The sequence below is a fragment of the Corynebacterium sp. HMSC14B06 genome, assembly GCF_001807075.1.
In the GTDB taxonomy this organism is placed as follows: domain Bacteria; phylum Actinomycetota; class Actinomycetes; order Mycobacteriales; family Mycobacteriaceae; genus Corynebacterium; species Corynebacterium jeikeium_D.
This window is the reverse complement of the sequence record NZ_KV787396.1, coordinates 209773-318478: the sequence shown is the minus strand read 5'-3', so window position 1 is coordinate 318478 and position 108706 is coordinate 209773. Positions and strand designations below refer to the sequence as shown.

The 108706-nt window shown below is 57.4% G+C and carries 103 protein-coding genes; 84 read left to right on the top strand and 19 right to left on the bottom strand.

The features are described from left to right. Positions 1 to 322: 322 nt before the first annotated feature. From secE to HMPREF3130_RS09975, 10 genes are all read left to right on the top strand, one after another. Positions 323 to 631: a preprotein translocase subunit SecE gene (gene secE / locus HMPREF3130_RS10020; protein WP_016422041.1), complete on the top strand. Its 309-nt coding sequence runs from the start codon at positions 323 to 325 to the stop codon at positions 629 to 631. 191 nt (positions 632 to 822) lie between these two features. Further along, a complete protein-coding gene (nusG, locus tag HMPREF3130_RS10015; RefSeq protein WP_070429879.1) occupies positions 823 to 1695 on the top strand; it encodes a transcription termination/antitermination protein NusG in 873 nt (290 codons plus the stop codon). A 340-nt stretch (positions 1696 to 2035) separates the two neighbouring features. Continuing rightward, positions 2036 to 2473, top strand: a complete 438-nt coding sequence (gene rplK / locus HMPREF3130_RS10010; protein WP_016422043.1) for a 50S ribosomal protein L11 — start codon at positions 2036 to 2038, stop codon at positions 2471 to 2473. 101 nt (positions 2474 to 2574) lie between these two features. Further along, positions 2575 to 3279: a 50S ribosomal protein L1 gene (gene rplA / locus HMPREF3130_RS10005; RefSeq protein WP_016422044.1), complete on the top strand. Its 705-nt coding sequence runs from the start codon at positions 2575 to 2577 to the stop codon at positions 3277 to 3279. Between the two features lie 254 nt (positions 3280 to 3533). Further along, on the top strand, positions 3534 to 4166 hold the full coding sequence (locus tag HMPREF3130_RS10000; protein ID WP_070429878.1) for a hypothetical protein: 633 nt from the start codon (positions 3534 to 3536) through the stop codon (positions 4164 to 4166). Between the two features lie 387 nt (positions 4167 to 4553). Then, positions 4554 to 5066 carry a 50S ribosomal protein L10 gene (rplJ, locus tag HMPREF3130_RS09995; protein WP_016422046.1) on the top strand — a complete coding sequence of 171 codons (513 nt, stop codon included), beginning with the start codon at positions 4554 to 4556 and terminating at the stop codon, positions 5064 to 5066. Positions 5067 to 5190: 124 nt separating this feature from the next. Continuing rightward, positions 5191 to 5574, top strand: coding sequence for a 50S ribosomal protein L7/L12 (gene rplL / locus HMPREF3130_RS09990; RefSeq protein ID WP_016422047.1), 384 nt, complete (start codon positions 5191 to 5193; stop codon positions 5572 to 5574). A 223-nt stretch (positions 5575 to 5797) separates the two neighbouring features. Next, a complete protein-coding gene (locus HMPREF3130_RS09985) occupies positions 5798 to 6763 on the top strand; it encodes a cell envelope lipid trafficking protein PgfA (protein WP_049170045.1) in 966 nt (321 codons plus the stop codon). A gap of 432 nt (positions 6764 to 7195) precedes the next feature. Beyond that, complete coding sequence (locus HMPREF3130_RS09980) at positions 7196 to 10684, top strand: DNA-directed RNA polymerase subunit beta (protein ID WP_070429877.1); 3489 nt, start codon at positions 7196 to 7198, stop codon at positions 10682 to 10684. Positions 10685 to 10832: 148 nt separating this feature from the next. Next, the gene (locus tag HMPREF3130_RS09975) at positions 10833 to 14804 is read left to right on the top strand and encodes a DNA-directed RNA polymerase subunit beta' (protein ID WP_070429876.1); all 3972 of its coding nucleotides are present in this window, start codon (positions 10833 to 10835) and stop codon (positions 14802 to 14804) included. Positions 14805 to 15057: 253 nt separating this feature from the next. Here HMPREF3130_RS09975 and HMPREF3130_RS09970 read toward each other — a convergent pair whose 3' ends face one another. Then, the gene (locus HMPREF3130_RS09970; protein WP_070429875.1) at positions 15058 to 15705 is read right to left on the bottom strand and encodes an SDR family oxidoreductase; all 648 of its coding nucleotides are present in this window, start codon (positions 15703 to 15705) and stop codon (positions 15058 to 15060) included. Positions 15706 to 16001: 296 nt separating this feature from the next. On the opposite strand from HMPREF3130_RS09970, the gene HMPREF3130_RS09965 reads away from it, so the two are divergent. The 29 genes from HMPREF3130_RS09965 (at position 16002) to HMPREF3130_RS09835 (ending at position 43232) form a co-directional block, all read left to right on the top strand. Continuing rightward, positions 16002 to 17540: an FAD-binding oxidoreductase gene (locus HMPREF3130_RS09965; protein WP_070429874.1), complete on the top strand. Its 1539-nt coding sequence runs from the start codon at positions 16002 to 16004 to the stop codon at positions 17538 to 17540. A 91-nt stretch (positions 17541 to 17631) separates the two neighbouring features. Further along, on the top strand, positions 17632 to 18936 hold the full coding sequence (locus HMPREF3130_RS09960; protein WP_070429873.1) for an SAM-dependent methyltransferase: 1305 nt from the start codon (positions 17632 to 17634) through the stop codon (positions 18934 to 18936). 388 nt (positions 18937 to 19324) lie between these two features. Continuing rightward, positions 19325 to 19696 carry a 30S ribosomal protein S12 gene (gene rpsL, locus HMPREF3130_RS09955; protein ID WP_005509887.1) on the top strand — a complete coding sequence of 124 codons (372 nt, stop codon included), beginning with the start codon at positions 19325 to 19327 and terminating at the stop codon, positions 19694 to 19696. Positions 19697 to 19699: 3 nt separating this feature from the next. After that, positions 19700 to 20170, top strand: a complete 471-nt coding sequence (gene rpsG, locus HMPREF3130_RS09950) for a 30S ribosomal protein S7 (RefSeq protein WP_049193220.1) — start codon at positions 19700 to 19702, stop codon at positions 20168 to 20170. A gap of 299 nt (positions 20171 to 20469) precedes the next feature. After that, on the top strand, positions 20470 to 22602 hold the full coding sequence (gene fusA, locus HMPREF3130_RS09945; protein WP_080985608.1) for an elongation factor G: 2133 nt from the start codon (positions 20470 to 20472) through the stop codon (positions 22600 to 22602). A 502-nt stretch (positions 22603 to 23104) separates the two neighbouring features. Next, a complete protein-coding gene (gene tuf, locus HMPREF3130_RS09940; RefSeq protein WP_016422054.1) occupies positions 23105 to 24295 on the top strand; it encodes an elongation factor Tu in 1191 nt (396 codons plus the stop codon). Positions 24296 to 24966: 671 nt separating this feature from the next. Further along, complete coding sequence (gene rpsJ / locus HMPREF3130_RS09935; protein WP_003938093.1) at positions 24967 to 25272, top strand: 30S ribosomal protein S10; 306 nt, start codon at positions 24967 to 24969, stop codon at positions 25270 to 25272. A gap of 31 nt (positions 25273 to 25303) precedes the next feature. After that, on the top strand, positions 25304 to 25960 hold the full coding sequence (gene rplC, locus HMPREF3130_RS09930; protein WP_070429872.1) for a 50S ribosomal protein L3: 657 nt from the start codon (positions 25304 to 25306) through the stop codon (positions 25958 to 25960). Beyond that, positions 25957 to 26604: a 50S ribosomal protein L4 gene (rplD, locus tag HMPREF3130_RS09925; protein ID WP_070429871.1), complete on the top strand. Its 648-nt coding sequence runs from the start codon at positions 25957 to 25959 to the stop codon at positions 26602 to 26604. The genes rplC and rplD overlap by 4 nt, the downstream gene beginning before the upstream one ends. Further along, the gene (gene rplW, locus HMPREF3130_RS09920; RefSeq protein ID WP_005509869.1) at positions 26604 to 26909 is read left to right on the top strand and encodes a 50S ribosomal protein L23; all 306 of its coding nucleotides are present in this window, start codon (positions 26604 to 26606) and stop codon (positions 26907 to 26909) included. Before rplD ends, rplW begins: the two co-directional genes overlap by 1 nt. 37 nt (positions 26910 to 26946) lie before the next feature. After that, the gene (gene rplB, locus HMPREF3130_RS09915) at positions 26947 to 27789 is read left to right on the top strand and encodes a 50S ribosomal protein L2 (protein ID WP_016422056.1); all 843 of its coding nucleotides are present in this window, start codon (positions 26947 to 26949) and stop codon (positions 27787 to 27789) included. Positions 27790 to 27803: 14 nt separating this feature from the next. Further along, positions 27804 to 28082 carry a 30S ribosomal protein S19 gene (gene rpsS / locus HMPREF3130_RS09910; RefSeq protein ID WP_005509882.1) on the top strand — a complete coding sequence of 93 codons (279 nt, stop codon included), beginning with the start codon at positions 27804 to 27806 and terminating at the stop codon, positions 28080 to 28082. A gap of 3 nt (positions 28083 to 28085) precedes the next feature. After that, a complete protein-coding gene (gene rplV, locus HMPREF3130_RS09905; protein WP_070429870.1) occupies positions 28086 to 28448 on the top strand; it encodes a 50S ribosomal protein L22 in 363 nt (120 codons plus the stop codon). After that, complete coding sequence (gene rpsC, locus HMPREF3130_RS09900) at positions 28448 to 29188, top strand: 30S ribosomal protein S3 (RefSeq protein WP_005509954.1); 741 nt, start codon at positions 28448 to 28450, stop codon at positions 29186 to 29188. The genes rplV and rpsC overlap by 1 nt, the downstream gene beginning before the upstream one ends. Positions 29189 to 29191: 3 nt before the next feature. Next, positions 29192 to 29608 carry a 50S ribosomal protein L16 gene (gene rplP, locus HMPREF3130_RS09895; RefSeq protein WP_049170015.1) on the top strand — a complete coding sequence of 139 codons (417 nt, stop codon included), beginning with the start codon at positions 29192 to 29194 and terminating at the stop codon, positions 29606 to 29608. Further along, positions 29608 to 29844, top strand: a complete 237-nt coding sequence (rpmC, locus tag HMPREF3130_RS09890) for a 50S ribosomal protein L29 (protein WP_005509851.1) — start codon at positions 29608 to 29610, stop codon at positions 29842 to 29844. Before rplP ends, rpmC begins: the two co-directional genes overlap by 1 nt. Then, positions 29841 to 30119, top strand: a complete 279-nt coding sequence (gene rpsQ / locus HMPREF3130_RS09885; protein ID WP_048760623.1) for a 30S ribosomal protein S17 — start codon at positions 29841 to 29843, stop codon at positions 30117 to 30119. Before rpmC ends, rpsQ begins: the two co-directional genes overlap by 4 nt. Positions 30120 to 30378: 259 nt before the next feature. Beyond that, positions 30379 to 30816 carry a hypothetical protein gene (locus HMPREF3130_RS09880; protein ID WP_070429869.1) on the top strand — a complete coding sequence of 146 codons (438 nt, stop codon included), beginning with the start codon at positions 30379 to 30381 and terminating at the stop codon, positions 30814 to 30816. A gap of 236 nt (positions 30817 to 31052) precedes the next feature. Further along, positions 31053 to 31787, top strand: coding sequence for a hypothetical protein (locus HMPREF3130_RS11290; RefSeq protein ID WP_141737809.1), 735 nt, complete (start codon positions 31053 to 31055; stop codon positions 31785 to 31787). A 234-nt stretch (positions 31788 to 32021) separates the two neighbouring features. Continuing rightward, positions 32022 to 32369: a hypothetical protein gene (locus HMPREF3130_RS11285; protein WP_141737808.1), complete on the top strand. Its 348-nt coding sequence runs from the start codon at positions 32022 to 32024 to the stop codon at positions 32367 to 32369. 175 nt (positions 32370 to 32544) lie between these two features. Continuing rightward, complete coding sequence (gene mgtE, locus HMPREF3130_RS09875; protein ID WP_070429868.1) at positions 32545 to 33891, top strand: magnesium transporter; 1347 nt, start codon at positions 32545 to 32547, stop codon at positions 33889 to 33891. A 169-nt stretch (positions 33892 to 34060) separates the two neighbouring features. After that, entirely contained in the window at positions 34061 to 34978 is a 918-nt protein-coding gene (locus HMPREF3130_RS09870) for a hypothetical protein (protein WP_070429867.1), read from the top strand. A gap of 310 nt (positions 34979 to 35288) precedes the next feature. Continuing rightward, complete coding sequence (locus HMPREF3130_RS09865) at positions 35289 to 36086, top strand: RDD family protein (RefSeq protein ID WP_070429866.1); 798 nt, start codon at positions 35289 to 35291, stop codon at positions 36084 to 36086. A gap of 42 nt (positions 36087 to 36128) precedes the next feature. Then, positions 36129 to 38168, top strand: coding sequence for a coiled-coil domain-containing protein (locus HMPREF3130_RS09860; RefSeq protein ID WP_070429865.1), 2040 nt, complete (start codon positions 36129 to 36131; stop codon positions 38166 to 38168). A 137-nt stretch (positions 38169 to 38305) separates the two neighbouring features. After that, positions 38306 to 39016, top strand: coding sequence for a hypothetical protein (locus HMPREF3130_RS09855; RefSeq protein WP_141737807.1), 711 nt, complete (start codon positions 38306 to 38308; stop codon positions 39014 to 39016). 102 nt (positions 39017 to 39118) lie between these two features. After that, on the top strand, positions 39119 to 39544 hold the full coding sequence (locus HMPREF3130_RS09850; protein WP_070429863.1) for a hypothetical protein: 426 nt from the start codon (positions 39119 to 39121) through the stop codon (positions 39542 to 39544). Further along, the gene (locus HMPREF3130_RS09845) at positions 39544 to 40089 is read left to right on the top strand and encodes an RNA polymerase sigma factor (RefSeq protein WP_070429862.1); all 546 of its coding nucleotides are present in this window, start codon (positions 39544 to 39546) and stop codon (positions 40087 to 40089) included. Before HMPREF3130_RS09850 ends, HMPREF3130_RS09845 begins: the two co-directional genes overlap by 1 nt. Positions 40090 to 40099: 10 nt before the next feature. Beyond that, positions 40100 to 41848, top strand: coding sequence for a GTPase domain-containing protein (locus HMPREF3130_RS09840; protein ID WP_070429861.1), 1749 nt, complete (start codon positions 40100 to 40102; stop codon positions 41846 to 41848). After that, positions 41838 to 43232, top strand: coding sequence for a dynamin family protein (locus tag HMPREF3130_RS09835; RefSeq protein WP_070429860.1), 1395 nt, complete (start codon positions 41838 to 41840; stop codon positions 43230 to 43232). The genes HMPREF3130_RS09840 and HMPREF3130_RS09835 overlap by 11 nt, the downstream gene beginning before the upstream one ends. On the opposite strand, the gene HMPREF3130_RS11190 is transcribed toward HMPREF3130_RS09835, so the two are convergent. From HMPREF3130_RS11190 to HMPREF3130_RS09795, 9 genes are all read right to left on the bottom strand, one after another. Continuing rightward, positions 43206 to 43718: a hypothetical protein gene (locus HMPREF3130_RS11190; RefSeq protein WP_083276380.1), complete on the bottom strand. Its 513-nt coding sequence runs from the start codon at positions 43716 to 43718 to the stop codon at positions 43206 to 43208. The two genes, HMPREF3130_RS09835 and HMPREF3130_RS11190, sit on opposite strands and share 27 nt — an antisense overlap. Beyond that, positions 43715 to 43948, bottom strand: a complete 234-nt coding sequence (locus HMPREF3130_RS09830; RefSeq protein ID WP_070429859.1) for a hypothetical protein — start codon at positions 43946 to 43948, stop codon at positions 43715 to 43717. The genes HMPREF3130_RS11190 and HMPREF3130_RS09830 overlap by 4 nt, the downstream gene beginning before the upstream one ends. A gap of 236 nt (positions 43949 to 44184) precedes the next feature. Further along, the gene (locus HMPREF3130_RS09825; RefSeq protein ID WP_070429858.1) at positions 44185 to 45480 is read right to left on the bottom strand and encodes a hypothetical protein; all 1296 of its coding nucleotides are present in this window, start codon (positions 45478 to 45480) and stop codon (positions 44185 to 44187) included. Positions 45481 to 45535: 55 nt separating this feature from the next. Next, the gene (locus HMPREF3130_RS09820) at positions 45536 to 46885 is read right to left on the bottom strand and encodes a protein phosphatase 2C domain-containing protein (protein ID WP_083276379.1); all 1350 of its coding nucleotides are present in this window, start codon (positions 46883 to 46885) and stop codon (positions 45536 to 45538) included. Between the two features lie 11 nt (positions 46886 to 46896). After that, positions 46897 to 47583 carry a vWA domain-containing protein gene (locus tag HMPREF3130_RS09815; RefSeq protein WP_048760650.1) on the bottom strand — a complete coding sequence of 229 codons (687 nt, stop codon included), beginning with the start codon at positions 47581 to 47583 and terminating at the stop codon, positions 46897 to 46899. 88 nt (positions 47584 to 47671) lie between these two features. Next, positions 47672 to 48151, bottom strand: a complete 480-nt coding sequence (locus tag HMPREF3130_RS09810) for a hypothetical protein (protein ID WP_070429856.1) — start codon at positions 48149 to 48151, stop codon at positions 47672 to 47674. A gap of 147 nt (positions 48152 to 48298) precedes the next feature. Beyond that, the gene (locus HMPREF3130_RS09805; protein ID WP_070429855.1) at positions 48299 to 50068 is read right to left on the bottom strand and encodes an Hsp70 family protein; all 1770 of its coding nucleotides are present in this window, start codon (positions 50066 to 50068) and stop codon (positions 48299 to 48301) included. Positions 50069 to 50141: 73 nt separating this feature from the next. Next, the gene (locus tag HMPREF3130_RS09800) at positions 50142 to 51797 is read right to left on the bottom strand and encodes a hypothetical protein (RefSeq protein WP_070429854.1); all 1656 of its coding nucleotides are present in this window, start codon (positions 51795 to 51797) and stop codon (positions 50142 to 50144) included. Continuing rightward, positions 51797 to 53059, bottom strand: coding sequence for a hypothetical protein (locus tag HMPREF3130_RS09795; RefSeq protein WP_141737806.1), 1263 nt, complete (start codon positions 53057 to 53059; stop codon positions 51797 to 51799). Before HMPREF3130_RS09795 ends, HMPREF3130_RS09800 begins: the two co-directional genes overlap by 1 nt. Before the next feature lie 239 nt (positions 53060 to 53298). Here HMPREF3130_RS09795 and HMPREF3130_RS09790 point away from each other — a divergent pair, with 239 nt between their 5' ends. Beyond that, entirely contained in the window at positions 53299 to 54183 is an 885-nt protein-coding gene (locus HMPREF3130_RS09790; protein WP_070429852.1) for a hypothetical protein, read from the top strand. A 41-nt stretch (positions 54184 to 54224) separates the two neighbouring features. Beyond that, positions 54225 to 54884 carry a class I SAM-dependent methyltransferase gene (locus HMPREF3130_RS09785; protein WP_083276377.1) on the top strand — a complete coding sequence of 220 codons (660 nt, stop codon included), beginning with the start codon at positions 54225 to 54227 and terminating at the stop codon, positions 54882 to 54884. 20 nt (positions 54885 to 54904) lie between these two features. Here the strand turns inward: HMPREF3130_RS09785 and HMPREF3130_RS09780 are convergent, their stop codons facing one another. Then, complete coding sequence (locus HMPREF3130_RS09780; protein WP_070429850.1) at positions 54905 to 55801, bottom strand: carbohydrate kinase family protein; 897 nt, start codon at positions 55799 to 55801, stop codon at positions 54905 to 54907. A gap of 22 nt (positions 55802 to 55823) precedes the next feature. Between HMPREF3130_RS09780 and HMPREF3130_RS09775 the strand changes: the two genes are divergently transcribed. Together HMPREF3130_RS09775 and HMPREF3130_RS09770 are read left to right on the top strand one after the other, a co-directional pair. Beyond that, a complete protein-coding gene (locus tag HMPREF3130_RS09775) occupies positions 55824 to 57173 on the top strand; it encodes a glycoside hydrolase family 32 protein (protein WP_070429849.1) in 1350 nt (449 codons plus the stop codon). 166 nt (positions 57174 to 57339) lie between these two features. Continuing rightward, complete coding sequence (locus HMPREF3130_RS09770) at positions 57340 to 58122, top strand: formate/nitrite transporter family protein (RefSeq protein ID WP_070429848.1); 783 nt, start codon at positions 57340 to 57342, stop codon at positions 58120 to 58122. A gap of 45 nt (positions 58123 to 58167) precedes the next feature. Here HMPREF3130_RS09770 and HMPREF3130_RS09765 read toward each other — a convergent pair whose 3' ends face one another. Then, entirely contained in the window at positions 58168 to 58884 is a 717-nt protein-coding gene (locus tag HMPREF3130_RS09765; protein WP_070429847.1) for a VIT1/CCC1 transporter family protein, read from the bottom strand. A 129-nt stretch (positions 58885 to 59013) separates the two neighbouring features. Next, complete coding sequence (locus HMPREF3130_RS09760) at positions 59014 to 60255, bottom strand: multidrug effflux MFS transporter (RefSeq protein ID WP_246815146.1); 1242 nt, start codon at positions 60253 to 60255, stop codon at positions 59014 to 59016. Positions 60256 to 60552: 297 nt separating this feature from the next. Between HMPREF3130_RS09760 and rplN the strand changes: the two genes are divergently transcribed. The 10 genes from rplN to rplO all read left to right on the top strand — a co-directional run bounded on the left by rplN (position 60553) and on the right by rplO (position 66121). Next, positions 60553 to 60921, top strand: a complete 369-nt coding sequence (gene rplN / locus HMPREF3130_RS09755; RefSeq protein ID WP_038627660.1) for a 50S ribosomal protein L14 — start codon at positions 60553 to 60555, stop codon at positions 60919 to 60921. Then, the gene (gene rplX / locus HMPREF3130_RS09750; protein WP_005509963.1) at positions 60922 to 61236 is read left to right on the top strand and encodes a 50S ribosomal protein L24; all 315 of its coding nucleotides are present in this window, start codon (positions 60922 to 60924) and stop codon (positions 61234 to 61236) included. It begins immediately after the preceding gene. A 2-nt stretch (positions 61237 to 61238) separates the two neighbouring features. After that, positions 61239 to 61793, top strand: a complete 555-nt coding sequence (gene rplE / locus HMPREF3130_RS09745) for a 50S ribosomal protein L5 (RefSeq protein ID WP_005509901.1) — start codon at positions 61239 to 61241, stop codon at positions 61791 to 61793. Between the two features lie 382 nt (positions 61794 to 62175). Further along, positions 62176 to 63072: a GDSL-type esterase/lipase family protein gene (locus HMPREF3130_RS09740; protein WP_005510051.1), complete on the top strand. Its 897-nt coding sequence runs from the start codon at positions 62176 to 62178 to the stop codon at positions 63070 to 63072. A 403-nt stretch (positions 63073 to 63475) separates the two neighbouring features. Beyond that, positions 63476 to 63874, top strand: a complete 399-nt coding sequence (rpsH, locus tag HMPREF3130_RS09735) for a 30S ribosomal protein S8 (RefSeq protein WP_005509822.1) — start codon at positions 63476 to 63478, stop codon at positions 63872 to 63874. 15 nt (positions 63875 to 63889) lie between these two features. After that, on the top strand, positions 63890 to 64426 hold the full coding sequence (rplF, locus tag HMPREF3130_RS09730; RefSeq protein WP_005509895.1) for a 50S ribosomal protein L6: 537 nt from the start codon (positions 63890 to 63892) through the stop codon (positions 64424 to 64426). Beyond that, complete coding sequence (rplR, locus tag HMPREF3130_RS09725) at positions 64426 to 64824, top strand: 50S ribosomal protein L18 (RefSeq protein ID WP_005510009.1); 399 nt, start codon at positions 64426 to 64428, stop codon at positions 64822 to 64824. Before rplF ends, rplR begins: the two co-directional genes overlap by 1 nt. A gap of 34 nt (positions 64825 to 64858) precedes the next feature. Further along, complete coding sequence (rpsE, locus tag HMPREF3130_RS09720) at positions 64859 to 65476, top strand: 30S ribosomal protein S5 (protein WP_005510059.1); 618 nt, start codon at positions 64859 to 64861, stop codon at positions 65474 to 65476. Between the two features lie 5 nt (positions 65477 to 65481). After that, positions 65482 to 65667, top strand: a complete 186-nt coding sequence (rpmD, locus tag HMPREF3130_RS09715) for a 50S ribosomal protein L30 (RefSeq protein ID WP_005509843.1) — start codon at positions 65482 to 65484, stop codon at positions 65665 to 65667. Between the two features lie 7 nt (positions 65668 to 65674). Further along, positions 65675 to 66121 carry a 50S ribosomal protein L15 gene (gene rplO, locus HMPREF3130_RS09710; RefSeq protein ID WP_070429846.1) on the top strand — a complete coding sequence of 149 codons (447 nt, stop codon included), beginning with the start codon at positions 65675 to 65677 and terminating at the stop codon, positions 66119 to 66121. 97 nt (positions 66122 to 66218) lie between these two features. On the opposite strand, the gene HMPREF3130_RS09705 is transcribed toward rplO, so the two are convergent. Then, positions 66219 to 68099, bottom strand: coding sequence for a 6-carboxyhexanoate--CoA ligase (locus tag HMPREF3130_RS09705; protein ID WP_246815145.1), 1881 nt, complete (start codon positions 68097 to 68099; stop codon positions 66219 to 66221). A gap of 333 nt (positions 68100 to 68432) precedes the next feature. Here HMPREF3130_RS09705 and secY point away from each other — a divergent pair, with 333 nt between their 5' ends. Together secY and HMPREF3130_RS09695 are read left to right on the top strand one after the other, a co-directional pair. After that, positions 68433 to 69764 (top strand): preprotein translocase subunit SecY, encoded by a 1332-nt coding sequence (gene secY / locus HMPREF3130_RS09700; protein ID WP_141737805.1) that lies wholly within the window; start codon positions 68433 to 68435, stop codon positions 69762 to 69764. Beyond that, positions 69764 to 70315 carry an adenylate kinase gene (locus tag HMPREF3130_RS09695; RefSeq protein ID WP_005509947.1) on the top strand — a complete coding sequence of 184 codons (552 nt, stop codon included), beginning with the start codon at positions 69764 to 69766 and terminating at the stop codon, positions 70313 to 70315. Before secY ends, HMPREF3130_RS09695 begins: the two co-directional genes overlap by 1 nt. A 177-nt stretch (positions 70316 to 70492) precedes the next feature. Here the strand turns inward: HMPREF3130_RS09695 and HMPREF3130_RS09690 are convergent, their stop codons facing one another. Then, on the bottom strand, positions 70493 to 71074 hold the full coding sequence (locus tag HMPREF3130_RS09690) for a hypothetical protein (RefSeq protein WP_070429843.1): 582 nt from the start codon (positions 71072 to 71074) through the stop codon (positions 70493 to 70495). Between the two features lie 137 nt (positions 71075 to 71211). Here HMPREF3130_RS09690 and map point away from each other — a divergent pair, with 137 nt between their 5' ends. The 9 genes from map to HMPREF3130_RS09645 all read left to right on the top strand — a co-directional run bounded on the left by map (position 71212) and on the right by HMPREF3130_RS09645 (position 79213). Next, positions 71212 to 72012, top strand: coding sequence for a type I methionyl aminopeptidase (gene map / locus HMPREF3130_RS09685; protein WP_070429842.1), 801 nt, complete (start codon positions 71212 to 71214; stop codon positions 72010 to 72012). Between the two features lie 284 nt (positions 72013 to 72296). Next, the gene (gene infA / locus HMPREF3130_RS09680; protein WP_016422077.1) at positions 72297 to 72518 is read left to right on the top strand and encodes a translation initiation factor IF-1; all 222 of its coding nucleotides are present in this window, start codon (positions 72297 to 72299) and stop codon (positions 72516 to 72518) included. Between the two features lie 296 nt (positions 72519 to 72814). Continuing rightward, positions 72815 to 73183, top strand: coding sequence for a 30S ribosomal protein S13 (gene rpsM, locus HMPREF3130_RS09675; protein WP_005509836.1), 369 nt, complete (start codon positions 72815 to 72817; stop codon positions 73181 to 73183). A gap of 3 nt (positions 73184 to 73186) precedes the next feature. Then, positions 73187 to 73591: a 30S ribosomal protein S11 gene (gene rpsK / locus HMPREF3130_RS09670; protein ID WP_016422078.1), complete on the top strand. Its 405-nt coding sequence runs from the start codon at positions 73187 to 73189 to the stop codon at positions 73589 to 73591. Positions 73592 to 73615: 24 nt separating this feature from the next. After that, positions 73616 to 74221, top strand: coding sequence for a 30S ribosomal protein S4 (gene rpsD / locus HMPREF3130_RS09665; protein ID WP_005509964.1), 606 nt, complete (start codon positions 73616 to 73618; stop codon positions 74219 to 74221). A 73-nt stretch (positions 74222 to 74294) separates the two neighbouring features. Next, positions 74295 to 75320: a DNA-directed RNA polymerase subunit alpha gene (locus HMPREF3130_RS09660; protein WP_016422079.1), complete on the top strand. Its 1026-nt coding sequence runs from the start codon at positions 74295 to 74297 to the stop codon at positions 75318 to 75320. A gap of 37 nt (positions 75321 to 75357) precedes the next feature. Continuing rightward, a complete protein-coding gene (gene rplQ, locus HMPREF3130_RS09655; RefSeq protein ID WP_016422080.1) occupies positions 75358 to 75828 on the top strand; it encodes a 50S ribosomal protein L17 in 471 nt (156 codons plus the stop codon). 293 nt (positions 75829 to 76121) lie between these two features. After that, positions 76122 to 77012 (top strand): tRNA pseudouridine synthase A, encoded by an 891-nt coding sequence (locus tag HMPREF3130_RS09650; protein WP_048731480.1) that lies wholly within the window; start codon positions 76122 to 76124, stop codon positions 77010 to 77012. 59 nt (positions 77013 to 77071) lie between these two features. Further along, positions 77072 to 79213: a DUF6541 family protein gene (locus tag HMPREF3130_RS09645; protein WP_048731481.1), complete on the top strand. Its 2142-nt coding sequence runs from the start codon at positions 77072 to 77074 to the stop codon at positions 79211 to 79213. Positions 79214 to 79802: 589 nt separating this feature from the next. Here HMPREF3130_RS09645 and HMPREF3130_RS11180 read toward each other — a convergent pair. Beyond that, positions 79803 to 80954 carry a hypothetical protein gene (locus HMPREF3130_RS11180; RefSeq protein ID WP_083276374.1) on the bottom strand — a complete coding sequence of 384 codons (1152 nt, stop codon included), beginning with the start codon at positions 80952 to 80954 and terminating at the stop codon, positions 79803 to 79805. Between the two features lie 114 nt (positions 80955 to 81068). On the opposite strand from HMPREF3130_RS11180, the gene eccB reads away from it, so the two are divergent. Further along, positions 81069 to 82511 carry a type VII secretion protein EccB gene (eccB, locus tag HMPREF3130_RS09635; protein WP_070429840.1) on the top strand — a complete coding sequence of 481 codons (1443 nt, stop codon included), beginning with the start codon at positions 81069 to 81071 and terminating at the stop codon, positions 82509 to 82511. Here the strand turns inward: eccB and mycP are convergent. Further along, a complete protein-coding gene (mycP, locus tag HMPREF3130_RS09630; protein ID WP_222865580.1) occupies positions 82470 to 83708 on the bottom strand; it encodes a type VII secretion-associated serine protease mycosin in 1239 nt (412 codons plus the stop codon). The genes eccB and mycP overlap by 42 nt on opposite strands. A 14-nt stretch (positions 83709 to 83722) precedes the next feature. Next, positions 83723 to 85138, bottom strand: coding sequence for a type VII secretion integral membrane protein EccD (gene eccD, locus HMPREF3130_RS09625; RefSeq protein ID WP_239272332.1), 1416 nt, complete (start codon positions 85136 to 85138; stop codon positions 83723 to 83725). A gap of 193 nt (positions 85139 to 85331) precedes the next feature. Between eccD and eccCa the strand changes: the two genes are divergently transcribed. From eccCa to HMPREF3130_RS09535, 18 genes are all read left to right on the top strand, one after another. After that, positions 85332 to 89159, top strand: coding sequence for a type VII secretion protein EccCa (eccCa, locus tag HMPREF3130_RS09620; protein ID WP_141737804.1), 3828 nt, complete (start codon positions 85332 to 85334; stop codon positions 89157 to 89159). Then, complete coding sequence (locus HMPREF3130_RS09615; protein WP_070429836.1) at positions 89159 to 90547, top strand: type VII secretion-associated protein; 1389 nt, start codon at positions 89159 to 89161, stop codon at positions 90545 to 90547. The genes eccCa and HMPREF3130_RS09615 overlap by 1 nt, the downstream gene beginning before the upstream one ends. Positions 90548 to 90749: 202 nt before the next feature. Next, a complete protein-coding gene (locus tag HMPREF3130_RS09610; protein ID WP_005510029.1) occupies positions 90750 to 91076 on the top strand; it encodes a WXG100 family type VII secretion target in 327 nt (108 codons plus the stop codon). 73 nt (positions 91077 to 91149) lie between these two features. Then, positions 91150 to 91437 (top strand): WXG100 family type VII secretion target, encoded by a 288-nt coding sequence (locus HMPREF3130_RS09605; protein ID WP_016422090.1) that lies wholly within the window; start codon positions 91150 to 91152, stop codon positions 91435 to 91437. Between the two features lie 317 nt (positions 91438 to 91754). Then, positions 91755 to 92198: a 50S ribosomal protein L13 gene (gene rplM, locus HMPREF3130_RS09600; RefSeq protein WP_005509852.1), complete on the top strand. Its 444-nt coding sequence runs from the start codon at positions 91755 to 91757 to the stop codon at positions 92196 to 92198. Next, positions 92195 to 92755 (top strand): 30S ribosomal protein S9, encoded by a 561-nt coding sequence (gene rpsI, locus HMPREF3130_RS09595; protein ID WP_016422091.1) that lies wholly within the window; start codon positions 92195 to 92197, stop codon positions 92753 to 92755. The genes rplM and rpsI overlap by 4 nt, the downstream gene beginning before the upstream one ends. Positions 92756 to 92975: 220 nt before the next feature. Further along, positions 92976 to 94898 carry an acyltransferase family protein gene (locus HMPREF3130_RS09590; protein ID WP_070429835.1) on the top strand — a complete coding sequence of 641 codons (1923 nt, stop codon included), beginning with the start codon at positions 92976 to 92978 and terminating at the stop codon, positions 94896 to 94898. A 43-nt stretch (positions 94899 to 94941) separates the two neighbouring features. Further along, positions 94942 to 96630, top strand: a complete 1689-nt coding sequence (locus HMPREF3130_RS09585) for a VanW family protein (RefSeq protein ID WP_042389147.1) — start codon at positions 94942 to 94944, stop codon at positions 96628 to 96630. A gap of 102 nt (positions 96631 to 96732) precedes the next feature. Then, positions 96733 to 98076, top strand: a complete 1344-nt coding sequence (gene glmM / locus HMPREF3130_RS09580; protein WP_016422094.1) for a phosphoglucosamine mutase — start codon at positions 96733 to 96735, stop codon at positions 98074 to 98076. A gap of 16 nt (positions 98077 to 98092) precedes the next feature. Further along, positions 98093 to 98749, top strand: coding sequence for an isopentenyl-diphosphate Delta-isomerase (gene idi / locus HMPREF3130_RS09575; RefSeq protein ID WP_016422095.1), 657 nt, complete (start codon positions 98093 to 98095; stop codon positions 98747 to 98749). 4 nt (positions 98750 to 98753) lie between these two features. Next, positions 98754 to 99779 carry a mevalonate kinase gene (gene mvk / locus HMPREF3130_RS09570; protein WP_101687816.1) on the top strand — a complete coding sequence of 342 codons (1026 nt, stop codon included), beginning with the start codon at positions 98754 to 98756 and terminating at the stop codon, positions 99777 to 99779. Beyond that, a complete protein-coding gene (mvaD, locus tag HMPREF3130_RS09565) occupies positions 99776 to 100753 on the top strand; it encodes a diphosphomevalonate decarboxylase (protein WP_070429834.1) in 978 nt (325 codons plus the stop codon). The genes mvk and mvaD overlap by 4 nt, the downstream gene beginning before the upstream one ends. Positions 100754 to 100765: 12 nt before the next feature. Further along, the gene (locus tag HMPREF3130_RS09560) at positions 100766 to 101851 is read left to right on the top strand and encodes a phosphomevalonate kinase (RefSeq protein WP_070429833.1); all 1086 of its coding nucleotides are present in this window, start codon (positions 100766 to 100768) and stop codon (positions 101849 to 101851) included. Positions 101852 to 101944: 93 nt separating this feature from the next. Next, the gene (locus tag HMPREF3130_RS09555) at positions 101945 to 103000 is read left to right on the top strand and encodes a hydroxymethylglutaryl-CoA reductase (RefSeq protein WP_070429832.1); all 1056 of its coding nucleotides are present in this window, start codon (positions 101945 to 101947) and stop codon (positions 102998 to 103000) included. 198 nt (positions 103001 to 103198) lie between these two features. Next, positions 103199 to 104389 carry a hydroxymethylglutaryl-CoA synthase gene (locus tag HMPREF3130_RS09550; protein WP_070429831.1) on the top strand — a complete coding sequence of 397 codons (1191 nt, stop codon included), beginning with the start codon at positions 103199 to 103201 and terminating at the stop codon, positions 104387 to 104389. A 100-nt stretch (positions 104390 to 104489) separates the two neighbouring features. Then, positions 104490 to 104825: a hypothetical protein gene (locus HMPREF3130_RS09545; RefSeq protein WP_049169972.1), complete on the top strand. Its 336-nt coding sequence runs from the start codon at positions 104490 to 104492 to the stop codon at positions 104823 to 104825. Then, positions 104825 to 106138, top strand: a complete 1314-nt coding sequence (locus tag HMPREF3130_RS09540) for a hypothetical protein (protein WP_070429830.1) — start codon at positions 104825 to 104827, stop codon at positions 106136 to 106138. Before HMPREF3130_RS09545 ends, HMPREF3130_RS09540 begins: the two co-directional genes overlap by 1 nt. After that, positions 106138 to 106419 carry a hypothetical protein gene (locus HMPREF3130_RS09535; protein WP_049190377.1) on the top strand — a complete coding sequence of 94 codons (282 nt, stop codon included), beginning with the start codon at positions 106138 to 106140 and terminating at the stop codon, positions 106417 to 106419. Before HMPREF3130_RS09540 ends, HMPREF3130_RS09535 begins: the two co-directional genes overlap by 1 nt. 15 nt (positions 106420 to 106434) lie before the next feature. On the opposite strand, the gene HMPREF3130_RS09530 is transcribed toward HMPREF3130_RS09535, so the two are convergent. Further along, entirely contained in the window at positions 106435 to 107286 is an 852-nt protein-coding gene (locus HMPREF3130_RS09530; RefSeq protein WP_049169967.1) for a dienelactone hydrolase family protein, read from the bottom strand. Positions 107287 to 107397: 111 nt separating this feature from the next. On the opposite strand from HMPREF3130_RS09530, the gene glmS reads away from it, so the two are divergent. Further along, positions 107398 to 108706, top strand: a 1309-nt coding sequence (gene glmS, locus HMPREF3130_RS09525) for a glutamine--fructose-6-phosphate transaminase (isomerizing) (protein WP_246815144.1), incomplete at its 3' end; no start/stop codon positions are given.

The window sequence follows — 108706 nt, the reverse complement described above, 5'->3', positions numbered from 1 at the left end:
GTCATAAACCCATACAGTTTCACATTTGCAGCCCCAAGTTCGCATCCCCGAGCGAGCGGCCGAAGCGAGCAGCCCGAGCGAGCAGCCCGTGGCTCTTTGGGGTTGTCAGAATCGAATCTCGAAGCCTGCGGTTCCCACGAAGGGCATTTCTTCGATAGTGTGGATTATCGGCTAGAATTTACGCACTGAACCAGACTTGCTCTGCACAGTGGGGGCTTGGCTCCGGAGAACTTCCCCGGAGTTTGCCCTTGAAGAATTCACGTTTGAGTTTCACTGTGCAGTATCTTTAGGTCTCATATGCACGAAGTAGCGAAGGAGCATCGTGTCTGAGGAAAACCAGACTTTCCAGGCGGCGGCTCGCCCGTCCGGTAAGCGCCAGGCGACGGGCGCGCAGACCACCGTGGCGAAGAAGCCTGCGCGTGAGAAGGAGACCAACGAGCTTTCGACTCGTAACCCTTTGGTTTTCATCAAGCAGGTTGTTGACGAGCTGCGCAAGGTGATTTGGCCGACCGGCCGCCAGATGGTCACCTACAGCATCATCGTGATTCTGTTCCTGATTGCCATGATCGCTCTCGTGTGGGGTGTGGACACGCTGGCCGGTCTGGGTGTCCGATCGGTGTTGGGCAAGTAATCGGTTATACTGTTTCGCAGTGATGCTTTTCATCCCGCCTCCGAGTTCCGGACGGCGGGATTATTCGTTAGCGCAGCTGGTGTCTGGCTGTGCGAAGTGATTGCGGATGGCATATTGGCTCTTAAGACTCTTTAGGCGAAGATGCCAATGTCGCGAACCGTTGATGTAGATACAAGAGGGGTTAGCACGACATGAATGATGGTCAGAATATTTTCTCCGACGCCCAGTCCGCGGATGCTGCCGCAACTGAGCAGGATGCGCAGGGCGCACCGGCTCACGTAGAAGCTCCGGCCGAGGGTGCAGCCGACGCAGCCGCAGCCGACGCAGCCGCAGCTGACACTGCTGCAGCAGAAGCAGCGCCGGCAGAGGAGACTGCCGCTGACGCTGAGGCACAGGCAGCTGCTGACGCAGATGCCGAGTACCGTAAGCGCCTGCGCGAGTTCCAGCGTGAGCTCAAGCGTCGTCCGGGCGACTGGTACATCATCCAGTGCTACTCCGGCTACGAGAACAAGGTGAAGACCAACCTGGAAATGCGCGCCCAGACCATGGGTGTCGATGAGCAGATCCACGAGGTCATCGTTCCGGTTGAGGAAGTCGAAGAGCGCAAGGACGACGGCAAGAAGAAGATCGTTAAGCGCAAGCTGCTGCCGGGCTACGTTCTGGTTCGTATGAGCCTGGATGACCCGTCCTGGTCCGTCGTCCGCGACACCCCGGGTGTTACTTCCTTCGTCGGTAGCGAGGGCCAGCCGTCCAAGGTCAAGATTCGCGAGGTCGCTAAGTTCCTCATGCCGAAGGAGACCATCACCGCGGACGCCGCTGAAGAAGCTGCAAATGCCGACGGTGAGCTGGCTGTCGCAGCGGCGCCGCAGGCGGAGAAGAAGGCCGTCGCCATCGACTATGAGGTCGGCGAGTCCGTCACCATCCTGTCCGGTCCGTTCGCATCTGTGGCTGCGACCATCTCCGAGATCGACCCGGACACCGGCCGCATGAAGGCTCTGGTTTCCATCTTCGGCCGTGAGACCCCGGTCGAGCTGGGCATCGATGAGGTCGAGAAGCTGAACTAGGCCCGACCTCAAGCCAGGCGCAGAGCCAAGCGGCAAGCACAGCCCTAAGCCAAGCGCCGAGCAAGGCACCAGCTAGCTCGCTCGCGCAACCAATCCGGTAACGGATTTTGATGCACGCCATACGCTGCGGTAACGTAGCCAGGCGTGCATTTTTGTGCCTTGAGCACAGATGCGCCAAGTAATTCGTATCCCCGGTGGCTGGCACCAACTCGATGACCAGCGCCAGCGGCCATGATGGTCGAGGGCGCAAGGGTCGTCGTAAAGCGTCGGCATCCGGACGGGGTGAGTCGCCTTTTCATCGGGGCGGCGCGCCCCGGTAACTAGGAAGTAGGTTAATCCGATGGCTCCGAAGAAGAAGCTTTCTGCGATTATTAAGCTGCAGATTCAGGCTGGTCAGGCTAACCCGGCTCCGCCGGTTGGTCCGGCACTGGGTGCTCATGGTGTCAACATCATGGAGTTCTGCAAGGCTTACAACGCAGCAACTGAGAACCAGCGTGGCAACGTTGTCCCGGTTGAAATTTCTGTCTACGAAGACCGCTCCTTCACCTTCGTTCTGAAGACCCCGCCGGCAGCTAAGCTGCTGCTGAAGGCCGCTGGCATTCAGAAGGGCTCTGGCGTTCCGCACACCAACAAGGTCGGTTCCGTGACCTGGGAGCAGTGCAAGGAAATCGCCGAGCTGAAGAAGCCGGACCTGAACGCTAACGACATCGAGATGGGTGCACGCATCATCGCCGGTACCGCTCGTTCCATGGGCATCACCGTCGAGGGCGCTAAGTAAACCGTCAGCGTTTAGCTGCACCTTCATCAAGTGGTAGGGCCAGCTTCGGCCCGCTACACACCACAATCCAACCATTTCACTTAATTGAGATTGGACTTTTCATGAGCAAGAACTCTAAGGCATACCGCGCCGCCGCCGAGAAGATCGACGCCGGCCGCATCTACTCTCCGCTCGAGGCCGCTAACCTGGCCAAGGAGACCTCCTCCAAGAACTACGACGCCACCATCGACGTCGCTATCCGCCTGGGCGTTGACCCGCGCAAGGCTGACCAGCTGGTTCGCGGCACTGTCTCCCTGCCGAACGGCACCGGTAAGACCGTCCGCGTTGTTGTTTTCGCTGCTGGCGAGAACGCCACCAAGGCTGAAGAGGCCGGCGCTGACTTCGTTGGCTCCGAGGAGCTGATCGAGAAGATTCAGGGCGGCTGGACCGACTTCGACGCTGCCATCGCAACTCCGGACCAGATGGCCAAGGTTGGTCGCGTGGCTCGCATCCTCGGCCCGCGTGGTCTGATGCCGAACCCGAAGACCGGCACCGTTACCCCGGATGTCGCTAAGGCTGTCACCGAGATCAAGGGCGGTAAGATTTCCTTCCGCGTTGACAAGGCTGCAAACCTGCAGGCTGTTATCGGTAAGGCATCCTTCGACGCTGAGAAGCTGGCCGAGAACTACGGTGCGCTTATCGACGAGCTGATGCGCCTCAAGCCGTCCGCTGCTAAGGGTAAGTACCTGAAGAAGATCACCGTCTCCGCCACCAACGGCCCGGGCATCCCGGTTGACACCAGCGTGATCAAGGACTACACCGCCTAAATCAGCATCAGCCGATAGGCGAGTGTGCTCTTCACGAGTCACTCGAGAGTGACTCTGAGCAAAGCTCTTTAAAACCGCCGCCGCGCGCACTTTCCCACAGTGTGTAAGGTGGCGGTTTTGCATTGGCATAAGGGGTATCGATAGCGCGGTGGGGGCTTGGGCGCGGTAGACGTCGTAAAGCGAATTGCTAATCCAAACAACTAATCCAGGCGAAATGGACTCACAGCCAAAGTTTGTTGCTTAAAATCGCGATTATGACGTTAATTTTGGAACCCGAAGAAGGGCTGGAGGCGCTCGGCGAGATTAATCGCCTGGCGCAGCTCGACGACGGTTCCGGAATTATTGAACCGCAGCTCATCTCGTATCTCGACTCGTTGGGCGACGACGCCTATGACATGCCCTGCCTGCGCATCGCAGGACAGACTCTGCTGGGCGAGGTACTGACGGGGCTAGGGGAGGACGAGCGCGTAGCTGAGGTCCTTCGCCGCAATATCCAGGACTCTGTGGTGCTTCCGGGGATGAGTGAGGAGGAAGCTCTACAAGCTCGGGCGGCGCGGGTCGTGGTCGTGCGGCTGTTGCGCATCATTGCGCGGATGGAGGCCGTCGAGCTGCGCAATGTCGTGGCGCAGCAGTGTTTGGCATCGCAGATCCCGCCGGTTGTGCGCGTGGCACTGACACTCACCGTGGATATTCTCGACGCCGCCAGATTGGACGCACATCCCGACGACATGGTGCGCGTGGTGCTCGACTACGCCGACCAAGTGCTCTGGCTTGCCGACGACGACCTGAATGCGTACTTTGCCGAGCTCGAGATGATTGTCCAGCAACGTGAGAAGGACCTGGAGTTCGGCCGCTTCGGAGAGCCAGGTGCGGCGCGGTTTGGATAGGCGATTTGGTTAATTGCCAGGGTCTGGTATAAAGTTTCTTCACGAAGTTTGACCGGCTTCCAATCGGTACCAACATCGAGTTGGGAAGATGGAGGTTGGTACTCAAGTTTCACCGAAGACCGTCGGTCATTCGCTTTGAAAGAAGCGGATTGAAGGTTTCATTGTAGGAATACAGTGAGCGGCCCACGCAGGAGGACTTGGAAGCGCTTGCGCAGTTTGACTTCACCTGTTGTCCTTGCGGTCGGCGGAGTTGAAGTGGAACATGCCACAAGAATTGTGCGCCCCATCCTTGTGCGAGGATTGGGGCGTTTGTTGTATTTGCGCAAAAGAATCCTTCACTTGGCCGAGCGGAAAATTGCAAAGACCAGGAAGGAGGCGAGAGTACACATGGCAGCAAATGCTGAGAAGATTGCAGCTGTTGCAGCGCTGAAGCAGGACGTTGAAGAGTCCAACGCTATCGTGCTGACTGAGTACCGCGGCCTGTCCGTTGCGGAAATCACGGAACTGCGTCGCGCCCTCGGTGCTGATGTTAAGTACTCCGTCGCCAAGAACACCATGATCAAGATCGCTGCCGACGAGGCAGGGATTGAGGGTCTTGATGAGCACCTGAACGGCCCGACTGCAGTCGCCTTCATCAAGGGCGAGGCTGTGGATGCGGCTAAGGCGATTAAGAAGTTCGCCGGTGACAACAAGAACCTCGTGATCAAGGGCGGCTACATGGACGGTGCTGCAATGGATGCAGCACAGTTCGAGGCTCTTGCGGATATGGATAACCGTGAGACCACGCTGGCAAAGCTGGCTGGTGCCTTCAACGGCGTTCTGGCGAACGTCGCTGGCCTGCTCGACGCTCCGACCTCCTCGGTTGCCCGCCTTGCTGCGGCACTCGAGGAAAAGAAGTAATCCCGAGCGGCTCGCGATCTACGCGAACTAAATCACGCGAAAAACTTTTCAATATCACTTTGACGGCTTCGACCCCAGGGATCTCTGAGGGGAGCGGCCGCACCACACTCATAGGAGAATATCCATGGCTAAGTACACCACTGAGGAACTGCTCGAGGCTTTCAAGGAAATGACCCTCGTTGAGCTCACCGAGTTCAAGAAGGCTTTCGAGGAAGAGTTCGACGTCACCGCTGCTGCTCCGGTTGCAGTTGCTGCTGCAGGCGCTGCTGGCGGCGAGGCTGCTGCTGAGGAGAAGGACGAGTTCGACGTCGTCCTCGAGGACGCTGGCGCTAAGAAGATCGGCGTTATTAAGGCTGTCCGTGAGATCGTCTCCGGCCTGGGCCTGAAGGAGGCTAAGGAGATGGTTGAGTCCGCTCCGAAGGCTATCCTGGAGGGTGCTTCCAAGGACGACGCTGAGGCTGCTAAGGCTAAGCTGGAAGAGGCTGGCGCAAAGGTTGCCCTCAAGTAATTCAATTACTTGCCTCGGCCCCGGTAGTGGCCTAAAGCTACCAATTCTGACCGCCAATTCTGGGCTTCGTGCCCGGGGTTGGCGGTTCTTTTGTTTCTGGGGCCTTTGCTAACCCACCTGACCCGGGCAAAACCTCACTAATCTCACCCGTCACAGGGAGTTGAGGCAAAAACCAGCCCACTCATTGTCTTGATTACCCTTATTGGCCTGTAAAGTATCTAACATGCTCTCACGGCCGAGAATTTTGTCTATCCTTCTGTTGGGTCTAGGCACCGCACTGCTTGCTGCTGGCATTTTGCTGCCCAAAGTGCTCAATGTTGATCCCAAAATGCCGCTTGACCTGCCGCCGGTGTCGTATACCCTGCGGGCGGAAGACGGCGTATCCACCAGGATTAACGAAGAGGGCAAGCGGGAAGAAGTGCACTCGCCGCTGCAGCGACAGCTTCACGGCGTGCTCATCGAACCCGCGGATGCGGACAAGGTTTCGCTCCGCGTCGGCGTGACTGAAATGCGTGAGCTTCCCCCTGAGGTTATCGGCACCGACCCGCTGACGGAGCTTATCGAGGCCAATATCTGGACAGTTACCATCGACCGACTCACCGGCGAGGCGCTGGCTCCTGCGACGCTTGTCGACCGCATGGCGGGCGTTCCACGGTCAGTGGCTTTCGAGGGGAACTGGGTGAAGCTCCCGGCCGACACGGAGGAAAAGGAATACCTAATCTTTGATGATCTCCTCCACGATTCCTTGCCAGCAAAGTTTGTCGGGGAAGAGGAGCGCGGTGGTAACCGTGTCCTGCATTTCCGTCAGGACATTGAGAAGACGAATCTCGCCCAGAAGTACCGTTCTTATGTCTCTCAGCTAACCCAGGATGACAAGTCCGGCTTCCTCCAGTACCAGGGCACCCGTGATTTGTGGGTTGAGCCCAAGTCTGGCTCGGTCATCGATATGGCCGAGGACATCCACCTTTGGTGGGAGACCCGCGACGGCGAGCCGATCATGGACTACCTGCGCTTCAACGGCAAGATGGACGAAGGCCTTTCCAATCAGCTTCTCTTTGGCGCAATACAGAATTTCCAGCGCCCAGCTCTAGAGCCGTGGTCAATCGGCCTCATTGCGTCCGGTTCAATTCTGGTGTTCATCGCAATCGTGGGCATCGTGCGTCCTTCGACCCGTCGTAAAGCAGAGTAACGCTTTACGACGGCCATAGCGCCCAGGCCTCATCGTTATATCGGTAACGGGTGAATGCGACACGCCCGATTTGTCAAGTTGTACTAGACAACTGCCAGTTTTTGATATAGGCTAAATCGTTGCGCTGGAATTAGTGTATCTGTCGCCAGCTCTTTTATAGTTTGCGCTCGGAGCGCGGGGCTATTATGTAGCACCGTTTTTCGTGCATCTAGCTGTTAAAGGAGTTGCTGCGGCGCCGCCGTTAGGGCTCGGGGCTCGCCTTTAAAGGCTGGTCTTGGAGGCCAAGTGGCGGGGGAATCACTTTCGTGTGTGACCAAAGGTTAGACGCAAAGTATCCCGGTGCGCAACAGAAATAATTCCTGCAACTTGAATCGCGTATAAACCAAGCGGGCGGAGCGCACCACCGGTTGCCGGTGTGCTCCACCGCGTGAGGTGCTGGAAGGACGCATCTTGGCAGTCTCCCGCCAGACCAAGGCAGTAACCGGTATTCCCGGAGCTTCGAAGAGGTACTCGTTTGCAAAGATTCAGGAGCCGATTGCGGTTCCTGGTCTGCTCGACCTGCAGCGTGAGTCTTTCGCATGGCTCATTGGCACGCCTGAGTGGCGTGCTCGTCGCCAGGAGGAGCTCGGAGAAGACGCTCGGGTTACCAGCGGTCTCGAAGATATTCTAGAAGAGCTCTCTCCGATCGAGGACTACTCCCAGAAGATGTCCCTGACGCTGTCGGACCCATGGTTCGACTCCGTTAAGAACACCGTGGATGAGTCCAAGGATAAGGACATCAACTACTCGGCTCCCCTCTACGTCACCGCGGAGTTCACCAACCGCGAGACCGGTGAGATCAAGAGCCAGACTGTCTTCATCGGTGACTTCCCGATGATGACGGACAAGGGTACGTTCATCGTCAACGGAACTGAGCGTGTCGTTGTTTCTCAGCTGGTGCGCTCTCCGGGCGTCTACTTCGATGAGACCATCGACAAGTCCACCGAGCGCCCGCTGCACTCGGTGAAGATTATTCCGTCGCGCGGTGCGTGGCTGGAGTTCGACGTCGACAAGCGGGACACCGTCGGCGTTCGTATTGACCGTAAGCGTCGCCAGCCGGTCACGGTTCTGCTGAAGGCTTTCGGCTGGACCACCGAGGAGATCAAGGAGCGCTTCGGCTTCTCTGAGATCATGATGGCCACCCTGGAGAAGGACGGTGTTGCAAACACCGACGAGGCTCTGCTGGAGATTTACCGCAAGCAGCGCCCGGGTGAGCCGCCGACGCGCGAGTCCGCGCTGGCTCTGCTGGAGAACAACTTCTTCAAGCCGAAGCGCTACGACCTGGCTAAGGTCGGTCGCTACAAGGTCAACCGCAAGCTGGGTCTGGGCGCTGATGCCTCCGGCGAGATGGTTCTGACCGAGCAGGATATTGCTACCACCATCGAATACCTTGTGCGCCTGCACGACGGCGAGAATGTTATGACCTCGCCGGAAGGTGTTGAGATCCCGGTTGAGACCGACGATATCGACCACTTCGGTAACCGTCGTCTGCGTACCGTAGGCGAGCTGATTCAGAACCAGGTCCGCGTGGGTCTGTCCCGCATGGAACGCGTGGTTCGTGAGCGCATGACCACTCAGGACGTGGAGTCGATCCAGCCGACCACCCTGATTAACGTGCGCCCGGTTTCCGCGGCTATCCGTGAGTTCTTCGGTACTTCCCAGCTGTCCCAGTTCATGGACCAGAACAACTCGCTGTCGGGTCTGACCCACAAGCGTCGTCTGTCCGCACTGGGCCCGGGTGGTCTGACCCGTGACCGTGCTGGCCTTGAGGTTCGAGACGTTCACCCGTCCCACTACGGTCGCATGTGTCCAATTGAGACCCCAGAGGGTCCGAACATTGGTCTGATTGGTTCGCTGTCCTGCTACGCACGCGTGAACCCGTTCGGTTTCATTGAGACTCCGTACCGTCGCGTCCGCGATGGTGTCATCACCGACGAGGTCGACTACCTCACCGCTGATGAGGAAGACCGCTACGTCGTCGCGCAGGCCAACACCCCGGTCGACGAGAACGGCCACTTCGTTCAGGAGACTCTGTCTGTTCGTAAGAAGGGTGGTGACGTCGAGTCCGTCCGCGCCGATGAGGTCGACTACCTCGATGTTTCCCCGCGTCAGATGGTCTCCGTGGCTACCGCCATGATTCCGTTCCTCGAGCACGACGACGCTAACCGTGCCCTGATGGGTGCGAACATGCAGCGCCAGGCTGTGCCGCTGCTGCGTTCGGAGGCTCCGTTCGTCGGTACTGGTATGGAGCAGCGTGCTGCTTACGACGCCGGCGATGTCATTGTCGCTTCGGCCACCGGTGTGGTCGAGACCGTGTCGGCAGACTTCATCACCATCATGGATGATGAGGGCCAGCGCCACACCTACCTGCTGCGCAAGTTCGAACGCACCAACCAGGGCACCTGCTACAACCAGAAGCCACTGGTTGACGAAGGCCAGCGTGTTGAGGCCGGCCAGGTCATCGCTGACGGTCCGGGTACCGACAACGGTGAGATGGCACTTGGTAAGAACCTGCTCGTGGCATTCATGCCGTGGGAAGGCCACAACTACGAGGACGCCATCATCCTGAACCAGCGCATGGTTGAGGAGGACATCCTGACCTCGATTCACATCGAGGAGCATGAGATTGATGCCCGTGACACCAAGCTGGGTCCGGAGGAAATCACCCGTGACATCCCGAACGCGTCCGAGGAGATGCTGAAGGATCTGGATGACCGCGGTATCGTCCGCATCGGTGCTGACGTTCGCGACGGTGACATCCTGGTCGCTAAGACCACGCCGAAGGGCGAGACTGAGCTGACTCCGGAGGAGCGCCTGCTGCGCGCTATCTTCGGCGAGAAGTCCCGCGAGGTCCGTGACACCTCCATGCGTGTCCCGCACGGTGAGTCCGGCAAGGTCATCGGCGTCCGCGTCTTCTCCCGTGAAGACGATGACGACCTGGCACCGGGTGTCAACGAGATGGTCCGCGTCTACGTTGCGCAGAAGCGCAAGATTCAGGACGGCGACAAGATGGCAGGTCGCCACGGTAACAAGGGTGTTATTGGCAAGATCCTGCCGCAGGAGGATATGCCGTTCCTGCCGGACGGCACCCCGGTCGACATCATTCTGAACACCCACGGTGTTCCGCGTCGTATGAACATCGGCCAGGTCCTCGAGGTTCACCTCGGCTGGCTGGCGAAGGCCGGCTGGAGCATTGAGGGCGACCCGGATTGGGCTAAGCGTCTTCCGGCTGACCTGCACGACGTTCCGTCCGACTCCCTGGTCGCAACCCCAGTGTTCGACGGTGCTGAGAACGAGGAGCTCGCTGGTCTGCTCGCGTCGTCCCGCCCGAACCGTGACGGCGAGGTGCTGGTCAACGCTGATGGTAAGGCCACGCTGTTCGACGGCCGCTCTGGCGAGAAGTTCCCGTTCCCGGTTTCGGTGGGCTACATGTACATGCTGAAGCTGCACCACCTGGTCGACGAGAAGATTCACGCTCGTTCCACCGGTCCGTACTCCATGATTACCCAGCAGCCGCTGGGTGGTAAGGCCCAGTTCGGTGGTCAGCGCTTCGGTGAGATGGAGGTGTGGGCAATGCAGGCATACGGCGCTGCCTACACCCTGCAGGAGCTGCTCACCATCAAGTCCGATGACGTGGTTGGCCGCGTCAAGGTCTACGAGGCAATCGTGAAGGGCGACAACATTCCGGATCCGGGTATTCCGGAGTCGTTCAAGGTGCTTCTGAAGGAACTGCAGTCGCTCTGCCTGAACGTTGAGGTCCTTTCGGCCGACGGCGTTCCGGTTGAGTTGGGCTCCTCCGACGATGAGGAACTCGACCACGCGACCGCTTCCCTCGGCATTAACCTGTCCCGCGACGAGCGTTCTGACGCTGACTCCGCATAGTTTCTCGCTTAACGACGAAACATTGCGTGAGTATCAGGGTCGGGAAGCCCTAACTCGCGAATAACCCAACACAGACGACAACGTACAAAAACCTCCGCAGAGAATTTGGTTTCCGCATTACTTCGATGCGGAGGGAAAGGGAAAACAGGTGCTCGACGTCAACAACTTTGACGAGCTCCGGATTGGGCTCGCTACCGCCGACGACATCCGCCGCTGGTCTCGCGGTGAGGTCAAGAAGCCCGAGACGATTAACTACCGTACGCTGAAGCCGGAAAAGGATGGCCTTTTCTGTGAGCGTATCTTCGGCCCGACCCGTGACTGGGAGTGTGCTTGTGGTAAGTACAAGCGCGTTCGCTTCAAGGGCATCATCTGTGAACGCTGTGGCGTTGAGGTGACCAAGTCGAAGGTTCGCCGTGAGCGCATGGGCCACATTGAGCTGGCCGCTCCGGTCACTCACATCTGGTACTTCAAGGGTGTGCCGTCCCGCCTCGGCTACCTGCTCGACCTGGCTCCGAAGGATCTGGAAAAGATCATCTACTTCGCTGCCAACATCATCACCTCCGTGGATGAAGAGGCTCGCCACAACGACCAGGAAACCCTCGAAGCAGACATGCTCGTGGACAAGAAGCTGGTTGAGGACGATCGCGACCAGGAGCTGGCCGAGCGTGCCCAGACCCTGGAAGAGGATCTGGCTGAACTCGAGGCAGCGGGTGCCAAGGCTGATGCCCGTAAGAAGGTTCAGTCTGCAGCCGAGCGCGAGATGCGCCACATCCGTGAGCGCGCCCAGCGCGAGCTGGATCGTCTCGACGAGATTTGGAACACCTTCATCAAGCTTGAGCCGAAGCAGATGATTATCGACGAGGGCATTTACACCGAGCTCGTCGACCGCTACGAGGATTACTTCACCGGTGGTATGGGTGCTGAGGCTATTCAGACCCTGATCCGCAACTTCGACCTGGCCAAGGAGGCCGAGGAGCTGCGCGAGATTATTCGCGACGGCAAGGGTCAAAAGAAGATGCGCGCCCTGAAGCGCCTGAAGGTTGTCACTGCATTCCTGCAGTCCGGCAACGATCCGGCCGCTATGGTGCTCGACTGCATCCCGGTGATCCCACCGGAGCTGCGCCCGATGGTCCAGCTCGACGGTGGCCGCTTTGCGACCTCCGACCTGAACGACCTCTACCGTCGTGTCATCAACCGCAACAACCGCCTGAAGCGCATGATTGACCTCGGCGCTCCGGAGATCATCGTCAACAACGAGAAGCGCATGCTTCAGGAATCCGTTGACGCACTGTTCGACAACGGTCGTCGCGGTCGTCCGGTCACTGGTCCGGGTAACCGCCCGCTGAAGTCCCTGAGCGACCTGCTCAAGGGTAAGCAGGGTCGTTTCCGTCAGAACCTGCTGGGTAAGCGTGTGGACTACTCCGGTCGTTCGGTTATTATCGTCGGCCCGCAGCTGAAGCTGCACCAGTGTGGTCTGCCGAAGCTGATGGCTCTTGAGCTGTTCAAGCCGTTCGTTATGAAGGAGCTCGTGGCCAAGAGCTACGCGCAGAACATCAAGAGCGCGAAGCGCATGGTTGAGCGTCAGCGCCCAGAGGTGTGGGACGTCCTCGAAGATGTCATTACCGGACACCCGGTCCTGCTGAACCGTGCACCTACGCTGCACCGCCTGGGTATTCAGGCGTTCGAGCCGGTCCTGGTTGAGGGTAAGGCAATTCAGCTGCACCCACTGGCATGTGAGGCTTTCAACGCCGACTTCGACGGTGACCAGATGGCAGTTCACCTGCCGCTGTCCGCTGAGGCACAGGCAGAGGCTCGCGTCCTGATGCTGTCCTCGAACAACATTCTGTCGCCGGCTTCCGGTAAGCCGCTGGCTATGCCGCGTCTGGATATGGTCACTGGCCTGTACTTCCTGACGTTGGAGAAGCCGGAGCTGCCGGGTGGCCACCAGGATGCCACCGAGGACGCACCGGAGCAGGGTATTTACACCAGCCCGGCCGAGGCCATCATGGCTTACGACCGCGGTGCAATTGGCCTGCAGAGCCCGATTAAGGTGCGCATCAGCCACCTGCGTCCGCCGGCTGAGATTGAGGCCGAGCAGTTCCCAGATGGTTGGAACAAGGGCGATACCTGGCTGGCTTCGACCACGCTTGGCCGCGTTATGTTCAACGACCTGCTGCCGTGGAACTACCCATACGTCGAAGGCGTCATGGCTAAGAAGCCGCAGGCCGCGATCATCAACGACTTGGCTGCCAAGTACCCGATGATTACGGTCGCTCAGACCGTCGACAAGCTCAAGGATGCTGGTTTCTACTGGGCTACCCGTTCTGGTGTCACCATTGCTATGTCTGACGTGCTGGTCCTCCCGAACAAGCGTGAGATCCTGAACGGCTACGAAGAGAAGGCCGCCACGGTGGAGAAGAAGTTCCGCCGCGGTAAGCTCTCGGCTGCTGAGCGTCACGAGTCGCTGGTTAACCTGTGGAAGGCCGCGACCTCTGAGGTCGGTGAAAAGGTCGAGGCTCTGTACCCGGATGACAACCCGATTCCAATGATCGTGAAGTCGGGTGCTGCCGGTAACATGGGCCAGATTCACTCGCTGGCCGGCATGAAGGGCATGGTCACGAACCCGCGTGGTGAATACATCACCCGCCCGATTAAGACCTCCTTCCGCGAAGGCCTGTCGGTTCTCGAGTACTTCAACAACTCGCACGGTTCCCGTAAGGGTCTGGCCGATACCGCGCTTCGTACCGCTGACTCGGGTTACCTGACCCGTCGTCTGGTCGACGTTGCACAGGATGTCATCGTTCGCGAAGAAGACTGTGGCACCCACGACGGTGTCGTTGTCCAGATTGGCGAGGATGTTCTGGACGCAACCGGCAACCCGACCGGCGAGATCCGTCGTGCGAAGTACGTCGAGACCGCCGCGATTGCTCGCGTACTGGCAGCCGATGCCACCGACGCTGAGGGCAATGTCCTTATCGAGGCTGACACCGACCTGAACGACGACCACATCACCCTGGCTCTCAGCCACGGTGTCAAGGAAGTCAAGGTCCGCTCGGTTCTGACCTGTTCCACCGCAACCGGTGTCTGTGCCAAGTGCTACGGTCGCTCGATGGCAACTGGCAAGCTGGTCGACATCGGAGAGGCTGTCGGTATTGTCGCTGCGCAGTCCATTGGTGAGCCGGGTACCCAGCTGACCATGCGTACGTTCCACCAGGGTGGTGTCGGTGGCGACATTACCGGTGGTCTGCCGCGTGTCCAGGAGCTGTTCGAGGCCCGCGTGCCAAAGAACAAGGCTCCGCTGGTCCGCGAAAACGGACGCGTGCGCCTGGAAGAGGATGAGCACTTCTACACGCTCACCCTCATCCCGGATGCCAACAGCGAGGACGAGGTCGTCTACGACAAGCTGTCCAAGCGTCAGGGTCTGGCTGAAATCACCGTCGATGGCCGTCGTCGCGCCATCCGCGATGGTGACCATGTGGTTAAGGGGCAGCAGCTGCTCAAGGGCGCTGCCGATCCGCACGAGGTCCTCGAGGTCCTGGGTCGCCGAGGCGTCCAGCGTCACCTCATCGAGGAAGTCCAGTCGGTCTACCGTGACCAGGGTGTGGCCATTCACGACAAGCACATCGAGGTTATTGTCAGCCAGATGCTGCGCCGCGTGATTGTGTCCAAGCCGGGTGACTCCGACCTGCTGCCAGGTGCACTGGTCGAGCGCTCCACGGTCATGGCTAAGAACCGCGAAATCGTTGCCTCTGGTGGCAGCGTCATCGAGGGTCGTCGCGTGCTGATGGGTATTACCAAGGCATCGCTGGCCACCGAGTCCTGGCTGTCCGCCGCCTCCTTCCAGGAGACGACGCGCGTGCTTACCGACGCCGCTATCAACAAGCGCTCGGATAAGCTCATCGGCCTGAAGGAGAACGTGATCATCGGTAAGCTGATCCCGGCTGGTACGGGTATCTCGCGCTACCGCAACATCACGGTTGAGCCGACTGAGGAAGCTGCCCGCCAGGCAGCCGCCCCGTTCGCTTCCTTCGGTGAGGGCTTCTACGGCGCTGAGGACACCTACGGCATCGACCAGGTCGGTTCCGCAGTTCCGCTGGATGACATCGGAACCTTCGAGTAAAAACCAATAGCTTTGCGGCAGTGGCTGGGGAGCGGGAGAATTCCCTCGGTCACTGTCGGGCAAAGCACCTCGCCTGACAGTTGGGGCTTCGTGCGCTAACTGTTAGGTGGCAACCGGAAAAATCCTCCGGCACAGTTGTGGCTTACTAGCGGATTGCTAGTTCGTCACGGTTGTGCCGGAGGATTTTTCTTTGTCAGGAGTTAGCGGTTTCCAAGAAGATGAGAGCTAATTATGTACCGCTCTCGGATGTCGCTTAAGCCTTGAGTGCCTCCGAAATCGGAGTGTTGCCCTCGTTGAAGTTGATCATGCGACGAACAGTGGCGTCGTTGAATACGGTCTGTGCGATGACATTGGCGACGGTCGCGCGAGCGACCTTGCCTGCCTTAGTTGCAGCAGTGTCGATGGAATCCGGACCCTTATCAAGGGTAAGTGTGCTTGGGCCGAGAATGGTCCATTCGAGGTCTGACGCGCGCAGCGCTTCGTCGGCTGCAGCCTTGGACTCGGCATAGGCAAAGAAGCTGTGATCCTCTGGAACGCCATGGTCGTGACCCGCACCAAAGTAGGAGACCATGACGTAGCGCTTAACGCCAGCCTGCTCGGCCGCGGCAATCGAAGTAATAGCTGCGTCGCGGTCGATCGCGTAAGTCCGTTCTGGTGAACCTCCACCAGCGCCGGCGGACCAAATCACGGCATCATGCCCGCTGAGAAGGTCCGCAAACTGCTCTGTCGAGAGACTGGTGATGTCGTAAACGGCTGGTGTGGCCCCGAGAGCCTCGATATCCGGGACCTGGTCGGGGTTGCGAATAACAGAGGTGACCTCGCAGCCATCGTCGATAAGTAGGGGAGTAGCGATTTGGGCCACCTTGCCGTGGCCGCCAATGACAATAACCTTCTTAGACATGTCCCCACCTATACGCTGTCAGTACACTGCTGGCAATGAAGAAGGCATTCGCCTGTGGTGAGCATGGCGAAATTCTGTTTCATACCGCATTCGGTCGCCACCCCTTTTAAAGGGTAAGCCGACTGGACACTAAGGTTACCCATAGCAAGTTATAGATATAGAGGTAAATCCCCTTTTCAGGCGATGAATTGCTCTCCACGGAGAATGCAAAGTTTGGTGGCTTCCCACGAAGATGCGAAAAACAATCCGTCAACTTGCATAGAAGTCACCCAAGACCTGCGGTTACGGTAGCTTTCATGGCTCATCAACAGAATCCTGGTGTTGGCACTGTCCCTCGTTTAGCCGGAAGGCTCACTGCCGCGGCAGCAAAGCTGGCACCAGGGCGGGGGATTGACCAGGTCTGTGTTGAACCGGTGGGCTGGTACGCGCATGAGCAGGGAGTGCAGAAACTTCTGGAGAGTTTTCAATCTATTCCCGTCGATAAGCGAGTGCGGTTGGCGAAGCAAACGTCGAACCTTTTTCGGACCCGCAGTGAAACCGATGTTCCTGGCCTCGATGTCAGTGGCCTCGGTGGGGTAGTGGCCGTTGACCCTGTTGCAAAGACTGCCGATGTGCAGGGAATGTGCACGTACGAAGACTTGGTGGATGCCACCTTGCCCTATGGGCTCATGCCCTTTGTAATCCCTGAACTGAAGACAATCACGCTCGGCGGAGCTGTCACAGGCATGGGCGTAGAGTCCACAGCGTTTCGCAATGGTCTGCCGCATGAATCGGTCCTGGAAATGGATATTCTGACGGGCACTGGCGAGATTATTACCTGCTCTCGTACTGAAAATGTGGACCTGTTCCGTGGCTTTCCTAATTCCTATGGGTCGCTCGGGTACGTCGTGAGACTAAAGATTGAGCTGGAAGAAGTACTGCCGTACGTTGAACTCCGGCACGTGCGATGCCACTCCACAACAGAGGCGGCTGAAAAGCTCGCAACCGTTGTCGCCGAGAAGGAATACCAAGGCGAACCCGTTGGTTTTCTTGATGGTGTGGCGTTCTCGCCGGAAGAAATCTACCTTGTGCTCGGCCGTAAGACGGAGGAAGAAGGTCCTGTCTCGGACTACACCCGGGACAAGGTTTACTACCGCTCGCTCCAGCATCCATCGGGAATCACCCGAGATCGTCTCACCATTCGCGATTACATCTGGCGCTGGGATGTTGACTGGTTCTGGTGCTCTCGAGCTTTTGGAACCCAGAATCCGACAGTGCGGGCTATGTGGCCGCGAGAGCTCAAGCGTTCGTCTTTCTATTGGAAGCTGGTTGGACTCGATAAGAAATATGACCTTGAGAACAAGATGAAGGCTCGGAAGGGCCTGCCAGCTAACGAGCGCGTCGTTCAGGATATCGAAGTCACTGTCGACCGACTGGCTGAGTTTTTGGATTGGTTCTTCGAAGCTTGCGATATCCAGCCAGTGTGGATGTGCCCAATCCACCTTCGGGAAGGTTCAGAGAATCTGATTGGTGGCGGTGACAAATTAGCCGATAGTGACAGCCCGTGGCCGCTCTATCCGCTTGATCCCGAGACCACCTGGGTCAACGTGGGGTTCTGGTCAGCAGTGCCAATAAATTTGGTGCCCGGCGATTCGCGTCCCGGCGCCTTTAACCGGGTCATCGAGGAAAAGGTCAGTGAATTGGGTGGCCATAAGTCACTGTATTCCGAGGCTTTCTATTCGCCGGAGCAGTTTGAAGAGCTCTATGGAGGCGGTCTGCCCGACGAGCTCAAGGAAATCTACGATCCCAACTCGCGCTTCCCGCGCCTTTATGACAAGACCGTTGCTGGCGCTTAAATCAATCGCAACGCCGAGTGTTTAACCCTGCGCCGACGTCTAAAACAAAAACAGATCACTTAGCCACATCTTTCAAAGATAAGGACTCATCATGGCGTTTACTCCAATGACCGTTGCAGAGATCTTTGAGGCCTTCATCGATACTTCGGAAAAGCCACTGCCGCTGCGTTTGACTGCTTTCGACGGTTCGGCGGCAGGCCCGGAGGATGCGAAAGTAGGCATCAACGTACGCTCGCGCGACGTTTTGAACTACATCGTGACTCATCTGCGTGACGATGTCGGCTTTGGGCGAGCATTCGTTACCGGTGAACTGGAACTGACCCGTGTGAGCCTCGGGCACCCCATCGAGGCCTTCGGGGCGCTGATGGATCTGCATGATCAATTCGAGGTTCCACCTGCTGCAACTTTGGCAAAGGTCGTCCGCTCGCTACGGGCGATGGGGCTGCCGTATGTTCCTGAAATCCCGGAGATCGAGCGCACCGCATGGTGGAAGAAGCGCCTGCACAACGGTCTGGCTCGCCATTCTAAGGAACGCGACGCAGAGTCAATCTCTTCGCATTACGACGTGAGCAATGAATTCTATGAGTTCCTACTCGGCCCGTCGATGACGTACACCTGTGCGTACTATCCGAATGAAGACTCTACGCTTGAAGAGGCTCAAGAGAACAAGTATCGCCTCGTGTTCGATAAGTTGCGTCTGAAGGAAGGCGACCGGCTTCTCGACGTTGGCTGCGGTTGGGGCGGCATGGTTCTCTATGCAGCTAGGCGCGGAGTGAAGGCGATTGGCGTGACTCTCTCCGAACAGCAGGCAGAGTGGGCACAGGCGAAGATCAAGGAAGAAGGTCTCGAGCACCTCGCCGAGGTGCGTTTCCAGGATTACCGAGATGTCGCCGAGCAGAACTTCGATGCCATCTCTGCGATTGGCATCCTGGAGCACATTGGCGTTAAGAACTACCGGAGCTTCTTTGGTTTCCTTTACGGGAAGCTGAAGGAGGGCGGTTTGATGCTCAACCATTGCATTACTTACTGGGATAATCACCGCACCCGCAAGGGCACCTTCATTGATCGCTACATCTTCCCTGACGGCGAGCTCACTGGCGTTGGCACAATCATGCATGCCATGCAGGACCAGGGATTCGAGATGGTCGATCAGCAGAACCTTCGTTTTGACTATGCTCGCACTCTCAACGACTGGTGCGAAAACCTGGAGAACGACTGGGATAAGGCAGTTGAGCTTGTCGGAGAACAGACGGCGAAGTTGTGGGGCATGTACATGGCCGGCTCGGAATACAATTTCCGTCACAACGCCATCCAGCTGCATCAGGTGCTGGGAGTTAAGTTGCTGCCTGACGGCTCCCGCGGCGATGTTCCCGAGCGACAGTGGTGGGAGGATTAGAGACTCCAGTGGCGCGAGAGGTCGTGGGGTGAGGCGCGCCGCGCTTTACGACGAAAATTTGGTCGCAAACCGGAGTTGTACTCAAAGTGCTTGAAATTTATAGGCCATTACCAGGGTGTTTGGACTAAACCCGCAGCTCGCGTACTGTTATACAACGATCCCAGAAAAGAATTGGGAACTTGAGACATTACCCAGTAGGCCAGCGAGAGCGGCTGACTGGGTTTCGCACGTTCAAAATCCCTCCATTTCTTGCGTTCAACCGATGGGCTCACCACTGGATGAGTAATAACTTTTCTTGTGATGCATTCACACGGAAGGTGGTTACTCCGCTGCGGTTGGCATCGGTCGTGAGAATGTCCAGCGAGGATTGAAAACAGAAAGAGGCTTCATGCCCACTATTCAGCAGCTGGTCCGCAAGGGCCGCCATGACAAGAAGGCTAAGGTTGCAACCGCAGCTCTGAAGGGTTCCCCTCAGCGCCGCGGCGTTTGCACCCGTGTTTACACCACCACCCCGAAGAAGCCGAACTCGGCTCTTCGTAAGGTCGCTCGTGTTCGCCTGACCTCCGGTATCGAGGTTTCGGCTTACATTCCGGGTGAGGGCCACAACCTGCAGGAGCACTCCATGGTGCTCGTTCGCGGTGGTCGTGTTAAGGACCTCCCGGGTGTCCGCTACAAGATCGTCCGTGGTTCCCTTGACACCCAGGGCGTCAAGGACCGCAAGCAGGCTCGTTCCCGCTACGGCGCAAAGAAGGAGAAGTAAGCCATGCCACGTAAGGGCCCAGTACAGAAGCGTCCTGTCGTCAACGACCCGGTCTACGGCTCCCCTCTGGTGTCGCAGCTGGTCAACAAGGTTCTGATCGACGGTAAGAAGTCGACTGCAGAGCGCATCGTCTACGGTGCACTTGAGATGTGCGAAGAGAAGACCGGTACTGATCCGGTGCTGACTCTGAAGCGCGCAATCGAGAACGTCAAGCCGGCTCTTGAGGTTCGTTCCCGCCGTGTTGGTGGCGCCACCTACCAGGTCCCGGTCGAGGTTCGCCCGGGCCGCGGCACCACGCTGGCACTGCGCTGGCTGCTGATGTTCTCCCGTCAGCGACGTGAGAACACCATGACCGAGCGTCTCGCTAACGAGATCCTCGATGCATCCAACGGCCTGGGTGCATCCGTCAAGCGTCGTGAGGACACTCACAAGATGGCGGAAGCTAACCGCGCATTCGCTCACTACCGCTGGTAATCGCTTATCGACGGAGGCCGCGAGTGGTCACCGTCGTAAAGCAGCTGCCGGTATGTCAACGGCGCGCGTCGGTCGAGGTCCACAGATCTTTAAGGGTCACTCAATAGGGGCCAGCCCGGCGCTTACACCCGATGTCTTGCGTAGAATTTACGCAATAGGTGTACGTCACGGCGCGACTTCGCGCCAAGACGGTGGCATTATAGATAAAGCAAACCCGACCGACGGCGGATTTGACGGCCAATTGCAATCCCGTGATTGAGTCTCACCGCCAAACCGATTTGAAACGAGTGGGGAATCAAGTGGCTGAAGGTGCACTTCCCGTAAAGAAGGACCTCCACAAGGTCCGCAACATCGGCATCATGGCGCACATCGATGCTGGTAAGACGACTACGACCGAGCGCATCCTGTACTACACGGGTATTAACCGCAAGGTCGGCGAGACTCACGATGGTGCGTCCACAACCGACTGGATGGAGCAGGAGAAGGAGCGCGGTATTACCATTACCTCCGCTGCTGTGACCTGTTTCTGGAACGACAACCAGATCAACATCATCGATACCCCGGGCCACGTCGACTTCACCGTTGAGGTTGAGCGTTCCCTGCGTGTGCTCGACGGTGCCGTCGCAGTCTTCGACGGTAAGGAAGGTGTCGAGCCGCAGTCTGAGCAGGTTTGGCGTCAGGCTCAGAAGTACGATGTCCCGCGTATTTGCTTCGTCAACAAGATGGACAAGCTGGGCGCTGACTTCTACTACACCGTTGGCACCATCGTTGACCGCCTCGGTGCTAAGCCGTTGGTTATGCAGCTGCCGATTGGCGCTGAGGATGACTTCGACGGCGTTGTTGACCTGCTGGAGATGAAGGCCCTCATGTGGCCGGGCAAGGTTGAGATCGGTACTCCTGCGCAGGTCGAGGAGATTCCGGCGGACATGGTCGACAAGGCTAACGAGTACCGTGAGAAGCTCATTGAGACCGTCGCTGAGTCCGACGAGGAGCTCATGGAGAAGTACTTCGGTGGCGAAGAGCTGACCATGGACGAGATCAAGGGTGCCATCCGCAAGATGGTCCTGAACTCTGAGGTCTACCCGGTCTACTGTGGTACCGCCTACAAGAACAAGGGTGTTGAGCCGCTGCTCGACGCTGTCATTGACTTCCTGCCGAATCCGCTGGACATCGGTGAAGTTCACGGCCACCAGATGGGCGACGAGGACGTCGAAATGGTCCGTAAGCCGTCTAAGGATGAGCCGTTCTCCGCTCTCGCATTCAAGATTGCTGCTCACCCGTTCTTCGGCAAGCTGACCTTCGTCCGCGTTTACTCCGGTCGCGTGGAGCCTGGTCAGCAGGTCCTGAACGCCACCAAGGACAAGAAGGAGCGCGTCGGTAAGCTGTTCCAGATGCACGCCAACAAGGAGAACCCTGTTGACGAGGCAGTGGCAGGTAACATCTACGCCTTCATTGGTCTGAAGGACACCACCACCGGTGACACCCTGTGTGCACAGGATGCTCCGATTGTTCTGGAGTCCATGTCCTTCCCGGATCCGGTTATCGACGTTGCTATTGAGCCCAAGTCCAAGGCCGACCAGGAGAAGCTGAGTACCGCTATTCAGCGTCTGGCTGAAGAGGATCCGACCTTCACTGTTCACCTGGATGAGGAAACCGGCCAGACCGTTATCGGCGGTATGGGCGAGCTCCATCTCGACGTCCTGGTTGACCGCATGAAGCGCGAGTTCAAGGTTGAAGCAAACATCGGTAACCCGCAGGTTGCTTACCGCGAGACCATCCGCAAGCCGGTCGAGAAGTTCGAGTACACCCACAAGAAGCAGACCGGTGGTTCGGGTCAGTTCGCCCGCGTCATTATTGCTCTGGAGCCGTACGCTCCGGCTACTGACGAGGTGGAAGAGGGCGAGTCCACCACTTACAAGTTTGTCAACGAGGTCACTGGTGGTCGTGTTCCGAAGGAATACATCCCGTCTGTCGACGCTGGTATTCAGGACGCAATGCAGTACGGTACCCTCGCTGGCTACCCGCTGGTGAACATCAAGGCAACCCTGCTCGATGGTGCTTACCACGAAGTTGACTCCTCTGAAATGGCCTTCAAGATCGCTGGTCAGCAGGCTATGAAGGAAGCTGTTCAGAAGGCTAAGCCGGTCCTGCTCGAGCCGATGATGGCCGTTGAGGTCATTACTCCGGAAGAGTACATGGGCGAAGTTATCGGCGACATCAACTCCCGTCGTGGCCAGGTCAACTCCATGGAAGACCGCACCGGCGTCAAGGCTGTCAAGGCTCTGGTTCCGCTGTCCGAGATGTTCGGCTACGTTGGTGACCTGCGCTCCAAGACCCAGGGTCGCGCTAACTACACCATGATCTTCGACTCCTACGCTGAGGTTCCGTCCTCCGTGGCCGAGGAGATCATTGCAGCTCGTACCGGCGCTTAAATCGCGCCGGCAGGGTGGGGCACTCAATCAGAGCTGACCCCATCCCTGCACGCACTGCAGTGTCGCTCTTTTTAGGGAACGCAGTGCGAGGGTCTGCAGCTTTAGTAGATTCCCTCTAGCTTTGACTGTGCTAAGACATCGTCAGACTGTTGGCGTGTGTTAGCACAGGCAAGCTCTAGGGGGTAGCTGCTCGCAATTCATATCGTTGGGCGATTTTAAATCGCAACTCAAATATCTAGCATTTATGCAGGTAAATGACGATGTGAGTTGCTGGCCGTTACCCACCCTTAACTAGGGGGTTGGTCTGGTTTGGAAAACTCCAGTATCCTGCCCTAGTATCGAGTAACTGGCACAGTGAAAGAATAGTGCTCTTTTGCGCGCGCACGTTCCGAAGTCGTAAGCGAACAGCTTGAAGGCTTCTGATGTTGTGAAGGCGGATTGAGTGACCACAAAATTGTGGCTGCGAGAGTCGTGGCCACCTAGACCTCCAGGAGGACTAAAAGTGGCAAAGGCGAAGTTCGAGCGTACGAAGCCGCACGTCAACATCGGTACCATTGGTCACGTTGACCACGGTAAGACCACCACTACCGCCGCTATCACCAAGGTTCTGGCTGACAAGTTCCCGGACCTGAACGAGTCGTTCGCTTACGATGCCATCGATAAGGCACCGGAAGAGAAGGAACGTGGCATTACCATCAACGTTTCCCACGTTGAGTACCAGACGGAGAAGCGCCACTACGCTCACGTCGATGCCCCGGGCCACGCCGACTACATCAAGAACATGATTACCGGTGCTGCTCAGATGGACGGCGCAATCCTGGTTGTCGCTGCTACTGACGGCCCGATGCCGCAGACTCGCGAGCACGTTCTGCTGGCTCGCCAGGTTGGCGTTCCGTACATCCTCGTTGCGCTGAACAAGTGCGACATGGTCGACGACGAAGAGATCATCGAGCTCGTCGAGATGGAGGTCCGCGAGCTGCTGGCTGAGCAGGACTACGACGAGGAAGCTCCGATCGTCCACATCTCCGCTCTGAAGGCTCTTGAGGGCGAAGAGAAGTGGGTCAACTCCATCGTCGAGCTGATGGAAGCTTGCGACGAGAACATCCCGGATCCGGTTCGCGAGACCGACAAGCCGTTCCTGATGCCGATTGAGGACATCTTCACCATTACCGGTCGCGGCACCGTTGCTACCGGTCGTGTTGAGCGCGGCGTTCTGAACGTTAACGACGAGGTCGAGATTCTGGGCATCAAGGAGAAGTCCCAGAAGACCACCGTTACCGGTATCGAGATGTTCCGCAAGCTGCTGGATTCCGCTGAGGCTGGCGACAACTGTGGTCTGCTGCTCCGCGGTACCAAGCGTGAGGACATCGAGCGCGGTCAGATCGTTGCTAAGCCGGGCGCTTACACCCCGCACACCGAGTTCGAGGGTTCCGTCTACATCCTGTCTAAGGATGAGGGCGGCCGTCACACCCCGTTCTTCGACAACTACCGTCCGCAGTTCTACTTCCGCACCACCGACGTCACCGGCGTCGTTTCCCTGCCGGAAGGTGTCGAGATGGTCATGCCGGGCGACAACGTTGACATGTCTGTCAAGCTGATCCAGCCGGTCGCAATGGACGAGGGCCTGCGCTTCGCTATCCGCGAGGGTGGCCGCACCGTCGGCGCTGGCCGCGTTACCAAGATCGTTAAGTAAGGTTTCTCCCCATAGGGGAAGTGCTTTAACTTAAGTCTTAGAAGAATCCCGACTCCGCGTAAGCGGAAGTCGGGATTTTTTGTATCTGTACATACCCGACACTAGACGGGGTGGGGGCGACGCAATAGCCGTCGTCAAGCCGACTGTGCCGTAATGGGGGTGATGTACGTTGCACTTTGGAATCGTGATTTTACATTCGTAGCCCGGACGTGCTTTAATACGGAGGTTGCTTTAACAAAGGCGTTCGCGCCAATTGTTGTATCAGGCCCAGCTGGGAACCAGTACGAAATTGGACATAGCGCCTATGGTAAGGCGAGCATGACCACGTAGGGAAGTTTCTTCCCGATCGTGCCTCACGGAGAAAAACGGGCGACACGCCCGACCGCGGGGGTCGGAGGTGGCATGGCAAATTAACAGCGGCAGTAGGCAAATGAAGAGCCCCACGAGGGGGACTTGTTTTCCACTGGGATTTGAGTGCAAGGCGTTATTCGTCCGCTCGGGTCATGGCCATAAGTTAATTTGCCATGACGATCGAAGACGAAATCGCTTTGAAGTAATGCACAACCCAGTTTTAATTTCTGGCGCTGGCCATAGTTGCTGACGGCGTCGAGAAACATTGACAGGGTCGACGCCCCTTTAATTGGGGCGCGCCGACCGAGGAGAGGACAAGCGTGGCCGGACAGAAGATCCGCATCAGGCTCAAGGCCTACGACCACGAGGCTATCGACGCTTCTGCGCGAAAGATCGTGGAGACCGTTACCCGTACGGGTGCACGCGTCGTTGGCCCGGTGCCGTTGCCAACCGAAAAGAACGTTTACTGCGTTATCCGTTCGCCGCACAAGTACAAGGACTCGCGCGAGCACTTCGAGATGCGCACTCACAAGCGTCTGATCGACATTCTCGATCCAACGCCGAAGACCGTCGATGCACTTATGCGCATTGACCTTCCGGCAAGTGTCGATGTGAACATTCAGTGATCCTGGACTTTTGGTAGCGGAGACAAGATAAATGAGTGAAAACGAGATCAAGGGCATCCTGGGCACGAAGCTCGGTATGACTCAGATCTTCGACGAGGAGAACCGCGTTGTTCCGGTTACCGTCGTTGAGGCTGGGCCGTGCGTAGTGACTCAGGTGCGCACTAAGGAAACCGACGGCTACGACGCCGTCCAGATTGCATACGGCGAAATTGACCCGCGTAAGGTCAACAAGCCGGAGGCCGGCCACTTCAAGAAGGCCGGTGTGACCCCGCGTCGCCACAGCGTTGAGATTCGCACCCCGGACGCTTCCTCTTACGAGGTCGGCCAGTCCGTTGGTGTCGGCATTTTCGGCGAAATTGAGTACGTCGACGTCACTGGTACCTCTAAGGGCCACGGCTTCGCCGGTGGTATGAAGCGCCACGGCTTTGCTGGCCAGGGTGCCGCTCACGGTAACCAGGCTGCTCACCGTCGTGTTGGTGGCATTGGCGCTTGCGCCACGCCAGGACGCGTCTTCAAGGGCAAGCGCATGGCAGGCCGCATGGGTAACGACCGGGTCACGACCCAGAACCTGAAGATCCAGAAGGTTGACGCTGACGCGAACCTGCTGCTCATCAAGGGCGCAGTTCCGGGTGCACGCGGCGGCCTGCTGGTTGTTAAGACTGCCACGAAGGGTGGTGCTCACGCATGACCAACCTCAAGCTAGACGTACACACCGCTGAAGGCGGCGTGAACGGTTCGGTTGAGCTTCCTGCTTCCGTGTTCGACGCGGAGGTGTCCATCGCCCTGATGCACCAGGTTGTTGTCGCACAGCGTGCAGCAGCTCGCCAGGGCACCCACAAGGTCAAGACCCGCGGTGAGGTTCGCGGCGGTGGCCGCAAGCCGTGGCGCCAGAAGGGTACCGGTCGCGCTCGTCAGGGTTCGATCCGTGCTCCGCACTGGACCGGCGGTGGCGTTGTCCACGGCCCGGTGCCTCGCGATTACAGCCAGCGCACCCCGAAGAAGATGGTTGCAGCTGCTCTGCGCGGCGCACTCTCTGACCGTGCTCGCCACGACCGCATCCACGTTGTCGAGGAACTGGTCCCAGGCCAGACCCCGTCCACCAAGGCAGCTCGTACTTTTGTCGAGCGTCTGACTGAGCGCCGCAACGTGCTCGTCGTTCTGCCGCGCGAGGACGTCAACTCGTGGAAGTCGGTTCGTAACCTGCCAGGTGTCCACATCCTGTCTGAGGATCAGCTGAACACCTACGATGTTCTGAAGGCCGATGACGTCATCTTCGCCGTTCAGGCACTCAATGACTTCATCACTCGCACCGCCGGTAAGGAGGAGAAGTAATGGCTACCATCGCAGATCCCCGCGACATCATTGTTGCACCGGTAGTGTCTGAGAAGTCCTACGGACTCATGGAGCAGGGCGTTTACACGTTCCTGGTCCACACCGACGCTAACAAGACCCAGATCAAGATCGCGGTCCAGGAGATTTTCGGTGCCAAGGTCGCTTCCGTCAACACCCTCAACCGTGAGGGCAAGCGCAAGCGTTCCCGCACCGGCTACGGCAAGCGCAAGAACACCAAGCGCGCCTACGTGACTCTCGCGGCCGGCAGCGATCCCATCGACATCTTCGGCGGTTCGGCAGCTTAGCCGCTAGCCGACGAGGAAGTTAAGGAAGAGCAAAAGTATGGCTATTCGTAAGTACAAGCCGACTACGCCGGGTCGCCGCCAGAGCTCCGTCTCCGAGTTCAGCGAGATTACTCGCTCGACTCCTGAGAAGTCTCTGCTGCGCCCGCTGTCGAAGACTGGTGGCCGTAACGTTCACGGTCACATCACCACTCGCCACAAGGGTGGCGGACACAAGCGCCAGTACCGTGTCATCGACTTCCGTCGTAATGACAAGGACGGCATTCCGGCAAAGGTCGCTCACATCGAGTACGACCCGAACCGTACCGCCAACATCGCACTGCTGCACTACGCAGACGGTGAGAAGCGCTACATCATCGCTCCGAAGAACCTGAAGCAGGGTGCCATCGTTGAGTCCGGCGCTAATGCCGACATCAAGGTTGGTAACAACCTGCCGCTGCGCAACATCCCGACCGGTTCCACTATTCACTGCGTGGAGCTCAAGCCAGGCGCTGGTGCACAGCTGGCACGTTCTGCTGGTGCTTCTATTCAGCTTCTCGGTAAGGAAGGCAAGTACGCAGTTCTGCGTATGCCGTCCTCTGAGATCCGTCGCGTCGACGCACGTTGCCGTGCAACCGTCGGTGAGGTCGGAAACCAGGATCAGATCAACATCCGTTGGGGCAAGGCCGGCCGTATGCGCTGGAAGGGCTGGCGCCCGACTGTCCGCGGTGTTGTCATGAACCCGGTCGACCACCCGCACGGTGGTGGTGAGGGTAAGACCTCCGGTGGTCGCCACCCGGTTTCCCCGTGGGGCCAGAAGGAAGGCCGCACCCGTAAGCCGAACCGTCCAAGCGACCAGCTGATCGTTCGTCGCCGTCGTACCAACAAGAATAAGAAGCGCTAAGGAGGGAACTGAGAATGCCACGCAGCCTTAAGAAGGGCCCGTTCGTCGATGAGCACCTCCTCGCGAAGGTCGATGCACAGAACGAGAAGGGCACCAAGCAGGTCATTAAGACCTGGTCTCGCCGCTCCACGATTCTCCCCGATTTCATCGGCCACACCTTCGCCGTTCACGACGGTCGCAAGCACGTGCCGGTGTTCGTGGATGACTCTATGGTCGGCCACAAGCTGGGCGAATTCGCCCCGACCAAGACCTTCAAGGGTCACGTCAAGGATGACAAGAAGGGACGTCGATAAGCCATGAGCAACGACATTACTTCTGCACGCGCAACTGCGCGCTTCGTCCGCGTTACTCCGATGAAGGCACGTCGCGTCCTGGACACCGTTCGCGGTAAGTCCGTCGACGAGGCACTTAACATCCTGGAGTACGCCCCGCAGGGTGCTGCCGATACAGTTGCCAAGGTTGTTGCGTCTGCAGCTGCAAACGCTGAGAACAACTTCGGCCTGGACCGTCGTACTCTGGTCATCTCCGAGGCTTACGCCAACGAGGGACCGACCATGAAGCGCTTCCGCCCGCGTGCGCAGGGCCGTGCTTTCCACGTCCGCAAGCGCACCAGCCACATCACCGTGGTCGTCGAGAGCCAGAAGGAAGGTGACCGATAGTGGGACAGAAGATCCATCCACACGGTCTTCGCCTCGGTATTTCCAGCGACTGGAAGTCCCGCTGGTACGCCGACAAGCAGTACGCTGACTACCTGGCCGAGGACATCAAGATCCGCGATCTGCTGTCCACCGGTCTTGAGCGCGCCGGCATCTCCGATGTCGTTATCGAGCGCACCCGTGACCGCGTGCGTGTGGACATCCACACCGCACGCCCGGGCATCGTTATCGGTCGTCGTGGCTCCGAGGCTGATCGCATCCGCGGCCAGCTCGAGAAGCTCACCGGCAAGCAGGTTCAGCTGAACATCCTCGAGGTCAAGAACATTGACGCGGATGCGAAGCTGGTTGCTCAGTCCATCGCTGAGCAGCTCGCCAACCGTGTCGCTTTCCGTCGTGCAATGCGCAAGGCTATCCAGTCTGCAATGCGTCAGCCGCACGTCAAGGGCATCAAGGTTGTCTGCTCCGGTCGTCTCGGTGGTGCCGAGATGGGCCGCACCGAGCGCTACCACGAGGGTCGCGTTCCGCTGCACACCCTGCGTGCGGAGATCGACTACGGCACCCACGAGGCTCACACCACCTTCGGCCGCATTGGCGTCAAGGTGTGGATCTACAAGGGTGACGTGATCGGTGGCCGTCGCGAGTCCGAGATCAACGCCGGCAACGCCCGCCAGCGTCGCGGCAACGACCGCCCGCGTCGCGGTGGCAAGCGTCGTCAGCGTGCATCTGAGAAGAAGGAGGGCTAATTCATGCTCATCCCGAAGCGCGTTAAGTTCCGTCGCCAGCACCGCCCGACCCGTTCTGGTATGTCCAAGGGCGGCAACAAGGTGACTTTCGGTGAATACGGTCTCCAGGCTCTCGAGCCGGCCTACATCACCAACCGTCAGATTGAGGCAGCGCGTATTGCCATCAACCGCCACGTCAAGCGTGGTGGTAAGGTCTGGATTCAGATTTTCCCGGACCGTCCGCTGACCCAGAAGCCGCTGGGTGTTCGTATGGGTTCCGGTAAGGGCCCAGTCGAGAAGTGGATTGCAAACGTCAAGCCGGGTCGCATCATGTTCGAGATGTCCTACCCGGACGAGGCAGTTGCCGTCGAGGCACTGAAGCGCGCAGGCGCTAAGCTGCCGATTAAGACCCGAATCGTTCGGAAGGAGGATCAGTACTGATGTCGAACGGCATTCCCGCCCACGAGCTTCGCTCGCTGGATAACGATGACCTGGTTGCCAAGCTCAAGGAGTCTAAGGAGGAGCTGTTCAACCTCCGTTTCCAGAGCGCTACCGGTCAGCTGACCAACAACCGCCGTCTCCGCACTGTCCGCAAGGATATTGCTCGCATTTACACCGTTATGCGTGAGCGCGAGCTCGGCCTGTCTGCTGCACCAACCGATGGTGATGCAGCATGAGTGAGGAAAACATGAACACCACCGAGGCTGGCGCACGTAAGGTGCGCACCGGTTACGTCGTGTCCGACAAGATGCAGAAGACCATCGTTGTCGAGCTCGAGGACCGCAAGCAGCACGCCCTGTACGGCAAGATCATGCGCACGAACTCCAAGGTCAAGGCGCACGACGAGAACGAAGAGGCTGGCGTGGGCGACCGCGTCCGCATCGAAGAGTGCCGTCCGCTCTCCAAGGACAAGCACTACCGCCTGCTCGAGATCGTCGAGAAGGCTAAGTAAGACCCGATAGCTGAGCAATCAGCTAGGGCTTTACGACGAGAACCCCGCCGCGGGAAACACGCAAGTGTTTTCTGTGGCGGGGGTTTTGTTTGTGCCTGATGCAGATGGCTTTCCGGAATCTGGTGCGCCTTCTTCGGAACTTTTTCATTGCGCAGGCCCTCTAATACGTGAACACCGGCTATTAGAGACGTGCTTCAATGCGATTGGAAGCGATATTTGGTCCGTCGGTGGTTGATTATCACGTTGACCAGGAGGCACAGTGGAAAGCCAGTTACCGCTCAAGAACGATTTCATCGATTTGCTGCTCAAGCAAACCGCTGAGGACGAGGGACTTACCTTAGAAGAGTATATCTTTAGGCATATTCGGCAATACGAGGATCAAACTGGTGAAGAACTTCAAGATCTGTTCGTAGCCGGGGAATTGGATAATGAAGAACTAGAAGAGCTGTTATTGACCAGCCATTTGGCGACTCATGAAGTAAACGAGGTGACCGAACTGTACTACTACGAACTCCGAAAGGGAATGACTATCGGGGTTATATCCGTTGTGTCTCTCGTGGTCGGCATAATCTTTGGGGTTATCGCCGTAGTGTGCGCTTACAACGACGCTTATGGGGCAGGTCTGACCTGCGGAGCAATTGGTGTGATTTTGGCTTGTGTGCGTCTTGGGACGATTATATGGGCGAGTACGGATTAGCTGTCTTCTACTTGGTGTCTCGGTTATATGAGAGGCTCTACAGCTAAGTGCTGTGCCTGTGCGAGATGGAGTGTGTACGGCCTGGCCGCTGATTCGGAGTCAAGTGGTGAAGGCGTTCGACAACATCATGTTCTGCGAATAACCCACGAGTTTTGCCGCTAAGGCTCTTTCCCGAAAAGACTGAAAAATTTCGTATGAACAGGGAACTTTTTGGTTGCGCGCGGACTCTATCAAGCATGATGAGTCCAATTCCCGGTAGAAAGCCCCAACGGCTGGTGATAAGCAGCGATTCCATATCGTCCTTGGAGGATCGCCCACGCGCTCAGGCGTCTGAAGATCGCCCACGTCCTGACAACCAGATTGGAAACAAACAGGCTTCGGAGAGATCGCGATCTAAGAAGGCCATTTTGAACAAGCGTCGTAAAGTTGTTCTTTTGGCCTGCGCCGGAATGCTCCTCGGCTCAGGTGCAGTTGCTTATTCGGAGGCGTCCCAGGCGGACGACTATGCATTTACTCCGCCAGGAATGCCTCGGGATATTTCTGATCAAATTCCTCCATATTTGCGGGTTTTCAGTCATGCAACCAATGAAAAATCCGAGAGTAATACGCCACGTCTAGCGGGAGAAAAGGTGGACGGCTATTCGTCCGAGTTTTATTTAGATGGAGGATGTGCTAATCAGGTCTATACGATTGTGTTCGACCGAGAGCTAATTGATAAGCACTTATCTGGTGCAGAAGCGCTTGATGGGTATGTCAAGGTGGAAATACCTGATTACCTTGCCTTCTCTTATTCTGATTACTCAGAGACAGGTTATCAAAAATATTATCGAACAGATATATACCCTGAGGATAGATCTTATCTAATCGAGGTAGAGTGCACTCACTGGACTAGTGAGAAAAGCGATCGAATTGCTGGATACTGGCGTCATAGATTGTATTCTCTTTTGTCCGGAGAGGAAGATTTCTGGTGAAGATAATAGCTGTAATGGCCGGCTGGATTAAGATTCAAATTAACAGAATTGGTGTAGTCAACATTAGTATGCTGATTGGGGTAGCTGTACTAAGTTTGGCGATCTGTACTGGAGGTATTTGGTACGGTAGTCGAAAAGAGCCGGCCGAGCCTCATGATGTTCGCTTGTACGAAGGCCCGGACATTGAGGGGGTGCGACCTTCGTTGACTTCTAAAGCGCCCCACGTTGATACCAATGACCTCTAAGGATTGCAGTCAAGATATCCTTCACGGTATTCCAAATGTTGAGGTTCCCTCAGTAGCTGCACAATTATGTACAAATTATGTCTATATTGGCGTTGAGTCATGGATTGAGCGAGTCGATGCTTACCGAGAATCGTGGCCAAATTATAGAGAGTATGAGTTACCTGGTTTTATAGCCTTCGAGTTCGGTTATGGAGGTCAGGCAATGTTGATAAATGACAACCGAGATCTGGCTATTTATGTTCGTTATGATAAGGATCACGCATCTAATCCGCTTTTGGATGAGAGTTTTAGGGTAGATGGCAGTTTTGAAAAGTTTGTACAGAGGATGCGGGTCTAGAACAATCTTTACGGTTGTTCCTAGCTTGCGGCTGGCCTGGTTTGGCCAGAGCTTGGAGCCGCAACATGGCGGTCAGGTTCGTGCTCTGTGGGGTTAAACCTCGTGCTTGCCGGTATGCTCAAAAGAGGTCGGTACAGCCGGTACCAGGTGAGAGCAGCGGGAGGCATGCTGGATCATGGGCAACGCCAGAACCCTTCATGATCGAGATCTCGAGTCCGCGCTTCGCTCACACGACGTGGCGACATTGTCGCGGCTCTTAATTGATGTTGAGCCCAAAGCTGCCGCTCGAAGGATGCGCCGCCTCAGCCATGAGGAACGTGCGCTGTTCTACCGCACACTGCCGAAAGACACGGCGGTTGAAACCTTCGATGAGTTGGACTCAGCGCTGCAGGCGCACCTAATCGACAGCCTCCGTGATCCTGAAGTCACCGCAGTTTTCGCGGAGATGGAACCGGACGATCGAGCAGAACTGCTCGACGAGCTGCCTGCGTCTGTCGCTGCAAAACTGCTCGCCAATCTACCGGATGATGAGCGAGAGCTGACCAACATCGTCCTCGGTTACCCCGACGGTTCCATTGGGCGTCGGATGAGCCCGGAGCTGGTGTCACTTCATGACGATATGACGGCGGGCGAGGCCTTGGAGACGGTCTATAACCATTTGGATGATGCGGAATCCATCTACACGTTGCCGGTGTCGAATCGGAATCGTCGACTGGTGGGCGTGATAAGTCTTCGTGATTTGATGCGTGCCAGCAGTGATATCCATATTGCGGCAATTTTGCGGAAAGCAGACTACGCAGAGGCTACTGAGTCTGAGGAGAAGGTGGCTCGCATGTGCGCCGATCGTAAGCGCTTAGCTTTACCGATCGTCGATAGCGAGCAGCGCGTTATCGGTCTGCTCACGGTGGACGACGCACTCCGGATTCTGGAGGAAGCAGACTCCGAGGACCAAGCTCGTATTTCAGGTTCTGAGCCGCTGCGTTTGCCTTACCTTGCTACGCCGATCTTTGAGATCGTCCGCTCCCGTGTGGTCTGGTTGCTTGTACTGGCTATTGGTGCGACATTGACCGTGCAAGTCCTGGAAACCTTCGAAGAGACTCTGTCTCAGATGGTGGTTCTTTCGGTGTTCGTGCCGCTGCTGATTGGTACTGGTGGCAATACTGGCAACCAGGCTGCCACTACTATTACCCGTGCGCTGGCACTAGGGGATGTTCAACCCAGCGACCTTTTCAAGGTCATACTCCGAGAGGTGAGAGTTGGTGCGTTCCTCGGCCTGCTGCTGGGTACTCTCGGCCTACTCTTGGCGGGGTTGGTTTATGGTTGGGACATAGGCCTCGTTATCGGCCTGACGCTGCTGGGTATCTGTACTCTCGCTGCCACTGTCGGCGGCATTATGCCGCTGATTGGTAAGAAGTTCGGCATTGACCCGGCGGTCTTCGCCAACCCATTCATTACCACGCTTGTCGATGCCTCCGGCCTAATCATCTACTTCCTGATTGCTAAGTCAGTTTTGGGAATTTAGGCATTCACTCGATTTTGTAGGCGCTTTCTGGAGAGACAACCAGTTAGGCTTAATTCCTAATTCGGCAAAGCCGGGAACATTTCGGTGCTCGGTCTCCTCTAATACATGAACCCCATGAGTGTTTGTGTGCGGCAAAGATTGCCGTGACTAGAAGAGGAGGCCTTCCCAAATGAGCGGGATTGATTTATACGCAGTTTTTGCGGTGGATCCTAGCCAGCCCGGAGCTGTTGTAGCTAACAAAATTCAACAGCAGATTAACAGTACCGACTCTCAAAGTTGGGATGCCGAAAAGAAAGAACTTGCAGGTTATGTAGTTGCAATTTTCGCAGATGAGAGCAAAAAACAGCGCTATGACCAGGCCTTGCAGAGTCCCTTTTCGCCACCGGAGGTAACGACGGATTTCTTAGCGGATTTGGCGACAACGAGAAGCTCCCATGGGCTAAATGCCTTAGGGCAGGGAGGTGTTGATGCTCCGCGTGGTCACGGTGCTGTCGGTGACATGACTCCGACCGTGTCTTCGGTATCCCACAACAGCGTAATCATGCGGACAGTCACCACGACGTTTGCGCCGGTGCAACCACTAGCGCCGGAAGCAACGCTTAAAGACGTGTGGGTACGTATACCAAAGACTATTCAGGCCGCTATCGTGACGTTGGCCGGATTAGCAGTTTTCTGGATTGGTGATGGAGTCTTTACCTTTGTTCAAAGTCTCGAATATTCTGAATCGACCTGGTTTATGTTTTTGAAGGTGGTAATAAACATATTTTCCCGGGTAGCAATTCTGGGAATAATCGTCATGACCTTGGTCAGCGGATTCACAAGTTCTGGAATGTATCGTCGACTTAAAATTGGTCTTTTACTGACAGCTGCACTGGTACCAGGTCTTAATCTGATTAACGACGCCATGATCTTTGTTATAGACGTACCTTTCTTTGTTTTTGACTACCACTTCGGGTTCTATTACTGGTGGGAATTCACTTGTTATCTCGTTTTGTCAATCATTGCTCTTGTCCTATGCCTGCTTCCACAATCGCTGGCGTGGTATCGCGGCATGACGCTGGTTAAGACAACATCTCAGGGCTCCTAGCCTCAAACAATCCCGTCTTTGGTTAAAGGCGGGATTCGTCGTTTCTCCGCCCCTTCTAACATCGCCAACGTGCAGCAAGAACGCGTATGGGGCAGTCTTCGTCTTTTTGGTATCTGGCTTTGAAATCCAAATCAGAAAAAGTTTTTAGCGTTCGTCAGGAACATTTTGACCCGCGGCGTCCTCTAAGGAGTGAAAGTCGCAAGGAATTGAGGAATCAACAAGGGCAAGGATTGTTTCCAAGTTCACTTCTCTTGTCTTCTTCCGCGACTTAGATCCTTACGTCACCCCTTCCAAGGAAAGAGAACCTCTAATGAATCAGCAGAATCCCAATAACCCGGTTCGCCGCACCGTTCAGCCACGCAGAGCCGGAGGCCAGGCAGGAGTTTCCGGTGGCCAGCCACAGGCCAACACACAGTTTGGTTTCGGGGCTCCTCAACAGCAGCAACCTCAGCTGTCGCAGCAGCAGCCCCTGTACGGCCAGGAAAACCCGTACATTATGCCCACACAGCCTGTCGCTGATCAGCAGCCATACCAGTCCGTATCCGCTGCTGGTCAACTATCTGAACAGCCCCATCATTTTCAGCAGTCGGTGGTACAGCCGGGCATGGCTCAGGTTGCTCCAGTAACACTGCACGAACAGCAGTGGGCAGATCCGACTTATACAAATGCCTCCCTGGGACAAAGGGCTGGTGCCTACCTCATCGATGCGCTAATCATCGGTCTCATTCAGTTCGTGATTTACGTGATTTTTGTAGGCGGAGGCAGTGCCGCGGGCAGTGATGAGGCAGTAATTGGAGGCATGATTATTAGTGCAATTCTTATGTTCATCCTTGGCTTCGCCTACAAAGTTTGTCTAGAGGGCGCCATGGGGCAGACTCTCGGAAAGAAAATCCTTGGCCTGCGTTTGATCACTACGGATGGTCGACCAATGGGATTTGGCCACGCGGTAAAGCGCAACATCAACCTTTTCTATTCTTTGGTGCCATTTATCGGAAGCTTTGCAGCGGGCATTGCGTACGTTGTGCGTTTCTTCTCCGTGATGAATTCGCCGTACAACCAGGGCTACCACGACCGCTGGGGAAATACTCGCCTGATTAAGGAGCACTAAAGAGAACCTGCAGCCATATTCGTAACTATTTCGAGTTCTCCTATGATGTCTTTTGTTGCGCCAACCTCAGCAGAGTTGGCCCAGAAAATTAGTGACGGTGTCACGCGTAATTATCAATCGCAGGTGTCTAAATTTGAGGCTGAGATCAACAAAGCGAAAACTCAGGTCTCGAATTATCAATCTCATATCGGAGCTCTCTGCGATCAGCGTGATGAAGTTTCTTCGGAGCTGCAGGGGTTCCATGATGAATTGGATGCTGTTGCTTCTAAGCGCGCCTCCTACTCCGGTCGGCTAGCAGCAGCACGTCGTCAAGCTGAAGATGCGCGGGACCGGGTATCGTCTGCGCGATTGGCCAAGCAGCAAGCCGAATACGAGTTTCACCAGGCTGAAAACCGACTGCACTCTTTGCAAAAGCCGGTTGATGATGGTCGATTCAAATTGGAGATGCAGCGCTGGGAAAGCCGGATCGATGATATCGACGGGCAGATTCAAGATGCGACGCGAAAGCTTAAAGACGCGCAGCAGTATTCCGAGGACCTCGATCGGCAGATTCGTGACTATGACGGCAATGACTACTTTGAGCGACAGCGGTTAGCTGATGCTCACCGGCAATCTGTAGAAGATGAATATCGTCATCAGCAGCGAATCGACAGCCTTGAAGATTCCAAACTGCAATTCCCCAAACCGATTGATGACGGTCGCTTTGACCGCGAAACAGCTCAATACAATGCTGATAAAGATCAATATGAAAGAGCACGCAAGCAAGCAAAATCGCTGCTCTCTGACGCCGAAAGAGCTTTACAGTCAGCCGAATCCGACTTTCGTCTTGTCAACAGCGATGTAGATGAGTTGCTGGCAGAACCAGCGCAATTGGATGCAGAGGAAAGTCGTCTGCCAGACCTTATTGATGGGAAGGAAGACGAGCTCAGCGAGGTTAATGATGACATCGCCAGCGCACAGCAAAAGTTGAGTGCTTGGAAGCAAACGCTTCAACAGTCGACAGCTAAGAAGGCTCGGGTTGAGTCCACCCGCGATTCGGAGGCTCGAGCAAAAGCACAGGCTTTTCAGCGATCTAATCATGGTCAAGTTGTAAGTTCTTGGCATCGCATCACAGAAAACTATTCGAAGAATAGGCGAATCTGGGAGGACTGTGTCAGCAATGTCGCGCAAGCTGAGGACAAGAAATGGGCAAATCTAGCGTTACCTGAATACGTAAAAGCGCACAATGACCTCAAAGCTCAGAAAACGACTAATGAGAGTTTTCGCGCGCGTGCGCACGGCGACGTGGAGTCTCAGCAGCGTCAAATCGCAGATGTTGTCGCTACACACTTAGCAGGTGATCGACGGAACCGCTGGGCGCTATATTCGCCAGACACTGGTCGGCATACCGTGCTCAATCAGGCACAATCGCAAGCTGAAATTCAGAAATACATCGCAGGTTTCGGGTCGAATCCAGCTTGGGGAAACGTTCAATTAGTTTCTGTTCGTACCAAGCCCTTGACGACTTTTTGGATTTTGCTTGCAATCACAGTGTTGAGCGTTTTCACCCGGTTGCTTATTGGTGATGTGTTCGGCCTTACGACGATGGCAGTGTGGATCTGCGGCCTGGCTGCATTTGGAAACCTTGTTTATCGAGGAATCGCAAAATCTCAGGGAACAAATGTGGAATGGGTTGACGAGCAAAAGGACTGGTCAGTTATTGCAGGGAATCTGTATAGAGCAATTAGCTCAGCTAACCAGTTCGACCAACGAGCGGCGCAGATTACAGCGAAATCCCGACAGATTATTCAAAGTAATAAACAAGCCGTGGCTCGTAAGCGAGCGCAGATTACGGTTGCAGATGTTGAACCGCATGTCCACCGTGCAGTACCGCAGTTTTGTGTCTTTCCCCGCAGGGACAGCGACGCGATAGCGAGCTATTGCAGTCAAGTGGTCAAGGACTTCGTTGCTCAGGGCAATTCGAATGCTCAGTTAAACCTTCAGGCCTCGAAGTATCCACTTCCACCGAAGGCTAACTACTCGGGCAATGACCATTACGTACAAGCTGCAATTAGCCTGTACGACTCACGAAAAATACGGTAAAGGAGACCGAAGTAATGGGTTCCATGAAATCTCAACCGCCTCGGCGAAAAGGTTCTTCCGGAGGCGATTCCTTTAATTCCAACTACGCAAGCAATCATGTCAGTCGGACGCAGAAACCCCGTCGTAAGCAGGGTGCTATGAACAAGCCGGTAGGCTCGGAGACCCCGCGCGAATCGGGGCCCGGATTTGCTCCTGAGACAGGGCAGCAGTGCGCATGGAGCGAGACGCCCTCGGCGAACTACTCGGCACAAGATTCGACCTCTTCGTTTTCTGAAACAACACAATTCCCTGTGGAAAACTCGGCAAGTGCAGGTGATGCTCCAAGGGCGGCCGATTTTTCCGCAGGCTCAAATGTTCCCAATGCGCCAAAGAAGAATTCGTCGGCACCGGCGGTCATTTTGAGCATCGTGGCTGTGCTGGCGCTCTTTGGTGTAATTGTCGGCGGTTGGGCCGTTTGGAACAACAAGCAAGAGGACAACCGGGCTGCAGAAACCGCGACTTCAACTTCTGCTGAGCCCACTTCCACCTCAACGCGGACAAGCGATTATTACACTCCTACGTCGACCTATACGACAACAGAAACCAGTACGACAACTGAGGAATCGGTTGATTCGGATTACAGTTCAGGATCGGACTACTCCGAACCCGAAGAACAGTTCCCGTCTCCTCCGTACTCACCGCCGTCGAACTACACCTGGATCCTCAACGGTCCATATGGAACCGGTACGTCGTCCAACTGCATCCAGATCGCGGACAGCGAATACCAAAGTGGTGTCTCGGACGACTACTCGGAGTGCTTCGAGATGAGCGATGGCTGGTACTACTACTCCCTGCGAGGTGCCGGTTAATTAGTATCAGTTGCCCAATGTGTGAGTCGCAGGATGGCAACGTGGAGCCTAACCTGGAATGCTAAAATGCGACTAGTCCGACCAAAATAAGGAGTAGCTTTCGTGAGCGCTACTGATGGAGCTGATAGTCCCAAACCCTGGGATAATGAGGCTGTCGAGCCTGTGCTGCCAGATTTGCTGGGAGACACGCAAAACGTGCTTTCCGACGACGTTTTTGAACAAATCCTGGCCGCTGCCATGGAACCTAACTCCGACTTGGCGGATGAGTCCCTAATCCCAGCCGATGATGATCCTGAGTTGACCGAAGATGGTCATTTCGTCAACCCAGAAGAGGCGGAGCTGTTTCTTGACGATGCAGCGGATGCTGAGGACGACGACGAAGAAGCCGAAATGGAAGTCGAAGATGATGACGACGATCATCGTGATGCCTCCGATGACGATGGCGATGACGACCATGATTTCGATTTCGATGACCTGTACTCCGGTGATGACAACTCGGACGATGATTTCGGCGGGGTGCTGTCATAATGGAAACAAAGGTTTTGGAACGGGAGTTAGTTCAGCGTGCCCAGAGCGGCGATCAAGCAGCCTTCGTTGAACTCATCAGGCTGTATAAGGACAGCGTTTTTAGCGTCTGCTTGCGTATGTGCAGCAATTACCACGATGCCGAAGATGCCTTTAGCGTCGCTGTAACATCTGCATATAAATATTTGGATAGGTTTCGGGGCAATTCCTCTTTTAAAACTTGGTTCACCAAGATCGCGCTGAATGCCTGCAAGAAACAGGGGCAAAAGATTCAGAAGCGCACGGAGATGATGCAGCTCGATTCCGAAGCGGGCGCGAACATGCGTTCTGCCGGGAGCGATATTGATACCCGGGTAGCAGTAGTTGACCAAGTTCAAACTGCATTGGATCAACTGAAGCCAAACTTCCGCGAAGTCTTAATCCTCCGTGAATTGGCTGGCTACACCTATGAGGAAATCGCGGCCAAACAGCGTATCCCGCTTGCGACGGTCAAGAGCCGATTAAACAGGGCGCGAAAGCAAATGCTCGAGTTGCTCAAAGAAGAGTAAGGCAGATTTTATGACGCCGGCCACTTCTAATACGAGCTCAAGTTCAGGTGTCGGTATCAGCGAGGATGCCACTTTAATTTGTAAAGCGGCTGAATACTTTGATGCCGTCGGCAAGCGAGAAGAAGCCCGACTCCTCGAAGCCCCGCTACAGGCGAGAAGAGAAGCGACGGTAGTCGCCGTTATCGGTGAGGTCGGATGCGGAAAGACGATGCTGGTAGATGCGCTTTCTGGAAGTGCTTCCATCAGTCTTTCCGCATGTGAAACGGGTTTCAGTTTTGGTCCCGATGCGGAGGAGATTTCCGGTCAGGGAAACTTTGGGCTAGGGGAGGGGGCAATCCGAGGCGGAGAGTCGTTGACAGATGACAGTTTCATAGATTGCCCTGGTTTTAATGGCGCTGATTCGGAAATCTCGAAAGCTGCGATTGCGCTCACTCGTAATGCCGGTGTTGTGGTGTTTGTGCTTGAGGCAACGACTACGATTACCGAACCGGAACTTGCCACGCTGAAAGAAATCGCTGCAAGCACACCAGGACTTGCGGTGGCAATAACCAAGAAAGACAAAAATCTGTTGGGTTGGCGAGAGATTGAAAGAGTTACCCGTCAGCAGATTCAGCAGCATTTGGGAGAATTAGTTTCCGAAGTACCTATAGTCAGTGTCTCTCCGCTGCGGTACCTTTCTGCCCTCAACGGCAATCCTTTTCTAGCCGACGAGGTTATCAATGACTCGGGGATTCCCCGGTTACAAGAGGCGATTGTTGAGGCGCGCAGCCGGCTGCAGAAAAATGCGTATACCCCAGTTATGCGGCAAGCGTTGGTTCTGCTGAATAGTGAATATGCCGAGCTCGAGAGCGAGATTTCAGCAGATAGCACGGCCATGCTGAGCCGATTGGAAGAGAAGAAGGTGGAACTTGAGCACCTCACTTCCGACCGGCGTCGAGGACAACAGCTACTTACGTCAGGGCTGTCTCAGGCCAGAAGCGAAGCCGTAAGTATGGCTGAATCACAGTTGGTGGAGATTCGAGAGAAGTGGCACTCGTACTTCGCGTCGACGCCGCCACGTTATATTCGAGCCCATCGGGATGCAGTTTTCTTTCAAATCGAATCCGAACTGTCCGAATTGTTCGAGGACTCAATCCGCTACTTTATGGCTCGGTCCCGCGAGGTCTATGTAGGCGTCACAGATGGCGTTGCAGATTGGCACAGCGTGATTGATGCCCTTAACGAAGTTGCCGCGGGTATTTCCGTTTCTAACAAACCTGAGAGCGAGAATTCCGTAGCCAAAGTCGTAGATCCGTCCCTGGTGTCACTGACGATTGCTGGTGGTTTCGGGCTTACCCACGTTTTAGGTTTTGTACCGGGGATCGGTGCGGCGATTATTGGTAGCGGCGGTACTGTCCTGCCATTCGTTGCAATGGCTGGTCTGTGGCTCGGTGTGAATGTCTATCATCGATCGTCTAAAACTGGCCGCGTTGAACTAGCAAAATGGCTAGATCAAGTGATTTTGCAGGTGCGCAGACAGCTCAATCAGGGAATCGAGACTGTTTACAACGAGTTGCGCCCGTTACTAATCAACCAGTTCAATGACAATCTTGAACTACGTATTCGTCGAACTAAACACCAAATTCAGCAGACGAAACAGGATTGTCAGTCGGCGCTTGGAGACAGACAGGTCGCTCGGCAGGAAGCTAAGAAGAAGTCCGCTTATGTTGCCAGACTTCGTGGTGAATTACTGAGTCGGGTGGATGCCAATGCAGAGTAATGCATATGTCGATTCTGCAGCTAAACAATTGATTGCCGCCGTCGATTCTATGCTTCGTGAGCTGATTGATCGCGCTGGTGAATATGGCGATAAGCAGCAGAGAATTACAGCTGTTGCCAATGAGTGCCGTCAGCTAATGCAGACTCCGCCAACAATTTTGGTGAGTGGACGAATGAAGGCTGGAAAATCGACACTCATTAATGCTTTGGTGCGCCAGAAGATTGCAGAAACTGCGATCCTCGAGTGTACGAATGCCGTCACCGTGTACACCAAGGGAGCCCCGGAGCGAATCGAGGATGTTTCGTTAGCCAATCGAGGCGCCCTCCATAGTGCGCAGAGTGCCCAAGGTGTGGCCGATTTGGATGGGCGCGTGAAAGTTCACTATCTCCCATCACAGGCATTGTCGCAGCTAAACTTCGTCGATACGCCCGGTCTTGGAACGGTTGATGTGGCAAATCATCAAATTGTCGATGGACTGCGCGAGCTGACCCGTGTGCCGTGGAACCAGCATGGCACCGCCATTGATGGGTTGATCTATGTGTTCGATTCCACTTTGCGTGACGACGAGATTGCGCATATCCGCTCTCTAGGCTTTACCACTCTGTCATCGGTGGGAGTGCTTTCGCGCGCAGATGATTTCGGTGCCGGCGCCTTTGGGCCAAGTGATCCAATCGAAGCAGCTAGGAACAGAGCCACTGAACTGTCGGACGACTACTCTCGCTATTTTTCTTCGGTATTAGCAGTTTCCGGTCTGATGGCGGAAAGTGCGGAGACAGGTGCAATCACCGAGCCGCTGGCTCGAGTACTCAGCAGCCTTGACACGGTGGCTCGTGACACATTGATACATGAGTTAGAGACTGAATTTCCCAATTGTGTCAGTGCTAGTAGCCGCCATAAACTGCTGGAAGTGCTGGGGTCCTATGGAGTCCTAGAGGGACGAAATAGTGCCAGCGGTGGCGCCGTACAGTTGCAGAGATTCTTACGTCAGGCCTCGGGAATCGATTCTTTAGCAGGTCATCTGGGCGAGAGTATTACTTTTGCAACGGTGCTGAGTCGTTCTAGCTATGTGCAGGAAAAACTAAAAGACCTGGCATTTTCTTGTGATGCCGCCGAGGTGCTCGACTATTGGGAAGAGCATTTGACTGCCCAGCAACGGCTAGCGGTAACCATTTACCACTTGCTGAGTCAGAGTTCCGGTAGTCGCGTATCTACCGAAGGAGTATCTCTGGCGGAAGAGACACTCCAGATGGGAGCAGTGGAGGACGCTTCACGTGCTGCTGAGATACATGCTCTGGCCAGCAGAAAGCTTCTGGGGTTGGTTTCGCCTTTGGAGGAAAAGCTCCTAGGAGCCGTGTGCTCATTCACTGAGCTCATTGCCCCGTAGAATCTCTTCGGCGGTTGTTCGTACTTGAGCGATGTTTTCAGCTACAACGTCCTCTGGAAGTCCAAAAAGGATGGACAGTTCAGAGTTGCTCAGAGGGGAATACTGTTCCAGCGCTAGCAAGGTTAGGTCTTCTGGTTCCATGTAAGCACGCAGGGCATTTACTCGGCACAGAGGATCGTGGCCACTTGGCGAAAAACCACCTTGTGTTCTTGCTTCTTTCGCAGTGAGAACTCCTAAACCCGTCTGCGCAAGCGCAAAGTAGATTTCACGGCGTACCAGAGCGTCATGGGAGGCTCCTGCTTTCTCAGCTAAAACGGAGACCGATTTCCATGCATTGCCGAGGCCATGAGTGAGAATGGTTTGAGCAAGATGGCGGCTTCCTCCGAACACAAGCGCAATTGACCACAGGCGATCTTTTTCGGCCAGAGCACTTCGTTGGAACCGTCTTGCGACAAGTTGTCTGTTGAATTCATAACGGGCAGTCATTTTGAGTCCCCACTGAAGTTGCTTTCCGATGAGTGACCTAAATCAGCTGCGAGAGTTGAAGAATTGAGTCGACTTTCACCAGAGATTTGTGGCAGGGAACCGGACTGATCCACGACATCCGTTCCAAAAATGGTCAGCATAATGTCATCGACGAGGTTTTCAGAGTCTGCTTCACCATCAATTTCCGCCATTAGCGATGCGATAGCTGTGCTCTCTTTTTCAGTGCTCATGTACTACTCCTTCCCTTTATCTGAAGAAATTGGGTGTGAGATTTCTGAAACGTAGTTTTCAAGTGATGAGTCTGTTCCAAAGGCTCGTGATAGGGCGATATCGAGTACTTCCTCAGTGCAAGGAGTTACCGTGAGTACCTCCGCTTCCGTTTCCCATGCCGTATCCGCCGTTGACTGTGGGAAGCGATGTTTTCTTTCGCATCTGAGACTGACCAGCTCAAGATATTTCAACGAGCTCATTGTGAACTGTCCTTAGACTCGCCCATGCGAACCAAGAGCCAGCAGAGGTTCACGATAAACATGATGAGCATGAAGAAGCCGGAACCCGGATGACCCCCGATAAAGTTCATAAGACACATAAGTCCTGCCACAATGGTCCAGGTAATTGGCCAGCCAAGGCCCTTCTTCTCGGTTGAGTCGACGTCGCCGTTAGACGGTTGGGAGGCGGTAGTAGAAGTGGCATTTGTTGATGTCGTAGCCGTGGTTTGTGTGGTTGCTGGAGTATTACTAACGGCATTAGTCGAGACAGCCGAAGGCACAGGCCTTCCCTGTTTACGTCGTGAAATGGTCTTCGTCGCTGTAGAGGTGCCACTCGAGGTCTTAGCCGACGTGGTCTGCGTCTTAGCGGAGGTGACTTCCGCTACCTCGGTAGATGCCTTTTCCTTCCCCTCGCTAATCGCGCCGAGCCAATCACGGGGAGTAGGCCTGCTTGAGCTGGAAGCAGCGAGCGCACGTTGAGTGAGGGATCGAACGGAGCTAACAGTTCCAGCTGGTAAATCGTTTGGGTTGCGGGTGGACTGATCGGAAGCCAGCAGACGCAGTGCAAGCAAACCAAACTTGTATGCATCGCTTTCTTTAGTCTGCGGTTTTTCCCCATTCGGCACGTCCCAACCAGGTGTCTGCACATCGGGCCCCTCAGATGGGCCAATACTCATGGAGTCGCAGTCCAGCAAGTACACATGTGGGCCGGGGGCGTTGTGGCAGAAGAGCAGGTTCTTAACCGAAATGTCTCCGACGCGAATCTCAGCACCATGAAGAACGCGAAGTAGGTTCGCACAATCTTCCAAGAATTCGTAGCGTTGACGTTCGCTTACCTTCAGGCCGATTGCCTGTTCAAATTCAGGGCCATTCAGCAAATACTGCAATTCCGCTGCACGTTTCGTGGTGCTTGTCGACGTTGGAGAAAGAAGCTGGAAGAAACGATCCGGAATTAACGGCATGATTATGCCGACGGTCTTTCCGTCATCACGCACTAAATGAGTTGGCCATGCCGCTTGATTGAGCAGCCACTCTTTGCGATCTGGGGCGACCTCTCCGAGTTTGTTAATGAACTTGACCAGTTTCTCCAGATGGGCCTCGTTGACCTTGTCAGGTGACTTGTACTTTTTAAAAGCACAGGGGCGAGACGAAAAATGTGTAGAACCGAGCTTGTAGACGACTCCTTCGCCACCGGATCCGAGCTTTTCCAGGCCGGAAGGCAGTTCACTCAGTTCAACTACAGGAGTGGTAGTAGTTGCTTCGTGTGCGCTCATTAAAAGGGTTCCTTTGAAAAGTATGGTGTAACAATCTGATTGGGGCTAGAGACGGCTAGCTATCCGGAACTCCAATGTGGGCTGGCCAAATCGCAACTAGGGTGCGGTCGTCGTCAAAGCCGGCCTTGGAGAAGTCCACTAAGTGACAAAATTCAGTAGTCGATGGCACCCGCTTGTAAAGGCGTTTGACAAAGAGGTCAGACAACGGGCCACCACCGCCACCGAGGGGATCTCCAATGCCGTCGGTTCCGAAGAGCACCGTTTCGTCACCAGCGCTTTCGAAATAGACGGCATTCAAGTTTTCTGGAACCAGTGGGAGTGGATTTACAGCTGATGAGCTAATTGCAGAGTCACTTTCTTCCTTCCCGCCTTCAATCAGCTCCACACCATTAGCGGTGACAGTCCAGGAACCCGAGTCGCCGATTGACAGGACATGCCCGCGGAGCCCGTTGTCACACTTGGAAATAGCAGCGCAGACCAGTGTGGAAGCGAAGTCCATTGGGTCTTCGCCAGCTTCTTTTGCAGCAGTCTGAATGCTGTAGGAAGCTCCCTTCGCCAGCGAAATCCATTCCTGTTGGCTCAGGTTGTCCTTGTACATCTTCTTCAGCCATCCGATGGCGTAGCGCGCTGCGATTGCAGAGCCTCGGTGGCTTTGTGGGGCAGCTGAAACTCCATCGGCGACTGCTACGAAGAGGGTGTTGCCATCGTCGGAAAGCAGAGTATGCACGGAGTCCTGGCGAGGTGCGCCGTTGTATCGATGCATGCGTCCGCGCAAGCTGACAGAGCGCATCGCAAACTGCTTAGAGCGCCAGCCATCGATGACGGTGTCGGGGACTTGGCGGCCAGTACCGAATTTTGTGTCAACGATGATGGGATCGACTTCGGCGCCGGCATCACCGACAACCAGCGGCGCGAGACCATCGTCATGCGAAGTGGCGGTGATTTCCGTGCTGAAGGCGCGGTTTGTTGCCGATGTGGGCTTTGGCTTGGGGCTGGGGGCTGGTTTGGAGGCGTTAGAAGGAGTTCCGGAGTTCTCGTCTGCCGGCTGAGTAGGTCGGAAGGAACTAGCAGGGCCAGCGTGGTAATCCGAGTAACCGCGTTCCGGCATGATGCGCGTGTCGAGGCCGGGAGTTTCGTAATTGTGGGGGACACCAGTGTGGAAGTCTCGGCGCGGAGAACTGGGATTCGAATAGGGCGCGGCAGTGGAAGGTCGGCTGTCGAGGCGAAGCGAGGAGGGGTAGTCCCTGCTCTGGCCGGTATTCAAGTCTTCGACCGCACGCGGATCGTTAAAGGGATGGAGTAAATCTCTCGGACGGACGCGAACGAGTTCTCCGAGGACACGTGAGGCCAGGCTCTTCTGAGGTGGATTGTGAAGGTAACGCTCGTGCTGGGAGTAGTTTGTCATCGCAGTTTTCCTTACAGCTCGTCCATGTCGATCTTGACGAAGTCATCGGGAATATCAGTAATGATTTCCGGTGAACCATTGGCGACGGAAGTGCCAGAGCTGATGACGGACTGAGTAAGCGAAGACATGAACTCAGACAACATGGCACCGGTGTCTGCGCCCTGCGCTGCCTGGAATGCCCAGCCGTTCTTGCTGGCCATTTGTCCGATAATCTGCGCATCCGATTCACCGATACCGAATGCCAAGATATTTGGGTGGTGTGGTGCGTTCTGAAGGTCGCTCAGCGCTTCCTGCCAGAGATCATCGGACATGGGGTAGCCGTCGGTAAGCAGGAAGACTGCGGGACGGTTGACGCGGTAACCTTCGGCCTTGAGCTGCGCTACGTCGTCTGGGATTTGGGCGTTGAGCAGGTCAAACGCAGTAGAGAAATATGTTGCGTACCGTGCGGAAAGCGTTGGCATCTGCTCAACATGGCGCAAGTCAGCGTTGCTGAGGTACAGGCGTGCCTCGTTGTCGAAGCCAATCACAGAGAAACGAACATTTGCGGCAGCAAAAGGCGCCATTCGAATCTCGTTAAGCAGGGATTGGAGGCCGGAGTTGAGCTCAGCGATGTCCGGCCCCATTGAGCCAGATTCGTCAGCGACGAAATAAATCGGCAGGATATTTCCGCGGGGTTCCATGTTCATTCCGGTAGTCATGAGAAGTCCTTTTTCGAGGTGGAGCGAGTGGCGAATAAGTAGTAGGGGGGGATTGGGAAGAGAGAAAGCTACGCTGTTACTCCGGGGTTTACTCGGAGTTTGAATTGGGCTTTAGCTTGCTCTTTGCAGACTGCGACGATTGCGATTCAGAGTCTGACATCGAAGTTTTCGGCTGGCTTTGCTCTTGGTTAGTTTCCGAACCTTGGGTGTAAGAGGAGTCTTGCTCGTAGGAGCCGCCATTTACGTCATTGCTTGATGGCTGTTCGTTCACGCCATAGCCCGTTTCGTCCGAATTCGATGAGGGCTCGCCTGTCGATTCAGAATCATCTTCCGATGGAGTCTCGCTTTGCTCTGAGGAAGTTGGAGTGGACGAAGTCTGGGATGGCGTAGTGGGGTTCTGATCTTCATCGGCTGAGCCTGATAGTGAAGAAAAGATGTTGATGAGCAGCACCAACACGATCACGATGCCAATAAGCCATGCAATAAATACGGCAATGGTGCGAGCTCGCGGGTCTTGCGTTGGGCCTCGGCCACGCGGGGGCGTGAGGTTCGGGGACGTGCGAACCATGCGGTTCCCTCCTGGAAATAAGGTCGGCATTTCAAAGTGTCTGACCTATAGAGGAGGGAGGAGGCGAAAAAGTTCCCAGCTTCGTCAAAAATTTTCAGTTTAGAAAAATTTAGACCATGAGGATAGGAAAACAGTTAGTACCGTGGACTAGGGCCGCTGAGGCTGTAATTTGGCGTCGAGAACAGCTGCGACATCTTGAAGAACATTTTTCTCAATTATCTCGTCAGAAGTCGACTCGACGATAAGCCAGCCGAAGTCACGGACATAGACAAAAACCTGAGCGGGTTCGAGGTAGTCAATACCGCCTTTTTCCTTTTCGTACCAGCTCGCGATTCGCGAATCGGAAGAAGGATTGACGGTAGATACGGACATTGAGGTCCCGGCTGGGGTGTACGTCCTAATAGAAAGAGAACCTTCCGGTGCGCTGTCCTCGCCGCTGAATCGACATTCGGACGTGCCTGCAAAACCGGAAATATCAGGGGTCGCCTGGGGGAAGCCCTTGATGCCATCCAATTCATCTTTTACTGCATCAACCATTGGTTCACAGGAGAAGTAGCCGTCTTTGAAAGCCGGCGCATCTGGCTTTAAGACGGTCGCTTTGAGGTTGCCAATGGACACATTTGGATACGTGTGAAGGGTTGCAGAAGCATCGCTTTCCGACGAGGCTGCGGGGTCTGCAGCCTGGTTGGAGGATTCATCGGAACCATTACCGACAAAGTAGAACATGCCTGCGGCGATTACGAGGCCTGCTACCACTGCGCCAATGCGTGTGGCTGCCTTTTGCGAGAGCGCTGGTTTCTTTGAAGTGGGGCTGTCAGTATCGTTAACTGGATGGGTTAGGGTGCCTCCGCTGGTAGGTTTGCTCGCCTGTGCAAGCAGGATTTTCCCGTATTCAGCGGCTCCGAGAGCTACCGCTGTAATGGGCTCCTCAATGGGGAGAACCTCCATCGACTGCTGAACGACGCGGGAAATAGCAGGGGTTCGGACCGTACCACCCACGAGTAGGCCGCTGAGCATTCCTGGAGCTTCACCGAGCAAACTGGTCTTGTCGGCGATAAGAGCGCGAATCCGCTCAACATCGTCCGCAATAGCCGCTTCGAACTCGTCACGGGTAATGAGAAGCTCTTCGCTGTCGACAGTGAAGCTAGCATCAGGGGATTCCGAGAGCGCCTCACGAACCTTCTTCGCCTGTGATTGGAATTCGAGTTGTCCCTCGACTGAGTGAATTTCTTCAGGCAGTGCCCCAAATTCTTCGAGAGTCCGGGATTCCATGAGTTCAATCATGGCGAGGTCGAAGTTGTTTCCACCGATTGTGTTCTCGCCGCCGTCGGCAAGCACACGTGGTGACGCGGTATCCATATCGACGACCGCGACATCGCAGGTACCGCCACCAACATCGAGGACGAAGAGCTTGCCCGTGCGGTGTCTTTGCGAGACAGAGTAAGCAGCGGCAATTGGTTCAGAGACCAGCTCGATGGTGTCTTCATCGAAGCCAGCAGACTTGGCGGCGTCAATAAGTACTGTGCGTGCCGACGAAGGCCACGCTGCAGGGTGCGTAAGTATGAGCTTCGTTGGAAAGTCGGAAAGAGAAGAATCCCTATTTCCCAAATGCATCAGAGCCGAGCGGCGGACTTTCTCGATGATTGTGGCGAAGAGTTCCACCGCGCGCTGGTTATCTGAGCCGACGAAGCGCTTAGGGGAGTGTGCGAAAGCACTTGGCGCATCGGCTGCGTGATCAATTGCCTGCTGACCCGTGTAGACCGTATCGCTGGTGAGGAACACGGCCGCAGGCATCCAGGATCTAGCTTCGGTGCCCGTGCTATAGCCGAGGGGAACGATGGATGCGGGGTTGTCGTCGATTGCTGCCGCAGCGACAACGCTGGAATTACCAATATCGAGAGCGAGTAGCCAAGACATAGAGGACATAACTTTCACATAAGACGGACTGGCAGGCTTGGGGAGACCCAATACCTAGTCAGCGGTGAGCGTACTAGCGTGACGTGAGTAGCGGATCTACGCGCTGAGCAAGTTGTATGAGATTCGAAATCGTGTCGTTGCTGAGAGAATTTGGGTTTAGTTTGGAATAAAACCTTTGCTCCTCGGCCAGAGCTTCTGGATCCGGCCCATTTTGTCGCACATCTTCAGGGTCCTGTTCTTCCAACGGATTGTCGAGGTAAAAGGTGGCGATATCAAAAGATGTCAGATAGTTAGTAGGAATCGACATAATCAGGCAGGCAGACTTTTCGTTGTCTGCTCCCTTTGTGCCGTTTTCGGCATCTTTGCTGTCGGTAGTGTCGTTCTCATTTGAATGACAACGGTAGACATTCAGCGTTGGAGTTTCGGCTTTTTCCAGTTCCAGAGTTGGTTGGGGATTCTCATCGCTGCCGTAAAGTGGTGCGCTTTCACCTGGGATGTATACGAAATAGTGCCAATCAGCCAGAGCGCTGTCTGAATCGGGAGCAACATCCTTCAACGACATGGAGTTTGGCAGACGGAGTTTGCTGTTGGCGCTAGTGGTGGTGACAGTAACCGGGACGGAGCTATAGGTTTCAACTTCCACAGGCGAGAATGTGTTCATTCCGCCGAGATTGGAATTGAACCAACAGGTAACACTTTGCTTGTCAGAAGCGACTTTAAACAGCGGAGTATCTTCTCCAATTTCAGGGCTGGAATTGTAGTCGCCGGGAATGCGATGGAAGTCGGAGACAAGACCAGTTTCGTGCTGGTGAGTCAGAGAAGAATTGAGTACATACTGACGGCAGTCGAGACCATGTTTCGTTACGAAAGCTGACCGCTCGATTGCAAGATTCTGACTGTTAGAGGCCTGTCTTCCAGGCTCCTTAGCCGCCGCAATCGAGGTAGAAAGAGGCTCCGCAGCGGCATCGACGAACTTGGTCAGAAGATCCTGGGAGGACTTCAATTGATCCGGTGAAATGAAGCCTTCCGGGAACAACACCTTTGCAGTTAGACACCCGAGCTGCGGATCCGATAGACGTGCTGCGACCGCTGCGATGCCAGCCTCATCAGGATTGAGGTTGAGAACTTCCCACTTTTGGTCCGGCCTCGGCGTGAGCGAGTCAATAGATTCTGGGGTTTGTTCAGCCTCCGTCGGAGCACAGGTAGAGCTGGACTCAATGACAAAGGACCGATAGTCCATCGGCAATTCGAGGTACAGCAACATGTCATGAGTGCTGGTTGCAGCCTCGGTACTGGCATCGTTAATTCCCCCGACATCACCCGTGGCTACGAATGTCATTGGGCAAACGGTCGTGCCATCATCTCGCCTTTCGACGGCTAGTTGACGTTGCCCCTGTGCCTTGCCCAGTGTGCCGGGAATTTGTTGGCGCACGCTAATCGGAATTGTTTCGTCCAAAGTTGTGCAGTCGAATTTTCCGTCGCGGACAAGGAAGTTCGTCGGCTTTGTGGCGACATCAGAAGCTGCATCGGCGGAGGCATCAGCAGGAGCACCGGATTCTGCCTCTTGCGATTCTGAGCGCTGCCACCAGAAAATAGCCGTTGCTACGAGGGCGATAAGCACTACGACAGCCGCAACTACTAGAGTCTTCTTCTTGGGCGCTGAAGCACTCGGCTTACTAGATTGCTGCTCCGTGGTGGTGCTGGTTTGCTGACTGTCAGGAGTGTTCATTACTTCTGTTCCTTGTCATTCGTAGCGGGCTGATCAAGGGACTTCTCCAGAGCAGAAAGCGACCCAGCAACTGGTGAAATCTTTGCTAGTACTTTCTGCAAATCGGGCAGATTGCCCTGGTCACTGTAAGACCGAACAACAACGCAGCCCTTAGCTTCATCCTTGTGCAACAGATTCAGAGAGATCTCACCCTGATGCTTACCGTCTGAGGCATACTGTGCTGGTCGTGGGTCAACAAAGTACGACCACTCCGGCAGCTTTTTCAACGCGACCCCGCTGTTCGCGGTGCAGACAGAATGTTCTGGGTCGGACACGGTAATGATGTCAACCTCGTCGAAGTTATGCGAGAAGCCGCATAGCTCAGTGCCTGGCACGGAGGACTCAACGTTTTCAGTGTCCTGGGGTGAGCTAATTCCAGCCTTAGCTCCTGGCAGTCTGGGGATTTCCAGACCGACCTCTTTAGCCGCTTTCATCGTCGCAGTATCCATAAATGCTCGACAGCTGTAGTGACCATTGCGGTAGAAGGTGAGAGATGACTTTTGAGAAGCGTCCGCAGATGTTTTCGCGTCCACGGTTTTGTTTGCAGCTACTGCTTTCACACTGCGATCCAGAATTGGAGCAATCTTTTCGGCAACGTCCCTGGCTTTCTTCGCCGCCACAGCATCCGCCTCCGGGGTCGTGCCCGCCGCCACATGGATATCGCGCATAGCGGCTACGAGCAGAAAACCGCGCTCCTCATTGCTGTAAAAAGAGCCATAGCCCTGAATTTCCGCATCGTCGTTCTTGATGGGAATTTCGTGAACCCAGCCGAAGGCATCGGGCTCTGCATCTTCCGGTTTTCCATCCCACGGAGTGGTTTTGGACACGATGAAGTAGTTGAACTGCACGCCGTCTTCTACCGAAACAGCACGTTCACAAATTATTCGTCCGTCTGCACCCGTTGAAACGGACTTTTCAGTGAGTCGATTGAATTCCGGAATATACGCAATTCCTGACTCGACCAACTGCGTTAAAGATGCCTGGTCAAAAATAGTAGAACAGTCGAACTTTCCATCACGGATCATGAAAGCTGAATCAGCGATGGCTGGTGTTTCCACAACGGGAGAGGCCGGACCGCTCTCATCGACGTCGTTAGGCGTGACGTGCATAACTTGCATCACGACGACCGCCGCGACCATACAGGCAGCGAGAATTAATGAAGACTCGGCCAATGTTCGCCGAGCAAAACGGCTACTCAGTTGAGATTTTGATGACTGTGCCATTTCGTGCTCTCGTACAAAGTTCCTATTTCGTAGTTACGGAGTGCGGTAACTAAGATTTTCTCACTTTATTATGGCATTTACTCGCTGATAAATGTTTTTCAACCACTGCGGGAACTTTTTCCCTTCTGCGGACCTCTAACGGGGTGAAACACTATGCAGCGGGGTCTTGTGACGATCCGCTGCCACTAGCTTTCGCCAGCAGTTTAGAAACTGACTGCGGTGTATATGGAGGAGGAAAGTTGCAGGACAACGAGCCGGTGCGCAGGCAGGGGCCGCGTCGTAAAGCAGGCTCTGAGGGGATTCCCGAAGAGCAAGAACGGACACCGCGTAATGAGGAGACCGCGGCGCCAGCTGTGGACGCTGATACGGCGAAACGCGATACGCCGAGGAAGAAGACCGACGGTGCCGGTGATGTGGCTAGTGTTGATTCGAAATCGTCGAACTCAAAGGTCATTCTTGGTGCGTTTATTGTTCTTCCTCTTGTCGTAGCTCTTGCTGTGGCGATAGTAGCGGGGCTGAACAGGGAAGACGGCAACGAAGCGGTCGCGGCTGATGATGCGTCTATGAGTACTTCGTCGACCCCGACAGTCGAACCGATTGATTATGACGCTGCAGAATTGTCGGCAGGTCGCTATTGCTACGATGCTCCGGATACTGAATATGAGGAAGATTGGCGAGATATCCGTGACACGTGTGTCCAGTTGGTGCTGGACGAAATTCGAGACGAAGAGGATACATTCCGCAGTGAAGCCGTATTTGGTGAGTCCGGTGAAATCGATAAAGAAGCGATTGAAGCAGTGCTCGGCGATCCCGAAGACTTCTTAAAAAACCACGGATACACAACCACAACGTCGACCACAACAACAACTAAGTCGTCGACCTATACGCCTAGCCCCACGTACCAGGAGCCGGAACCGACCTATGAGGAGCCCTCAAACTCGGGCGGAAACGCAGATGCAGGGGTTGGCGGTGGCGGACGCCAGCTCGCGTGGCGAACCGTTGGTCCTTTCGGCGGGCTGCAAGGCTGTGAGAGTATGGCCAGCCAAGAGCCACTTTATGCCTCCGAGTGCTACGTAGGATCGGACAATCTCTACTACTACGACTCAAAGGTGCAAGCCGGTTAACGTATCCTGCCCCTGACCAGTCGCTGCCCGCCTACGCCATAATGGTGTCCATGAGCAATGGCACCCACAATCACCGCACCTGGAAAGAAATTATCGCCGCCGATCCGCAGCACTCCCGTCGCTACGCCAACCGATGGCGAGGATTTATGCGCGAGGGGCGTGATATTGATGGCGAGGCTCGGCTGGTGGATGCGATGGCGCCGCGCCACGCTCGAATTCTGGATGCCGGTTGTGGGCAAGGGCGTGTGGGCGGTTACCTGGCAAAAGCAGGACATCGAGTCGTTGGCGTCGACGTCGACCCCTACCTCATCGACGAGGCGAAGCGTCAGTTCCCGGACGTGACGTGGTTGGTAGGGGACTTGGCGCAATTGCCGCAGGTGCTTGACGACGGCCTGGAGAACACGCCCCACTCCGATACGAAACCTGTCTTTGATATCATCATTTGCCCTGGCAACGTGCTGACTTTCGTAGCGACGGAGGGCCGAGGGAAGGTACTGCAGGGGTTCGCGGAGGTGCTGAACCCGGAGGGCGGTCGTGCCATCCTCGGCTTCGGCGCTGGCCGTGGCTGGGACTTTGCGGATTTTGAAACCACTGCGCAGGAGGCTGGGCTCACCGTGATGCAGCGTTACTCCACGTGGGATCTGCGGCCGTTCGACGATGAGTCTCAGTTCCTGGTTGCCGTGCTCGAGCGAGCTAAATAGAGCGGGCAAAGTAGGGAGAGCTAGGTGAGCTGAGCCAGCAATTCTTCAACCTCAAGCTTGGTCGGCGGCTGCGCTCCCTTTCGGGACACCGTGATGGCGGCCGCAGCTGCCGCATAGTGCAAAATCTCGCGCCACTGGTCCGTTGATACGGAAGGCAGGTCAGCGGCCGTCAGACCTCGTTCCTCAATTTGCGCCAAAAGTGCTCCCATAATTGTGTCGCCAGCGCCGATGGTGTCAACGACATCCGCATTGACGGCGGGGACATCGACGCGGTTGCCGTCGGCAAGCAAAGTAAGCCCCTCGCCGCCACGCGTGACGACGGCAACCGGAACTTTAGTGAGCACCTCTTCGCCGAGGAACTCGACTTCCTCATCCGAGAGCTTCAACAAGCTGACGTAGGGGAGTAGGCCTAAGAGGAAATCGCGGTGTGCATCCGTGGCAGACAGTGGGCGAATGTTTGGATCCAGTGCGACCAAGGTGCCGTTGGTGGCGAACTGCTTGAGCAATTCCGCGTACCGGCTGGCGCCTGGTTCCAGCGCCAGTGACAGCGTGCCAAAGCATGCGATATTCGCATCGATGAGCTTCGGCTCCACCAGCGGGGTGGCCGTGCCGTCGGTGTAAAAGGTGTACGTTGCCGAGCAATCGTCGTGGATGGTGGTTACCGCCAGAATGGTCGGCTCTGGGCCACGCTGAACGTAAGAGGTGTCGACCCCTTCGGTTTCCAAGTGTTTGACCAGCTCATTTCCGAATCCATCTGTAGACAGGCGGGACTGGAAAATAACATCCGCACCGAGGCGCGAGGCCGTAACCGCGACGTTGTAGGGACCCCCGCCTAGCGTCGGCACGTGGTTATTGAGGCTGCCAGGCGATACCGGAACGAGGTCAACCAGACCTTCGCCGCAAACACAAATAGCCATGACGTCAATAATATCGGGGAGTATGAGCTATCGGCCGAATTACCATCTGTCACCGCCACAGGGCCGACTGAATGACCCGAATGGCCTTTTCGTGGACGGCGAGACATTGCATGTGTTCTACCAGCATGATCCATGCTTTCCACATGCGCCGAAGAGAACTGGGTGGGGGCATGCGTCCGCTTCGCTCACGACAGCCGAGCGGTGGCGTCATCATCCAGATGCGCTGTATCCGGACATGCCCTATGACAAGCACGGTTGTTACTCGGGCGGCGCGGCTGTTGATGACGGTGATGTATGGCTCTTCTACACCGGAAACTTGAAGGCAGACGGTCGCCGTATACCATCGCAGAACCGCGTCCGTGCGCTTGCTCCCTCCGGTCCGGAGGGTGGCATCTATTTGCGCGATCCGGCTAACCCTCTGATTCCTGACACCGAGCCAGGGTTCACCGGGCACTTCCGTGACCCCCAGATTGTTCGTGAAGCAGATGGCTGGCGCATGGCTATCGGCGCCCAGACCGAGGACGAGAAAGGCACAGTGGTCCTCTATCGCTCAGCTGATTTAGTGGACTGGCATTTCGAAGGGCCACTGCAATTCGATATCACCGGCGCCAAGCCCGGTCTGAGCCCGGATATTCTTCCCGGCGGCTATATGTGGGAATGCCCGAACCTCATCACGATGACAGACGAGGCCACAGCCGTGGAAAAACAAGTTCTCGTTTTCTGCCCGCAGGGGCTCGACCCCGTGGACGTCGATGGGCAAACTCATTACGCCTCGTCTGATCAATGCGGATACATCGTCGGCACGCTCGATGGCACAACATTCCATGTCGAACGCGGTTTCAGCGAACTCGATTACGGATTCGAATTTTACGCACCACAACTGATTGAAACCGGTGCCGGCGATGCCATCATGCTCGGCTGGGTTGGCTTGCCCGCCCAGGATGACAAGCCCACAGTTGCCGACGGATGGGTACATTCGCTCACATTGCCGCGCCGAGTTTCGCTTTACGACGGCACCCTCCGGCAGCGGCCAATGTGGGAAAACCTCCCCGCCGTCGCAGGAGGCAGTAACGCTCTGGAGATGGAAGGTTACGGAAATGTGGTTGTCGCTAAGGCTGAAGGCGAGGGCTCGTGGAAACTCGTCGACCAGGCTGACTGCGTGGCTTTCAAGGTGGAACTCCGAGAGGGAATTCTTCAACTGGAGCGTGGGGGAGAGCAGCGTCGAATAGCGTGCCCGAACGGAAATCTGTTTTTGGTAGCCGATGGCTGTGTGGTGGAAGTCTATGCCGGAGATGGTGCCATTGCGGCGTCGCAATCGGTGTTCGCAACGCGAGGTCGTCGCTGGAAAAGCTGGGTTCAGCTGTCATCCTAAGTAAAATCCACCGCCCGTTGACGGTGAATCGCAGTTTCTGGTTGCAGCGCCAAAGTGGGGGTAGGGTGCTGTGACCGTCGTAAAGCAGTTGCGTTTCCGTGCCGGCCTGTCGTTATTCTTTTATGCGAATAACTGCAATTAACGGCACGCAGGGAAAGGCTCGGCGGTGACGCTATACGAAACGCTGGATACGGCTGGTGACAAAAAACAGGAACTGATGACGCAGGACTACGGACGTTTTGCGGTTCGAGCGGTCCTGGCGGGCATGTATCTGACGTTGGGAACGGCCTTTGCAGCGGTAGCTGGCCAAGTGGCCGAAGGTGTTGCTCCGGGCACTGGGGGACTGGTCTTTGCGTGTCTGTTCGGGCTTGGACTGTTCGCCATTGTGGTGCTCGGTGCAGAGCTGGCGACTGGCAGCATGATGTTTGTGTCCTGGTCCGCTGCACGCGGTCGCATGTCGTGGGGAGTGGCCCTTCGGATGGTGGCCGTCGCCACGTTCTACAACTTCATCGGTGCCGCGATTGTGGCGCTGGTGCTAAGCCAGAGCGCCAAACTCGGTGGGATTGATGACACACATCTGATTTCCACCTTGACCGAGGGGAAGCTGGCCAAGCCGTTCTTCGGTGCTTTCGTAGAGGCGATGGGCGCGAACTTCGTGGTCAATATGGCTGTTTTAGGCGCGCTACAAGCCAAGGAAATCATTTCAAAGTTCGCTGTGATTCTGCCGATTATTGCGGTGTTCGTTGGGCTCGGGCTTGAGCACGTGATTGCGAACTTCTCGCTGTTTTCCTTGGCCTTTTTCGCCGATCCGCGTCCTGCCGGCTTCGATGGCCTGCACATTACAGGCAACTGGGTGGCAGTGTGGTTGGGCAACTTCGTAGGCGGTGGCCTGGGAATTGGCGCGCTCTACGCCTGGTTGAACCAGACGAAGACCAGCTATGTTGATTAGCTTTTGAGCTTTGCCGGAGCCTATCCGACGGCCTATCTCAAAGGGCTATCCGACGGCCTGCCCGAAGAGCAGGCCGACGAAGTAGGACACAATCAAACCGAGCGCGCCACCGATGACCAGACGTAGCGCAGCCTTGCCGGAGTGCGTGGAGCTGAGCTTGCCGCTGATGTAGCCGGTCAAGGCCAACGTCACGATGGTGACAACGGTGACCGCAATCGCGCCGGAGGTGGGGCCGGTGAACACCAGCGCCGCAATCATCGGCAGGATGGCGCCGAGTAGGAACGACAGTGCCGAAGAACCAGCAGCCGCCCAGGGGTTGGTAAGTTCCTCGCCGTCAATGCCCAATTCCAGCTTTAGGTGAGCTGCCAGCGGATCATTTTGTGCGATGCCGTGGGCAGCATCTTCGGCGATATGTTTTGGGATGCCGTAGCCAGAGAGAATCCCCACGAGCTCCTTATGCTCTTCATCTGGAAACTCTGTAAGCTCGGCCTTTTCTTTGGCAATCAGCGCTCGCTCAGTATCGCGCTGGGTTGAAACCGAGACGTATTCACCCAGAGCCATCGAGATAGCACCAGCGATAACGGCGGCGGCACCAGCAGTCAGAATGGCTTCGCGAGAGGAACCTGCTGCAATCACGCTGAGCAAGATTAGAGCAGTGGAGACGATGCCGTCGTTGGCTCCGAGGACTCCGGCGCGAAGCCAGTTGAGCTTCGACGTCTCAGAAGACTTATGGGGTTCATGAGGATGCGCGTACGTGGTCATGGCAGGACCTTTCTCCCATGTCAGCCTCACGCCTACGGGTGGTACGAGGCCTCACCATCGATTTAATGCCGATTCGGGCACATTCTCAACCAGCGAAGTGAAACGAGGGCAGTCCTGTCGTATGTAGTTTTATGCCAGCTTATGTGGGTGTTTGCGGAGGCCGTCGCGCGTCAATGTCAATACCGCGATTAGCGCAATCAGCGCGCAGGTCAACATTGATATAGCCATTGATAAGGGCAGATTGGAACCAAGCCCCACCAACGGGGAAACCGTGGCGGCCGCGAGGAATTGTGTGAAGCCCATGAGACCGGAACCTGAGCCAATTCCGATATCTCGAACCTCCTCAATTCCGAGTGCCGTGGCATTGGCGAAAATTAGCGGCATCATCGGCACCGTAATGAACAGCAACAGCCAAGTAGTGAAGAAGGTAATCCCGACGATGGCGTTAATAATCAGGCCTACCGACGTCACGAGCATGACCGTAAGAGCAACGAAAATACCCTTGCGGGGATGAAGCCGGTTGAGCATCTTGCCGTTGAGGATTGACACAAATGTCAACATCGCTGCATTGGATGCGAACACGAGAGAGAACTGAGTAGGGGTGAGTCCCAGCAGCTCCTGGAAGATAAAGGGTGACGCAGCGATATAGGAGAACATCACCGAGAAGCCACCAGCGAAAGCTAACAAGTAGCCGACAAATACGGGCCGCTGTAGCAGCCTGCCGATATTGGGCAGGAGATTGCGCAGAGAGCCTGTGGAGCGTCGCTCTGGCGGCAGAGTTTCCGGAACCATCAGAAACACAATCGCGACCATCGCGACGTTGATGGCTGCGAGAAACCAGAACACGCTGCGCCAGCCGAATGCGGGGCCCAGAAAGCCACCCACAAGGGGAGCGATTGCCGGGGCGATGGAGGAAATGCCCATCAGCGTGGAGAAAGCTCTCGCTGATGCTTTGCCCGTCAAGAGGTCTGGGACTACAGCACGAGCCAGAACCACTGTGGAGCCGCCAGCTAACCCCTGGAACAGGCGCATTGCGATCAGCGTGCCAATATTCGGTGCTATTGCACAGAGGATTGACGAGCCCAAGAACACCAAAGTCGCAATGAGAAGCAACTTCCTGCGGCCCAAACTATCGGAGAGAGCGCCAATGACGAGCTGCCCTGCAGCCATGCCAATCATGAAGGTTGTCAGCGTGAGCTGAACCATTGACTCGGTCGTGGAGAACTCCTTGGCTATCTCCACGAAGGAGGCCAGGTAAGTATCGGCACCGAACGGGGCGGCGGCGGATAATAAGGCCAAGCCGGCAATAAGCGATAGCGGCAGCGTCTGTGCTGGCTGTGCCTGAGCGCTCTCGGAATGTTGATTTGTCACTGTCCCAGTATAGGGTTGCCCCGGAATAGGGTTGCTGCGGAGGGTATAAACCATGTTGGGGGCATGAAACGAAGGGATTTTGTTGTCCCGCACGAACGTGCCATAATACACAGGTTGCGCGAAGTGGCTGCGTGCTGCTCTCAACGGTCTATGGCCGTAGTTAGCACGAGGTCAAATCGATATGGAAGCTGCCTCTAGCAGGTACTTTCGTCGTAAAGCGTAAACACAAGACATAAAGACCGCGTGCGTTTAGGACGGAAATCTGACGCACAATGCAACCAGGTCAGGAGAAACGCAGTGATTCAGCAGGAATCCCGTCTGCGCGTTGCCGACAACACTGGTGCACGTGAAATCCAGTGCATCCGCGTTCTCGGCGGCTCGACCCGACGCTTCGCTGGCATTGGCGACACCATTGTCGCAACTGTCAAGGAAGCTACTCCGGGCGGCAACGTCAAGGCAGGCGAAATTGTTAAGGCAGTCATCGTCCGTGCGAAGAAGGAGACCCGTCGTCCGGACGGCTCCTACATCTCGTTCGACGAGAATGCAGCTGTCATCATCAAGGCCGACGGTGAGCCAAAGGGCACCCGTATTTTCGGCCCGGTCGCGCGTGAGCTGCGTGACAAGAAGTTCATGAAGATTGTCTCGCTCGCACCGGAGGTGATTTAAGTGAAGATCCGTAAGGGCGATACCGTGCTGGTTATCTCCGGTCCGGACAAGGGTGCTCAGGGCAAGGTCATCGAGGCCTACCCGAAGCGCGACAAGGTCCTGGTCGAGGGCGTTAACCGTATCAAGAAGCACGTTGCAAACTCCGCTGCGGAGCGCGGTGCATCCTCGGGTGGCATTGTCACTCAGGAAGCTCCGATTCACGTGTCGAACGTCATGCTGGTCGACGAAGATGGTACCCCGACTCGCGTTGGTTACCGCTTCGATGAGGACGGCAAGAAGGTTCGCATCTCCCGCCGTACCGGGAAGGACATCTAAGCATGAGCGAAAACTACACCCCTCGTCTGAAGGCCCGTTACCGCGATGAGATTCGCGGCAAGATGCAGGAAGAGTTCTCCTACGAGAACGTCATGCAGATTCCGGGCGTTACCAAGGTCGTCGTCAACATGGGCGTCGGCGCTGCTGCTCAGGACAAGAAGCAGATCAACGGTGCTATCAACGACCTGACTCTGATTACCGGCCAGAAGCCGGAGACCCGTCGTGCTCGCAAGTCGATCGCTAACTTCAAGCTTCGTGAAGGCGACGCCATCGGCGCTCGCGTCACCCTGCGTGGCGACCGTATGTGGGAGTTCCTGGATCGTCTGCTGACCGTGGCTCTGCCGCGAATCCGCGACTTCCGCGGTCTGTCTGACCAGCAGTTCGATGGTCACGGTAACTACACCTTCGGTCTGTCTGAGCAGACCATGTTCTACGAGATCGACGTTGACAAGATCGACCGCCCGCGCGGTATGGACATCACCGTCGTGACCACCGCTACCAATAATGAGGAAGGTCGCGCGCTGCTGCGCGAGCTGGGCTTCCCGTTCAAGAAGTAGTTTTGCCTCTTCGGTAGCTTCTGTCTGAAGCCCCGGATGCCGCTTGGCCTCCGGGGCTTTTTGCTGCTCTGTTAACTGCTTATGTTCGTGGGGGAGTGAGGTCACCGTGCGGGGCCTGCGTAAAAGTTACCAGTGTTGCCGGTGTGAAAGTTGACCCTTTTTGGGGGTTGAAAATTAGTAAATCCACAAACTTTCTCAGTTGAAAGTTAGGCGTTCGTGATGATTTCGTTGTAAACTGCCATTCGTCATAGTGACGGCCGCCAAAATGCATTGTGGTCGTTATCAATTTGGGCAAGACTTAAGTGGCTTCAGCTTCTGTGTGGTTGAGCCAGTGGTTCTACACAGGGCGGTTCTTAAGTTAAAACGCAAAGGGATTAACTACATGAAGAACTTCTCCGTGGCCGTCCGCTCGGCTGCTATTGCAACTGTTGCGGCTCTGGGCCTGAGCTTGGGCGCAGGTGCTGCCAACGCACAGCCGGCACTGCCGGAAATGCCGAACATTCCGATTCCGGGTATCGGCGACACCGGCCCGAAGGGCGTCAAGCAGATCGTCACCTTCGGTGACTCCTTCACCGCTAATGCCGGTAAGGGTGGCCCGCGTGGCCTGGCGCCGGGGCAGAACGTGCTGGTCGCTAACTGTGCCACCGACATGGAAAACTGGCCGAAGATTGCAGCGTCGAAGCTGAACAAGTCCCTGGGTGACTGGTCCTGTAACGGTCTTGGTGGCTTCCCGGGTCAGCTCCTCGCATACCTGGAAGCTTCCATCCAGTACGGCGACATCGGAGAGGGCACTGAGAAGGTTGTCCTGATGTACGGCGGCATGGACTGGGTCCAGTGGGTTGACGTGGCAGGCGAGCTGGTCGCAAAGCCGGACCCCAAGGCTCCTTCTGCGTTCAAGCAGACGCTGCGTCAGTTCACTGACCGCGTCCACCAGGTTGCTCCGGGTGCTCAGGTCGTCCTGGCTTCGTACCCTGAGTACGCTACCAATGACCAGCTGTGCCTGGTGAACGCCCCGAACCAGACCTTCCCGATCCCGGCACCGGGTGCCAGCGAGATTCAGGGGGCATTCCGCGACAGCATTCGCTCCGCGTCTCAGCACGTAGGTGCCGGCTTCATCGACGTCTACGAGGCAACCCTCGGCCACGGTACCTGCAACCCAAACCCGGATGAGCGCTTCGTCGCCGGTTTCGCAGATCCGGTGATGGGCCCGATGACCAATCACCCGACGGTGGCTGGCGAAAAGGCTATGGGTAACATCATCGCCGACCAGCTCTACTAATTTTCTCCAGCCGGCACCATGTCGGCTAGGAATTGAGTTCCACTGCTAATTGGTGGGGCTTCACGCCGCGAGCGGACTAACGTCCGTCCGTGGCGTTTTTGCATTTCGGCCGGTATTTGTTAGTATCACCAGGTCTGCCCTCTATAAGAGGTGCGGCAGTAAAAATGTAAGAACTTTGCTGTAGGCCCCTCGCCTCGCATCGTCTCTGGCGTCACCTGGGTGGCGAGCTGACTCGGCTATTGAACCGAGTTGGCGAACAGTAGCCCTTAAATCGCCGGAATCACGATATTGGTAATCGCTCCATCTTAAGCTTTTGCCGTGTGACAGTTGCTGTTTGCGCGTTCATTGGAGTTAGCCACGAGGTGGGAAGGAACCGCAGCGAGAAAGGAAGCGGTCACTAACCATGACCATGACTGACCCAATCGCCGACATGCTGTCGCGCGTGCGCAACGCTAACAACGCGTACCACGACTCTGTCTCGATGCCGTCGTCCAAGCTGAAGGCTAACATCGCCGAGATCCTCAAGTCTGAGGGTTACATTGCGGACTACGCAGTCGAGGATGCCAAGGTCGGCAAGACCCTGACCCTGAACCTGAAGTACGGCCCGTCCCGCGAGCGTTCGATCGCTGGCGTGCGTCGCGTCTCCAAGCCGGGTCTGCGTGTTTACGCAAAGTCCACTAACCTGCCGAAGGTCCTCGGCGGCCTGGGCGTGGCTATCATCTCCACGTCTCAGGGCCTGCTGACTGACCGTCAGGCTTACGAGAAGAAGGTTGGCGGGGAAGTCCTCGCTTACGTCTGGTAAAGGGGGAACTACACAATGTCTCGTATTGGTAAGAACCCTGTCGTTGTCCCGGCAAACGTTACTGCCCAGGTCAACGGCCAGGACGTTTCCGTCAAGGGCCCGAAGGGCGAGCTGTCTGTCTCTATCCCGGCTCCAATTACCGTTGAGCTGAAGGACAATGAGATTGTGGTCAACCGCCCGGATGACCACCGTAAGAGCCGCTCCCTGCACGGTCTGTCCCGTTCGCTGATTAACAATATGGTTGTCGGTGTGACCGAGGGCTACACCATCAAGATGGAAATCTTCGGTGTCGGTTACCGTGTCGCCAAGAAGGGCAAGGACCTCGAGTTCTCCCTGGGCTACTCGCACCCAGTCCTGATCGAAGCACCGGAAGGTATCACCTTCGACGTCGACGGCACCACCAAGCTGTCGATCACAGGTATTGATAAGCAGCAGGTCGGACAGCTCGCAGCTAACATCCGTCGTCTGCGTAAGGATGATCCTTACAAGGGCAAGGGCATTCGTTACGATGGCGAGCAGATCCGTCGCAAGATCGGAAAGACGGGTAAGTAATGAGCAACACCAACGAAAAGCGCCTCCCGGTAGGCAAGGACATCTCGACTCGTCGTCGTGTCGCCCGCGCCCGCCGTCACGCACGCTTGCGCAAGAACGTCCGCGGCACCTCCGAGGCACCGCGCCTCGTCGTGCACCGCTCTTCCCGCCACATCACCGCTCAGGTTATCGACGACTCCATCGGTCGTACCCTGGCAGCTGCTTCCACTCTGGACGCAGATCTCCGTGGCTTCGAGGGCGACAAGAAGGCCAAGAGCGCCAAGGTCGGCGAGTTGATTGCTGCTCGCGCTAAGGATGCTGGCATCGAGAAGGTCGTTTTCGACCGCGGTGGCTACCAGTACCACGGCCGCGTTGCTGCTCTGGCCGAGGCTGCCCGTGAAGGTGGTCTGAAGTTCTAATGCGCACTTACAAGTCCAACGGAAGGAATGCGTGATGTCGGAACGCGATAAGCGCGAAGGCGGACGTAACTCCGCTGACAACAAGAACAACAACCGTCGTGGTGGCCGCGGTAACGACCGTCGCCAGCAGGACGAGCGTTCGCAGTACATCGAGCGCGTAGTAACTATCAACCGAGTTTCCAAGGTCGTCAAGGGTGGTCGTCGCTTCAGCTTCACCGCTCTGGTCATCGTCGGTGACGGCGAGGGCATGGTCGGCGTCGGCTACGGCAAGGCCAAGGAAGTACCGGCAGCTATCCAGAAGGGTGCTGAAGAGGCTCGTAAGAACTTCTTCCGCGTCCCGATGATTGCTGGCACCATTACCCACCCGGTTCAGGGTGAGACCGCTGCTGGCATCGTCCTGCTGCGCCCGGCTGCTCCGGGTACCGGTCTGATTGCCGGCGGCGCTGTCCGCCCGGTTCTCGAGTGCGCCGGTGTTCAGGATGTTCTGTCCAAGTCGCTGGGTACCAACAACTCCATCAACGTTGTTCACGCAACCGTTGATGCCCTCAAGCAGCTGGTTCGCCCTGAAGAGGTCGCCGCACGTCGTGGCAAGTCCCTCGAAGAGGTCACCCCAGCACGTATGCTGCGCGCACGCGCAGGTCAGGGAGCGTGATTTCCATGGCACTGAAGATTACCCAGGTCCGTGGTACCGCTGGTACCAAGCAGAACCAGAAGGATTCGCTGCGCACCCTCGGCCTGAAGCGCATCAACGATTCCGCCGTTCGCCCGGATACTCCGGCTGTGCGCGGTCTCGTGAACGTTGTGCGTCACCTGGTCGAGGTTGAAGAAGTAGCGGGGGAGTAGGTAAACCATGAGCGAACCAATTAAGCTCCACGACTTGGCCCCGGCTCCGGGAGCTAAGAAGAAGAAGACTCGCGTCGGCCGTGGTGAGGCTTCCAAGGGTAAGACCGCTGGTCGCGGCACCAAGGGCACCAAGGCCCGCAAGCAGGTTTCGGCAGCATTCGAGGGTGGCCAGATGCCACTTCACATGCGTCTGCCGAAGTTGAAGGGCTTCAAGAACCCGGCGAAGGTCACCTTCCAGGTGGTCAACGTTTCGGATCTGGAGCGTCTGTTCCCGAACGGTGGCGACATCACCATCGCCGACCTGGTTGCAAAGGGCGCTGTCCGTGCTAACCAGCCGGTGAAGGTCCTCGGCGACGGCGACATCAATGTCTCCGTCAACGTCACCGCAACCAAGTTCTCGGGCTCCGCAGAGTCCAAGATCGAGGCTGCAGGCGGCTCTGTCACTGAGGCCTAAAGCATTCAAGCTTTAACAAGAGAGCTCTTAACCCACGTGGTTAGGAGCTCTCGTTGTATTAAGAGGGGAAGGGGAGAGGGCAGCGCGAACCGCTGGTTTACAGCAGGCCAGTGTTGTGCAGAGCCCGCTCCAGTTGGTCGATGTCAGCGTCCGTATGGAGCGCGGTAATGGTCAATCGCAACATTGCCTCACCACGGGGGACCGTCGGATAGCGAATTGCAGGTATGAACACGCCTAGCTCCGCTAACTGGGCTGAGGTGTCCATCGCTACGGTCTCGTCCCCGACGGGCAGCGGGATGATTGCAGATGCGGGGTCTGACTGCGCGCCAACCAGGGAGCGGACGCGCGCAATATTACGTTGCAATCGCTTGACGACGTCCCCAACCTCCAACTGCTTCAACGCTGCGCGGATAGCTGCGACAGAACCAGGGTTCATGGACGTTGAGTACACGTAGCTACGGGCTTGATTGCGTAGCAGTTCGCCAACTGGTGCCGAGCAGAGAACGTATCCTCCTTCGACACCGAGAGCCTTGCTCGCGGTGCCGACCACAATGTCCGGGCGAATGCCCAGGTGCGCTGCAGTGCCACGACCGTGTTCTCCGATAACGCCGACGCCGTGGGCGTCGTCAAGCATCAGCCATGCGTTGCGACGGTGACAGGTGCGCTCGAGTGCCGGGCCGTCGATGACCTCGCCTGACATAGAGAACACGGAGTCGGAGATGACAAGTTTGTGGCGGGCGCTCGATGTTGCGAGGAGACGGTCGAGTGCCTGGTAGTCAGTGTGCGGAAAGACCGTGACTCTAGCTCGGGCATTGCGGCATCCGTCAATGATGGAAGCATGGTTGGCGGCGTCGGAGAAGATTTCAACGTCGGCGGTGGCGATGGCAGCGATGGTTGAGTGGTTCGCCTGGTAGCCAGTAGCAAAGAGAACGGCATCGTCGAAACCGAAGAACTGCGCGAGTTCATTCTCAAGTGCGCTGTGGATGCTAGTGCCAGTGGTTAGGCGAGACCCGCCGGACCCGGTGCCGAAATGTCCAATTGCCTCGGTGGCAGCTGAGACGAGTTCAGAGTGCGTGGACAGGCCGAGGTAGTCCGAAGAAGAAAACAATAGGTAGTCGGCTCCGTCAATTCGGCTATGCGGTAGTTGTGCGGTTTCGAAAGTGCGCAGTGTGCGGGCAAGTCCTGCACCGGCCCAGGCCGTGTTTCTTTGGGCGGCGATTGCTGAGAGGTCGCTGCTGAGGCCGGTAGTGTCCGTCGAGAAACTGGCGTCAGCTGGGAGCTCGATATAGACCGGCGTGTTCTCCAGGTAATCGATTAGCTCGGGGATATCGGTGCCGGGTTCAACGATGAAAATGCGAGTACCAAGAGTGCTGCCGTGGTCCTTGATATTGGGGATACGGTGGAAGATTCCGTCCAGTGCGAGATAGCCACGCGTGTAAAAGGGATCGTCGGAGAGGCAGATTTCTGCGACGATGCCCGGGGCGCAGTGAACCTTGGATGCGAGGATGAGCGCCTCGTGAAAATGGTCCTTGGCGCAGTCCTTGCTGGGGTGTGAGATGGCATCAAAAGTGGAAACCCGTCCACCGCGGACTGGGTTTGGGTCGAGCCGCTCACCGGAGGAGGCATCGATAAGAGCGGCGCCGCGAAGACCCGTGAGTGAATAGGCCATCTCGACGGCGATATCGGCGGCCTGTATACCTGCAGCGTGTAGGCGTTGAGTAATGAGCTTGCGGGCGTCCCCAGGGCTGGAGTTCGACTCTAGAAAGGGGACTAACGCCGACACGGTGCTGATGGTCGACTCATCAATCTTGTCCGCAGTGATGTGAATTGTGTCGGCTCGCCCCTTGTCGTGGTGAAGTGCACGGCTAGTCATAGCAGAAGCCAACTGAGGTAGTTCGGTGGCCGGTGCAAGACGCTCAGCGCCAGAGATATGGCAGCCATCGGCGCTGGAGCGCATGCGGATGCTGTAGGTACTCACAGAGCAAAACTTTAACACTGTTCAAGTTTTGTTTGAGAAGGTTGGGTGGAGCACATGAGAGGGCGGGGGCTCAGAGGGGATGAGCGCTGGAATCGTCGTCAAGCGAAAAGAGGGTGATTGGCGGGGCGCTGTACTAACGGTGATATAGAGGCGTATTGCGACGATATGGAGAAACGCTGGTAGACTCACTACGTCAAATACTGTCAATTAAAGGTTTGAGGAATACGTCATCCGCGTTGCTTAACTAAAACGGAAGACTACTGGCGGATAAGCGGGTAAGTCTTTCGGGAAAAGCGTGGGAGAAGCGGATTTCTTGACCTCGGGAGGATGCACGTGGCTTCCGGTCTCATTGCGGCGTTGCGCGATCCCGATTTGCGTAAGAAGATCTTCTTCACTCTGACGATGATCATTCTGTACCGAATCGGTTCGCAGATTCCAACCCCTGGTATCGACTACCAGTTGGTCAACGCGCAGCTCGAGCAGATTTCGAAAGATCAGTCCAGCGTTTACTCGCTGATTAACCTGTTCTCAGGTGGCGCTCTGCTGCAGATGGCGATTTTCGGCATCGGCATTATGCCGTACATTACGGCCTCGATTATCGTCCAGCTGCTCACGGTGGTGATTCCACACTTCGAGCAGTTGAAGAAGGAAGGGCAGTCGGGTCAGACAAAGATGACCCAGTACACCCGCTACCTCACAGTGGCGTTGGCGTTGCTGCAGTCTGCAGGCATTGTGGCCATGGCAGACCGAGGTGCCCTGCTGGGTGGCTCGCAGTCGCTGCTGGTTAAGGATGCGGGTGTCTTTGACCTCGTGGTGATGGTCGTTGTGATGACCTCCGGTGCCGTGCTGGTCATGTGGATGGGTGAGCTCATCACTGACCGAGGCGTCGGCAACGGTATGTCGCTGCTGATTTTCTCCGGTATCGCCGCTGGTATGCCGGCGCAGGGAGCGAACATTCTGCGCTCCACCACCGGTGTCGTGTTCGCCACCGTGATTGTTGCCGTGCTGATTCTCATCATCGGCGTTATTTTCATTGAGCAGGGACAGCGCCGTATTCCGGTGCAGTACGCAAAGCGCATGGTTGGTCGTCGCCAGTACGGCGGATTTTCCACCTACCTGCCGCTGAAGGTGAACCAGGCCGGTGTTATCCCTGTCATCTTCGCGTCCTCTCTGATTTACGTGCCGGTTCTGATTACCCAGATTGTTCAGTCCGGTCAGTCGAATCCGAACATGGACAACTGGTGGCAGCGCAATGTCATTCAGTACCTGCTGGCGCCGTCCAGTTGGCAGTACATTCTGCTGTTCTTCCTGATGATCATCTTCTTCTCCTTCTTCTACACCTCCGTGCAGTACGACCCGCACGAGCAGGCGGAGAACATGAAGAAATACGGTGGATTCATTCCGGGCTTCCGCCCGGGACGTCCGACTGCTGAATACCTGTCCTACGTCCTGATTCGCCTGCTGACTGTCGGCTCGCTGTACCTGGCGCTGATTGCTGTTCTGCCAAATGTCGCTCTTGATATGGGGCTTGGCGACGCGAACTCCGGTACAGGCGGTATGTTTGGAGGTACAGCCCTGCTGATTCTGGTCAGTGTTGCGCTGACGACGGTCAAGCAGGTTGAAAGCCAAATGATGCAACGTAACTACGAAGGGTTCTTGAAGTAATGCGACTCGTACTTGTAGGTCCTCCCGGTGCAGGCAAGGGCACTCAGGCAGCTATCCTCTCGGAGAAGCTCGGTGTCCCGCACATCTCCACCGGTGACCTGTTTCGCGCAAACATCGGTGAAGGCACTCCGCTCGGCATTGAGGCGAAGTCCTACATCGACGCCGGCAACCTTGTTCCGGACGACGTGACTGTGCGTATGGTCGAGTCCCGTCTGAATGAGGACGACGCTGCCAAGGGGTTCCTGTTGGATGGCTTCCCACGCACTGTTGGTCAGGCAGAAGAGCTGAAGCGTCTGCTGTCCAACCTCGGCACTGAGCTGGATGCGGTCGTACAGTTCGACGTTTCTGAGGATGTCGTCGTCGAGCGCATGCTGGCCCGTGGTCGCGCAGACGACACTGAAGAGGTCATCCGCAACCGCATGCATGTGTACACCAATGAGACCGCTCCTTTACTGGATTACTACTCGGAGAAGATCATCAAGATTGCCGCTGAGGGATCCGTTGAGGAGATTAACGAGCGCACGATGGCTGAGCTGGAGAAGCTGAACTAGGCTCCTGGCACACCGGGTAACTAGACGCTCTAGCTTTTTCGCTGGCTGGGGCCGATGGGTTTGCCGGTTGTAGATGGTTGTTGAAGCCGCCCTTTCGAACCGTTGAGGTTTGGAAGGGCGGCTTTTGTGTGTGGCTGTTGGGGCTGGGGTGGGGCGGGGGGCAGCCGATAGTGAGGGCTACTGGAAGTCCTGAATGATTTCGTCGATAAGTGGCTGTGCGGCCTCGGCGCCAATATTCGCGAAAACGAACTCTTGGTAGATGCGGTTATCCTCGTCGATAACCATAACGAAAGGGGACCCCTTGCTGATGCCGCTAAATGCGTGCTTGCCGGGTAGCTCGTATGGTGCGTAGTTTTCGACGGACTCAGCCTTTTCGTTAATGCGCTCGACAGTGGCCGGGTCCTCGGCCGTACTGAGCATTGCGGTGCCACCGTCGCCAACTGCCATTACGCAGGTGAAGCCATGTACGCTCTCGCTGCCAAAAATGACGGGTTTAGAGTCATCCGACTCGACGCAGCTGCCAATCGCCTCCTTAATTGCATCAGGTGTGAAGTTTTGAATCGACTCAGGCAGTGCAGAGGCGCCCATGAAACCCGAGGTGCTTCCAGGGGCCTCCGGCGATTCCGTGGCAGGGGAAGTGGAGGGGACAGTCGGCGCTGGCGACGGTTCGGGGTTGCTTGAGCATGCGCCAATCAGGAAAAGCGAGCTGGCAGCAATAACAACGCCCGCAGTCTGCGCGGACTTCAACAGTGAATGCATGCCAGTTATCGTAGGGCAGCTCATCTTTGGGTGTAAATTTCTCGGAAGTAGCAGCGATCCGAGCGGCGCCCTCGTAGGTGGCGGGGTGCGGCTAGCCGGTGGTTCCCTTTTAAGTCAGAGTAGACTCAACCAGCGTGATGAGTTTTCCACGCCGCCGCAAAGTAGTTCCTGCCCGCACCGAGGGAGAATTGGATGCGATGCAAGCGGCCGGCGAGATTGTCGGTCGTGCATTGCTAGCCTGCCGAGACGCCGCTAAGCCAGGGGTCACCACGGCAGATCTCAATGAGATTGCGCACCAGGTCATTATCGATGCTGGCGCAACGCCGTCCTTCCTTGGCTATGAAGGCTTCCCGGCATCTGTCTGCGCATCAGTGAACGAAGTGATTGTCCACGGCATTCCGTCTTCGTCTACGGTTCTCGCCGATGGTGATTTAGTCTCAATTGACTGTGGCGCAATCCTGGATGGCTGGCACGGCGATTCGGCACTTACTTTCGGCGTCGGAAAGCTGAGTGACGATGTCGAAAAACTGAACATTGCGACATCAGAGGTCCTCGCCGAAGGTATTAAGGCCATGGTGCCGGGCGCTCGCCTCACCGATATTTCGTATGCGCTTGAAATGGCCACCCGTGAGGCTGAACTGCGCCACGATATTGAACTCGGCATCGTCGATGGGTACGGCGGGCACGGTATTGGGCGTGAGATGCACATGGACCCCTTCCTTCCCAACGAAGGCAAAGCTGGAAAGGGTCCCCGCATCGTCGAAGGCTCCGTATTGGCCATTGAACCGATGCTCATTCTCGGCGGCGAGTGGGGGAGTGATGAGCTTGACGACGGCTGGACGGTCGTCAGCGCCGATAGAATGCCGGCCTCCCATTGGGAGCACACAGTTGCCGCCACAGCGGACGGCCCCCGTATTTTGACTCCTCGAAATGAATAACTAGTGCGGGAGGGGCTACGCGAAAGGTCAGAATGTCGCCATAAAGGCTGCGATGAATTCTGAACGCGGAGAGAGAGTCCGCCTGCCATCGCTTGCAGGCGGTCCCATAGTGGTCGTATTTGGTAAAAACGCAGGTCGCGTGTAAAGTTGGGCGATGGTGTGGGCGCAGTGTCGCTGCAGTGATGATTATCCCTGCACGGAACTGCTAAAACACCAGGCAGAGTAGAGATTTCCCAACTGGTGCCGGGATTGTCCCGGGTATCCGCCAGAGAGACGTGGAGGACATGGCTAAAAAGGAAGGCGCAATTGAGGTTGAGGGTCGCGTCGTCGAGCCCTTGCCGAACGCGATGTTCCGAGTGGAGCTGGACAACGGGCACAAGGTGCTCGCCCATATCAGTGGCAAGATGCGCCAGCACTACATCCGTATTCTCCCGGAAGACCGAGTCGTAGTGGAGCTTTCTCCGTACGATCTCGAGCGTGGGCGAATCGTCTACCGCTACAAGTAAATCGACCTGACCACTGTTGGTAGTGGTTATGGGCTTATTTACTAACTAGACAGAAACTCCACCGTCCTAGCTGCTTCTGGTGACGGCCGCGTGATGTTGAGACCTGGTGTCTCAGCAGTTCGGCGCGGCGGTTCTTTATGAAAGCTTTTCCACAGAAGTAAGCGAGAATACCTCCGGCAACGGTGGCTGGAGCCTTTCTATAACACTTGCGCGACTCGGCGTCCGACCGAGTAAGCCGGGTCTGGGAAGGATGGCAGTGGAGTAAACCACCGCATCAACCGGAAGGAAATTGCCGTATGGCACGCCTTGCTGGAGTTGACCTGCCACGCAACAAGCGTATGGAGGTCGCTCTTACCTACATCTATGGCATCGGCCCCGCCCGTGCCAATGAGCTGCTGGAGAAGACCGGCATCTCTCCGGATCTGCGCACCGACGCTCTCACCGATGAGCAGGTTGCTGCGCTGCGTGACGTGATTGAAGCTACCTGGAAGGTCGAGGGTGACCTCCGCCGCCAGGTTCAGGCTGATATCCGCCGCAAGATTGAGATTGGTTCCTACCAGGGTCTGCGCCACCGTCGTGGCCTGCCAGTCCGTGGTCAGCGCACCAAGACCAACGCTCGTACGCGTAAGGGTCCGAAGAAGACGATCGCCGGAAAGAAGAAGTAAAACATGGCAGCTCCGAAGTCCGCACGCGGCCGTCGTACCGGCCGTCGCGTTGTAAAGAAGAACGTGGCTCAGGGCCACGCATACATCAAGTCCACCTTCAACAACACCATCGTGTCCATCACGGACCCGAAGGGCGCTGTTATCTCGTGGGCCTCCTCTGGTCACGTCGGTTTCAAGGGCTCTCGTAAGTCCACTCCGTTCGCTGCTCAGATGGCCGCCGAGAACGCTGCTCGTAAGGCCATGGAGCACGGTATGAAGAAGGTTGACGTTTTCGTTAAGGGTCCGGGTTCGGGCCGCGAAACCGCCATCCGTTCCCTCCAGGCCGCTGGCCTTGAGGTGTCCTCGATCTCGGATGTGACCCCTCAGCCGCACAACGGCTGCCGTCCGCCGAAGCGTCGTCGCGTCTAGGAATAGGGTAAGGAGAGAACAGAAATGGCCCGTTATACCGGTCCCGCAACCCGTAAGTCCCGTCGTCTCCGCGTCGACCTCGTCGGTGGCGACATGAACTTTGAGCGTCGTCCCTACCCTCCGGGGCAGGCTGGCCGCGCTCGTATCAAGGAGTCGGAGTACCTGCTCCAGCTCCAGGAGAAGCAGAAGGCACGTTTCACCTACGGCGTGATGGAGAAGCAGTTCCGTCGCTACTACGCCGAGGCTCACCGTCGTCCGGGCAAGACTGGCGATAACCTCGTCGTCCTGCTGGAGTCGCGTCTCGACAACGTTGTCTACCGCGCTGGTCTGGCTCGTACCCGTCGCCAGGCTCGTCAGCTGGTTTCCCACGGCCACTTCACCGTTAACGGTAAGAAGATTAACGTGCCGTCCTTCCAGGTAAGCCAGTACGACATCATCGACGTGCGCCCGAAGTCGCAGAAGATGATTTGGTTCGAAGAGGCACAGGAGAACCTGGTCGACGCTGTCGTCCCGGCATGGCTTCAGGTTGTTCCTGAGTCCCTGCGCATCCTCGTGCACCAGACCCCGGAACGCGCACAGATCGACATTCCGCTTCAGGAACAGCTGATCGTCGAGTTCTACTCGAAGTAATAACCAACTTCGCTTGCATCCATTCATTCCCTATGGCGTCATATAGCGGTCGCCACCTGGAGGATTTTCGAAAATGCTCATTTCCCAGCGCCCAACGCTGACTGAGGACTACATTGATTCCTCTCGCTCCCGGTTCGTTATCGAGCCGCTGGAGCCGGGTTTCGGTTACACCCTCGGTAACTCCCTTCGTCGTACGTTGCTGTCGTCCATTCCGGGCGCTGCAGTCACCAGCATCCGCATTGACGGTGTGCTGCACGAGTTCACCACTATCCCGGGCGTGAAGGAAGATGTCTCCGACATCATCCTGAACATCAAGGGTCTGGTGCTCTCGAGCGAGTTCGATGAGCCGGCTACCGTTTACCTGCGTCGCGAAGGTGCAGGCGCGGTGACCGCTGCAGACATTGAGTGCCCAGCAGGTGTGGAGATTCATAACCCGGATCACCACATTGCTACTCTCAATGATTCCGGTCGCTTGGATATTGAGATGATCGTTGAGCGTGGTCGTGGCTACGTGCCGGCGACCCCGAACTCCGGTGGCGAAATCGGCCGCATTCCGATGGACCAGATTTACTCGCCAGTTCTGAAGGTCAGCTACAAGGTGGAGGCTACTCGTGTTGAGCAGCGCACCGACTTCGACAAGCTGATCATCGATGTCGAGACCAAGAACTCGATCACCGCCCGCGACGCAATGGCGTCGGCAGGCAAGACTCTGGTTGAGCTGTTCGGTCTGGCACGTGAGCTGAACGAGGCTGCTGAGGGCATCGAGATTGGCCCGAGCCCGCGCGAGGCTGAGGATGTCGCTGCGTACCAGACTCCGATTGAGGATCTGGACTTCTCTATGCGCTCCTACAACTGCCTCAAGCGTGAGGAGATCCACACTGTCGGTGAGCTCGCTGCTCGTACCGAGTCGGATCTGCTGGATATCCGCAACTTCGGTGACAAGTCCATCAATGAGGTCAAGGAGAAGCTCGCTGAGCTTGGCCTCGCTCTGAAGGATTCCCCGAACAACTTCGACCCGGCTGCTGTCGCTGATTTGGACGCTGCCTCGGGCGATGACGCTGACTGGACTGATGGCGCAAGCGCTGGCTACGACGAGTAGTTCACCGACGCGACTTCATTAAAACGAGGAGATACCTATGCCTACCCCTAAGCAGGGTTCCCGTCTCGGCGGCTCCGCTTCGCACCAGAAGAAGATTCTGGCCAACCTCGCGAAGCAGCTCATCGAGCACGGCAAGATTAAGACCACCGACACCAAGGCCAAGCTGCTGCGTCCGTACGTTGAGAAGCTGATTACCAAGGCAAAGCGCGGCACTCTCGCAGATCGCCGCAACGTTGCAAAGCTGCTCAACGACAACTACGCAGTTAAGAAGCTGTTCGACGAGATCGGTCCGCAGTTCGCTGATCGCGACGGCGGCTACACCCGCATCATCAAGCTGGGTAACCGCAAGGGCGACAACGCCCCGATCTCGCTGATCGCTCTGGTTGAGGAAGAGACCGCAACTGCTGAGGCAACTCGCGCAACTCGCGCTGCTGCTTCCAAGCAGGCTGAAGAGGCAAAGGCCGAAGAGGCTGAGGCTACTGAGGCTGAGGCTGCAGAGGAGGAGTAATTCCCCTCGCCGACGGCTTTTGGCCGTCACAGCTTTGAACCCCCGTTGAGCAGTTCATATCTGAACGCTCTCCCGGGGGTTCTTTGTGCTTAACGACGGTGCATAGCGCCCGTCCCCAGTTCTGCCTCCGGTTACACCGACGGATTTCGCACCAACATTGAGAGCCATACTGAGACCCTGCGGTGGAAACTGCTGATTCTCTAATCCGGGGTCCCGGCTACAATCTGTTAACCGTGACATCACTTACTCCAACGACTCCGGATGCCCCGTGCGATTCTCCCGATCGTGCCGCTATGGGGAGCACCGACTCCGACCTGGTTCGGTTGCGTTTTGACATTGCTTATGACGGGACAGATTTCCACGGTTGGGCTGCTCAGCGCGATAAGCCCACGGGAGAACCGGTGCGGACTGTGCAGGCGACGTTGGAATCCACTCTGGAGAAGGTGTTGCGCACTCCAGTGCAACTGACTGTGGCCGGTCGTACAGATGCTGGTGTCCATGCCTCCGGGCAGGTGGCTCACGCAGATGTTCCTGTCTCCTGTTTAGACACACGTTCTATCGCAGGGGATCCGGGTAATTTGGTTCGTCGTGTAGCGCGACTATTGCCCGCGGACGTGACGCTTAGGGGCACCTCGTTTGCGCCCCCGGGTTTCGATGCCCGTTTTTCCGCGTTACGTCGGCACTATGTCTACCGTGTCACTAGTTGCGTCAGTGGCCCGCTTCCTACCCGTGCTCGCGATACGGCCCACTGGCGGCGGTCAGTGGACATCAACCGCATGCAGGTGGCGGCTGATGCCCTACTGGGGCTCAATGACTTTGCCGCTTTTTGCCGACACAAGCCGCATGCGACGACCACTAGAGATTTACAGCAGTTCCAGTGGTTCGACGTATCTACGCGGGAAGAACCAGAGCTGTACGAGGCCCATGTGACTGCCGACGCGTTCTGCTGGTCTATGGTGCGCTCACTGGTTGGGGCCTGCCTTAGTGTCGGTGAGGGGCGACGTGCGGTTGGATTCACTGAACAGTTGTTGAGTGAAGAGAAGCGTTCCCCGTTGGTCCCGGTGGCAGAGGCGCGTGGGCTCAGCCTGGTAGGTGTTGATTACCCCGGCGATGCTGATTTGGCGGCCAGGGCGGAGCAGACCCGCGAGCGTCGTGATGCCCGGACAGATGTGGACGAGGCTTAAATGTACAAGCTCTCGGTAATATTCCCTGAAGAAAGTGACCGTAGGAGGAGTGTTCGGTAGTGGTGTGGGCAATTGTTAGCTTGGTTGCGCTGCTCGTAATCCCCGGCGCTGTTGTAGTGAGAGCCAGCGGCGTTCGTACTCCGTGGGCGCTGGCCCTCGGTCCTGCGGTGACGTTTGGTATCGCAGGCACCGCAGGGTGGGCGCTCGGCGCTATCGATGTGCGCTTCACCTTGGTCAGTGCGTCTATCTGCTGGGCCGTGACACTACTTCTCGCGCTTTGCTGGAGTGGCGGCAGCGCTTTGATTCGGCGGCGGCGCGGTAGTGTCGGTCGCTCGGTGTCGGCCGAGGCGCAGCCGCTCGCCTCAGGTCGATGGCGCGAGTTGGGCTATGGGCTAATCGCAAGTATCGGGGTCATCATCGCAGCGGCGGTTCTCACGTGGAGCGCTATCGGTCGCATCGCTTCAATGTCCGAGGGGATGGCGACCATCCAGCAAGGCTGGGACACACTCTGGCATGCAAGTGTGCTCCGTTCGATTACGGAAGACGGCATGGCCTCGGCCACTAGGATGGGCGAGATCCAGAATGTGGAAACTCAGGCGGTGTCCTACTATCCCGCCGCATGGCATGCGTTCGGTGCGCTTTGGGTATTGATTGTCCGTCTACCAATCACCGAGGCAGTCAATTACCTCGGCATTATCATTCCGGCCGTGACCATACCCACGGCGGCTGCGGCGCTCACCTGGAGAATTATTGATCGCCGAAAGCTGTCCACTGCCGTTGCCGCGGGGGTTGCAGCGCTTGTTTCCGCAGCGCTTCCGGTATTGATGCCCGTCGGGGTCTTCGTGGGGGCCTGGCCGTACCAGGTCTCGATTGCACTAGCGATTACCGTTTTTGCCTTTGTTACGTCGCTCCCGCACGCACCTCAGCGCATCTTGAGCGCCGCGCTTTCGATAATCGGTATCGGAGAGCTCCATCCGGCATCGGTGCCTACAGTCGTTATGCTCGGTGCAATCTGGTGGTTGTGCTACCGCCTGCCGCGTCCCGCGCATCCTGAACTGGGTGCGGTTCGCGCCAGGCTTTACGACGTCGCGGTGATTGCAGCCGCCTTCGTGCCAGCAGTGGCAGTTCTCCTGCCGCAGTGGCTTACGGGAACTTCTCAGACCGAGGATGTGCGCGCGGTTAGCGCTGAAGTAGACGACCTCGATCGTTTCGATGCGTGGTATCGAGGCGCCACAATGCTGACTCGCCACACTGAGGAATTCCGGCCGTTCTGGCCAATTATCATCCTTGGTTTCATCGGGATGGCGTTTTTGGTTTTCGCAGATACTTCGCGCCGACGGGTGTGGGTAGTACCGGCCTGGTTTGTTTCGGTGTTGATGACGACCCACGCGCTCAATCATTTTGGTGGCGTGCCGGGCGATATTCTCGCGCTGTATACGGATCTTCACTATTCGACGCCTCACCGGTTGGTGATGGTCACCGCGTACCTGTATTCCGCGTTTGCGGGTATCGCCGTTGCGTGGGGCTGCGCGTGGGCGGCTCGAATTAGTGAGTCAAAGGTGCCATCGACGGGGCGGGTTCTGGGGTTGAGCTTAGCGACGGTGAGCTCTGCTGTACTTGTGGTCTATGGAGTGGCGTCTAATGCTAGCGCTGCGGATTTCGCCTACAAGAGCCCTAGGGAATGGCAAATCATTTCCAAGGCTGACTTGAAGGCATTTGATTGGTTGGCCGAGCAGCCGGAGGCACATAAGTACCGCACGTTTACCAATCCGCCGGAGGGGTCCAGCTGGATGTACGCTCGCAATGACTTGCCAGTAGTGTTCCCGCACTATGACTGGCCAGTGGCGAATAAGTGGACTGCCACCTCAATGCTGTATTGGCACGCTGATTACCTCGGTTTTCCAGACCCCGACCGGCCGGATGGGGTGAACGATGTCGATCGCTCAGCCCGAAAGCTGAACGTGGGATTCATCTATTTGTCACCCCCGGGTATTTGGGATTCCAAGGAGGATTTAGAGTTTCCTGGTGAAGGGCTCTGGGTAGCTCCAGGGGTAACCCCTGTTTATCGAGATAGGGAAGTAACTATCTTCGCCTTCAATGACGTGATTACGCCAGAACGCATCGACGAGATGCGAGCTAGTTCTCCGGAAGTAATTCCTCCCTCGGCTACTAGGGGATGGAGCGATGGTCGGGTAGGTTAGGACACCATGCGGATGAATAAATTTATGGCAACGATCGCAGCCGGTGTGATGATGACTTTCGCGCTGGCCGGATGTGGAGACGACGAGCCGGCTAAGCCGGAAGTCTCGAATCGCTCCGTCAGTTCTTCCGCAAAGACCAAATCCTCGACTCCGCCGAAATCGACTGAGGAGTCGACGACACCGACAAAATCAGAGACGCCGACGGAAACTCCTGCAATCACCCAGGTCAATGATGCGGATTACACCCCGGCGGACGGCCCAAATACTCGACTCTTTCAGTTGGAGGATGGCACGACACGTTGCTTCCTCAACGATCTGAGCGGTGACGCCTACTTGGCCTGCCAGGTGAATCTTGCCAATCCTCCGATGGTCGATGACGGCACGGGAAACAAGGTTCCCGCCAATGCTGTGTCCTGGAACCCGGGGGGAGTTACTTACGAGGTCCTGACGTTCCCGCCGGCGGGTGAGATGAAGACGCTGCCAGCGAATTCTCAGTTGAGCGCATTCGGTTACAACTGTGCGGCCTATGGCCCGTCGACTCTGGAGTGCTCGGGACCAGCGGGCGCTGCCACTATCGACAATGGCAATGTCACCGGTGCACAGATGCCGAAGGAGGATGTGCCTCCTGCAGCAGGCGGTCAGCCGGGTGGCCAAGAAAATGGCGCTCCGAATGACCCGGCGCAGCAGGGTGAGCCTGACGGCTCCCAGGCGCCGGGCGGTCTGCCAGATTTGGGTGCGTTGATTCCGGGACTGAACCGCTAGTTGCCCGCATAGCTAGTGGCTGCAATTCATCGGTAGTGCGGGCGGTAGATAGCGTCCAGGTGAATTCGCCCATCGCCAGTCGAGGGCACGAAGCTGGCATTTCCGCTGCTGCCGTGGGCGAACCTGTACGACTGACCTCGATGATTCTCGCGATTCCAGTACACAGGTCGGGCTCATACTCTTCGACAACAACCACATCGACGGTGTCGTCTCCAGCTCGCGCGAGAAGTACTGCGCCCAGATCAAGGGCCACAGTATAGAAATGTGGTCGGGCCGTGCGAATTCCTACTCGATAGCCGAGGGAGAGCATTCCGATGAGCAGCTCACAAATGTCCTGATTGCCGCAGTCGACCTCCAATCGGGGGAGGTTCGCGGGACACATTGTGATGGTTTGTCCGCTGCTCCCGGCCCCTATGACCTGCGCCGGACCATTAGTGATAGCGATGTCACGTTGTCGGCTTAACCACAGGTGCGGTTTGCGTCCCAACGCCGCCACATGATGAGAGCGTCCAGTGCGGCGTAGCTGCACGACCTCCGCAGAGCTCTCAGTCAGAGCACATTCCGGTGCCGTCAATCGCCGTGCGCGAATACCAAGGGTTCCCAGCCGGTGGATGAGGAAGCGTAGGGCTTTGTCAGCGGAGGCTTCCACCGGAAGAGTTGCCACCAGATGTGTCCAGGGTTCAGGGGCTGTGCCGGAGCGCTCGGCTGCTCGGAAGTAGCGGTGCGCATGCTCTCCGCGGACTTCCGGCGCAATGTGATAAAAGCACAGCGCATCCAAGGTCACTGGGCTGTCGTCGGCAAGCGAGACGATATCCGCAGCGCTTAGCTGGCTGCGCAGGCCTGGCGTGAGACGTAGCCCGATGAGTTGTCCTGGTTCGGTGCGTCGCAGGCGGTCGCGAAGGCTGCGGCCGCGCACAGGGACATGCGCGCCTGCAGTGATGGTTATTGCTGTAATGAGCAGCCACAATGACAATGGCATGTGAAAATCCCCCCAATATGTTCCCCACTAAAATTCCCCTGGTCGCACAGTAGCGCGGCCTGGCTTACTCTGCAGGGTAGAGATTATTTGGGGGAATAGTTTTGGGGGAAACTCATGCCACGTACGCCGACTACGCCTAGCCAGGTCAGCGGTCATCGATTCTTGATTCGTCGGATTGAGCACGCGCTTGTGCGTGCGGATTCGCGAATGCTGCACGACCCTCTGCGCACGCGAACGCGAGCACTGTTTATCAGCTGTGCGCTGGTGGTTTTACTGGCCGCCGGCACTGCGGTGCTGTCGTTGGTGCGGCCGCAGGGCGGTTCTAGCTCCAATGAGCAGCTGATTGTCGTATCGGGGTCGGAGGGCCTGCATGTACGTGTCAATGGTCGATTGCATCCAGTCGCGAATCTCGCATCGGCGCGGTTAATTTTGGGCAATCCTGCTGAGCCGAAGCGGGTGCGCAGTAGCGAGTTGGACAAAGAGGACATCAGTTTTGCTGTCGGGATTGAGGGCGCACCAGCAGTTCCGGCCGCGCCGGCAGGCTCTGGTGCCTCGGGAGCTGCCAAGAGGGGCAGTGCAGGTGCGCCGGAGTTGGCACTGTCTTTATGCGAGCGGACGGTGCAAGACCTCGGGCAGCCGTGGATTGTTGCAGAGTCGCTTGCGCGTCTTGAAGAAGTCCGTGCGGAACCGCAGCAGCTTACCCGAACCCACTCGGACAGTGCCGTCGTTGCCGATGGCCAAAACCTCTGGCTGATTACGCAGGGCTACCGCTCGCGGCTGGATGTCAACCACCCGGAGCACGCCGCTGTTTCTCGAGCGCTGGGGTTGGAACGCGCCGCAGTCCGGCCTGTCAGCCCTGCGTTGCTCAGAACGATTCCGGAGGTTCCGATTCTGGCCGCGCCAGCAATCCCGAACCGCGGCGCACCCACGCACTTCGCCGCTCCATTCGACACAGTCGGCAATGTGGTTGAGGTCGGGCAGCGGCGCGTTATCGTGCTTGACGACGGTGCCGCGATTCTCTCCCCGGTGCTAGGAGAGCTATTAGCTGCGCATAGCCCAGTTCTGCAGGCCAGTGAGGGGCAGCTGGCGGCAGTTCCCGTTGCGAATGCGCCAGCAGTCCCGGGGCTACCTGAAAAGCCGCTGACGTTTGCCGATGCTGATGGCTGGTTGTGTGCCGGCCGGATAGCAGGACGGCCGCAAGCTCTCGTGCAGTGGTCGCAGCATGCTCCGGAGGGGCGGCACGTGGATTACCCGCATGCCGACGGTTCGGGTGCGGCCGTCGACGGTTTCGTGGATGGTCGCAGCCGTGAGCGCAGCTCGATTGCAGTAAGCGTAAATGGGGCCGTACACGTCATTTCTCCAGAGGGGATGCGCTTTGCTGTGCACGATCGCACGACGTTGGCCGCCCTCGGGTTTAATGCATCAACCAATGCCGATAGCGGTGGCACGCGACCAGTGGACTGGGAAGTGGTGGCCGCGTTGCGCGGAGGCCCTGAGCTGAGTAAGCAGGCGGCGCTAGGGCCGCTGTCCGGGACGCGAGAGCAGCCAGGCACCTAGGCCCAGTGCGCATATCAGGAGCAGTCCAGTCGCCCGGAGCGGTGCATTGCGCTCCTGCGAAGAAAGCAGATCCGGCGGAGCCGGTGCGGCAGCGGGGTTGGCTGCGTGCTGCGCAGCGGTGTCCACAGTGGTCCAAATCAGAGCGTCATAAGGTGCAACGATGCCGCGACCAAGGCCGAGCCCGGAACTAATTGGGCTCGCGGAACTAAGGATGATGTCGCGAACCTGTGCTGGGGAAAGCTCTGGGTTTCGTGCCAGCAGCAGGGCAGCTGTGCCCGACACGGTTGGCGTGGCAAAGCTGGTGCCGGCAATCTGTTGAGCTCGGGTGTTCTCCCCAGACCCGAACACGTGGCGGTCTATGAGACCGGTGGGGGTGCGCGGATCGGGACCGAGTACGGGGCCGCCGGGAGCGGAGACATTGACCCATTGTCCCGTGATTGCATACTCCGCGGGTTGTGCTTGGCCGGCATCGTCGAACTGTACTGCTGATACTGCGATTACCTCCGGCAGAACTGCGGGCCACGCTACGGATCCGTCCTGACAGCTATCGCCCTTATTGCCTGCCGCTGCGACCACTACTGCGCCTGAGACTTCCGCGCGTGCGACGCTCTCGGCAACATCTGTTGCACCTTGGGGCATTACGCCTGCCGGGGCACACGATGTGAGCGAGATATTGATGACCCGCGCGCCCTCCGCGACGGCCCTGTCGATAGCTTGTGCCAGCGACTCCAAATTGCCTTCGCCATCGGCTGTTTGTCTTATCGACAACACGTGCGCGTCGGGCGCCAGTCCGGCGAAACCATCGGCACCGGGCCGGCCTGCAATAATGCCGGCTACTAGAGTTCCGTGACCGTCGCAGTCTACGAACCCGCTGTTGCCGTCGACAAAATCGCCACCGTCGAGAACCTCGCCCAGGCGCTCATTGGGTGAGACCCCGGTATCGATTACCGCCACCGTAATCCCCGCACCCGTCGTCAGTTGCCATGCTTGGCGAAACCGAAGAGCTTTTTCGATCACCGTCGGTTCATGCAGTGCGCTTTCCGACGACAGCATCGTGGCCACGCAGTCCTGGCTGTTCTGGGCAGCCGCTATTGGTGCGATGCCCGACGGTGCTACTGCGGTGGCCGCCGTCAACGTCGAGATAAGCACTGTGGAAAGTGCGGCCGTGGCGGTGAGACGAGTTTTTATGGCATTCATGAAAAGTGGGTTTTTCACTGGAAGAACCCACTTACGAACTCAGGGAATTCGGCAATGATGGCCGCAATGGGCAAAATAACGGCGATACTGCAGGCCTCGGTTAGCTCAGCTATGCGGCGCGTTGTAGGTGAGATGCGTGACGCGGGAAATGCGGCTAAGGCGGTGGCTGCAAGCATGGGGACGACCAGGCCAGCGGCGACTGGCCAATTGCCCTCGAACCACTGTTGAAAGGCGACGGCCACAATGACGGCAAGACCAGCTAAAGCAGTACAGGTGGAAGCTACTTTCCGGGCTTGGCCACGGGAGTGAATTGCACAAAAGACTATGACAGCAGCAGCCATGCCTAGAGGCCACCACTTGTTCGCATAGGCTCCGGAGAAAAGTACCACCAGGGTGAAGATGCTGAGACTTCCGGTGCCACTGCAGAGGATGCCATCGAGAATCCACCCCGCTCGCTTAGGTGCGTTGTGGGATATTTCGGGAGTTTCGCTGTCATCGAAGCTCTCGCCGGCGGCAGGGACTTTGGGTACGCGAATACCGGCAGCCTTGATAGCGATGGAAGGTGCCAGCAGTATCAGGATGACTGCACTAGCAGCGGTGAGCGCTCCTGATTGAACCGAGTTGTGGAAAAGTGCGACAGCCGCAGCGTAAATACCGAAGGTAACTGCAGCACTGAGACTCGTCGCGCCCAGGGTAACGGTGATGCGGTTGTCGCCGTCGCCGGTGTTGGAAATGAGAAAAATCAAACCGATGACGGCAAGCGCGACACTAATCGCAGCAGTCGGCGGCCAGTCGGTGAGTATGCGGTGTAGGTCGAGGCCAACGAAGCAGAGCCCCGAAGAGGTGCCCAGAATGAGCACTTGCAGCTCCAGGGACATGACAATCGCCGGTTTTGCGCTACGCAACAGAGCCAGGCGCAGTCCACCGGCTACTGCCAGCAGCGCGATGAAGCTGATTGCCGCGGCCAGTGTGGAATCGGTACTGCTCAAGCTCAATGAGGCAGCTGCGATTGAAGCTGTGGCCACGAGGGCTGCGGTACAGCCAACAACCAAATCAGCCGTCCCGATACCGTCGGTATAGGTGGTGTCGGTAATGGCATCGGCGGCATCGAAGAGTCGAGGTTTGGGTACAGGTCCTGGATCGTTGATAACCACGAGACGCTCACCTGGTGAAATACCGGCTTCGTTCAGAGTGTCGTCGGCAAGCAAAATCGTGCCGGTGGCGGTTCGTAGCTGCCACTGCGCCAGCGGGAAGTCCGCAATGTCGATATCGAAAATTTGCAGGATATCCGGTACAAGTGCGGCGATTGCGACGTTGGTCGGTAACGCAAGGTCTGCGTGTGCTCGGTTGGTGTCTTCGGGCATGTGTGCGGCATCAATGCGCACGCGAATGAGTTCCCCCAGCATGTATTTCCCCCATGAATTCTGCATGCTTTAGTCCCTCTAGAGTGTCGTACAACTCGCTAGAGCGCTACTCGGAGTAGTAACTGCGCGTGCCCCCGCTATCAGTTTCGGTCATGCGCTGCGAGAATCCGGAGTGTGATTTAAGCTATGCGTACACCGATTGGTCGGGGGATTGGCCGTCGAGTGAACACAAGGGGCGACACATAGCGGGGGGATTTTTGTGACTAGTGCACAGGCGGAGATTTCGGCTACCCGAAAAGCGGGGCCGCAGCCTATGACAGGCACAATCGCGCCGGATGCGCCTCCAGAAGCGCCGGAGCCACAGCCGGTGCCGCTGATGCGTGCACTCATGCCGTTAATCATGGTCGTGGCGGTGGTCGGCATGGTGGTGTTGATGTTTGTCTCTGGGATGGGACGTAACCCGATGTCGTTTATGTTTCCGCTGATGATGGTGTTTTCCACTGTGGGCATGATGGTGTCGGGCGGGGCGGGAAATAAGGACATGGCACCGGCGCGGAAGGACTATCAGAGGCATTTGTCCAGTATTCGCCGCGCGGTGGCGAAAGCAGCGAGGATGCAGCGTGAATCGGCGCAGTTTATCCACCCTCGGCCTGGAACTCTGTGGCAGCTGGGGGCGATGGGGCGGGCGTGCGAGCGTCGAAAGGGGGACTCGGATTTCTTGCAGCTGCGCATCGGGGTGGCAACGCAGCAGCCCGCAACGCCTGTAACACCACCGGCAATTCCGGCGCCCGAGAAACTGGATCCGGTTTCCGCCGTAGCACTGCGGGAAGTTATTCGATCGGCTCGTCAGGTTGAGGGAGTGCCCTTTGCCATAGATGTGTCGGCCTTTGAGATTATCGCGCTCACTGGAGATACCGCGGCGCAGGGGCTGGCTCGAGCGATGGTCGCCCAAGCTGCTGCGCTGCATCATCCGGAGGATTGCCTGATTGCAGTTGTGGGAGATGAGTGGGAATGGCTGAAATGGACGCCACACCACGGACACCCCGCAGTTACTGATGCCTGTGGCCCAGCGCGGTTGCGGGCGGCGACGTGTGTGCAGCTGACTGAGCTGCTCACGGCTATCGACACACTGCCAGCTGCTGTGCTGATTGTGCTGACGGATTCGAACGGACAGCTAGATGTCACTGAACTGACACCGATTTTTGACGCGGCGGGGTCGGAGACCTCGGTAGTTTTGCTGACCGTCGTGGAAGCGCAGTCAACGTTGTGGGAGGCAGCGGTTCACCATGGCATCGCGCTGGTTGTTTCCACTACTGCTGTGCATGCGGAAACCGCGTCCGGACGGGAGGAGATTGGCGTACCTGATCAGCTGAGTCCAGCAGAAGCGGAGGTGCTTGGGCGGAGCTTGGCGCGTTTTGAAGTGCCAACAAGCGCAGATGATTCTGTTAAGACCTCGGAAGACCCGGTCATGGAGGAGCTCGGGCTGTACCCGCCTCCGACAACTCTGCGCTACCGACCGCGCTACGGCAGTGCTCGTCTGCGCATTCCTGTTGGAGCTGATGACGGTGGTGCTCCGGTCTATCTGGATTTTAAGGAGAGTGCTGAGGGCGGCATGGGGCCACACGGTCTGTGCGTTGGTGCCACAGGGTCGGGTAAGTCGGAATTCCTCCGAACGACCGTGGTAGGGCTCGCAGCTACGCACAGCCCGGATCAGTTGAACTTTGTGCTGGTGGACTTCAAAGGCGGGGCGACGTTTCTGGGACTGGATCAATTGCCTCATGTCTCGGCGGTGATTACCAACTTGGAGCAGGAGCTTATCCTGGTCAACCGCATGGAAGACGCACTGCGCGGTGAGATGACGCGGCGCCAAGAGCAGCTGCGCGCTGCAGGGAATTTCGCCGGTGTCAGCGATTATGAGCAAGCCCGGCGCGCTGGGCAGATAGATGCGCCACCCATGCCCGCGTTGCTGATTGTGGTGGATGAGTTTTCAGAGCTGCTCTCCGCACGCCCGGAGTTTGCTGAGCTCTTCGTTGCGATTGGTCGGTTGGGGCGCAGTTTGCACATGCATTTGCTGCTGGCCAGTCAGCGTCTGGAGGAAGGCCGCTTGCGCGGGCTGGAAAGCCATCTTTCCTATCGCATTGGGTTGAAGACCTTTTCCGTCGCGGAGTCCCGCAGCGTGCTAGGTGTTCCGGACGCCTATCATCTGCCGGCCATCCCGGGCATTGGGTATATCAAATCTGCTGCCGCCGAACCGGTGCGGTTTCGGTCGGCGTATGTTTCCGGCCCGGTGGTCCGTCCGCAGCCTATTGACGGTGCGACGGCTGGGGCAGAGCAGAGGCTGCAGGGGCAGGTCGCAGCTGTCACTGAATTTACCGCTGAAAATTGGACGCGGGAGGCTTTCGGTGCGTCGTTAAGCGATGGTGGAATGGTGGACCCGCCTGCGCAGACATCGGAGCAGACGGTGCTCGGTGCCGTGGTGGCAGCGGTGTCGCACGTACCGACACGTGCGCATCGGGTGTGGCTGCCGCCACTACCGGAGGCCATCGAGCTTCAGCCCGACGAGCAGCTGCCGCGACAGCGATTGACCGGTGTGATTGGGCTGGTGGACAAGCCGCTGTTTCAGCGTCAGGACCCACTGCGTATTGACCTGCGCACGACCGGCGGGCACATGGCAATCGTCGGAGCGCCGCGGTCAGGAAAGACCACTGCCGCACGCACAGCGATCCTCGCGCTTGCCGACGGCATCAGCGCCCGTGACCTGCATTTTTATATCGTCGACTGTGGTGCGGGCGGCTTGAGCGACCTGGCTGAGTTGCCGCATGTCGCGTCGGTTGCACACCGCGGAGACGAGGAGCTTATTCGCCGTACGATTGGTTTTTTGCGTCGTGAGGTAAGTCGTCGGGAACAGCTCTTTCGCACTAATGGATGGCTCTCTCCGGAAGCAGCACGGGCGGCAGGACAGCCGGATTCGGTGTTGGTCATTGACGGCTGGGGTGCGTTCAAAACGGAGTTTCCGGCGCTGAGCGACGATGTGCAGGCGCTGGTTGCAGATGGATTGGCGGTGGGAATTCATGTCCTGCTCACGGCCTATCGCTGGACGGACATGAGACCTGCCGTTCGCGACCTGATTGGTACGCGGATTGAGCTGCGGCAGGCGGAGTCGATGGATTCAATGATTGACCGTAAGGCAGCAGAGCTGGTGCCGGAGAGCCCAGGACGCGGAGTCGCGCCGGGCGGGTTTGCGATGCTGGTAGCTCTCACCGGCGTTGCAGACGCTAAGCGGATTGCAGAGACAGCGCCGCACGGTGAGCAGGCACCAAAGCTCCAGTTGTTGCCGCGGCGGATTGATATTGCGCGTTTGCCACGACCAGCGGCCGCGACGAGAGGTGCGATTGCAGTGGGGCTCGAAGAAGCCGGTCTGGGCGCGGTGATATTCCACCCAGAAAAGGATCGTCACCTACTGATATTCGGTTCGGCAGGCAGCGGCAGAACCGCCGCGCTGAGGGGCATCGTTCACCAGTTGCGGTACTCGCAGTCGTCCTCGAAATTCGTCGTAATTGACTACCGCCGTGGGCTAATGGAGGCCGTGCCCCAAGAGCGGCTGGCCGGCTATGCGGGCTCGGCTGCGGTGGCGACACCCATGCTGGCAGAGCTGGCAGAGGTACTGAAGGCCCGTCTCCCGCAACCGGATATCACCCCAGCGCAGTTGAAGGCCCGAAATTGGTGGAGTGGTCCAACCATCAATGTCATCGTGGACGACTATGACCTCGTGGCCGGCTCGCGGGGTAACCCCTTGCAGCCGCTGGCAGAAGTCATCGCTCACGCCGCCGACATTGGGCTCAATATCTTTTTTGCCCGTCGAATCAGCGGGGCGTTGCGATCCCTCCACGACCCGGTCATGGGTGCGGTTAAGGACCAGGGTGCCAGCGTCTTTGTTATGGACGGCACACGCGACGACGGCCCCATCCTCGGCGTAAAGCCTTGCGAGCAGCCGCCGGGCCGTGGCTATTGGGTGGCGCACGGCCAGAGTCCGCAGGTTGTGCAGTTGGGGTGGTTGGATACCGCTGGTGACCAGGAGGACAGTTGATGATTCGGGTCGAATCTTCCTCCACCACCCAGACCCCGACGCTGCGCCACGGCACCTGGCACCTGTGGGGACTCGCGGCACCTGCAGACACCGCAGAACCGGCGGTGCATGGCCCTAGACCGCTTCTCGAGAGCATGCAAACAGTCATTGTGCCCAGCTATTGGGGTGCTGTGCGACAGTGCCGGTTGGCCTCCGCGCTATTGGCTGCTGAACTCAATCCGTACATCCTGACGCTTGCCGACGCCGTTGTGGAACTCGATGAGGCAACTGTGTCTCATAGCGTGTTGGTGGAAGTAGAGGAAACGCGTGTCTGTGTCACTCGTCTGAGCGGGGGCCACATTGCCAGTCGGATGACACATTTGGTCGGAGCGAACGACAGCGCACCATTGGTGGAAACAGTCATTGCGCTGGCTTATCAGCTGACCATGTATCCGGATGCGCCCCAGGGGATACCCGATGATGTGGAAGTTAGTGGTGGGCGCGGTATCACTGAGTATCCGCCCCGCTGGCAGGAGGATATTGAGTTCATCGTCGGCGAAGTTCCACCCGGGCTAGCGAACCCGCGGCGAGCTCTACTAGTCGATCGTCTGCGCGACCGTGGATTTTTAGTCTTCGACTGCCCAGCATCGCGGCTCGGGGAGTGCGTAAATCCGGCCTGGTTGAAAAACATCGGCGACGCTGAAGCCGGTGAAGTGGAGCCGTCGGAGGATTTCGCGGGGCGGCGTCCTGCAGCCAGGGCAGAAGTCAGCTCAGCGTCGAATCAAAGCACAGTTGTGTCAGTAGCTGCCGTTGGTTTGTTGACGGTGGTGGTTCTGATTGTTGGGATTGCTGCATGGCTCATTAGTGGCGGCATAGTTAGGGAGAACGAAGGGAGACAGAAGCAGCGTGAGACATCGCACGCACAGGCTCCTCCTGTAACTACGCCTCCTGTAACGACGCCTCCATCCACATCGAAACCAGGTCCCGATTCTGCTCCCGTAGTCAAACTGACCAATGCGGGCGTGGAAGCTCGGTTTCCCGGCGGGTGGGAGCTTGACTCGGCAAGTCCGTTAGACCGTCTGATTGCGGTGGATGGAGGAGATATGCGCGTCTTGGTGCTCGCTAGCCCGCTTTCGCAGGACATGGCGCTTGAACATCTAGCCGCCGCTTTGAGCAGCTCCGTTGCCGGGGATGAGACAAAGTCCGCGCCGGAACGCAGACAAGTACTGGGCACCGATGTCGTAGTCGTAGAGGAGCGGCTGCCGTCAGGTAATTCGATAGTGCTCTGGCATCACAAAGTGATGGACGGAACTCAAGTCAGTGTGGGGTGCCAGTTCAGAGGAAGGACTATTGCGCCGGTACGACCCGTATGCGACCAGGCAGTAGTAAGCGCTCGGCCGGTGCCGTAATACGCGAGGGGCGTAGAGAAAGTGACTGGGGGATGGGCGGGGGTAGGCAGGGGTAAAGGTTGGAAAACCAAAATGGAACCGAATCGGGGTTTTTCGCGCCAAACAATATGACGGGTTTTTAACGCGGGAAGCTGGCTGGCTCGCGCGGGGAGGTAAAAATGCCGTCGTTAATCAGTCACTCAACACGAATAAGGGGGAAACAGTGGCAAACCTATTTGCAGCCGAATCAGATCAAATGACCACTACCGCGGGGGACGTCGATGGCGTCAACTCGGAAGTACAGGGCGAGCTGGGGCGCATTCGAGGCGTCGTGGACGGTCTGGCGGGGGAATGGAAGGGCCAGGCTAAAGACAGCTTCGATGATCTGATGCTTCGTTGGGATGACGCAGCTATGCGTCTATCCAATGCGCTGACGGATATCGCGGATAACATCCGCGCAAATTCCAGCAGCTTCGATGCGGGCGAGGACGAGGGGGCGTCGTCGTTCAAGCAGGTGGCAGCAGCGGGTGCGTCGTTGCTGAACCTCTAAACGTTTTATCGAATCGCACAACCACAACACTGAATCACACAACACACATCACCTTTTGGGGAAAGGGTTCTTAATGCAACCAATTAGGTACAGTTTTGGCGGCATCGACGGTGCTGCCGATGACATTCGGTCCACTTCTGGCACCATCAACGGGCTGCTCGGAGATTTGAAGAAGCGCATCGCGCCGATGGTCTCTACGTGGGAGGGTGACTCTTCGGATTCTTACCAGGAGGCTCAGCGTGAATGGGACACAGCAGCGGAGGAGCTCAATATGATTCTCACGACTATCGCGGATACGGTCAGCGCAGGTAGCCAGCGAATGGCGGATATTAACCGCCGCGCGGCAGCTAGCTGGGGATAGCTTGGTTCCTGATTGAGGCACTTTTGATTGAGCTATGTAACCGGGGGAGGGGAGGGCATTGCTCAATTGAGATCTTCAGTTAGGTATCTGCCTTTGAAGTATTCTTGCTAGCAGCACTCCAGGGGGGAAAGGCCAGTCTCAGCAGTTTGCGGCTGAGACTGGCTTTGGCATTTTTTGCTCTAGTGCCATCTCAAGGTAGAGTAGGCAAACTGTGTGCGCACACGTGAATGTTGCCTCGGGTCTCCACCGGCCGCCGGGGAATAACAACAGTGTGCACACTGGCTGGCAAATCTACACGGACCCTAAAAGGAGTCATGTTGTCTACTTTCCATCCGAAGGACGGTGACATCGAGCGCAAGTGGTACGTCATCGACGCTACCGACGTTGTTCTCGGCCGTCTGGCTACTCACGCCGCAGACTTGCTGCGCGGTAAGGGCAAGGCTTACTTCGCCCCTAACGTCGACTGCGGTGACCACGTCATCATCATCAACGCCGATAAGGTGCACGTCTCCTCGAACAAGCGGGAACGTGAGATGCGCTACCGCCACTCGGGCTTCCCGGGCGGCCTGAAGTCGATGACCCTGGGTCGTTCCCTCGAGGTTCACCCGGAGCGTGTTATCGCTGAGGCTATTGAGGGCATGATGCCGCACAACAAGCTTTCGCGTGCGTCCATCAAGAAGCTGCACGTCTTCGCCGGTTCCGAGCACCCGTTCGCCGGTCAGAAGCCTGAAAACTACGAGATCAAGGCGGTGGCACAGTGACCAACCCACAGGACGTCAATGAGAACCAGAACGTAGAGGCCACCGAGGCTTCCTACGATGATGTTCAGGCTGCCGCTGCTGCTGCCACTGAAGAGTTCACCTCTTCCATCGGCGACGCAGTTGCTACCGAGACCGAGGCTGAGGCTGCTCCGGCTGCACCGCTGACCCTGGATCGTCCGATTCAGACTGTCGGTCGTCGTAAGCGCGCTGTCGCCCGCGTCGTTCTGACCGCTGGTTCCGGCAAGATTGTCTGCAACGGCCGCGAGCTCGAGGATTACTTCCCGAACAAGCTGCACCAGCAGGAGATCAAGGATCCGCTGGTCCTGGTCGAGCGCGAGAGCCAGTTCGACATCAAGGCCAACATCAACGGTGGTGGCCCGTCCGGTCAGGCCGGTGCTCTGCGCCTGGCTATTGCTCGTGCCCTGAACGAGTTCAACCCGGAGGAGCGCAGCGTTCTCAAGAAGGCTGGCTTCCTCACCCGCGACGCTCGTGCTGTCGAGCGCAAGAAGGCTGGTCTGCACAAGGCCCGTCGCGCACCGCAGTACTCCAAGCGTTAAGCTTTACTGCTTCGAAAAGCACCTCAGTTTGCGTATTACACGCAAGCCGAGGTGCTTTTTTGGGTTAAAGTCCGCCGTGACCAGGCATGGCTGCATTTTTGAGACAAGCCCCGTACGTTAGACTTTTATCCGTTAAAAATTGCCACGAGAATCGTTTATCGCGGTGCGATTGCAGTGCGATGAAAGTGCGATTGCAGTGCGATGGGAAGAAGGAAATCGTATGGCGGTGAGCACCACAGCCACCAAGACCTCCGACGCGAAGAGCTCCTCTAGCTCGTCGTCGGTGGCGAAGCATCCCTTCCGCATTCGACGCGTACCAGGCATTGATGGGCTGCGCGGTCTGGCCGTTGCCACAGTGGTGATCTACCACTACTTCGATAATGTGCTGCCCGGTGGCTACATCGGTGTGGATATCTTCTTCGTGCTCTCCGGATTTCTTATCACCTCGCTTCTGGTGCGCGAACGCGCGGTCACTGGGCGCATCGATCTAAAAGATTTCTGGCTCCGTCGACTGCGCCGCATCGCTCCGGCTGCGATGTTCGTGTTGTTTATTTCCATCGCCGTCGCAGGTCTGGTCGGCGGGGATCCCGCTGTTGGCTTGTCGACGCAGTTTCTCGGCACGGTCTTTTTCGTCAATAACTGGACGCAGATTGCGGGCTCTCAGTCCTATTTCGCGGATTCCGGAGTGCAGCTGTTAGCGCACTACTGGTCACTGTCGGTGGAGGAGCAGTTCTACTTGCTCTGGCCATTGATCTTTGTGGCTCTTCTCGCCTTGAAGCTGGCATCTCGCAAGCTGGCAGCAGTGGCGGGCATTGGGGCGGTTGCTTCTTTCGTGTGGATGGTCTCGCTCTACGATCCGAAGGTCGACCCCACGAGGGTCTACTACGGTACCGATACTCACGCCTTTGGTCTCCTGTTTGGCGCGGCCCTCGCATTGTGGTTGACATCGACGTCGTCACGCGCAGAGGCGGACTCCTGGCCACGCACGGAACCCTTCCTGCGGGACTTCTTTGGCAGTTCCGCCCAGGCTTTCGTAGTGGCCTCGCTGCCGCTGATCTTCCTTTCGTTGGTTCTGCTGATGATGTCGGATACCGCGTCGGCGACTTACCGCGGTGGGTTGGTGTTCGCCTCGTTGCTGTCGGCGGCGATTCTCTATCTTGTCGTTCGCGGTGTCTCACCCGTGCGTCAGATTTTTGAGTTCAAGCCACTGTGCTGGCTGGGAAAGATTTCCTTCTCGCTGTACCTGTGGCACTGGCCGGTCATCGTGCTCATCCGCGAACTGCTGGAGCGCAATGAGGCCATGCAGTATGAGAACCTCGCTGCCTTCGCAGGCATCGCGCTATCGCTGCTTTTGGCGAACTGGTCGTACAAGAATGTGGAATCGCCAATTCGCCGGATGGGTTACCGCCGTTGGATGTTGCAGTTTTCGGGCACGCAGTTTGCCGGTTCCTGGAAGCCGCGCGTTGCAGCAGGGCTGGCGCTGGTCGTCGTGGTTGGTGCAGTTGTGGGAATGGCTACGGCGCCGAAGATGACGCGTTTGGAGGCACAGCTACAGGAGGCAGCTGAGCGCCGTGCACAGGCACAAAAGGCGGAGGAAGCCGAGTTGGCCAAGCGTGTTATGCCGCGTGGTGACCAGATCACCGCTATCGGCGACTCTGTGATGCTCGCCTCGGCGTCGGCGTTGGAAGAGAAGCTGCCCGGTATCTATATCGATGCGGCTGTTTCCCGTGGTTATCCGGCCGCCCCGGAGATCATCGCGAGTATGAAGGCGGCGGGTACGCTCGATCCATTCGTCGTGCTGGGCCTTGGTATCAATCAGTCGGCTGCGGCATCGGACGAACACCTGTTGGATGAGATCCTCGATTCGCTGGGTGAAGACCGCATCATTGTCCTAATCAACCCGTACGGTGATCGTGTGTGGATGCCGCAGTCGGAGAGGGAAGTCCTCGACGCGGCAAAGAAGCGCGGCAATGTCTATGTGGCTGACTGGTGCCATGGTGTGCGTGATGATTTGTCCAAGCTGCGCGCGGACCTTATCCACCCGACCCCGGATGGCGCCGAGGTCTATGCCAATGCCGTGGTCGATGCTTTCCAGCAGTATGCGAAGAACAAGAAACGCATTCCGGACACCTGCGGAATCTAATAAAAATCTAGTTAGTAGTGTTTCCACGGTAAAGTAAGTGGCTGTGGCCAAACAAAAGTCTTCCTCCAGTCACCGTGGATTAAAGATTTTCCTCGGCATCGTCCTCGGTATCTTCGCGCTCTTCGGTGTGTTTTACGCTGTCGATTACGTGCTGAACAAGGACCATGTCCCGCGCGGGTCTACCGTTGCGGGGATTGACATCAGCACGCTGAGCGCGAATCACGCTGAGGCGAAGCTCGAAGAGCAGCTCGGTGATCTTTCCACTCACCCAGTGGCGTTGCGTGCCGGCGAACGCACGGCGGAGGTTCTGCCCGAGGAGGCGGGGCTGAGCATCGACTGGGAGAAGACGGTCGCGCAGGCGGGCAAGCAGACGGCAAACCCAGTTACCTGGGTGCGCAGTTTCTTTACTACCCGTGAGCTGGATTTGGTCAGCGATATCGATAACTCTAAGTTCGAGCCGCAGGTCGACCGTCTCGTCGGCGAACTGACTATTGCTCCCGTCGATGGTGAGGTCAAGCTTGTCGACGGCCGCGTGGAAACAACTCCACCGGTCATCGGCCAAGATGTCGACCGCAATGCGGTCAGCGGGGATTTGGCCGCCAAGTGGTTGTCGCCGGAGGGCATCGATGTAGAGACCACCGCGCACGACCCGGCTATCGGTGAGGAGCAGGTCCGTGAGGCAGCTGAGGGAGAGGCCGCCGATGCGGTGTCGGGCCCCATTGTTGCCAAGGGCCGTGATGGCAAAGATGGTGTAATTCCGCCGGAGCGCATGGCTGAAATCATCAGCTTTGTGCCGCGCGACGGCGGATTGGCCGCTGATATCAATGTCGACCGCGCACGCGAGATCCTCGAGGAGGGGCTGGCTGCTTCCGAGGTTGATAAGCGCAATGCGTCGATACGCTTTAGCGGTGGTGCGCGTGAAGTGGTCCCCTCGGTTGATGGCGTGGCCGTGAAGTGGGATGAAACTATGAAGGACTTCGCCGAGCGTGTGACTTCGACGGATAAGCGCGAGTTCGATGCGGTCTACGAGGACAAGCCCGCCACCTACACCACCGAACAAGCGGAAAGTGCCACCTTCGATGATGTCATTGGTGAGTTCACCACCGGTGGCTTCAGCTCGGCATCGGGAACAAACATTGCCCTGGTGTCGCAGATGGTCAACGGCGCATTCGTGGCGCCGGGCGATACATTCAGTCTGAACGGCTACACGGGTCCGCGCGGTACTGCGCAGGGTTTTGTCGAGTCGGGCATCATCCTCAACGGCCATGCGGATAAGGCTGTCGGTGGTGGCATTAGCCAGTTCGCCACCACTTTGTACAATGCTTCGTACTTTGCGGGCATGGAGGATGTCGCGCACACCCCGCACAGTTACTACATTTCGCGTTACCCGGCCGGCCGTGAGGCGACGGTGTACGAGGGTGCAATCGACCTAGCGTTTAAGAACAGTTCCGACACTCCGATTCTTATCGAGGCCGTTACTACTGGTTCCGACGTCACTGTGCGCATCAAGGGTGTGAAGAAGGTCAACGTCGAGTCCATCAATGGTGGCCGTTGGGCATACACGCAACCACAGCGTATGCAGGTCAGTGGCAGCTCTTGCCAGCCGTCGTCGGGTGCGCAGGGCTTCACCACTTCTGATACACGCGTTATTCGGGACCTCTCGGGCGCGGAAATCTCGCGTGAAACTCAGACTACGGTTTATGACCCGCAGCCAATTGTGTCCTGTGGCTAGTCTGGATTCGCCTGCGCGACCGGCTAAAGTAATACAGCATTGACAATGCAATAGTCCGCGATACCAAAACTCATAAAACCCCCAAGGAGTGGTCTAGCAACAATGGCACGTCTTTTCGGAACTGATGGCGTCCGCGGTTTGGCGAATAAGACTCTGACCGCACCGCTGGCAATGCGGCTGGGTGCTGCTGCGGCCACTGTGCTGACTAGCGGCACGAATCCGTCGGGGCGTCGTCCCCTGGCCATTGTTGGCCGCGATCCGCGTGTCTCCGGTGAGATGCTCGCCGCAGCGCTGTCTGCCGGCATGGCTTCCCAGGGCGTCGACGTTTTGCGTGTCGGCGTGCTGCCCACTCCGGCTGTCGCTTTCCTCACCGACGACTACGGTGCCGACATGGGTGTGATGATTTCGGCTTCTCACAACCCCATGCCGGACAACGGCATCAAGTTCTTCGCCGCGGGCGGCACCAAGCTTGACGACGCGGTGGAGAAGGAAATCGAACACGCTCTCCACAACCTGCCGGAGACCGGCCCCACGGGCACCGGAGTGGGGCGTGTCATCGAGGAGGCCCCAGACGGGCTCGACCGCTACCTGTTCCACCTCTCCCGTGCGGTCAGCACCAAGCTCGACGGCATTCGCGTCGTAGTGGATTGTGCAAATGGTGCTGCTTCGCAGGCCGCCCCCATGGCGTACGCGGCCGCCGGTGCCGACGTCGTCGCTATTCATGACAAGCCGAACTCCTACAACATCAACGACAACTGCGGTTCCACCCACATTGAGGTTTTGCGCGCGGCAGTGCTGGAGCACGGCGCGGATCTGGGTCTGGCTCACGATGGCGATGCCGACCGCTGCCTGGCTGTGGACTCGCAGGGCAACATCGTCGATGGTGACCAAATCATGGCCATCCTGGCCGTCGCCATGAAGGAAGAGGGGCTACTGCACCACAACACGCTGGTGGCCACTGTGATGAGTAACCTCGGCCTCAAGCTGGCGATGGAGGAAAACGATATCGCCCTGCGTACCACCAAGGTCGGCGACCGCTACGTGCTGGCAGATTTGAACGCCGGCGGTTACTCGCTCGGCGGTGAGCAGTCGGGGCATGTGGTCATTCCGGATCACGCCACCACTGGTGACGGCACCCTCACCGGTCTGTACCTCATGGCGCGGATGGCACGCACCGGTAAGTCTCTGGCTGAGCTGGCCTCCGTAATGAAGGTGCTGCCGCAGACTCTTATCAACGTGCCGGTGTCCAACAAGGCCGCAATTCTGGAGTCTGATGAGGTCAAGGCCGCCATCGATGCAGCCGAGGAGAAGCTGGGTTCCACCGGTCGCGTGCTGTTGCGCCCGTCCGGCACCGAGGAGCTCTTCCGCGTCATGGTGGAGGCCGCCGATGCGGAATCGGCCCGCAAGATTGCCGGGGAGTTAGCTGCGGTTGTGGCCGCAGTCTAGAGTCAGGAGTGTGGAAATGAATGACGCGCCAGAGGACATTAAAGCCCGCTTTGCCCCGGGTGAAGCCGACATCCAGGTAGAGGTGGTCGATCGTGACGGTCGGGTTCTCGGTACCGTCGGCAAGCTTGAAGCACACGTTCCGCCGGGAATTTTGCACCGTGCTTTTTCTCTTTTCCTCTTCGATGAGCAGGGACGCATGCTGCTGCAGCGCCGTGCGGAGTCGAAGTATCACTCACCACTGCTACTGACGAATGCGACCTGCTCGCACCCACTGCCGGGGGAGCCGGTGGCCGATGCCGTTGAGCGTCGTGCGAAGGAAGAGCTCGGTGCGGATGTCTCCCAGTTGGAGGAAATCGGCATTGTTATCTACCAGGTCATCGATGATCGTTCGGGATTGGCAGAGCACGAGTACAACCACGTGTACGCCGGCATCGTCGATCCGAAGTCGGTGGATATCAACCCCGATGAGGTCGATGAAGTGGTGTACGTGACCCCGCAGGAGCTCGCAGAACGTCGCGCGAACGAACCGATGACGGAGTGGTTTAACCACGTCTGGGGTGTCGGGGCGGAGAAGTTCTCCAAGTACGGTTTCGACATTGCGGGTGTGCCGGGTATCCATGGCCCCGCAGAGGCGCAGGCTGCCGCACAGTCGGTTTCGGAAAAGGATGTGTAGCTTCGTGACCAGCGTAGAAAACGCCAGCGTCGACGACTTCGGCCTCGACAAGTCCGAGGAATTGGAGACCGGGGAGTTCTATGCCCTGGCCAATGAACAGGGTGCCGCATTCGGTGAAGGCCATGCCAAGTCGATTTTGTTGGGCGAGCACTCTGTCGTCTACGGCAAGCCGGCTATCGCACTGCCGGTGACGTCGCTGCGCACGATGGCGTGGATTGACCGCGTGGAGGATTCTCCAGTCCTGTTTTCCATGGACGGCGAGGTCATCGACATCGACGAGCTGCCGGAGCGCTTTGCCTCCATCGCCGCTGCACTCCGCGCTGGCCTGCGCACCTTCGGTATTCCCGAACGCGACCTGCTGGTTCGTCTCCGCTCTGGTATCCCGCCCGCCGCAGGGCTGGGTGGTTCTGCCGCAGTGGCACATGCGCTTATCGACGCAGTGCGTGACCTCGCCGATGGCACTCTGACCGAGCGTCAGCGCTTTGACCTGGTGCAGGAAGCTGAGCGTCTGGCGCACGGTAACCCCTCTGGCCTGGATGCCACGGTTGCCCGCGCATCGCGTCCGGTTTACTTCAAGCAGGGTGAGTTCCATCCGCTGAAGGTGGCCAAGAAGATGTGGCTGGTGCTGGGGGATACCGGTGTGCGTGGTTCGACGTCGCTGGCCGTTGCCCGCGTGCGTGGTTTCGTCGATTCCCACCGAGTCCACGGCCAAGAGTTGTTGGACCACTTGGGGCAGCTGGCCGATGGCGCGGTGCACAACCTGGCCAAGGGCGATTTTGCCCGTCTGGGACATCGCATGGACTCGGCGCAGGAAGCGCTAGAAGAACTAGGTGTTGGGCATGAGTCCATCACCGATCTCGTCACTGCCGCCCGACTGGCAGGTGCCCACGGGGCAAAGCTCACTGGTGCCGGTTGCGGTGGCTGTGTGATGGCGCTGGCAGAGTCCGCCGATCACGCGGAACTGATTAGCCATGCCATGATGGGCGCCAATGCCGTTGCTACTTGGACTGTGGAGGTAAATCCCTCGTGACCACGACCGCTACCGCCGTCGCTCATCCCAACATCGCCCTGATTAAATACTGGGGCAAGCGCGATGAGGCCGTGCAGCTACCGGCCACAGGTTCGCTGTCCCTTACTCTGGGCATCGCTCCGACGACGACCACGGTGTCGCTTATCGACGATCCCAGCGTCACCGCCGACTCGGGCACTCTGAACGGCCAGGAGATGGTGGGTAAGGACCTCTCCCGTGTCCAGAAGTTTTTGGATTTGGTCCGCGAGCGTGCGGGCAGCACTAGCTTCGCAGAGGTGACCAGCACCAACGAGATTCCGACGGGTGCGGGTCTGGCTTCGTCCGCGTCGGGTTTTGGCGCGCTCGCGCTGGCCGCGGCGAAGGCCTACGGCCTGGACTACACCCCGGAACAGCTCTCGGCTCTGGCCCGTCGCGGTTCGGGCTCGGCCTGTCGCTCTATTTTCGGCGGCCTCGTTGAGTGGCTGCCCGGCGATGACGATGCTTCCAGCCACGCAGTGGCTCTGCCGGATTCCGGCCTGGACCTCTCCCTGGTCGTGGCGGTTTTGGCCCCGGGGCGCAAGAAGATTGACAGCCGTGCCGCCATGCGTCGCACGGTCGAGACATCACCGTTCTTCCCGGCCTGGGTGGAGCAGGTGCCCCGCGATATCGAGGACATGAAGGCCGCCATCGCCGCTGCGGACTTCACTGCGGTCGGCGAGCTTGCCGAGGCCAATGCCATGCGCATGCACGCCACTATGCTGGGGGCTCTTCCTCCGGTGCGTTACTGGAATCCGGATTCAGTGGCGGCTCTCAATCTCGTCGCTACGCTGCGTGACGAGGGCACCGAGTGCTACGCCACCATGGATGCCGGGCCGAACGTGAAGGTGCTGTGCCGCAGCGGCGATGCCGAGACCATCGCGGATCGTTTCCGCGCAGAGTTCGAGGATATTGACGTGCTGGTTTCCGGCTCAGGCCCTGGCGCATACCTGGTGTAGCTGGGGGAGTAGTTGAGCAACGCTAAAGGCGGACCTATCGAAGGCGAGTCCATCGGCCGTGGCTGCGGCAAGCTGTACCTCACTGGTGAGTATGCGGTGATGGATGTCGAGGGTCTGGCCGTCATCGCAGGAGTCAACCGCTATGTGACGGTTCGGTGCCACGGTGCCGACCCATCGCAGCCGGTCTCTCGCGTGTACTCCAGCTATTACGGCCCGCAGGGGCGCGTCATTGACGTGGATGCGCCAGATGACATCGCTACCCATACGATTTCGCTGGTCTATCGCATTGCCGCGGGCGAGTTGGAAAACACCCCAGAGAGCCCCATCAATATCGTTATCGAATCGGACCTCGATGACTCCGCCAGCGGTGCGAAGTATGGCCTGGGATCCTCCGGGGCTGTCGCTGTGGCTGTGACTCGCGCACTAGGGGCACACCTTGGTCTGGAGCTCGATTCGCTGCGGGTCTACAAGATTGCGATGGTGGCCACGCTCTTGGCCGGTGCGGCGGGCTCCGGCGGCGATATCGCCTGCTCCGCGCATGGCGGGGTGGTGCTCTATCGTCGGCCGAATCCGACGGCGCTCGCAGAGCTCGCGGCGGCTGATCCTGTCGCTGCCGTGGCGGCACCGTGGCCGAATCTTCGCATTGACGCCCGCGCCGACCTCGGTGGGCTACAACTGTTGGTCGGCTGGACGGGCAGTCCGGTGAAGACGGACTCGCAGTTGAAGAAGGCCGGTGGCGCAGACCGTGATTTTGTGCGCGGGGTCTCGTCGATAAGCGAAAGACTCTGGCAGGCGCTTGCCGACGGCGACCACACCGCGGCGTTTGCCTGCCTGCGTGAGAATCGGATGCTGCTGCAGGACTATGAGCGTGAGCGTGCTGTGTGCATCGAGACGGAGAAACTGAAAGCGCTCGCCGACATCGCCGATGGCGCGGGGGCCGCGGGCAAGAGCAGCGGCTCCGGTGGTGGTGACTGCGGAATCGCGCTGGTGGGAGTCTCAAATGGTGTCGATGCCGAGGAGACTGCCGCGGACATCACCGCGCGCTGGCAAGCCGCTGGCATCCAGCCGTTGCCGCTGAAGCTGGCCGCTCAACTTTGACCACAGTTTTTTGACCGTAGAATTTAAGACAGCTGAAATTTACAGAAGCTGGGAACCGAAGCTGCATGCAGCTAGAAAGGGTCGCTTAGGACAATGGCTGAAAAGAGCTCGCACGACCTGGAATATGCACACGTACCACTGAGCTGGATTGGTCCGGTGCGCATTAGTGGCAACGTCATGAATGACGAGGTGAAGATTCCGCTGGCGACTTACGAGACCCCGCTGTGGCCGTCTTGTGGTCGCGGTGCGAAGGTCTCCCGCATGATCGAAGGTGGCATTACCTGCACTTTCGTCGGTGAGAAGATGACCCGATCGGTGATTTTCACTCTCGACTCGGCAGCGGATGCCGTCATTGCGCGCGACAACATTCTGTCTCGTTATGACGAGCTGAAGAAGGTCGTGGAGTCCTCCTCGCGTTTTGCCAAGCTGGTAGATATTCACTTCCAGATCGCATCGCGTCTTCTCTTTGTCCGCTTTGACTTCTTCTCCGGTGATGCCTCGGGCCACAACATGGCCACGCTGGCGTCTGAGCGTTTGATGTCCTACCTGATGGAGCAGATGCCAGAGTTGGGCTATGGCTCCATCTCGGGCAACTACTGCACCGATAAGAAGACCTCCGCCGTCAATGGCATTCTGGGCCGCGGTAAGTACGTGATCGCCGAGGCCGTCATTCCGGAGCCGGTTGTCCGCGAGCGTCTGCGCACTACCGCCAAGCGCCTGGCTGAGCTCAACGAACGCAAGAACCTCGTCGGCTCCATCATGGCGGGCTCACTGCGCAGCGGTAATGCGCACTACGCCAATATGCTGCTGGGCTTTTACCTCGCTACCGGTCAGGACGCTGCGAATATCGTCGAAGGCTCGCAGGGGCTGACGCAGGTAGAGGCGCTTGACGACGGCTCCGTGCGCTTTAGCTGCACCCTGCCACATTTAATCGTCGGTTCCGTGGGCAACGGCAAGGGCTTGGGCTTCGTGGAGAAGAATCTCACAGCGCTGGGCTGCAAGGAGGACCGTGAGCCGGGCGAGAATGCCCGTCGTCTAGCAGCGTGCTGCGCGGCAATCGTCTGGTGTGGTGAGCTTTCCCTGCTCGCGGCACAGACGAATCCGGGTGAGCTGATGGAGGCGCACGTTTCTATCGAGCGTGCGAAGTAGCGGTTTGTGAATAGTCGTTTGCGACAATTCGCAAAACCTAAGACAAATCTCAGGTAAACGCGCTAGATTTCTGTAGTAGGCAATTAAAATTTTGTGGGCAAAATATCCCGTGGTCTGATGACTGCTCTGATGACATGGGGATGTTTCGTTGCCCGTTATTTCTTAAAAACCTGTAGAGGTAGTGAAGGCACGGTTTTGATGACAACAAGCAATGTGACCCCGATCGGTATTGATGACATCGCCTTTGCGACGGGTTCGTACTGCATTGACCTCGCCGATATTGCGCCCCGACTCGGAGCGGAACCGGCAAAGTACCACAAGGGCCTGGGGCAGGAACGCTCCAGCGTGGTTGCCTCTGATGAAGATCCGGTGACGATGGCCGCGGCCGCGGTGAAGAAGATCGTTGACCGCCACGGTATCGACGGCGTGCGCACCATCATGTTCGCCACTGAGACCGGTATCGACCAGTCGAAGGCCGCTGCTGTCTATGTCCACGAGCTGGTCGGTCTTGACCCGCACGCGCGATCTGTCGAGCTGAAGCAGGCTTGCTACTCCGGTACCGCGGCGCTGCAGTTCGCGTGCGCTCTGGTGGCCCGCAATCCGGAGGAGAAGGTCATCGTTGTCGCCTCCGACATTGCCCGCTATGACCTGGACTCCGCTGCGGAGCCGACCCAGGGCGCAGGTGCTGTAGCCATGCTGGTGACCGCTAATCCGCGCATCCTGGCTATCGATGCGGCTTCGGGCGTCTTTACCCGCGAAGTTATGGACTTCTGGCGGCCGAACCACCGCAGCCAGGCGTTGGTGGAGGGCAAGCTCTCTATTAGTGCTTACATCGACGCTGTTCAGGGTGCTTACGAGGACTACCGTGCCCGCGGCGGTGTGGACTTCAGCGAGATTGACTACTTCAGCTACCACCAGCCGTTTACCAAGATGGCCTACAAGGCGCACCGGCAGCTTTCGGCCAATAACGGTGTGGAGCTCACCGCGGAGGACGAGGCCCGCCAGCTCGGCCCAACCACCGAGTACAACCGCATCATCGGTAACTCCTACACCGCATCGGCCTACTTCGGCCTGCTCTCGCTGCTGGATACCGAGAAGGACCTGGCTGGTAAGAAGGTCGCTGTTGTCTCCTACGGTTCCGGCTCGGTTGCTGAGTTCCTCACCGGCAATGTGGTCGAGGGCTACGAGTCCCAGTTACGCGCCGCAGATAATGCGCGTGAACTGGCTGAACGCGTGAAGCTCGATGATCCGACCTACTACCGCCACGCTCAGGTGACGCATGAAGATCCGGGTGAGTACTCCAACCTGGGAGACGACGCCCTGATTGGCACCGGCCCATTCAGCTTCACCGGTGTTGAGGGGTGTAAGCGCATCTACCGCGCTCGTTAGCCCCCGGGGGCACCCGCGCTAGTACTTAGACGGAACCGAATCCTCTTTTTTCGCGCCTAACAGTAATAAGAACTGTTTTTCGCGGGGAAGGGGATTTTTCGTGTCCGCACGTTTTACTGGAGGCAGTGGCGGAGGCTTGCTGCACTTTTCGGAAGATGCAGTGACAGCGGCTGCCCGAGAGATCGAGCAGCGCGGCCGTGAAGGCCATGAGCGGTGGGGAAGCGCTCCTGATATTTCCGCAGCAGATTGTGGCCAGGGTTTTGCCGCCCAGGGGCGCCGTCTGCAGCAGGCGGCAGCGAGGCTGCGTGAGCACGGGCAATCGATGTACGCGGGACTTGGCAATCATGCTCCGGCAGTGCGGGAACAGTGGCGTGTCTTTGCAGGCTGTGACAGCGCCGGGAGCGCCGACCTCGGTGGAATTGAGGTAGTGGACTGATGCCATGGGTTGCTCGAATTCTTCCGATATTGGTGCGTGTTATTGGCCGTGGAAGCCGTATTGGAGCCAAGCGCGGGGTTGGCGGCATCGGCAAGAATCTGCCCAAAGTCTTGGATAAGGTGCGACGCGCTGACGGCTGGAAGGGCAGCGCCCTGTCCAAGTTCTCTAACTCCGTGGGGTTGATAGCCTCCGCGATAACTATTGCTATGGCTTTCGATTGGGGCGGTTTGAAAGGCGATGCCGCCGACGCCGCCAAGGAGCGCTGCGATAAAGCTGCGCAGGACTGTGCGAATCAGGATGAGCAGTCCGCCAATGGCGCGCAGAGCGTCGGCGAGTGCGGCAAGAAAGTCGACGAGGTCCTTGAGGATTGCGAGAAGCAGGCCGAAGATATGGCTGAGCAAACCGACGGCATCCTCTCTCAGTGCGAAGCGCTTGTCGACGATCCGGAGGTCGGCGCCGAAGCCGCACAAGTGGCCCAGCAGGTGTGTAACAGTCTCGTCGACTCCACTGGTCAGCTCTACGATGCGCGTAATAGTTGCATCGAGCAGTGTCTTGAGCAGGCAGCGTGTGACACTGAGGCCGCGGTGGTCGCCACCCCGCCGCAGCCTCCTACTGTTCCAGCCAGTTCGGGTGCTACCTCGGCGGCCTGTGCAGAGGTGGCTGAGTCTGGGAGTGGCGAAGGAGCTACTGTAACCGGTGGCAACGGTGCTACCGCTGGTGGAATTGGGGTCGTTGCCAACGTTGATATTGGGATAGAGGCAGGCGTTGCTGCTGGAATATCCGTTGGAGGTGCCATTGGCGCTGCCGGGGCGGCCAGTATCGCTGGAATTGCGGGAGCTGTCGGGGTTGCAGGCAGTGTCGCGTCCTCACTGCTCAACTTAGACATGTGCACGGAGACGGAAGAGCCAGTGTGCGAACAGGCACCTGCGCCAGCACCAGCACCAGCACCAGCTCCTGCGCCGGAGGACTGTGTGCCGGAACCCGAACCAGAACCCAAGCCCGAACCTGAACCCAAGCCCGAACCTGAACCCAAGCCCGAACCTGAACCCGAGCCCGAACCTGAAAATGTTCCTGAACCGCCTCCTCCAGCTGAGAAACTAAAGCACTTGGGAATCGAGCTGCCACAGGAGACGCAAGCAGAACAGCGAGCGGAACCGCAGCCAGAACCACAAGCAGAGCCGCAGCCAGCACCAGCCCAGGATTCGGCAGCATCAGTGCAGGAATCTGCTTCAGCTGTGCCCGAGCCCCCTGAGCAGCCCAACGCCCAGGAGCTTGTGGGCGCGGTCAATTCGCCAACGGCAGGTGAGTGGTAATGGGGAGTAAGCATGCCGCGAAATATGACCGGATTGGGCAGGCCTATTACGACGCTGCTGCAATGACTAGGCAGGAGTTCGATACGGCGGTACAGAGGGCACAGAAAGAATTGCAGGGTTTGGAGGAGCGTCGTAAAGCACGCGAAATTAAGGAGAGGGAGGTGGCGGCGGGCGTCGAAAAGCAACAAAAAACCGCCCGACCGAAGGGAACCGTTACGCGGTTGTTCGGGCGGGCGGGGAAAGGGACGCCGACGGTGAAGTCGATTCGGGGCGTGTCCTGAAGCGTGGCCTAGTGACTACTTGCCGGGAATCAGCGAGTGCTCCGGGTTTTCCGGCAGCTCCTTGATGAGCCACTCCATGTCGCGGTTAGTTGTGCCCTTGATAGTGGCGGTCGGGTCTGCGAAATCTGAGTACTTCTTGTCGTCACCGACCGTGGCCAGCAGGAAGCCTGTGAGTGCGGCGCGCGCGACCTCCTGGTACTTCACCTTGGAGGAAGAGAAGCCCGCTAGACGACGGAGAAGAGTTGTTTCCGAGAAGCTGCCCTGGTCAGCCTTGTCTACTTCGCGGTAAACGACATCGCCCTTCCACTGAACAGCCAGGCGAGCCGGGTTGCCGCGATCGAGCCACTGATCCTCGCCAGGGGCCAGGACGAGGCCCGGGGCCGAGACATTAGTTGCAGCGGCGCTGGAGGAAGGCGCGGTAGTTGCGGGGAAGACGCAGCCAACGCCGGAGATGAGGTCGTGACCAGCAGCGGCGAGGACGGCTACACCCGCGCCCATGCCGTGACCGGCAACGCCAAGCTTCTTCGGGTGGACGACGACCTTGCCCTCACCGAGGCGGACACCAGCGAGAATCTGGAGCGCTGTCTCCAAATCGTTGGCGAGACCACGGTGATCTGCCACGATGCCATTTTCGGTGTCCGGAGCAGCGACCGCGATGCCCCACGAAGCTAGGTGACGCAGCGTGGCGTGGTACTCCTCAATCGGTGTGCGCCAATCGTGTGCGAAGGCGATACCGGGGATGCCATTGCCCTCGGCAGGCGTGTAGACCTTTCCCGGCAGGCCAGTAAAAGCTAGGTCACCGACCATGACGCGGTGCGGTCCACGCTTGGAAAGATTAGATGTCAGAGTCTTCAAGTTGTCAGCCACAGTGAATAGCTTAACTATAAGGTGCATACCTTTGCTGAAAAAGTGCCAGGATGAGCGAGAATGTCTATTTCGTTATGACGATTTTCCGCTTCGCGGGTTATTCTGTAGGGCATGTGTGGAATCGTTGGATATGTGGGCCATCAGCCCGCCCTGGATATTGCTGTCGATGCGCTACGACGCATGGAATACCGTGGCTATGACTCCGCGGGTGTTGCCATTGTCGACAATCAGGGGCATATCACTGTAGAGAAGAAGGCCGGTAAACTCGCCAACCTCGAGGCTGCCCTTGACGCGGATGGGCGCGACAAAATCACTGGAACCACTGGAATTGGGCACACCCGTTGGGCTACCCACGGTCGCCCAATTGATGAGAATGCCCACCCACACCAGTCCTATGACGGCAAGGTGGCTATCGTCCACAACGGCATTATCGAGAACTTTGCTCCGCTACGTCAGGAGCTGGAGGATGCCGGCATTGAGCTGAAGTCCGAAACCGACTCCGAGGTCGCCGCGCACATGCTCGCACGTGCCCTGGACGGTTCCGACGGCGGATCTACCGCTGGTGATTTCGAGGCCTCTGCGCTGTCCGTGCTCAACCGCCTCGAGGGTGCTTTCACGCTGTTGTTTACTCATGCAGACCACCCGGATCGCATCATCGCTGCTCGTCGCTCCACTCCGCTGATTGTCGGAGTGGGCGAAAACGAAATGTTCCTCGGCTCTGACGTTGCGGCTTTCATCGCGCACACCCGCGAGGCCGTGGAGCTGGGGCAGGACAACGTCGTCATCATCACCGCAGATGATTACCGCATCCTGGATTTCGCCGGCAACGAGCAGCAGGGTCGACCATTCACCATCGACTGGGATCTCGCCGCAGCCGAAAAGGGTGGCTATGACTCCTTCATGATGAAGGAAATCCACGAGCAGGCTGCCGCCGTCCGCGATACGTTGGCCGGTCACCTCGTTGACGGCCGCATCGTTCTCGACGAGTCCCGCCTGAGTGACCAAGATCTGCGTGACATCGAGAAGGTCTTCGTCGTCGCCTGTGGTACCGCATACCACTCCGGTTTGTTGGCCAAGTACGCCATTGAGCACTGGGTTCGTATCCCGGTCGAGATTGAGGTCGCGTCCGAGTTCCGCTACCGCGATCCGGTGCTGGACCGCCAGACGCTGGTGGTCGCTATTTCGCAGTCGGGCGAGACTGCTGACACCCTTGAGGCCGTGCGACACGCAAAGAGCCAGGGCGCCCGCGTGCTGGCTGTCTGTAACACCAACGGTGCACAGATTCCACGTGAGTCTGACGCCGTGCTCTATACGCACGCCGGCCCGGAGATTGGTGTTGCTGCAACCAAGTCGTTCCTGGCGCAGGTAGCCGCAAACTACCTGGTCGGTTTGGCTCTTGCCCAGGCACGCGGCACTAAGT

Excerpts from the sequence above, each read along its gene's own strand:
- HMPREF3130_RS09840 (WP_070429861.1), top strand. The coding sequence starts at position 40,100 with ATGACGCCGGCCACTTCTAATACGAGCTCAAGTTCAGGTGTCGGTATC.
- rpsD (WP_005509964.1), top strand. The coding sequence starts at position 73,616 with ATGGCCCGTTATACCGGTCCCGCAACCCGTAAGTCCCGTCGTCTCCGC.
- HMPREF3130_RS09830 (WP_070429859.1), bottom strand. The coding sequence starts at position 43,948 with ATGAGCACTGAAAAAGAGAGCACAGCTATCGCATCGCTAATGGCGGAA.
- HMPREF3130_RS11190 (WP_083276380.1), bottom strand. The coding sequence starts at position 43,718 with ATGACTGCCCGTTATGAATTCAACAGACAACTTGTCGCAAGACGGTTC.
- HMPREF3130_RS09590 (WP_070429835.1), top strand. The coding sequence starts at position 92,976 with ATGGCGGTGAGCACCACAGCCACCAAGACCTCCGACGCGAAGAGCTCC.
- HMPREF3130_RS10000 (WP_070429878.1), top strand. The coding sequence starts at position 3,534 with ATGACGTTAATTTTGGAACCCGAAGAAGGGCTGGAGGCGCTCGGCGAG.
- rplP (WP_049170015.1), top strand. The coding sequence starts at position 29,192 with ATGCTCATCCCGAAGCGCGTTAAGTTCCGTCGCCAGCACCGCCCGACC.
- HMPREF3130_RS09650 (WP_048731480.1), top strand. The coding sequence starts at position 76,122 with ATGGGGAGCACCGACTCCGACCTGGTTCGGTTGCGTTTTGACATTGCT.
- rpsH (WP_005509822.1), top strand. The coding sequence starts at position 63,476 with ATGACCATGACTGACCCAATCGCCGACATGCTGTCGCGCGTGCGCAAC.
- HMPREF3130_RS09855 (WP_141737807.1), top strand. The coding sequence starts at position 38,306 with ATGAACAAGCCGGTAGGCTCGGAGACCCCGCGCGAATCGGGGCCCGGA.
- HMPREF3130_RS09845 (WP_070429862.1), top strand. The coding sequence starts at position 39,544 with ATGGAAACAAAGGTTTTGGAACGGGAGTTAGTTCAGCGTGCCCAGAGC.
- HMPREF3130_RS09960 (WP_070429873.1), top strand. The coding sequence starts at position 17,632 with ATGGCGTTTACTCCAATGACCGTTGCAGAGATCTTTGAGGCCTTCATC.
- glmM (WP_016422094.1), top strand. The coding sequence starts at position 96,733 with ATGGCACGTCTTTTCGGAACTGATGGCGTCCGCGGTTTGGCGAATAAG.
- nusG (WP_070429879.1), top strand. The coding sequence starts at position 823 with ATGAATGATGGTCAGAATATTTTCTCCGACGCCCAGTCCGCGGATGCT.
- HMPREF3130_RS09985 (WP_049170045.1), top strand. The coding sequence starts at position 5,798 with ATGCTCTCACGGCCGAGAATTTTGTCTATCCTTCTGTTGGGTCTAGGC.
- HMPREF3130_RS09810 (WP_070429856.1), bottom strand. The coding sequence starts at position 48,151 with ATGGTTCGCACGTCCCCGAACCTCACGCCCCCGCGTGGCCGAGGCCCA.
- rplL (WP_016422047.1), top strand. The coding sequence starts at position 5,191 with ATGGCTAAGTACACCACTGAGGAACTGCTCGAGGCTTTCAAGGAAATG.
- rplD (WP_070429871.1), top strand. The coding sequence starts at position 25,957 with ATGACCAACCTCAAGCTAGACGTACACACCGCTGAAGGCGGCGTGAAC.
- HMPREF3130_RS09815 (WP_048760650.1), bottom strand. The coding sequence starts at position 47,583 with ATGACTACCGGAATGAACATGGAACCCCGCGGAAATATCCTGCCGATT.
- rpsQ (WP_048760623.1), top strand. The coding sequence starts at position 29,841 with ATGAGTGAGGAAAACATGAACACCACCGAGGCTGGCGCACGTAAGGTG.
- HMPREF3130_RS09805 (WP_070429855.1), bottom strand. The coding sequence starts at position 50,068 with ATGTCTTGGCTACTCGCTCTCGATATTGGTAATTCCAGCGTTGTCGCT.
- HMPREF3130_RS09825 (WP_070429858.1), bottom strand. The coding sequence starts at position 45,480 with ATGAGCGCACACGAAGCAACTACTACCACTCCTGTAGTTGAACTGAGT.
- rpmD (WP_005509843.1), top strand. The coding sequence starts at position 65,482 with ATGGCACTGAAGATTACCCAGGTCCGTGGTACCGCTGGTACCAAGCAG.
- rpsS (WP_005509882.1), top strand. The coding sequence starts at position 27,804 with ATGCCACGCAGCCTTAAGAAGGGCCCGTTCGTCGATGAGCACCTCCTC.
- rpsM (WP_005509836.1), top strand. The coding sequence starts at position 72,815 with ATGGCACGCCTTGCTGGAGTTGACCTGCCACGCAACAAGCGTATGGAG.
- HMPREF3130_RS09535 (WP_049190377.1), top strand. The coding sequence starts at position 106,138 with ATGGGGAGTAAGCATGCCGCGAAATATGACCGGATTGGGCAGGCCTAT.
- idi (WP_016422095.1), top strand. The coding sequence starts at position 98,093 with ATGAATGACGCGCCAGAGGACATTAAAGCCCGCTTTGCCCCGGGTGAA.
- HMPREF3130_RS09540 (WP_070429830.1), top strand. The coding sequence starts at position 104,825 with ATGCCATGGGTTGCTCGAATTCTTCCGATATTGGTGCGTGTTATTGGC.
- rplV (WP_070429870.1), top strand. The coding sequence starts at position 28,086 with ATGAGCAACGACATTACTTCTGCACGCGCAACTGCGCGCTTCGTCCGC.
- rplE (WP_005509901.1), top strand. The coding sequence starts at position 61,239 with ATGAGCGAAAACTACACCCCTCGTCTGAAGGCCCGTTACCGCGATGAG.
- rplK (WP_016422043.1), top strand. The coding sequence starts at position 2,036 with ATGGCTCCGAAGAAGAAGCTTTCTGCGATTATTAAGCTGCAGATTCAG.
- HMPREF3130_RS09605 (WP_016422090.1), top strand. The coding sequence starts at position 91,150 with ATGCAACCAATTAGGTACAGTTTTGGCGGCATCGACGGTGCTGCCGAT.
- HMPREF3130_RS09555 (WP_070429832.1), top strand. The coding sequence starts at position 101,945 with ATGGCTGAAAAGAGCTCGCACGACCTGGAATATGCACACGTACCACTG.
- rplJ (WP_016422046.1), top strand. The coding sequence starts at position 4,554 with ATGGCAGCAAATGCTGAGAAGATTGCAGCTGTTGCAGCGCTGAAGCAG.
- HMPREF3130_RS11285 (WP_141737808.1), top strand. The coding sequence starts at position 32,022 with ATGACCTCTAAGGATTGCAGTCAAGATATCCTTCACGGTATTCCAAAT.
- rplB (WP_016422056.1), top strand. The coding sequence starts at position 26,947 with ATGGCTATTCGTAAGTACAAGCCGACTACGCCGGGTCGCCGCCAGAGC.
- rpsL (WP_005509887.1), top strand. The coding sequence starts at position 19,325 with ATGCCCACTATTCAGCAGCTGGTCCGCAAGGGCCGCCATGACAAGAAG.
- HMPREF3130_RS09740 (WP_005510051.1), top strand. The coding sequence starts at position 62,176 with ATGAAGAACTTCTCCGTGGCCGTCCGCTCGGCTGCTATTGCAACTGTT.
- HMPREF3130_RS09785 (WP_083276377.1), top strand. The coding sequence starts at position 54,225 with ATGGTGTCCATGAGCAATGGCACCCACAATCACCGCACCTGGAAAGAA.
- HMPREF3130_RS09775 (WP_070429849.1), top strand. The coding sequence starts at position 55,824 with ATGAGCTATCGGCCGAATTACCATCTGTCACCGCCACAGGGCCGACTG.
- HMPREF3130_RS09765 (WP_070429847.1), bottom strand. The coding sequence starts at position 58,884 with ATGACCACGTACGCGCATCCTCATGAACCCCATAAGTCTTCTGAGACG.
- map (WP_070429842.1), top strand. The coding sequence starts at position 71,212 with ATGAGTTTTCCACGCCGCCGCAAAGTAGTTCCTGCCCGCACCGAGGGA.
- HMPREF3130_RS09615 (WP_070429836.1), top strand. The coding sequence starts at position 89,159 with ATGATTCGGGTCGAATCTTCCTCCACCACCCAGACCCCGACGCTGCGC.
- HMPREF3130_RS09965 (WP_070429874.1), top strand. The coding sequence starts at position 16,002 with ATGGCTCATCAACAGAATCCTGGTGTTGGCACTGTCCCTCGTTTAGCC.
- HMPREF3130_RS09795 (WP_141737806.1), bottom strand. The coding sequence starts at position 53,059 with ATGGCACAGTCATCAAAATCTCAACTGAGTAGCCGTTTTGCTCGGCGA.
- mgtE (WP_070429868.1), top strand. The coding sequence starts at position 32,545 with ATGGGCAACGCCAGAACCCTTCATGATCGAGATCTCGAGTCCGCGCTT.
- rpsK (WP_016422078.1), top strand. The coding sequence starts at position 73,187 with ATGGCAGCTCCGAAGTCCGCACGCGGCCGTCGTACCGGCCGTCGCGTT.
- rplC (WP_070429872.1), top strand. The coding sequence starts at position 25,304 with ATGAGTGAAAACGAGATCAAGGGCATCCTGGGCACGAAGCTCGGTATG.
- rpsG (WP_049193220.1), top strand. The coding sequence starts at position 19,700 with ATGCCACGTAAGGGCCCAGTACAGAAGCGTCCTGTCGTCAACGACCCG.
- rplQ (WP_016422080.1), top strand. The coding sequence starts at position 75,358 with ATGCCTACCCCTAAGCAGGGTTCCCGTCTCGGCGGCTCCGCTTCGCAC.
- HMPREF3130_RS09870 (WP_070429867.1), top strand. The coding sequence starts at position 34,061 with ATGAGCGGGATTGATTTATACGCAGTTTTTGCGGTGGATCCTAGCCAG.
- HMPREF3130_RS09550 (WP_070429831.1), top strand. The coding sequence starts at position 103,199 with ATGACAACAAGCAATGTGACCCCGATCGGTATTGATGACATCGCCTTT.
- rplO (WP_070429846.1), top strand. The coding sequence starts at position 65,675 with ATGAGCGAACCAATTAAGCTCCACGACTTGGCCCCGGCTCCGGGAGCT.
- HMPREF3130_RS09835 (WP_070429860.1), top strand. The coding sequence starts at position 41,838 with ATGCAGAGTAATGCATATGTCGATTCTGCAGCTAAACAATTGATTGCC.
- rplW (WP_005509869.1), top strand. The coding sequence starts at position 26,604 with ATGGCTACCATCGCAGATCCCCGCGACATCATTGTTGCACCGGTAGTG.
- eccB (WP_070429840.1), top strand. The coding sequence starts at position 81,069 with ATGCCACGTACGCCGACTACGCCTAGCCAGGTCAGCGGTCATCGATTC.
- infA (WP_016422077.1), top strand. The coding sequence starts at position 72,297 with ATGGCTAAAAAGGAAGGCGCAATTGAGGTTGAGGGTCGCGTCGTCGAG.
- HMPREF3130_RS09970 (WP_070429875.1), bottom strand. The coding sequence starts at position 15,705 with ATGTCTAAGAAGGTTATTGTCATTGGCGGCCACGGCAAGGTGGCCCAA.
- HMPREF3130_RS11290 (WP_141737809.1), top strand. The coding sequence starts at position 31,053 with ATGATGAGTCCAATTCCCGGTAGAAAGCCCCAACGGCTGGTGATAAGC.
- rplF (WP_005509895.1), top strand. The coding sequence starts at position 63,890 with ATGTCTCGTATTGGTAAGAACCCTGTCGTTGTCCCGGCAAACGTTACT.
- rpmC (WP_005509851.1), top strand. The coding sequence starts at position 29,608 with ATGTCGAACGGCATTCCCGCCCACGAGCTTCGCTCGCTGGATAACGAT.
- HMPREF3130_RS09660 (WP_016422079.1), top strand. The coding sequence starts at position 74,295 with ATGCTCATTTCCCAGCGCCCAACGCTGACTGAGGACTACATTGATTCC.
- HMPREF3130_RS09800 (WP_070429854.1), bottom strand. The coding sequence starts at position 51,797 with ATGAACACTCCTGACAGTCAGCAAACCAGCACCACCACGGAGCAGCAA.
- HMPREF3130_RS09860 (WP_070429865.1), top strand. The coding sequence starts at position 36,129 with ATGATGTCTTTTGTTGCGCCAACCTCAGCAGAGTTGGCCCAGAAAATT.
- eccD (WP_239272332.1), bottom strand. The coding sequence starts at position 85,138 with ATGCAGAATTCATGGGGGAAATACATGCTGGGGGAACTCATTCGCGTG.
- HMPREF3130_RS09865 (WP_070429866.1), top strand. The coding sequence starts at position 35,289 with ATGAATCAGCAGAATCCCAATAACCCGGTTCGCCGCACCGTTCAGCCA.
- rpsE (WP_005510059.1), top strand. The coding sequence starts at position 64,859 with ATGTCGGAACGCGATAAGCGCGAAGGCGGACGTAACTCCGCTGACAAC.
- HMPREF3130_RS11180 (WP_083276374.1), bottom strand. The coding sequence starts at position 80,954 with ATGCCATTGTCATTGTGGCTGCTCATTACAGCAATAACCATCACTGCA.
- HMPREF3130_RS09780 (WP_070429850.1), bottom strand. The coding sequence starts at position 55,801 with ATGGCTATTTGTGTTTGCGGCGAAGGTCTGGTTGACCTCGTTCCGGTA.
- rplA (WP_016422044.1), top strand. The coding sequence starts at position 2,575 with ATGAGCAAGAACTCTAAGGCATACCGCGCCGCCGCCGAGAAGATCGAC.
- HMPREF3130_RS09690 (WP_070429843.1), bottom strand. The coding sequence starts at position 71,074 with ATGCATTCACTGTTGAAGTCCGCGCAGACTGCGGGCGTTGTTATTGCT.
- HMPREF3130_RS09820 (WP_083276379.1), bottom strand. The coding sequence starts at position 46,885 with ATGACAAACTACTCCCAGCACGAGCGTTACCTTCACAATCCACCTCAG.
- rplR (WP_005510009.1), top strand. The coding sequence starts at position 64,426 with ATGAGCAACACCAACGAAAAGCGCCTCCCGGTAGGCAAGGACATCTCG.
- HMPREF3130_RS09695 (WP_005509947.1), top strand. The coding sequence starts at position 69,764 with ATGCGACTCGTACTTGTAGGTCCTCCCGGTGCAGGCAAGGGCACTCAG.
- mycP (WP_222865580.1), bottom strand. The coding sequence starts at position 83,708 with ATGAATGCCATAAAAACTCGTCTCACCGCCACGGCCGCACTTTCCACA.